89 protein-coding genes, 2 tRNA genes, 5 pseudogenes and 2 riboswitches are annotated in these 115,343 nt (G+C 43.4%); of the genes and pseudogenes, 51 read left to right on the plus strand and 45 right to left on the minus strand.

What is annotated here, in order from left to right:
* Positions 1-570: 570 nt before the first annotated feature.
* The 5 genes from petA to U1P77_RS06240 all read left to right on the plus strand — a co-directional run bounded on the left by petA (position 571) and on the right by U1P77_RS06240 (position 4,504).
* Positions 571-1,155, plus strand: coding sequence for a ubiquinol-cytochrome c reductase iron-sulfur subunit (petA, locus tag U1P77_RS06220; protein WP_321156482.1), 585 nt, complete (start codon positions 571-573; stop codon positions 1,153-1,155).
* A 7-nt stretch (positions 1,156-1,162) separates the two neighbouring features.
* A complete protein-coding gene (locus U1P77_RS06225; protein ID WP_414479071.1) occupies positions 1,163-2,383 on the plus strand; it encodes a cytochrome b in 1,221 nt (406 codons plus the stop codon).
* Positions 2,383-3,096 (plus strand): cytochrome c1, encoded by a 714-nt coding sequence (locus U1P77_RS06230; protein WP_321156483.1) that lies wholly within the window; start codon positions 2,383-2,385, stop codon positions 3,094-3,096. Before U1P77_RS06225 ends, U1P77_RS06230 begins: the two co-directional genes overlap by 1 nt.
* A 252-nt stretch (positions 3,097-3,348) precedes the next feature.
* Positions 3,349-3,963, plus strand: coding sequence for a glutathione S-transferase N-terminal domain-containing protein (locus tag U1P77_RS06235; RefSeq protein WP_321156484.1), 615 nt, complete (start codon positions 3,349-3,351; stop codon positions 3,961-3,963).
* 94 nt (positions 3,964-4,057) lie between these two features.
* Positions 4,058-4,504 carry a ClpXP protease specificity-enhancing factor gene (locus U1P77_RS06240; RefSeq protein WP_321156485.1) on the plus strand — a complete coding sequence of 149 codons (447 nt, stop codon included), beginning with the start codon at positions 4,058-4,060 and terminating at the stop codon, positions 4,502-4,504.
* A 108-nt stretch (positions 4,505-4,612) separates the two neighbouring features.
* Here the strand turns inward: U1P77_RS06240 and dcd are convergent, their stop codons facing one another.
* The 4 genes and pseudogenes from dcd to U1P77_RS06260 form a co-directional block, all read right to left on the minus strand.
* Complete coding sequence (gene dcd / locus U1P77_RS06245; RefSeq protein WP_321156486.1) at positions 4,613-5,188, minus strand: dCTP deaminase; 576 nt, start codon at positions 5,186-5,188, stop codon at positions 4,613-4,615.
* Between the two features lie 137 nt (positions 5,189-5,325).
* Positions 5,326-5,784 (minus strand): annotated as a pseudogene (locus tag U1P77_RS06250) (DUF2804 domain-containing protein); the annotation flags it as partial.
* A 198-nt stretch (positions 5,785-5,982) separates the two neighbouring features.
* Complete coding sequence (gene apbC, locus U1P77_RS06255; RefSeq protein ID WP_414479072.1) at positions 5,983-7,197, minus strand: iron-sulfur cluster carrier protein ApbC; 1,215 nt, start codon at positions 7,195-7,197, stop codon at positions 5,983-5,985.
* A gap of 247 nt (positions 7,198-7,444) precedes the next feature.
* Positions 7,445-8,752: an RNA-guided endonuclease InsQ/TnpB family protein gene (locus tag U1P77_RS06260; protein ID WP_321156489.1), complete on the minus strand. Its 1,308-nt coding sequence runs from the start codon at positions 8,750-8,752 to the stop codon at positions 7,445-7,447.
* 74 nt (positions 8,753-8,826) lie between these two features.
* Between U1P77_RS06260 and tnpA the strand changes: the two genes are divergently transcribed.
* Entirely contained in the window at positions 8,827-9,225 is a 399-nt protein-coding gene (gene tnpA / locus U1P77_RS06265) for an IS200/IS605 family transposase (protein ID WP_321154541.1), read from the plus strand.
* Positions 9,226-9,513: 288 nt separating this feature from the next.
* Here the strand turns inward: tnpA and U1P77_RS06270 are convergent, their stop codons facing one another.
* Both U1P77_RS06270 and U1P77_RS06275 read right to left on the minus strand, forming a co-directional pair.
* A complete protein-coding gene (locus U1P77_RS06270; RefSeq protein ID WP_321156490.1) occupies positions 9,514-10,143 on the minus strand; it encodes a CoA transferase subunit B in 630 nt (209 codons plus the stop codon).
* A 63-nt stretch (positions 10,144-10,206) separates the two neighbouring features.
* Complete coding sequence (locus U1P77_RS06275) at positions 10,207-10,920, minus strand: CoA transferase subunit A (protein ID WP_321156491.1); 714 nt, start codon at positions 10,918-10,920, stop codon at positions 10,207-10,209.
* Positions 10,921-11,323: 403 nt separating this feature from the next.
* On the opposite strand from U1P77_RS06275, the gene U1P77_RS06280 reads away from it, so the two are divergent.
* The 6 genes from U1P77_RS06280 (at position 11,324) to U1P77_RS06305 (ending at position 20,095) form a co-directional block, all read left to right on the plus strand.
* Positions 11,324-12,811: a GntP family permease gene (locus tag U1P77_RS06280; protein WP_321156492.1), complete on the plus strand. Its 1,488-nt coding sequence runs from the start codon at positions 11,324-11,326 to the stop codon at positions 12,809-12,811.
* A 404-nt stretch (positions 12,812-13,215) separates the two neighbouring features.
* On the plus strand, positions 13,216-15,336 hold the full coding sequence (gene metG / locus U1P77_RS06285; protein WP_321156493.1) for a methionine--tRNA ligase: 2,121 nt from the start codon (positions 13,216-13,218) through the stop codon (positions 15,334-15,336).
* 340 nt (positions 15,337-15,676) lie between these two features.
* Positions 15,677-16,735, plus strand: a complete 1,059-nt coding sequence (locus tag U1P77_RS06290) for an ABC transporter substrate-binding protein (protein ID WP_321156494.1) — start codon at positions 15,677-15,679, stop codon at positions 16,733-16,735.
* A gap of 102 nt (positions 16,736-16,837) precedes the next feature.
* Positions 16,838-17,863, plus strand: coding sequence for an ABC transporter substrate-binding protein (locus tag U1P77_RS06295; protein WP_321156495.1), 1,026 nt, complete (start codon positions 16,838-16,840; stop codon positions 17,861-17,863).
* Positions 17,864-18,286: 423 nt separating this feature from the next.
* Positions 18,287-19,186 carry an ABC transporter permease gene (locus tag U1P77_RS06300; protein ID WP_201555403.1) on the plus strand — a complete coding sequence of 300 codons (900 nt, stop codon included), beginning with the start codon at positions 18,287-18,289 and terminating at the stop codon, positions 19,184-19,186.
* Positions 19,187-19,300: 114 nt separating this feature from the next.
* Complete coding sequence (locus U1P77_RS06305) at positions 19,301-20,095, plus strand: ABC transporter ATP-binding protein (RefSeq protein ID WP_321156496.1); 795 nt, start codon at positions 19,301-19,303, stop codon at positions 20,093-20,095.
* Between the two features lie 61 nt (positions 20,096-20,156).
* Here U1P77_RS06305 and U1P77_RS06310 read toward each other — a convergent pair whose 3' ends face one another.
* Entirely contained in the window at positions 20,157-20,825 is a 669-nt protein-coding gene (locus U1P77_RS06310; protein ID WP_321156497.1) for a response regulator transcription factor, read from the minus strand.
* Positions 20,826-20,996: 171 nt separating this feature from the next.
* Positions 20,997-23,231, minus strand: a complete 2,235-nt coding sequence (locus tag U1P77_RS06315; RefSeq protein ID WP_321156498.1) for a PhnD/SsuA/transferrin family substrate-binding protein — start codon at positions 23,229-23,231, stop codon at positions 20,997-20,999.
* A 271-nt stretch (positions 23,232-23,502) separates the two neighbouring features.
* Here U1P77_RS06315 and U1P77_RS06320 point away from each other — a divergent pair, with 271 nt between their 5' ends.
* The 8 genes from U1P77_RS06320 to U1P77_RS06355 all read left to right on the plus strand — a co-directional run bounded on the left by U1P77_RS06320 (position 23,503) and on the right by U1P77_RS06355 (position 32,742).
* The gene (locus U1P77_RS06320) at positions 23,503-24,885 is read left to right on the plus strand and encodes a cytochrome c (RefSeq protein ID WP_321156499.1); all 1,383 of its coding nucleotides are present in this window, start codon (positions 23,503-23,505) and stop codon (positions 24,883-24,885) included.
* Positions 24,878-25,834 (plus strand): c-type cytochrome, encoded by a 957-nt coding sequence (locus U1P77_RS06325; protein WP_321156500.1) that lies wholly within the window; start codon positions 24,878-24,880, stop codon positions 25,832-25,834. Before U1P77_RS06320 ends, U1P77_RS06325 begins: the two co-directional genes overlap by 8 nt.
* 222 nt (positions 25,835-26,056) lie before the next feature.
* Positions 26,057-28,450: an FdhF/YdeP family oxidoreductase gene (locus U1P77_RS06330; RefSeq protein ID WP_321156501.1), complete on the plus strand. Its 2,394-nt coding sequence runs from the start codon at positions 26,057-26,059 to the stop codon at positions 28,448-28,450.
* A 94-nt stretch (positions 28,451-28,544) separates the two neighbouring features.
* The gene (fdhD, locus tag U1P77_RS06335; RefSeq protein WP_321156502.1) at positions 28,545-29,555 is read left to right on the plus strand and encodes a formate dehydrogenase accessory sulfurtransferase FdhD; all 1,011 of its coding nucleotides are present in this window, start codon (positions 28,545-28,547) and stop codon (positions 29,553-29,555) included.
* 788 nt (positions 29,556-30,343) lie between these two features.
* Complete coding sequence (locus U1P77_RS06340; protein WP_321156637.1) at positions 30,344-31,999, plus strand: sodium:solute symporter family protein; 1,656 nt, start codon at positions 30,344-30,346, stop codon at positions 31,997-31,999.
* Positions 32,000-32,047: 48 nt separating this feature from the next.
* On the plus strand, positions 32,048-32,182 hold the full coding sequence (locus U1P77_RS06345; RefSeq protein WP_321156503.1) for a putative transporter small subunit: 135 nt from the start codon (positions 32,048-32,050) through the stop codon (positions 32,180-32,182).
* Between the two features lie 274 nt (positions 32,183-32,456).
* Positions 32,457-32,530 (plus strand) — tRNA-Cys (locus U1P77_RS06350).
* A gap of 125 nt (positions 32,531-32,655) precedes the next feature.
* Positions 32,656-32,742 (plus strand) — tRNA-Leu (locus tag U1P77_RS06355).
* A gap of 289 nt (positions 32,743-33,031) precedes the next feature.
* Here U1P77_RS06355 and U1P77_RS06360 read toward each other — a convergent pair.
* The 5 genes and pseudogenes from U1P77_RS06360 to U1P77_RS06380 form a co-directional block, all read right to left on the minus strand.
* Positions 33,032-34,250 (minus strand): annotated as a pseudogene (locus U1P77_RS06360) (IS256 family transposase).
* 59 nt (positions 34,251-34,309) lie between these two features.
* On the minus strand, positions 34,310-34,642 hold the full coding sequence (locus U1P77_RS06365; RefSeq protein WP_321156504.1) for a helix-turn-helix domain-containing protein: 333 nt from the start codon (positions 34,640-34,642) through the stop codon (positions 34,310-34,312).
* 201 nt (positions 34,643-34,843) lie between these two features.
* Positions 34,844-35,095, minus strand: coding sequence for a hypothetical protein (locus tag U1P77_RS06370; RefSeq protein WP_321156505.1), 252 nt, complete (start codon positions 35,093-35,095; stop codon positions 34,844-34,846).
* 562 nt (positions 35,096-35,657) lie between these two features.
* Entirely contained in the window at positions 35,658-36,698 is a 1,041-nt protein-coding gene (locus U1P77_RS06375) for an SEL1-like repeat protein (RefSeq protein ID WP_321156506.1), read from the minus strand.
* Positions 36,699-37,072: 374 nt separating this feature from the next.
* Complete coding sequence (locus U1P77_RS06380) at positions 37,073-37,318, minus strand: integrase core domain-containing protein (protein ID WP_321156638.1); 246 nt, start codon at positions 37,316-37,318, stop codon at positions 37,073-37,075.
* Positions 37,319-38,078: 760 nt separating this feature from the next.
* On the opposite strand from U1P77_RS06380, the gene U1P77_RS06385 reads away from it, so the two are divergent.
* Positions 38,079-39,239, plus strand: coding sequence for a M20 aminoacylase family protein (locus U1P77_RS06385; protein ID WP_321156507.1), 1,161 nt, complete (start codon positions 38,079-38,081; stop codon positions 39,237-39,239).
* A 52-nt stretch (positions 39,240-39,291) separates the two neighbouring features.
* Entirely contained in the window at positions 39,292-40,608 is a 1,317-nt protein-coding gene (locus U1P77_RS06390) for a DUF3100 domain-containing protein (protein WP_321156508.1), read from the plus strand.
* 94 nt (positions 40,609-40,702) lie between these two features.
* Here U1P77_RS06390 and U1P77_RS06395 read toward each other — a convergent pair whose 3' ends face one another.
* On the minus strand, positions 40,703-42,001 hold the full coding sequence (locus U1P77_RS06395) for an LD-carboxypeptidase (protein WP_321156509.1): 1,299 nt from the start codon (positions 41,999-42,001) through the stop codon (positions 40,703-40,705).
* A gap of 658 nt (positions 42,002-42,659) precedes the next feature.
* Here U1P77_RS06395 and U1P77_RS13545 point away from each other — a divergent pair.
* Positions 42,660-42,756: pseudogene (locus U1P77_RS13545) on the plus strand (YkvA family protein); the annotation flags it as partial.
* Positions 42,757-43,160: 404 nt separating this feature from the next.
* Here U1P77_RS13545 and U1P77_RS06405 read toward each other — a convergent pair.
* Positions 43,161-43,466 (minus strand): hypothetical protein, encoded by a 306-nt coding sequence (locus tag U1P77_RS06405; RefSeq protein ID WP_321156511.1) that lies wholly within the window; start codon positions 43,464-43,466, stop codon positions 43,161-43,163.
* Between the two features lie 106 nt (positions 43,467-43,572).
* Positions 43,573-44,130: a hypothetical protein gene (locus tag U1P77_RS06410; protein ID WP_321156512.1), complete on the minus strand. Its 558-nt coding sequence runs from the start codon at positions 44,128-44,130 to the stop codon at positions 43,573-43,575.
* Between the two features lie 345 nt (positions 44,131-44,475).
* Here U1P77_RS06410 and dnaQ point away from each other — a divergent pair, with 345 nt between their 5' ends.
* The 8 genes from dnaQ to U1P77_RS06450 all read left to right on the plus strand — a co-directional run bounded on the left by dnaQ (position 44,476) and on the right by U1P77_RS06450 (position 53,600).
* On the plus strand, positions 44,476-46,191 hold the full coding sequence (gene dnaQ, locus U1P77_RS06415) for a DNA polymerase III subunit epsilon (protein WP_321156513.1): 1,716 nt from the start codon (positions 44,476-44,478) through the stop codon (positions 46,189-46,191).
* 165 nt (positions 46,192-46,356) lie between these two features.
* Positions 46,357-48,039, plus strand: coding sequence for a hypothetical protein (locus U1P77_RS06420; protein ID WP_321156514.1), 1,683 nt, complete (start codon positions 46,357-46,359; stop codon positions 48,037-48,039).
* Positions 48,040-48,155: 116 nt separating this feature from the next.
* Positions 48,156-49,085 carry an NAD(+) diphosphatase gene (gene nudC / locus U1P77_RS06425; RefSeq protein ID WP_321156515.1) on the plus strand — a complete coding sequence of 310 codons (930 nt, stop codon included), beginning with the start codon at positions 48,156-48,158 and terminating at the stop codon, positions 49,083-49,085.
* A 95-nt stretch (positions 49,086-49,180) separates the two neighbouring features.
* Positions 49,181-50,059: an RnfABCDGE type electron transport complex subunit B gene (locus tag U1P77_RS06430; protein WP_321156516.1), complete on the plus strand. Its 879-nt coding sequence runs from the start codon at positions 49,181-49,183 to the stop codon at positions 50,057-50,059.
* 94 nt (positions 50,060-50,153) lie between these two features.
* A complete protein-coding gene (gene nth / locus U1P77_RS06435; protein WP_321156517.1) occupies positions 50,154-50,849 on the plus strand; it encodes an endonuclease III in 696 nt (231 codons plus the stop codon).
* A gap of 409 nt (positions 50,850-51,258) precedes the next feature.
* Positions 51,259-52,425, plus strand: a complete 1,167-nt coding sequence (metK, locus tag U1P77_RS06440) for a methionine adenosyltransferase (protein ID WP_201555382.1) — start codon at positions 51,259-51,261, stop codon at positions 52,423-52,425.
* Positions 52,426-52,636: 211 nt separating this feature from the next.
* On the plus strand, positions 52,637-53,035 hold the full coding sequence (locus tag U1P77_RS06445) for a DUF3144 domain-containing protein (RefSeq protein WP_414479050.1): 399 nt from the start codon (positions 52,637-52,639) through the stop codon (positions 53,033-53,035).
* A 214-nt stretch (positions 53,036-53,249) separates the two neighbouring features.
* The gene (locus U1P77_RS06450; RefSeq protein ID WP_321156518.1) at positions 53,250-53,600 is read left to right on the plus strand and encodes a hypothetical protein; all 351 of its coding nucleotides are present in this window, start codon (positions 53,250-53,252) and stop codon (positions 53,598-53,600) included.
* 194 nt (positions 53,601-53,794) lie between these two features.
* Here U1P77_RS06450 and U1P77_RS06455 read toward each other — a convergent pair whose 3' ends face one another.
* The 14 genes and pseudogenes from U1P77_RS06455 to U1P77_RS06525 form a co-directional block, all read right to left on the minus strand.
* On the minus strand, positions 53,795-55,450 hold the full coding sequence (locus U1P77_RS06455) for a BCCT family transporter (RefSeq protein WP_321156519.1): 1,656 nt from the start codon (positions 55,448-55,450) through the stop codon (positions 53,795-53,797).
* A gap of 76 nt (positions 55,451-55,526) precedes the next feature.
* Positions 55,527-56,075: an IS630 family transposase gene (locus U1P77_RS06460; RefSeq protein WP_321156640.1), complete on the minus strand. Its 549-nt coding sequence runs from the start codon at positions 56,073-56,075 to the stop codon at positions 55,527-55,529.
* On the minus strand, positions 56,072-56,557 hold the full coding sequence (locus tag U1P77_RS06465; RefSeq protein WP_321156520.1) for a winged helix-turn-helix domain-containing protein: 486 nt from the start codon (positions 56,555-56,557) through the stop codon (positions 56,072-56,074). The genes U1P77_RS06460 and U1P77_RS06465 overlap by 4 nt, the downstream gene beginning before the upstream one ends.
* A gap of 225 nt (positions 56,558-56,782) precedes the next feature.
* Positions 56,783-58,426, minus strand: a complete 1,644-nt coding sequence (locus U1P77_RS06470) for a BCCT family transporter (protein WP_321156521.1) — start codon at positions 58,424-58,426, stop codon at positions 56,783-56,785.
* Between the two features lie 257 nt (positions 58,427-58,683).
* Complete coding sequence (locus U1P77_RS06475; protein WP_414479051.1) at positions 58,684-59,970, minus strand: PQQ-dependent sugar dehydrogenase; 1,287 nt, start codon at positions 59,968-59,970, stop codon at positions 58,684-58,686.
* Positions 59,971-60,172: 202 nt separating this feature from the next.
* Positions 60,173-62,767, minus strand: a complete 2,595-nt coding sequence (clpB, locus tag U1P77_RS06480; protein ID WP_321156642.1) for an ATP-dependent chaperone ClpB — start codon at positions 62,765-62,767, stop codon at positions 60,173-60,175.
* A gap of 484 nt (positions 62,768-63,251) precedes the next feature.
* Complete coding sequence (locus U1P77_RS06485) at positions 63,252-63,842, minus strand: L,D-transpeptidase family protein (RefSeq protein ID WP_321156522.1); 591 nt, start codon at positions 63,840-63,842, stop codon at positions 63,252-63,254.
* A 145-nt stretch (positions 63,843-63,987) separates the two neighbouring features.
* The gene (locus U1P77_RS06490) at positions 63,988-64,776 is read right to left on the minus strand and encodes an SDR family NAD(P)-dependent oxidoreductase (RefSeq protein WP_321156523.1); all 789 of its coding nucleotides are present in this window, start codon (positions 64,774-64,776) and stop codon (positions 63,988-63,990) included.
* Positions 64,777-64,886: 110 nt separating this feature from the next.
* The gene (locus U1P77_RS06495; RefSeq protein ID WP_321156524.1) at positions 64,887-66,578 is read right to left on the minus strand and encodes an AMP-binding protein; all 1,692 of its coding nucleotides are present in this window, start codon (positions 66,576-66,578) and stop codon (positions 64,887-64,889) included.
* A 190-nt stretch (positions 66,579-66,768) separates the two neighbouring features.
* Positions 66,769-67,908 (minus strand): annotated as a pseudogene (locus U1P77_RS13550) (DNA topoisomerase IB).
* A gap of 289 nt (positions 67,909-68,197) precedes the next feature.
* Positions 68,198-68,482: a pyrimidine/purine nucleoside phosphorylase gene (locus tag U1P77_RS06510; RefSeq protein ID WP_321156527.1), complete on the minus strand. Its 285-nt coding sequence runs from the start codon at positions 68,480-68,482 to the stop codon at positions 68,198-68,200.
* Positions 68,483-68,532: 50 nt separating this feature from the next.
* Positions 68,533-69,628 (minus strand): peptide chain release factor 2 gene (prfB, locus tag U1P77_RS06515; protein ID WP_321156528.1). Its coding sequence is split into 2 segments (ribosomal slippage): positions 68,533-69,555 and positions 69,557-69,628, totalling 1,095 coding nucleotides; the frame shifts between segments, so codons are not numbered across the junction.
* A gap of 90 nt (positions 69,629-69,718) precedes the next feature.
* Complete coding sequence (locus U1P77_RS06520; RefSeq protein WP_321156529.1) at positions 69,719-70,465, minus strand: HAD family hydrolase; 747 nt, start codon at positions 70,463-70,465, stop codon at positions 69,719-69,721.
* Between the two features lie 53 nt (positions 70,466-70,518).
* Positions 70,519-71,055 (minus strand): gamma carbonic anhydrase family protein, encoded by a 537-nt coding sequence (locus tag U1P77_RS06525; RefSeq protein WP_321156530.1) that lies wholly within the window; start codon positions 71,053-71,055, stop codon positions 70,519-70,521.
* Between the two features lie 296 nt (positions 71,056-71,351).
* Between U1P77_RS06525 and U1P77_RS06530 the strand changes: the two genes are divergently transcribed.
* The 7 genes and pseudogenes from U1P77_RS06530 to U1P77_RS06560 all read left to right on the plus strand — a co-directional run bounded on the left by U1P77_RS06530 (position 71,352) and on the right by U1P77_RS06560 (position 81,937).
* Complete coding sequence (locus U1P77_RS06530; RefSeq protein WP_321156531.1) at positions 71,352-71,903, plus strand: phosphatase PAP2 family protein; 552 nt, start codon at positions 71,352-71,354, stop codon at positions 71,901-71,903.
* 402 nt (positions 71,904-72,305) lie between these two features.
* The gene (gene carA, locus U1P77_RS06535; RefSeq protein ID WP_321156532.1) at positions 72,306-73,547 is read left to right on the plus strand and encodes a glutamine-hydrolyzing carbamoyl-phosphate synthase small subunit; all 1,242 of its coding nucleotides are present in this window, start codon (positions 72,306-72,308) and stop codon (positions 73,545-73,547) included.
* Between the two features lie 271 nt (positions 73,548-73,818).
* Positions 73,819-77,097: a carbamoyl-phosphate synthase large subunit gene (gene carB, locus U1P77_RS06540; protein WP_321156533.1), complete on the plus strand. Its 3,279-nt coding sequence runs from the start codon at positions 73,819-73,821 to the stop codon at positions 77,095-77,097.
* A gap of 261 nt (positions 77,098-77,358) precedes the next feature.
* The gene (greA, locus tag U1P77_RS06545) at positions 77,359-77,835 is read left to right on the plus strand and encodes a transcription elongation factor GreA (RefSeq protein ID WP_321156534.1); all 477 of its coding nucleotides are present in this window, start codon (positions 77,359-77,361) and stop codon (positions 77,833-77,835) included.
* Positions 77,836-78,070: 235 nt separating this feature from the next.
* Positions 78,071-79,364: pseudogene (locus tag U1P77_RS06550) on the plus strand (putative DNA modification/repair radical SAM protein).
* A gap of 258 nt (positions 79,365-79,622) precedes the next feature.
* Complete coding sequence (locus U1P77_RS06555) at positions 79,623-80,495, plus strand: TIGR03915 family putative DNA repair protein (protein WP_321156535.1); 873 nt, start codon at positions 79,623-79,625, stop codon at positions 80,493-80,495.
* Positions 80,496-80,614: 119 nt separating this feature from the next.
* Positions 80,615-81,937, plus strand: coding sequence for a glycosyltransferase (locus tag U1P77_RS06560; protein WP_321156643.1), 1,323 nt, complete (start codon positions 80,615-80,617; stop codon positions 81,935-81,937).
* A gap of 100 nt (positions 81,938-82,037) precedes the next feature.
* Here U1P77_RS06560 and U1P77_RS06565 read toward each other — a convergent pair whose 3' ends face one another.
* Positions 82,038-82,367 carry a cupin domain-containing protein gene (locus tag U1P77_RS06565; RefSeq protein WP_321156536.1) on the minus strand — a complete coding sequence of 110 codons (330 nt, stop codon included), beginning with the start codon at positions 82,365-82,367 and terminating at the stop codon, positions 82,038-82,040.
* Between U1P77_RS06565 and U1P77_RS06570 the strand changes: the two genes are divergently transcribed.
* Together U1P77_RS06570 and U1P77_RS06575 are read left to right on the plus strand one after the other, a co-directional pair.
* A complete protein-coding gene (locus U1P77_RS06570) occupies positions 82,360-82,653 on the plus strand; it encodes an agmatine deiminase family protein (RefSeq protein ID WP_321156537.1) in 294 nt (97 codons plus the stop codon). The two genes, U1P77_RS06565 and U1P77_RS06570, sit on opposite strands and share 8 nt — an antisense overlap.
* Before the next feature lie 74 nt (positions 82,654-82,727).
* On the plus strand, positions 82,728-84,107 hold the full coding sequence (locus U1P77_RS06575; RefSeq protein WP_321156538.1) for an NAD-dependent succinate-semialdehyde dehydrogenase: 1,380 nt from the start codon (positions 82,728-82,730) through the stop codon (positions 84,105-84,107).
* A gap of 86 nt (positions 84,108-84,193) precedes the next feature.
* Here the strand turns inward: U1P77_RS06575 and U1P77_RS06580 are convergent, their stop codons facing one another.
* The 3 genes from U1P77_RS06580 to U1P77_RS06590 form a co-directional block, all read right to left on the minus strand.
* Complete coding sequence (locus tag U1P77_RS06580; protein ID WP_321156539.1) at positions 84,194-85,636, minus strand: APC family permease; 1,443 nt, start codon at positions 85,634-85,636, stop codon at positions 84,194-84,196.
* A gap of 444 nt (positions 85,637-86,080) precedes the next feature.
* Positions 86,081-87,352: a 4-aminobutyrate--2-oxoglutarate transaminase gene (gene gabT, locus U1P77_RS06585; protein WP_321156540.1), complete on the minus strand. Its 1,272-nt coding sequence runs from the start codon at positions 87,350-87,352 to the stop codon at positions 86,081-86,083.
* Positions 87,353-87,491: 139 nt separating this feature from the next.
* Positions 87,492-88,970: an NAD-dependent succinate-semialdehyde dehydrogenase gene (locus U1P77_RS06590; RefSeq protein WP_321156541.1), complete on the minus strand. Its 1,479-nt coding sequence runs from the start codon at positions 88,968-88,970 to the stop codon at positions 87,492-87,494.
* 304 nt (positions 88,971-89,274) lie between these two features.
* Here U1P77_RS06590 and U1P77_RS06595 point away from each other — a divergent pair, with 304 nt between their 5' ends.
* Entirely contained in the window at positions 89,275-90,045 is a 771-nt protein-coding gene (locus tag U1P77_RS06595; protein ID WP_321156542.1) for an IclR family transcriptional regulator, read from the plus strand.
* Positions 90,046-90,161: 116 nt separating this feature from the next.
* Here U1P77_RS06595 and U1P77_RS06600 read toward each other — a convergent pair whose 3' ends face one another.
* Both U1P77_RS06600 and U1P77_RS06605 read right to left on the minus strand, forming a co-directional pair.
* Entirely contained in the window at positions 90,162-91,424 is a 1,263-nt protein-coding gene (locus tag U1P77_RS06600; protein WP_321156543.1) for a CaiB/BaiF CoA transferase family protein, read from the minus strand.
* 195 nt (positions 91,425-91,619) lie between these two features.
* Entirely contained in the window at positions 91,620-92,804 is a 1,185-nt protein-coding gene (locus tag U1P77_RS06605) for an acyl-CoA dehydrogenase (protein ID WP_321156544.1), read from the minus strand.
* Between the two features lie 207 nt (positions 92,805-93,011).
* On the opposite strand from U1P77_RS06605, the gene U1P77_RS06610 reads away from it, so the two are divergent.
* The 5 genes from U1P77_RS06610 to U1P77_RS06630 all read left to right on the plus strand — a co-directional run bounded on the left by U1P77_RS06610 (position 93,012) and on the right by U1P77_RS06630 (position 97,420).
* A complete protein-coding gene (locus tag U1P77_RS06610; RefSeq protein ID WP_321156545.1) occupies positions 93,012-93,839 on the plus strand; it encodes an IclR family transcriptional regulator in 828 nt (275 codons plus the stop codon).
* A gap of 113 nt (positions 93,840-93,952) precedes the next feature.
* The gene (locus tag U1P77_RS06615; RefSeq protein WP_321156546.1) at positions 93,953-94,168 is read left to right on the plus strand and encodes a hypothetical protein; all 216 of its coding nucleotides are present in this window, start codon (positions 93,953-93,955) and stop codon (positions 94,166-94,168) included.
* A 25-nt stretch (positions 94,169-94,193) separates the two neighbouring features.
* Positions 94,194-94,532, plus strand: coding sequence for a DUF1131 family protein (locus U1P77_RS06620; RefSeq protein ID WP_321156547.1), 339 nt, complete (start codon positions 94,194-94,196; stop codon positions 94,530-94,532).
* 302 nt (positions 94,533-94,834) lie between these two features.
* A complete protein-coding gene (locus tag U1P77_RS06625) occupies positions 94,835-96,610 on the plus strand; it encodes an FMN-binding glutamate synthase family protein (protein WP_321156548.1) in 1,776 nt (591 codons plus the stop codon).
* A gap of 3 nt (positions 96,611-96,613) precedes the next feature.
* Positions 96,614-97,420, plus strand: coding sequence for a phosphodiester glycosidase family protein (locus U1P77_RS06630; protein ID WP_321156549.1), 807 nt, complete (start codon positions 96,614-96,616; stop codon positions 97,418-97,420).
* Positions 97,421-98,278: 858 nt separating this feature from the next.
* On the opposite strand, the gene U1P77_RS06635 is transcribed toward U1P77_RS06630, so the two are convergent.
* From U1P77_RS06635 to U1P77_RS06655, 5 genes are all read right to left on the minus strand, one after another.
* Entirely contained in the window at positions 98,279-99,478 is a 1,200-nt protein-coding gene (locus tag U1P77_RS06635; RefSeq protein WP_321156550.1) for a globin domain-containing protein, read from the minus strand.
* Between the two features lie 457 nt (positions 99,479-99,935).
* Positions 99,936-101,159, minus strand: a complete 1,224-nt coding sequence (locus tag U1P77_RS06640; protein WP_321156551.1) for a vWA domain-containing protein — start codon at positions 101,157-101,159, stop codon at positions 99,936-99,938.
* Positions 101,160-101,255: 96 nt separating this feature from the next.
* Positions 101,256-102,122 carry an AAA family ATPase gene (locus tag U1P77_RS06645; protein ID WP_321156552.1) on the minus strand — a complete coding sequence of 289 codons (867 nt, stop codon included), beginning with the start codon at positions 102,120-102,122 and terminating at the stop codon, positions 101,256-101,258.
* Positions 102,123-102,474: 352 nt separating this feature from the next.
* Complete coding sequence (locus U1P77_RS06650) at positions 102,475-103,128, minus strand: hypothetical protein (protein WP_321156553.1); 654 nt, start codon at positions 103,126-103,128, stop codon at positions 102,475-102,477.
* Between the two features lie 255 nt (positions 103,129-103,383).
* Entirely contained in the window at positions 103,384-103,704 is a 321-nt protein-coding gene (locus tag U1P77_RS06655) for a YcgL domain-containing protein (RefSeq protein WP_321156554.1), read from the minus strand.
* A gap of 403 nt (positions 103,705-104,107) precedes the next feature.
* A riboswitch (glycine riboswitch) is annotated at positions 104,108-104,244 on the plus strand.
* A gap of 57 nt (positions 104,245-104,301) precedes the next feature.
* Positions 104,302-104,481, plus strand: a riboswitch (glycine riboswitch).
* 162 nt (positions 104,482-104,643) lie between these two features.
* On the opposite strand from U1P77_RS06655, the gene gcvT reads away from it, so the two are divergent.
* The 5 genes from gcvT (at position 104,644) to U1P77_RS06680 (ending at position 111,346) form a co-directional block, all read left to right on the plus strand.
* Positions 104,644-105,837, plus strand: coding sequence for a glycine cleavage system aminomethyltransferase GcvT (gcvT, locus tag U1P77_RS06660; RefSeq protein WP_321156555.1), 1,194 nt, complete (start codon positions 104,644-104,646; stop codon positions 105,835-105,837).
* A 68-nt stretch (positions 105,838-105,905) separates the two neighbouring features.
* Positions 105,906-106,286 carry a glycine cleavage system protein GcvH gene (gene gcvH, locus U1P77_RS06665; protein WP_201555282.1) on the plus strand — a complete coding sequence of 127 codons (381 nt, stop codon included), beginning with the start codon at positions 105,906-105,908 and terminating at the stop codon, positions 106,284-106,286.
* 402 nt (positions 106,287-106,688) lie between these two features.
* Positions 106,689-107,411 (plus strand): nitroreductase family protein, encoded by a 723-nt coding sequence (locus tag U1P77_RS06670; protein ID WP_321156644.1) that lies wholly within the window; start codon positions 106,689-106,691, stop codon positions 107,409-107,411.
* 140 nt (positions 107,412-107,551) lie between these two features.
* Positions 107,552-110,455, plus strand: a complete 2,904-nt coding sequence (gene gcvP, locus U1P77_RS06675) for an aminomethyl-transferring glycine dehydrogenase (protein ID WP_321156556.1) — start codon at positions 107,552-107,554, stop codon at positions 110,453-110,455.
* Between the two features lie 339 nt (positions 110,456-110,794).
* Positions 110,795-111,346 (plus strand): esterase/lipase family protein, encoded by a 552-nt coding sequence (locus U1P77_RS06680; protein WP_414479052.1) that lies wholly within the window; start codon positions 110,795-110,797, stop codon positions 111,344-111,346.
* A gap of 25 nt (positions 111,347-111,371) precedes the next feature.
* Here U1P77_RS06680 and U1P77_RS06685 read toward each other — a convergent pair whose 3' ends face one another.
* The 4 genes from U1P77_RS06685 to U1P77_RS06700 form a co-directional block, all read right to left on the minus strand.
* Complete coding sequence (locus U1P77_RS06685; RefSeq protein WP_321154278.1) at positions 111,372-112,700, minus strand: ribonuclease D; 1,329 nt, start codon at positions 112,698-112,700, stop codon at positions 111,372-111,374.
* Between the two features lie 136 nt (positions 112,701-112,836).
* Complete coding sequence (gene recR, locus U1P77_RS06690) at positions 112,837-113,430, minus strand: recombination mediator RecR (RefSeq protein WP_321154279.1); 594 nt, start codon at positions 113,428-113,430, stop codon at positions 112,837-112,839.
* Between the two features lie 194 nt (positions 113,431-113,624).
* The gene (locus U1P77_RS06695; RefSeq protein WP_209956764.1) at positions 113,625-113,954 is read right to left on the minus strand and encodes a YbaB/EbfC family nucleoid-associated protein; all 330 of its coding nucleotides are present in this window, start codon (positions 113,952-113,954) and stop codon (positions 113,625-113,627) included.
* An 82-nt stretch (positions 113,955-114,036) separates the two neighbouring features.
* Positions 114,037-115,245: an O-succinylhomoserine sulfhydrylase gene (locus tag U1P77_RS06700; RefSeq protein ID WP_321156645.1), complete on the minus strand. Its 1,209-nt coding sequence runs from the start codon at positions 115,243-115,245 to the stop codon at positions 114,037-114,039.
* Positions 115,246-115,343 lie beyond the last annotated feature (98 nt).

Genomic DNA, 115,343 nt, shown 5'->3' on the forward strand with positions numbered 1-115,343 from the left:
TTTGAAGATGCTGTTATTTAGAAACCTTTTTTTAAAGATTCTTTTTTAGAGATTGTTTTTTAGAGATTGTTTTTTCAAAGTTTTTTTAAAACTTAGCCACAATTGTTATGGTGTCACACAAAATGATAGTTAGTGGCTTTTGACCGTTTACACATGGGAAATGTACTGAAAGTAGTGGCTTTTGACCGTTTACACATGGGAAATGTACTGAAAGTTAGTGAACATTGTCTTAATTTCGAGTATCATTCCCTACTAATTAATACCCTTATTAATTTTAAGGTAATTATCAACATTACACTCTAATAAAAAAGTGCTAATAGACCAAATCCTGATCTTAAACATTGATACCAGTGCAGCAGGGATTTTTTCTAATGCTCAACTGTTAAAGAGGTCTTGTCAGGATATTTTATTTTTAACACAATAATTTATTTTATGACCAAAATAGCTTAGAATAGCAACAATTAGTAAAATTAGGCACAGCTAACGTGGCTTGTAATTGATATCGTAATTTTTCTAAGCCATAAACCCAGTGTGGGATAATCCCATTTCATTCACCTGGAGGAAGTATTAATGAGCCAAGCCGAAGGCGTTAATGTACAGCGCCGTAGAGTTCTAATTGCTACGACTGCCGCGATTGGTGCAGTTGGGGTAGCTGCGGTTGCGACACCTTTTGTCCGTTCTTGGACGCCAAGCGCTAGAGCAGAAGCTGCAGGGGCTGCAATTACCCAAGATATTGGTTCTATCGAAGAGGGACAAATGATTGTCCTAAAATATCGCGGTAAGCCTACCTATGTGGTGAAACGCACCCAAGATATGTTAGATAAACTAGATGAAGTTAAGCCATTGCTGGTTGATCCTGATTCTAGCGAATCTGTTCAGCCTGAATACTGTACCAATCCTACTCGTTCCTTAGAACCAACAGTGTTGGTCGTTTATGGCGTGTGTACGCATTTAGGCTGTGCACCAAACTACCGTCCTGACGTTGGCGCAGCTGACTTAGGCGGTAATGACTGGTATGGCGGGTTTTTCTGCCCTTGTCACGGCTCTAAGTATGACTTAGCAGGCCGCGTCTATAGCGGTGTTCCTGCTCCGCTTAACTTACCCATCCCAGAATATAGTATGGATGGTACCATCTTGACGGTTGGGGAGGCTTAATATGAGTATGGGTAAAAAAATTATGCATTGGGTGGACGCGCGCTTTCCGGCGACTGAAACCTATGAATACCATATGTCAAAGTACTATGCACCAAAGAACTTTAACTTTTGGTATTTCTTTGGCGTGTTATCAATGGTGGTATTGGTCAACCAATTAATCACCGGTATTTGGCTTACCATGATGTACAACCCAAGTGCCGAAGGAGCATTTGCGTCTGTTCAATATATCATGCGTGACGTTAAGGGCGGCTGGCTGATTCGTTATATGCACTCTACAGGCGCCTCAGCGTTCTTTGTAGTGGTATATCTGCATATGTTTAGAGCGTTACTCTATGGCTCTTACCAGAAGCCACGTGAGCTAATCTGGCTCATCGGTATGGGCATTTACTTAGCCTTGATGGCAGAAGGCTTCTTCGGTTACTTATTACCGTGGGGCAACATGTCATTCTGGGGCGCGCAGGTTATCTTAAACCTCCCTGCTGCTCTACCAGTTATTGGTGATGGGCTTGCTGAATGGGTGCGTGGTGATTACATCATCTCAGGTATTACTCTAAACCGTTTCTTTGCGCTACACGTGGTTGCTATTCCGCTAGTATTAGTCGGTCTGGTATTCATGCATTTAGTGGCACTGCATCATGTGGGTTCTAACAACCCTGATGGTATTGACATTAAAAAGCTCAAAGACAAGAACGGTGTGCCATTAGACGGTATCGAGTTCCATCCGTATTATACCGTGCACGATATGGTCGGTATTGTGGTGTTCTTTATTTGCTTCTTTGCAGTGGTATTCTTCTTTCCAGAAGGCGGCGGATATTTCCTTGAGCCCCCTAACTTTGAAGCAGCAAACCCACTGAAAACGCCTGCACATATTGCACCAGTATGGTACTACACGCCGTTCTACGCCATCTTACGTGCGATTCCTGATAAGCTTGGTGGTGTTGTCGCGATGGGTGGTGCAATTGCGGTATTATTCTTAATACCCTGGCTTGATAGATCGCCGGTACGCTCTATGCGTTATAAAGGTATCTTATCTAAAATCGCTCTAACTGTCTTTGCGATTAGCTTCTTAGCTTTAGGTTATTTAGGCGCGACGCCAACTTCGCCAACAGCAACCCTAATGGCGCGTATATTCACAGTCTTGTATTTCTTGTTTTTCTTACTGATGCCCATTTACACATCCATTGAGAAGTGTAAACAGCCACCAGAACGCGTTACCGGAGGTCACTAATGAACACGCTAATAAAATCCCTAGCTGGTTTGGGCTTAGGCGCGGCATTAACCTTGACTGCTGGTACTGCGCTGGCAGCAGGCAGTGGATGCGGGACATTCACCAACGCTGAAGGTGTTGAAGAGCACTTAGCCTGTAGTGAAGCCCCGATTGATTTTACCAATAAGGGCTCGCTACAAAACGGCGCGAAGTTGTTTATGAACTACTGCGCCGGTTGTCACTCAGCGAAGTACGTTCGCCATTCACGTATCGCTAAAGACTTAGCGATTCCACCTGAGCTGGTCGAAAAGTATTTGATGGTGACTACGGATCAAATCGGTGATCACATCGACGCTGAGATTGATCCTGACATTCAAGCCTCGTGGTTCGGGGCTGCGCCTCCAGATCTTTCGCTTGAGACCAGACTGCGCGGTGATGACTGGGTTTATACCTATCTATTATCGTTCTATGAAGATCCAAGTCGTCCTTGGGGTGCGAATAACTTAGTACTACAGAACGCAGCGATGCCCCATGTACTGAACAATCTGCAACAAAGCTTGAGTCAAGAAGAGTTCGAAAGCGAAGTGGGCGATTTGGTTAACTTCATGGCATGGATGGCGGAGCCTAATCGTCATAATCGTCAAGTTATTGGCTTCTTTGTCATTTTGTTCTTACTAGTCTTGCTCATTCCGGTCTATCTGCTGAATAAAGAGTTCTGGAAAGACGTTAAGTAAGTTTAATTTATTTCTCAAAAAAAGCACTACTTCGGTAGTGCTTTTTCGTATTTAACTTTAGGGTAAATAAACACTTACCTCTTGTATTTTATGAATCTACATTTACCTAGATAAATGATTGCAAAATAGGACGAAAAGTTATCAATCAGTATGATAAAAATCACGTAAGCTCTCCTAGTTTACGCTTCCTACCTTGATAAATAGGGTGACTTTGTTTACGATGGCAGCCTTAACTATTAACATTAGGCTTTCATGATTGATGCGAATGACATACCAAGTAGTCAGCTTATTTTATACGCTGATGATGGCTACGACAGTCATGTAGTGCGCCTATTACTTGAAGAAAAGAAGCTGGCTTATTATTTGTCCCGCTTGCACTCAGAGCGTCCCGAAGACCTAACCGAGCTGAACCCTTATCATACTTTACCTGTTTTACAGCAGCGTGATATTGCGCTGTATGAGATCAATGTTATCTTTGAATATATTGAAGAACGTTATCACACTAACAAGCTTTTGCCTGATACCCCTCAAGGGCGTGCGCAATTTCGGCAATTGGCTTGGCGTATTCAACGCGATTGGTTGGTACTGGGTAAACGACTGCTTATGCACCCAGATAGCTTCAATAAAGCGCAAGCCGCTATGGCAAAAAAACAGCTGACCGACTCTTTGATTACTTTATCACCGCTATTCGCTCATAAACCTTATTTTATGGCAGATGATTTTGGTTGGTGTGATGTGCTGCTGGCACCGCTATTATGGCGATTAGATGAGATGGGTATCACTTTACCTCCGGCCATTAGCCGTCCTTTACTTGATTATCAAACGCGCCTATTCGAACGCGAAAGTTTTCAGAAGAGTGTCCGTTGATCAACCAATAATCAACTAAGCTAAATAATAAAGCGAGGAAACCATAATTTCGCTAAAATATTAACTTAATACCCTAAACACAGGAAATAATAAGATGAGCGAGACCACTACTTCTATTACTCCCACCCGCCCATATATAGTGCGCGCGCTTTATCAATGGATAGAAGATAATGCGCTCACGCCATACTTGATGGTCGATGCAACTGCTGAAAATGTACAGATCCCTACCGAACATGTACAAGATGGTCGTATTGTGCTCAATATTGCCAGCCGCGCTACCGGTAATATGAGTATAGAAAACGACTATATTCACTTTAGTGCGCGCTTTAGTGGCGTATCGCAAGATATTTGGGTACCACTTAACGCGGTACTGGGTATTTATGCCAAAGAAAACTCACAAGGGATGTTTTTTGACCCTAATGAATATGATAATTATCAACCAGAAGACGATGCCTCTGGGTCATCTTCTAAGCAAGATACAACTACTGGGCCTACTAAACCCAAACGTGATAATAAAGCAGGCTTAAAAGTTTTAAAGTAATAGATATAGTGGTTTAATTTTAGTTAAACACAAAAAAGCTGGGCGTATTGGACACGTCCAGCTTTTTTGTTTGTTGCTTATCTGCCAAAGGCTAAGCTTTAATCACTACTAGGTTCTTGGTAGTGTCACACCTTTTTGGCCTTGGTATTTACCGCCGCGGTCTTTATAGCTGGTCTCACAAACATCATCGGCATCACTTTGGAAAAACAACATTTGCGCGACTCCTTCGCCAGCATAAATACGTGCCGGCAAATTGGTAGTATTACTAAACTCTAAGGTCACATGCCCTTCCCACTCTGGCTCAAGTGGCGTGACATTGACGATAATACCGCAACGCGCATAGGTTGATTTACCAAGGCAAATAGTCAGTACGTCACGTGGAATACGGAAATATTCAACCGTACGTGCCAGCGCAAATGAGTTGGGCGGAATAATGCACTCATCGCCGACAATATCAATAAAACTTCTTTTATCGAAGTTTTTTGGATCGACAACCACTGAATGAACGTTGGTAAAAACCTTGAACTCAGGTGCACAGCGCACATCGTAACCGTAGCTTGAGGTACCATAACTGATCAAGCGCTCTCCGTCGTCATTAAAGCGTACTTGACCGGCTTCAAATGGCTCAATCATGTCATGAGCTTCAGCCATTTGACGAATCCAGCGGTCAGATTTGATAGACATTGTCATTCCTTAGCGAGTATTGAATAGCGGTTATGATCTTACTAGTATTTTGATAGCGACGATTATACGGAATTGAGTGCACAATTTATAGGGTCGATGGCGTTTAAAGTAAATCTATAATTAATATAACGGAGTACTTACCACTTCGCAAAGTGATCTTCCGCCAATCCTATGACTTTATCAATTTTAACAACCTGGTCTCCTATCCGAATCTCCCCACTATACTCGCCAAGCCATTGCTCAAAAATACTAGCAATCATACCAAAGTTATCGGTTTTTTGATAAACAGTAATAGGCATAAACGTCAAATCAATATCGACCTTGCTCCAGCCGAGATTCTGATGGTAAATGTGCCAAGGCTGGAGATTTTTTGTGCTTGTATTTTGGTTAATTTTGTCTTGCGAGTTTATCTCATTGCGAGAGAATAGTACTGGCGTTAAATAAAAGATTTGTCCATCAAGCCAGCAAGCGTTTTCACTCATCCCCGTTTCGTTAACACCCATAGATAAATTCAGTAGGAAGTGGTGGCCGTCCGGCAAGTAACCATTAATACAGGTCCAAAACCAATTGGTCTCATGACGCATATAGCCCAGGGTCTAATCAGTAGATGACTGTGATAATCAAGATAGTTGATGTTTTTAACTTGGGCAAAGACCGTTTTGAATGAGGTTATCAATGGTAGGTCGAGACTGATAGCTACTTTGAGCAGATAATGCCGGCATATTAATTAACATCCTTGTTTATTAATAACAATACATTCTATTCAGTTTATTTTGTCCCTACTGCTCAACCAGCTAAAAAATACGCTTATTATCAATAGGCTTAGCAAATCTATCGATATTGGCTTCAATATTTTTGGCAATGCTTATATAGTACGGCGCAAATTCATCATCCGCTAAAACACTTGGCTCACCTTTATCCACCTGTGCGCGGATACCAGTAGCTAGTGGCAGTTGCCCTAATAATGGCACATGGTATTGCTCAGCAATACGCTCGCCACCACCAACACCAAAAATTGCTTCAGTATGATTACAGTTGCTACAAGTGTGCAGTGCCATATTCTCCACTACGCCTAGCACCGGAATATTGGTTTTGTTGAACATCTCAATACCTTTTTGGGCATCAAGTAGCGCAATATGCTGCGGAGTAGTAACAATAACTGCGCCGGTTACTGGAATGCGCTGCGCTAGCGTCAGCTGAATATCACCGGTGCCGGGAGGCATATCAATGACTAGATAATCAAGCTGTGGCCAATTGGTTTGGTTAAACAGTTGCATTAGTGCACCGGTCGCTTTTGGTCCGCGCCATGCCACCGGCGTATTATCACCATCGAGCAAGCTACCAATAGATAACATCGCCATGCCATGAGCATTAACCGGTATAAATTGTTCGTTTTCTAGCTCAGGCCTTACATCAGCCACGCCTAGCATAGTAGGCATACTGGGCCCATAAATATCCGCATCGAGCACGCCGACACGGTTACCAAGCTTTTGTAATGCTAAGGCAATATTGACAGTAGTGGTTGATTTACCCACCCCGCCTTTACCAGAAGCCACCACGATAATATGGCGAATATGTGGATGCGGAGACAGTGATGCTTGGGTGGGAGCTGCTTTGCTAATAGGTGGTTCTGGATCAGGGTTAGATTGTGCTGGAGCCTGAGAAGCACTGGATGACTTACTCATGGCATCAGTCGTTTTTGGCATGCTTTTAGGCAAGCTTGTAGACGCGCCTTTATCTGACGCTAACAAACGCACATTCATATGAATCGCTTTGATACCATGAGGTTGCAGCAATTGTCCCAGTTCTTGCTGAATGGTTTCGGGGTCGCTGTCTTGTGGTAGGCGCAAATCTAAAGTGAGCTGATCACCGTCGCGATCTAATCCGGTTACCATCTGTGCAATACTGGTCTCACCCACTTCATAACCTAGCAGCACCTTATCAACAGAGCTATCACGGGCTGCTCGCTGCTCTGAGGTTTTAGATTTTGAGGGGGTTATTTTTTTTATAAAATTAAACATAGCTACCTTTACTGTCTATAAGAATATGTAAGTGTGGCATTATTATTATGAAATTAGCGATAAATTAACCTAACGACAATAAAATAAAAATAGACGCCAACGCTATTAAGCGTATTAGTGTAGCCGAATTATGATCACAAAAAAACCATAACGCCAGTAAGCCTAACATTATGGTATTGACATACTCCCCCCACTTTCACATGGCTCAAGTGGGGGATTCTAAAAGCCGAAGCTCTTAGGTGACATCCTCACGGTTGTCACAAGTTTTCTGTTTCAACGGGCGACCTTTACTGCATCCTCCCTCCACAGACAAAACGGCATGTCCTGCCGCCAATACATTACGTGCCGCATTAAAATCTGCGTTCGCAACATACATACATTTAACGCACTCAAATTTTGCCTGAGTACGCCTACTTTCTTTCGCCACATGCTTGCATTTAGAGCAGGTTTGGCTGGTGTATCTTGGGTTTACCTTAATGAGTAACCCACCGCGCCATTGCTGCTTATACTCAAGCATTACGGTCATCATATGCCAACCTTGATCCAAAATTGATTTATTCAATCCTGACTTAGCTTTGACATTACGCCCTTTTTGAGCGGTTGTACCGCTTGCGGATTTCGACATATTGGCTACTTTTAAATCTTCAACAACGATCATGGCGTGGCTTTTGCTGAGCGTGGTGGTGACTTTATGCAAGTAGTCATGGCGAATATTGGCAATATGATGATGTAGCTTTTGAATCTTACGATTTTGCTTTTTCCAGTTTTCGCTAAATTTTACTTTCTTACTTAATCGACGCTGTAATTTGGCAAGTTTGATTTGATTGGCTTTAAAGCTGTTTTTGGGCTTGATGTACTGACCGCTTGAGGTGGTGAGTAGTTTTGTGATCCCCATATCCAAACCTAACGCACTTTTAGAAGGATGGATTGGGTTTTCCAGTAACGCTTTCTCAGTGCCAAATGACACGTACCAGTGACCTGATTTCTTGCTAAGGGTGACATTTTTGATTGTGCCGATAATGGCTTGAGATTTTCTAAACTTCACCAAACCAATGCCATTAGGTAGTTTCACCCGATTGCCCTCGACACGGCAGTATTTATCAAACTGAACCAAGCGAATTGAATCGCAGCCATCTGATTTATGCTTGAATCTTGGCATCAGCGCCCGTAACTGGATTTCTGACCCATCAGCCCGTTTAAAAAACTTGGGTTTTCTAGGTTTCTTTTTATTTTCTTTTAATCGTGCATGTACTTTAGGGTCAAAAAATCGTGACCAAGCAGCCGCAAGATCGCGTACCTTTTGTTGCAAAGACACCGCATTAGAATGGGTTTTTAAAAAGCCAAAATCAGGATTGTTCTTTAAATTCATGATTTTATTAACGAGATTAGTGGCGTTGATAAACTCATTTTTGGCAAACATCTCAAGCGATATTGCCAGCATTTGATTCCAAACAAAACGTGCAGAGCCGACCAGATTATTTAAAATAACCTCTTGCTCCGAATTAGGCTCAAGCCTAAATTTATACGCTTTGTTGATTTTCATAAATGCTTTCTTTATTAATGAGTGTGTATTTGATAATATGTAGATAATACTAGCACTTAAGAGTTTTTATTACAATGAGTGAGATATATAAAAATCGCCATGCGGCCTTTAACCTCCATGTTCACTTGGTTTTTATTACCAAGTATCGAAGAAAGGTATTGGGCGGGGTGCATCACAAGTATTTCAGTGAGTGTGTTGCTGAGGTATGCAAGAGCTTTGATGCTGAGTTAAAAGAATGTAACGGTGGTGCAGATCACATCCACATGCTTATCCAGTACCCGCCAACGGTGCAATTAAGCAAATTGGTCAATAACTTAAAATCAGTCACCAGTAGACGAATGAGGGGTGATTTCATTGACTTGAGAGCTGCTTATGCCAAACCTGTGCTTTGGTCACGATCATATTTTGCAAGCTCTTGTGGTGGCGCTCCATTAGAAATTATTAAGCAATACATTCAGAACCAGCAAGGCTAACAAGCGATGCGAAATTCACCTCCACCCTGATGTCGGGTGGAGTCCTCTTTCGCTTTTTTGATAGATAACGCACGTCCACCAGCAGCTTCAATAGTATCAACCGTTTTCTGTGCGGCGTCAAGATTGATATCAGCAATATCACGCCCAAGCAGGGGCAGCAGTGATGAGAGCGACCTTGCCGGTTAAGTCTTGTTGTAATTGAGTCGCCATGATTTATCCTTGTTCTCTTCTTATTACATTTTTATCTAATAGCAGTGGCCTAATTAATTACCCGCTACTGGACAACTGCTATTGGACAATCGTCACTGGGGTTTTTTCTTGTAGCTCATCGAAGCTAACGCCCTCTGCCAGCTCAACTAATTTTAGACCGTTATCAGTCACATCCAGTACCGCAAGCTCAGTGATAATGCGATCGACCACACCTTTACCCGTTAATGGCAACTCACAATTGGCAAGGATTTTTGGGTCGCCATGCTTATTGACTTGTTCCATCAATACAATCACTCGCTGCACACCTGCAACTAAATCCATCGCGCCGCCCATGCCTTTGACCATCTTCTTAGGAATCATCCAGTTGGCTAGATCTCCTTGCTCTGAGACTTCCATTGCGCCTAAAATCGCCAGGTTGACATGACCGCCGCGAATCATTGCAAACGACTCTGAGCTACTGAAATAGCTAGCACCCGGCTCCGTAGTGACCGTTTGCTTGCCAGCATTGATCAAATCAGCATCGACATTGTCTACTGTTGGGAACTCGCCAATACCTAGTAAGCCATTTTCCGACTGTAGCCAAACGTCCACACCTTCAGGGATGTAGTTGGCAACTAAGGTCGGTAAGCCTATACCAAGGTTCACATAATAGCCGTCTTTTAATTCTTGCGCTGCGCGCTGTGCCATCTGCTCTCTTGTCCATGCCATGATATCTTCCTTATTTTTGCAATATTTCTCTTATTGATGTAGCGTTATTTGTTGACTAAAAAACTAAGCACCTTCAACCGCTTTAGTCGTAGTTTTCTCAATGCGTTTTTCAGGGCTGCTATTTAATACAATACGCTGCACAAAAATCCCCGGTAGATGAATTTCATCAGAATCAAGCGTGCCAATCTCTACGATTTCTTCTACTTCAGCAATCGTGATTTTGCCAGCCATAGCGCAGTCTGGGTTGAAGTTACGGGCAGTTTTATTGAATATTAAATTACCCGATTTGTCGGCTTTTTGCGCTTTAATTAATGACACATCAGCAACTAATGAACGCTCAAGCACATAAGTACGACCATCAAAATCGCGGGTTTCTTTGCCTTCAGCAACTAGCGTGCCCACACCGGTGGCGGTATAAAACGCGGGAATACCAGCGCCGCCAGCACGTAATTTTTCAGCCAATGTGCCTTGCGGGGTAAGCTCAACTTCTAGCTCGCCTGCTAAATACTGACGCTCAAACTCTTTATTCTCACCCACGTAGGAGGAGATCATTTTTTTAATTTGCCGCGTCTGTAATAGTAGACCAAGTCCAAAATCATCGACACCGGCGTTATTACTGATGCAAGTTAAATCCTTGAAGCCACTATCGCGTAGGGCTTCGATTAAGGCTTCAGGAATCCCGCACAGTCCAAAGCCACCAATGGCAAGGGTCTGTCCATTACTGATAATACCTTCTAACGCACTGTTAGCACTGCTATATACTTTTGATTGACTCATACTAATCTCCTTGTCAGTCTAATGTTTCTTATTATGTATTTGAAGAAGTTACTGGTTCACGCTGTATTTTTATCTGTATCGTATGATTATCCCTATTAACTAAAATCTCAGTCATTAATATTAATATAAATAACAATACACTTCGTATCAGTATATGATAATTAAAATACTTGTGTTAATTTAACATATAATTCTTATAACGACTAGAAAATAACATCAAGGGAATGGTAATGGTGATTGGTTTTGGCGGTTCTGAATAGAGACAGTACAAGTGTTCATTAGATACGAAACATTTATCGATATTACACTGATAAGTGGTGTTTTTAAATTTAAATAGCAGATTGACCTATAACGACAAGCACTACATAATTGCCACTTTTTTTTATGCCAAGGAGAGGCGCTCATGTTTAGCATACTGGCTATTGTTATTACTTTATTATTATTGATGTTCTTTGCCTATCGTGGTTACTCCGTGCTGATTTTGGCACCGATTATGGCGATTTTGGCGGTATTTTTATCGGGAGATTTTTTAAGCAGTATTCCTGCTTATACTGATGTTTTTATGTCCGCATTGAGTGGATTCTTGCTCAAATTCTTCCCTATTTTCTTATTAGGTGCGCTATTTGGTCGCTTGATGGCAGACTCAGGTGCTGCGACAGCGATTGCCAATACGGTGGTCAAAAAACTCGGCGCGAGCAAAGCAATTCTTGCGGTTATTTTGGTCTGTGCCATTTTGACTTACGGCGGTGTCTCTTTGTTCGTCGTAGCCTTTGCTATCTATCCAATCGCCAAAGACTTGTTCAAAGCCGCTGATATTCCTAAGCGCTTGATACCGGCTGCCATTGCGCTAGGCTCATTTACCTTTACCATGACGGCTCTACCGGGCACGCCAGCCATTCAAAACGCCATCCCTATTCCTTACTATAATACTAACGTGTTTGCCGCCCCTATTCTAGGTATCATCGGCGGTACGATTATGTTTATCTTTGGTTGGTTATGGTTACAGTCGCGAGCGAATAAAGCCAACGCTGTGGGCGAAGGCTATGGCCAGCATGATGATGAATTTGAGGGCGAAAGCGGTGCCATTAAAAATGAAAAGGCAAGCAACAATGATGAACAAGATAATGACGCTCAAAGCAATGTGGCGCAAAGCAACTTAGCAACAGCCGCCGAGGCACGTGATACTCACCACACTTCGTTTGGCATTGCGATGATTCCGCTGGTCTTGGTCATTGGCTTAAACGCCTTACTGACGTACGCTATTTTTCCGTCCATGGATTTTAGCAATTTGCAAACTCAATACCCTGACCTTAATATTGCTGGCTCTTTAGGCCTATGGTCAATTATCATTTCACTCATTATTGCTTGTATAGTATTGATCGTGCTGCGCCTCGGTCATTGGAACAATTTACAAAAAACCATTAACCGCGGTACTTACGATTCGATGTTGCCAATCTTTAATACTGGCTCAGAAGTTGGTTATGGGGCAGTTATTGCCTCACTTGCAGGCTTTCTTATTATTCGTGACAGTATCTTGAACCTAAGTCCTGATAATCCATTGATTTCGGAAGCGGTAGCGATGACGACCCTTGCCGGTATCACAGGCTCATCATCAGGTGGTTTAAGTATTGCCCTTACGACCTTAGGCGAAGACTATTTAAGAATGGCGGTCGAGGCAGGCATTGATCCAGAATTAATGCATCGGGTAGCCGTTATGGCAGCGGGTGGTCTTGATACCTTACCGCATAGTGGTGCCGTTATTACCTTACTAGCGATTTGTGGCTTGACCCATAAACAGTCTTATCTCAACCTAGCGATGGTAACTATGGTTATTCCACTAATTGCTGTGGTGGCAGTCATTATCTTGGGCACACTATTTGGTTCGTTCTAGCCTAGTTTCTTTTGGTTTAGTCCGTTTTAGCTTAGCTCGTTCTAGAGAATATTTAAACTTTAAAAAAGGCTAAGCTAAATATTTAACAATAAAACCCAATTGGCTATCAATCAATTGGGTTTTGTTGTTACTGACAATCAGCAAGAGCATTCAGAGACTTTACCAATAGAAGAGAAAATGAGTGCTTTTTTAATGAGCACATCATGAGGTCATTACTGCGAACGTTATAGAGATACTTACTAAGCAATGGCACAAATTTGGCTGAATTACGGTATCATAGACACCATTTTTTAGTTTTCATAGCTTTTAGACTTTATAATAACATCGCGTCTACTAATGGCTATCAATGAATGGCTTATGACGTTTGATAATTAACCCGTTTATATTATGATATAGGTGATTTTGTGCGTGAGATTTTAGTAACCAGTGCCCTGCCCTACGCCAATGGCTACATTCATTTGGGGCATCTTGTAGAATACATTCAAACTGACATTTGGGCGCGTGCGATGAAAGCGCAAGGCCATCAGGTCACCTACGTCTGCGCCGATGATGCACACGGCACGGCTATCATGCTCAAAGCCGAAGATAATGGCATCACGCCAGAAGAGCAGATTGCCACGGTTAAAGCTTCACATGAAGCTGACTTTGCTAAGTTTTTGATTGAATTTGATAATTATCATACGACTCATTCAGAAGAAAATCAGCATTTCTCTGAGCTGATTTATCGCAGGCTTAATAGCGCCGGACATATCTCTACCCATGACGTCGAACAGCTTTTTGACCCCGAAAAACAGCTGTTCTTAGCGGATCGTTTTGTCAAAGGCACTTGTCCTGAATGCGGAGCCCCTGACCAATATGGCGATAATTGTGAAGTGTGCGGCACAACCTACAATGCGACCGAACTCAAAGACCCGCAGTCCACACTATCGGGCGCGACGCCAACTCTCAAAACGTCCAAGCATTATTTCTTTGATTTGCCCGAGTTTGAGCAATTTTTGCAAGACTGGACACGCAGCGACAATCGCTTGCAGCCTGCGATTGCTAATAAGTTACAAGAGTGGTTCGATTCCGGTCTTGCTAGCTGGGATATTTCCCGCGATGCGCCTTATTTTGGTTTTCAAATTCCAGATACCCCAAGCAATGAGCCGGACAAGTACTTTTATGTGTGGCTCGACGCTCCTGTCGGTTATATGGCTAGCTTTAAGAACCTATGCGAGCAGCGCGCTGGTACCGATGACGCCCTCGATTTTGACCATTATTGGTTGCAAGAAAACGAACATAAAACTGAGGTTTATCACTTCATTGGCAAAGATATTGTTTATTTCCATGCCTTATTTTGGCCAGCTATGCTTGCCGGTAGTGAATTCCGTACCCCAACCGGTGTCTTTGCCCACGGCTTCCTGATGGTCAATGGCGAGAAGATGAGTAAGTCACGCGGCACCTTTATCAAGGCCGAAACTTACGCTGACCATTTACATCCTGAATATCTACGTTATTACTTTGCTAGCAAGCTGTCCGATAAAGTTGAAGATATCAATCTTGATTTAGAAGACTTTATGCAAAAGGTTAATTCTGACTTAGTTGGTAAAGTGGTCAACATCGCCAGTCGCAGTGCTGGATTTTTAGTTAAGAAATACGATGGTATGCTATCAGAGATTTGTGCTGAGCCGCGTCTACTAGAAGACATTACCAAAACTGGTGACGAGATTGCGGCCGCTTATGAGAACCGCGAGTTCTCACGCGCCATGCGCTTAATCATGCAGTGCGCTGACAAAGCCAATGAGTATATCGATGACAAAAAACCTTGGACGCTTGCTAAGATTGAAGGTAAAGAGCAAGAAGTACAAGACGTCTGCTCAGTGGCGATTAATATCTTCCGTCAATTGATGGTGTATTTAGCACCCGTATTGCCTGAGCTCACTAATAATGCCAAAGAATTCTTAAACATTGAAGACTTAAGCTTTGCCAGTCGTAATCAATGGTTGCTGGGACATAAAATCAATAAGTTCAAACCACTCATGCAGCGTATTGAAGATAAAGACGTAGCGGCAATGGTTGAAGCCTCAAAAGCATCATTAGCCCCAGCTGCCACCACTACCCAAGATGCAAAGCCAGCAGCTACCAATGCCCCTGTTGCCGATAACGCTCAAGCTAAGTCAACTGAAGACAGTGCTAAAGACAGTGCTGAGCAAAGCGATTATATCGGTATTGATGATTTTTCCAAGGTTGAGATGAAAGTTGCTCATGTCATAGCTTGTGATTATGTTGAAGGCGCTGATAAACTGTTACAGCTCACTCTAAATGTTGGTGAAGATAAACCGCGTAATGTGTTCAGCGGGATTCGTAAGTTTTATGAGCCTGAGCAATTGGTGGATAAAAAGGTGATTTGCGTTACCAACCTTGCCCCGCGTAAGATGAAGTTTGGCATCTCAGAAGGTATGGTATTATCGTCAGGCGATCCAAAGACGTCACTGGTGGTTATTACCCTACCTGACGCCGCAGTCGTTGGCGATATTCTCGCCTAAGTTCCTTAACGCTTTCAGCTAAAGATTTAGCTATCAAAGCTCATAGTAAAAATAAAGTTGATAATAAAAAAGATGTCTTTATGGCATCTTTTTTATAGCCTTTATTATCATTGAATACTCATAGCAAAACCTAAAAATACCAGCAACAAATGAGCGAACAATCACCCTATCAAATTCGATGACAAAGGTGCTTTAATTTCTTATTGCCATTGGTTACATTACTGTCATAATATAACCATCATGATCAAGGAATCGATCGTTTCAATGTTAGCCCGCTATCGCAGAGTTAATATCGCTATTCGACTAACCTGCATTTTCTAACCTAAGAGCCAACCTAATAATGACTATTGCCACAACTCTACGCTTAAGCCTGTGCGGAGCTGCTATTAGTGCCATCAGTACGCTTGGCCTAATGGGCTGCTCAAACTCCTCAACTGAACCTGCGGCGACCACTGATAATAGTACCGCTAATGCAGAAAAGCCGGCCAAAACACTGGCCATCACCCAGATTGTCGAGCATCCATCGCTCGATGATATGCGCAGAGGCATCATCGATGAGCTGGCAGATAATGGTTATGTCGAAGGTGAAAACCTAAAAGTTAATTTCCAAAGCGCGCAAGGTAATATGGCGACTGCTGGTCAGATTGCCAAGCAATTTGCTGGCGACAATCCCGATGCTATCGTGGCTATCTCCACTCCATCAGCGCAGTCTGTTGTTGCGGCAACGACTACCATACCGATTGTCTATACCGCAGTATCAGACCCACTTGGTGCCAAGCTAATCACCGCAGATGGTAAGCCGTTTCAAGACAATTTAACGGGTTTGTCAAGCCAACTGCCTCTAGAGCCGCAGTTAGATTTATTACAGAAAATTAAGCCAAGCATTAAGACTATTGGTTATGTTTATAGCCCTGGCGAAGCCAATTCAGTATCGTTACGTGATAATCTTAAAGAGGCCTTACCGGCACGAGGTCTATCCTTACTAGATATCCCAGCCAACCGCCCCACGGACATTGGTATGGCAACGCGCAGCTTACAAGGACGCGCCGATATCATTTATACCTCATTTGATAATAACGTGGCTTCTGCTTTTGAAGCGATGACACAAGCAGCTAACGAGATCCAAATGCCTATCGTCGCCTCTGATGAGTTTAGCGTTCAACGCGGCGCAACCGCAGCTCTGGGTGTTAATGATTATGATTTTGGACGGGTTACTGGCAAGATGGTTTACCGAATCTTAGATGGTGAAGCGGTCAACACGATTAAACCAGAAGTAATGAATGATCTTACCTTATACGTTAGTCCTAAGCACGCCAAGGCACAAGGTGTTAGCTTATCGGCCGATATGCTCAAAAACGGTATTAACGTTGATACTAAAGGCCAAAATGCCAATAAATAGGTACTAATTGGTAAATACTAGTAAATAGTAATTATTAACACGCCACTTTATCTATCCTTTATTTATTGTATGGACACATTATTATTTTTAGGAGTAAGACCCATGTTGTATCAAAATCGTTTTGCCAAAGCTCTATTATGGGGCGGTGTTTGTACCGCTGTCTTGACTGGTTGCAATCAGTCAGCACAAGATACGACCGCTAATGACGCCGCCACTGGTGGCGATGCTGCCATAGCTATGAAAACGGTCGCTATTACGGCTATCGTTGAACATCCAGCGCTTGATGAAGTGCGCAAAGGGGTCATCGATGAGCTGAATGAAGCGGGTTTTAAAGAAGGCGAAAACTTAACCGTTAACTTCCAAAGCGCCCAAGGTAATACGGCTACCGCTGGTCAGATTGCCAAGCAGTTTGTCGCAGACAACTCAGACGTTATCGTCGCTATTGGTACGCCATCAGCGCAGTCGGTGGCTGCTGCAACCAGTACTATTCCCTTGGTATTCTCAGCCGTCACTGACCCTGTTGAAGCCAAATTAGTACCTACACTTGATGGTTCTGGTACCAATGTCACCGGTGGCTCTGATGCGCTTCCTTATGAGCCACAAATTGCCTTAATGCGCCAAATTATTCCAAACTTAAAGAATGTTGGCTACGTCTATAGTCCAGGTGAGGTGAACTCAACTATTATCCTAGAGAATCTAAAAGAAAAACTAGCACCGCTTGGGATAACTGTGCACGAAGCTCCTGCCCAGCGTAGTACTGATATCGCCATGGCAGCACGTAGCTTAGAAGGTAAGGTCGATATGATCTATACCTCAACCGATAATAACGTGGTATCTGCCTATGAGTCGCTGTTTCAAGTGGCCAGAGAAAGTAAAATACCGCTGATTGCTTCTGATACCAGCTCTGTTGCGCGCGGTGCCATTGCCGCATTAGGCGTTGACTATTATGCCCTTGGTCGCGAAACGGGAAAAATCGTGGTGCGTATCTTAAACGGTGAAAAAGCGGGCGATATCCCGGTTTATACACCGCAGGCTCTTAATTTATATGTCAGCCCAAAGAACGCTGAAGCTGAAGGCATCACTTTGCCACAAGTAGTTATCGATAAAGCAAAAGAAGTGGTAGAATAGCCCCTTTTTTATTACTCACAATATGAGACAGACGACTATATTGAAGCTTACTTAATAACCAATGGTCGCTTGTCTTTAAATAATAATGCTACTTGTTAAACGCATAAAACCCAGCTGTAGCTCAAACAGCTGGGCTTATTTTTTAAACGATTTAAAAGTTTTTAAAATTTGAAGTGTTTCTAACCAAAGTAGCTTATGATAATTGCTCATTGTGACATGCTTGGGTTTACCCTAACCGCAGATTTTTTAATCTGTTAAATTCACCGCTTAGTCGTTCGATTTATAGGCGCTTATAAATGATGCTGGTCACTGACCCTAGTACCTGATATTAGTAAATAATACTAGTAACTAATATTAGTAACTGACACACATCTATTGGTCGCCATGGTTGCTGAACGCTTGGTTATGACTTACTGATACCTTATGTCCTTAATTGCTTTTTTTGGTGCGCTTGAAAGCGGTCTGATTTATGGCCTAGTGGCGCTCGGCGTCCTTATCTCATTTCGTACTCTCGATTTTCCTGATTTAACAGCAGACGGAAGTTTTCCGTTAGGTGGCGCGGTTGCCGGTGTCTCTATTGTCGCTGGCATCAATCCTTGGCTGGCTTGTGCCTTTGGTATGCTTGCAGGCTCAGTGGCGGGTATCGTCACCGCCTGGCTACATGTCAAGCTCGGTATTTTACAACTATTAGCCAGTATTTTAGTGATGGTAGCGCTATATTCTGTCAACTTACGGATTATGGGTGCGCCAAACTTACCGCTACTGGGTGAAAACACTGTATTTAGTACGCTGGTTACCGATGGTAATGGTTACTGGATGCGCTGCTTAATTATCGGCGTGGTAGTAATATTGGCCAAGCTATTCTTGGATTGGTTTTATAGTACTGAAACCGGCCTGTCTATGCGCGCGACCGGCTCCAACCTAAAGATGGCGCAAGCCCAAGGTATTAATACCTCGTGGATGACCATTATCGGTATGGCAGTCTCTAACGGTCTGATTGCCTTAGCAGGCGCACTGTTTGTACAGACCCAAGGTGGCGCAGATATCTCTATCGGTATCGGTACCATTGTCATTGGTCTGGCAGCGGTCATCATTGGTGAAACCATTATTCCCGCCAAGCGTATTTGGCTTATTACCATTGCCGTTATTATCGGCGCTATCCTTTATAAGTTATTTATTCAGGTCGCACTATCAAGTGATATTTTGCGTAGTATTGGCTTTGGCCCGCAAGATTTAAACTTAATCACCGCATTGTTGGTCGTGTTTGCATTGGTGCTACCAAAAGCCAAGAATAGGTTTTTAAGTCGTAAATTGCGCGTTTAAGCTCAACGAATAACAGTAAAACAGTAAAACAATGATGATAGCGACGGTACTCGCTAAGCTTGAATAAAGCATAAGGACTAATAATTAAGGAATAGTAACTAAGGAACAAAAGTTATGATGCAAGCCAAAGATTTGCGGTTGACCTTTAATCCGGGAACGCCCATTGAAAATCCTGCTTTACGCGGTATTAATTTAAATATCGCTGATGGTGAATTTGTTACCGTCATTGGTACTAATGGTGCAGGTAAATCAACGTTTTTGAATGCAGTCAGTGGCACGAATCTAGTGGATAGTGGCTCAATCCTCCTCAATGGTATTGATGTCACCAAAAAAACCACCTATCAGCGTGCCCATTGGGTAGCGCGCGTGTTCCAAGACCCGATGGCCGGCACTTGCGAAGCGCTAACTATTGAAGAGAATATGGCTTTAGCCTATAAGCGCGGCGATAAGCGTGGTTTGAATCTTGCTTTGAACTCCGGTAATCGTGAGCTGTTTCGAGAGAAGCTTGCCGTACTCAAGCTGGGGTTAGAGAATCGTTTAACGGATCGTATGGGGTTATTGTCAGGTGGTCAGCGCCAAGCAGTAAGCCTATTGATGGCATCGTTGCAACCGTCCAAAATATTGTTGCTCGATGAGCATACGGCTGCTCTGGACCCTAAGACCGCGGCGTTTGTTTCAAAATTGACCGATCAGATTGTCACTGACAATAATCTGACGACTATGATGGTCACCCACTCAATGCAGCAAGCATTGGCGCATGGTACTAGAACCGTGATGCTACACCAAGGTGAAGTGGTACTCGATGTCGCTGGTGAAAAACGTCAAGGTATGACCGTCCACGATTTACTCGATATGTTCGAGCAAACCCGCGGCGAAAAAGTTGAAGATGATAGCTTGATTTTAAGCTGATTAACGCTAAGTATAAGGTTTATCACTTACTATCTTTAGGCTGCATATGAATCAAAAAAACTTAAACATCAAGCAACACTAACTTTTGAATCAGCTCGCTCACATGCTGTGATTCCATCTTTTTCATTACCTGCGAGCGATGTACCTCTATCGTACGCACCGACACATCCAAATGATCAGCAATGATTTTATTAATATTGCCTTGTAATAACTCATTGGCGACTTGCTTTTCTTTATCCGTTAGCTGCGCGTAGAGTTTACGGATATAGTAGAGCTTGGCTCGCTTGATAGTTAATGCTTGAGCGCCCGCAATCGCCTCTTGCAAGCGGTGGCTGCTAATCGGCTTTTCTAAATAATCTGCCGCACCTTTTTTGAGCATATTTACCGCATCGGTAATCTCGCCATTACCCGTTAAGGCAATCAGCGCAAGCGGACTGTTATGTTTATTTAAATGAGCTAGCAATGCCTGCCCGCTCATATCGAGTAGCATCAAATCACTCACCACCACCGCTGGCACATAAATATCCACTTCTTGTAAAAACATTACGGCACTTGGCCATGTTTGGGTTGGTAGCCCCAAGCTGCTAATCAAAAACTCACACGAATGTCGCACACTTTCTTCATCATCGATAATATGAATCATCAGCTGCTCAGCAGTAACACCATCATACAAACTATTGGCTTCCGCTAGAGAGCTTGATTGCTCATTTGGTATCTCAAAAGAAGTCATACGCTACCTTTCATCTTATGTACTATTGGCTACTTTATTAGTAGTTATCAGTTACGACGCGCAGTCTCATAACGTTAATATTTTATTCATGCTTACTATATTATTTATTTGTATTATTTTATTAGATTAAAGTCTTCCAAAAACTGGCGGTTATTTTTTGTGTGCTTCCTTTTATATTTTATCAGCACTCATATCAGTATCCGCACCATTATCGTCCAATAAGTGTATAGGTAAATATAACGTGACTTGCGCGCCCGTTTCATGAGTTAGTGGATGGACTCCATCCGTCTGGGTTAAATGAGCTTTACTATATAGCGAGCGCTTTGAACGGTGCTGGTAACGGCCATTTATCGACTTTACGTTGATCAGCTCGTGCCGTACATTGACATTGCTAAGTTGCATCGTACCATCAAGCGATTTACATAGACGCTGACAGATCATTAGCCCCAATCCTAAGCCATCTGCTTTGGTTGAGCGAGTACCGTACTGACTATTTGAATAACTATGGGATTTGTCCTGTGACTCATTATTCATAAGACGCGCATCATCAAAACCGCCTGCATCATCAGTAACATATAGCGCTAGCCAGCGCATGCCTTCATATTCCGTCATCTGACAGCGCAGCATGATATGGGTGGCACCTTGCTGCTGGGCATTGAGCATACTATTAATCAGCAATTGATCCAGTAGTAAGCTTGGCAGCTGTAATTGCTGATAGTCACTAGCAAACCAAAAAGTAATCCCCTCTGCTTTCTCACCCAGTAACATAATGCATTGCTGATAAGTAGCAGCGATATCAACGCTGACCTCATCCGGCTGGGATCGTCCTGCCCAATGCCGAATATTTTTTATCACGCCAGCGGCACGCTCGGTCTCACTCACAATTTGCTGTAAGGCACTCTCCACCTTTTCCTTCTCTACCGCTTCTTTTTTTAACGCCTCTTTTTCTAAATTTTCTTTATTTACAGTAGCTGTGTTTAAAGCCTCTTTCTCTGAGCTGTCTTTATCAAAACGCGTATTTTGACTACGAATTAATAAGCCTTGAGCGTAGTTCTGAATGGTCGCGAGTGGTTGATTAATCTCATGGGCAATCGCGCCACTCATCTCACCAATGACTGCAAAACGCTCAGACTGCTGTAGCTTATAATCATAGTCCCGAATCAGCTGATTCTGTATGACTATCTGTTGCCGACGACGCCATGCCAGCCAACTCATCCAACCATAATTAATGCTTGATATGATAATAATAAAAAATATCAATCCTACCCATACTCGATGCGACTTTATCCAATCGAACACATACGCGCCTAACTGCTTTTGGGCAGGATGACGATTCATTTCATACAAAATCCGTTCGGCATCAACACTTGACTCAGGCGCTAGCCAGCGAAGCTCTGCGATATTCTCAATAGGATTAGTATCTCTATCAGTGCTTCTCTGCCCTCCAGTAAATAAGTGTTGATTAATCTGCTCAGTCAATGCTGCCGGTGCTTGGCTCGTCGCTGCTAGTGTCCAATTAGGATAAATCTTGGTTGAAGACTGGCAGTTTGAATCAGTCATAACTGGATTGATAAGTCGATATTGTGATTGCTCAATTTTACCTTGACCTGCCATCTCCTCCATCAAGCATAACGGCGCTATCGCCGAATCTACTGCGCCGCTAGCGAGAGCACTCAAGGTAAGCTCAATAGGATAGCCCACAAACTGAGTCTCATAGTCGCTTGGCAGCACCCCATTCTGCTGTAATAGATGGGCTATCAATAAATAACCCCCAAAGGCATCAGGATCAACCGCCACTATTTTGCGCTGCTGTAAATCTCGCAATTGCTGAATATCGCTATCTGCTTTGACCCATAACGCACTGCCAATCTGCTCCATCGCACTAGGCTGATTTACCGACTTGTCAGCTTTAGCTTGTTTGCTTAGCGCAAGCTCATTTTCCAATTGTTTATATAACTTATATTGCTCATCAGTTTTAAAATCAGCTTGTTTAACATCGGATATTTTAAATTCATTTGCTTTGGAAGTTTGTGGATTTGCTTGCAAGGTCGCAAGCCAGCGCCAACCCATAGTCTCCATTTTAATGAACTGTACTTGTGGACCTAAGACTAAGGCAAACTGCTGCGCTTCAATTTGTTGTTGCCAGTTTTCCAACGCCAATGGAACCAATACGACCGTGTCAGATTTTAGCTTATTATTAAGTTGACTCAACCACGGCTGCCAACGCTGCTGGGCGGCCGTTTCTCCTTGAGGTGCTAGTACGCCTAAATAGTAAGTCTGTGCATTTGCCTTAGTAAGTGGCAACAATACAACTGTAAATGCAACCATAAGTACAGATATAAGCGCAAACACTACTCTTACTGGAACGTATCTAATTATCCACATCTGCTGCTTAAGCTGCCTCATTTATGAAAGCCTTAAAATAAATGTGGTTTTCCACAATACCACTATATTGCTACCTGTCCTATACTATATAACAGAATTGTATCTTTTGAATGACTCAGTGTTATTTGCTCAAAGCATTGATAAATTAAAGATACTAATAACAATAGCTAATCACCGTACCCAGCTTTATCAAACTGTCCCTAGATTAAACTGCATTTAAAGTAAACAGCATCTGGATTAAGCAGCTTCTGAATATAAGCTAGGCAAATATTTCATTATGGAGGGCGTGCTTGTGAAAAAGTGGCCATTAATTATTCTGGTTGTCGCAGTCATTGGACTAGCTTTAGCGTTTGTTATTGGGCAGCTACTGCCTAACATGCGTACCACTAGCAGTGACCTTGAAGTCAACATTACTGACCCCGCCTTAATTAAGCAGGGCGCCTATGTTGCACGTACGGCTGACTGTGTCGCTTGTCACACTACCCTTGATGGTGAAGCTTATGCCGGTGGCCTGCCTATGCTAACCCCACTTGGTGCGATTTATTCCACCAATATTACCCCCGATAAAACAACCGGTATTGGCAACTATAGCTTTGACGATTTCAAAAATGCGGTCAAGCATGGCGTACGTATTGACAATAGCGCATTATACCCTGCCATGCCATATCCGTCCTACCAAATCATGCCTGATGACGATATGGCAGCGATGTATGCCTACTTTATGTCTGATGTCAAAGCCGTTAATCAGCCCAACCAAAAAAGTGAGCTACCACCGGTAATGAATTGGCGCTGGCCACTGTCTTATTGGCAAGCCATATTTGCGCCAAAACGCAGCTTTACCCCTGAAACTGACGACGCCGTCTTGGTGCGTGGTCAGTACTTAATCGAAGGCCCAGGTCACTGCGGCTCTTGTCATACTGAGCGCGGTATTGGCTTCCAAGAAGTCGCCTTAACCAATGCGGACTCTGAGGAATATTTAAGCGGTGCGGTCATTGATGGCTGGCGTGCCAAAAGCCTACGCGGTGAGCATCGTGGTCTGGGTACTTGGAACACTGCTGAGCTCAGTGAGTTCTTCAAAACTGGCCGTACAGATACGACTGCTGCCTTTGGCGCGATGGCGGATGTGGTTGAGCACAGCACCCAATATATGACTGACAATGACTTAAATGCCATGTCAGCGTATTTAAAAACACTCACCCCTGCCCCTAATAAAGAAGTCGTACTGCCTGAGAAAAAAGACCTTACTACTCAAAAACTATTAGATGGCAACTATGACTCACGCGGCGCGATCTTATATGCAGAATACTGCCAAGTCTGTCACCGTGCTGATGGCAAAGGTGTCCCGCGCATCTTCCCAGCACTTGATGCCAACAGCGCTGTATATGCTAAGAACGCTGACTCCGTCCTCCAAATCACCCTAGGTGGTGGCCGCATGCCTGAGACCCCTTACGACCGCATGGCGTTTACCATGCCTGAATTTACCAATCTAGCCGATGCTGACATTGCAGAAGTGGTCAACTATGTACGCAATAGCTGGACCAACCAAGCCCCTGAAATCGGTGTTAATGATGTGGTAAAAATGCGCGCATTCCTCGCTAAAAAACCAAAAACGGCTACTGACATAGCCCCAGATCTAAGCATCAATGCGGCTACACAAGGAGCGAACCATGAATAAGTCACCACTTAACGGGCCTATTATGCCAATCGTTGCCAGCGCTACTCCTCGTCACCTTACTTTAGCGGTATTAACTGCCGCTGTGTTTGCTGTCGGTATCAGTGGCTGCTCACAACCTGAACCTATCGAGCAGAACGCGCCTGAATATGGTTTGGTCACTACCGATGATGCCAACGAAGATATTAGCACTTATGTGTTACCGCAAGATACTTCGATACTAGATGAACCGAATGCTGATGAAATATTTTATGGTAAGCGCTTATTAAACGAAACCAAGCGTTTATTACCTGATAACGTTGGCGCTGAAATGAACTGTAATAGCTGTCATATTGCTCAGGGTAAAATCCCCCTTGGCGATCCGTACATCAACAGCTATAACCACTACCCGCGCGTCATGCCGCGCTCTGGTAAAGAAGTTGATTTGGAAGCGCGTATCAATGGCTGCTTCCAGCGCTCTATGAATGGTAAGGTGCTCGATCGTGAGTCTCCTGAGATGCTAGCGATGATGGCCTATATGGAATGGTTATCGCAAAAAACGCCCAAAGCTCAAAAAGTTGATATTATTAATGCCGGTAAAGTCGACGAGTCATTGGTCGGTGACCCTGTACACGGTGAGAAGATATACCAAGCTCAGTGTGCTACCTGTCACGGTGACAATGGCGAAGGTATTAAAGACAGCCGTGGCGATATCGTCTTCCCACCACTATGGGGTGATGAATCCTTTAACATTGGCGCGGGTATGGCACGTACTTATAAAGCCGCAGCTTTTGTTAAATACAACATGCCAATGGGTATCCAAACCCAAGGGTTATGGGGTCATGGCAACGTCTTAAGCGATCAAGATGCTATCGATGTAGCAGAGTTCTTTACTCATAAACCACGCCCTGACTTTGCTAAAAAGGTCAACGACTGGCCATCAGGTAAAAAACCAAAAGATGCCCGTTATTAAGCATTGCTTATAGTTTCATGACCTTATAGTTTTATAAAGCAATCTAGTAAAATCGGATACTAAAAAACTTCAAGTGTGTTTAATTCGCTTTGAGGTTTTTTATTGTCTGCCTGTTTATCCACGCCGCAGTAAGGATACGATAAAGTTGCAATTTTCTACTGTTTATTCTATAGATATCCTTTAATATTATTTACACATCGTCATATATCTATAAGGTCTGTCATGCGCAAAATTCCTGTTTATACGCACCCTGCAGCCGGTTGGCCTGCGCTGATTGCTTCTACTCGTAAGCTAATGGATTATAATGCCTTTTTACGAGGTAGTTTGAGTGTATTAAGTAGCAATCAGCCCAAAGGTGGGTTTGATTGTCCGGGCTGTGCGTGGCCAGATCATAAGTCACATAAAGCACTCGATGTCTGCGAGACTGGTATCAAAGTCATCGCCAGTGAAGCTATGTCTACGCGTGCCGATGCTCAGTTTTTTGCTACACATACGGTAAAAGAGCTGCAAGGCTGGTCTGGCTATGAACTTGAGCACATAGGTCGATTATCAGAGCCCCTATATTATGATGCGGCTCAAGATCATTATGTCTCTATCTCTTGGCAGGATGCTTACGCACGTATCGCTAAACAATTACAGAAGCTTGACTCACCTGATGAAGCATTATTTTATACCTCAGGGCGAGTAACCAACGAGCCGGCCTTTATGTTTCAGTTATTTGTGCGTTGTTTTGGTACCAATAACTTACCCGATTGCTCTAACATGTGCCACGAGCCCACCTCAGTGATGCTCGGTAAACAGTTAGGCATAGGCAAAGCAACCGTCATATTAGAAGACTTTGAGCAAGCTAAATTGATACTGATGTTCGGACAAAACCCAGCAACCAATCATCCCCGTATGCTCGAGATGCTAGCTCATGCGCACAAGCAAGGGTGCCGAATTATCTCTATCAACCCTATGCGAGAGCAGGGTTTAAGCGCGTTTATAAATCCAAAAAAGCCGTCACATATGGTCGCAGGAAAAAGTGACTATATAGTCGATGATGTCATTCAAATTCAAATCGGTGGTGATGCCGCACTATTAACGGGTATAGCAAAATGGCTCACCAAAAATAATAAAATTAACACAGATTTTATTGAGCAGCATACCTCAGGATTTAAGGACCTAGATAATTGGCTACGCCAGCAGTCTTGGGCAGATGTCGAGCGCGGCTCTGGTATTAGTAAGGAAGAAATCATCAACATTGCCCACCTCGTTGCAGACAGTCCGGCGACAATTTGTACTTGGGGTATGGGCATCACTCAACATGTCCAAGGCGATGACAATGTCGCTATGATTACCAATTTGCTGTTATTAATGGGTATGATTGGTATCGATGGTGCAGGTGCATCGCCAGTTCGTGGGCACTCTAACGTGCAAGGCGATCGGACCATGGGCATCCATGAGCGACCCAAGCAAAGCTTGCTTGACAGTCTTGAGCGTGTATTTAAGCGTCCAATGCCACAAGAGAACGGCCTTGATGTGGTCACAGGCGCAAAAGCGATGATAGAAGGCAAGATCAAAGCCTTTGTAAGTATGGGCGGTAACTACGCCGTTGCAGCGCCTGATTCAAGTACCATTCAACAAGCATTAACTAATAATCAGCTTAATGTTTTTGTCGCCACCAAGCTTAATGAGACCATGCTTTATCCGGGCGTTGACAATCTAATTTTACCGTGCGTGGGTCGCACGGAGCGCTTAATTACTGCTAAAGGCGAGCAGTTTGCGACGATTGAGGATTCCATGTGTCAAATCGTCGCTACCCAAGGTCGCCTTGACCCAATTAGTGATACCCTAAAATCTGAAGCGCAAATTGTGGCAGATATAGCTACGCATTTGTTTGGGGCTGAGTCATCGATTCCTTGGCAGGCAATGAGTGAGAATTTCGATATTATTCGTGACTATATTGCTCAAGCTATTGAAGGTTTTGAGGACTTTAACCAGCGTATCCGTGCCGCTGATCGTGGCTTCCATTTGTATCATCCTGCTCGTCATCGTCAATGGGATACCGAAAGCGGTAAAGCACAGTTTGAAGTGCCCAAATATCCGATTATCTATGTTGCAAACCAAATGACAGAGAGAACCGCAAAATTTGCGGCAGACTTAAAGCAGAAAATCGATATTAATAGTGATGTTAAGAATGCTCAAAGCAATTCTGAACCCAACTCACAAACCAATACTCAGGCTAGTGAACAAGCAGTTTGGCAGTTAACCAGCGTCCGTAGTCATGATCAGTTTAATACCATGATATTTGGCTTCCAAGACCGCTACCGCCAAACAGATCGCCGTGATGTGTTATTTATGCATCCTGATGAGATGAATCGCTTAGGTTGGCAAAAGGGTGATACCGTTGTGGTCTCGCGTCAAGACAGTAAAGATCAGCAGCGTACGTTAGGGCCATTGATACTGACTGAGATGGACATTGCTGCTAATGCCGTCGCGACCTACTATCCGGAATGTAATGATCTAATCGACTTAGATACACATGCGCCAGACTCTAGAATACCGGCGTACAAGTCATTAACCGTTGTTTTGCAACGTGTTAGTGCAGCTACTGGACTAACTGACTCTGCTTAGTAGGAAATAACAAGGGTAATTAATAGTGATAATGCCATTTTAAAAAGGTAACACCCATAACAATATCGATGACAACACCATATAACGAGCGTTCATGATAGTTGAAAATAATGCCCAATATAGCGCCAAAGTATCGGCAGATAGCGTGTCTGAAGACTTAGAGCTGCCTGCGACACCGCTTGCACGTAACCATATGGCGCAAAAACACTCTTATCCATTAAATGAGTATGGTCGCAATAATATTGGTATTGAAAGCTTTGATGAGATTCATATTGATCGTCAGCTGGCAAGCTTGGCTGTGGAGGCGGCAATTGCCATTGTCATCAATGGTATTCATTATGCGGTACTGATGGCCAGCCCCAGCCAGCTTGATTACTTAGCGGTTGGGTTTTTGTTCAGTGAAGGCTTGATTGAGCATAGTCACGAGTTACTCGATTGGGAAGTGACTCAACTTACGGATAGCGCAAGCTTAAAAAAGTTTACTGAAGATTCAATCGATCAAACTAATGCCTCAATGGCATTTGAGCAGTTATTAGATTACGATGTTTATGTGGTGGAACTGGTATTAAACCAGCGCTGCTATCAGCGTATACAAGCACAAAAACGGCAGCTTGCGGGTCGAACAGGATGCGGTATGTGCGGTATGACTGGGCTTACGCAAGCGCTGCCAGATTTGAGTGATTATTTAAAACATAGGCAACAGAACGAGCAAAAAAGTACAGCAACCATGCCAAGCCTTGACAGTTTATTAAACATACGAGCACAAGTCGATGACAAGCAACACACGCATCAATTGACAGGCGCGGTTCATGCGGCGGCCACTATGCACGATCAGCATTTGTACCTGTTTGAAGATGTGGGACGCCACAATGCGCTTGATAAACTTATTGGTTGGAAATTGCGCCATAAGGTAGAGGTTGAGTGCGTTATCATGACTTCACGATTATCGATTGAGCTGGTACAAAAATCTATTCGTACTCAAATACCTTGGTTGGTTGGTATGTCCGCGCCTACCAGTACCGCAGTGCGTGTTGCTCAGCGCTACGGGCTGGGGTTGGCGGGATTTTTACGAGACAATAGAGTGACTTATTATTCAGGGCTTTAGCTTATCTAGACCTTTAGTTTATTTAGAAATCTAGTATTTGGACTTTTTAAACAAAGAACCTCAAGTGCACTTAGTTTGCTTTGAGGTTTTTTATTGGCCGTTAAAATCTTTATTGACCTTCAAAACTAACCTTGCTCACCAAAACTATTATTACCTGTCAACATCCTGTCGATAGCCTACTCTAACTAATAGATTTGAGATTAGAAGCATAATGGGTTACCCTTGTAGCGCATAAATGTTACATATATTTAATACAGGTGTCATTTTATTTACTAACGGCCAACGAAATGTAGTCGTGGTTTAGGCATTATTTCAACTATCCTTACCATTACTGCTTATGTCTTACGCCTCATTGGTTAGTGAAATTAACACTTATCAATGTGCTTATTACTGCTGATACAGGCTGTCTAAATCTAGTACAGGTCATCGACCTAGTGCTTATCCTTACCTATGCTATGAATGCTTGTTACTTGAGCATTTATTAGTAGCCGCTACTACTGTGTACAACGCTTTTAGGCGTCATGGTGATTCCATGATAAAGCGCTGGTATTGAGAGTTGCCCCTATTATTTGTCACTACCATTATACGGTCAATGACATATGAACAGTGACAATTGAAGCTGGGCATAACACGCACCTTTAACCTTTATCTGTGACTACGATTTTTATCGTGGCTTGGTGAAGTAGGTTCGTGGTCTGTAGCGTATTCCTAATTTTTTCATTTTATTTTAATAAACAACTTTTATTTATCTATAACAATTGCGAGGTATGAATTTGAAAACTGAGTCATTGTTTCAATTTTCGGCGTTCACCATTATTTTATTATTGGTTGCGTTTTATGGCGGTACCTACTTGCTGTCTTTATTGATTAAAAAAGACAAAGAATCAACCAGTGGCTTTATGGTTGCGGGACACGGTGTCGGTTTTGGTATGGGTGCGGCGAGTATGACCGCAACATGGATTTGGGCGGCATCGTTTTATGCGGCCGCTACTTCCGGCTATAAATATGGGGTTTCAGGGCCGATACATTATGGCTTTTGGGGCGCGTTGATGATTTTATTCATCTATCCATTTGGCATGCGCTTTCGTGAACTGGCACCCAACGGACACACTCTAGGCGAGCTGATTCATGCCCGCCATGGCTCATCAAGCCAATTAATTTTAGCCATATCTAATATTATGGGCAGCTTAATTAGCTTGATGGTCAATTTTACGGCTGCTGGTGCACTGGTATCAGTACTCTCACCGCTATCGTTCCAGACGGGTGTGATTATCGCGGGTGTCGGGGTGCTCAGCTATACCTTAACCTCGGGCTTTCGCGCCTCGGTGTTTACCGATTTTGCTCAATTGGTCGCTTTGATGGCGATTGGTATCGTTATTATTCCAGCAGTACTATTCTCTATGGGTGGTCCTTCGGTTATGGTTAGCGGACTATCAAACCTAACTTTTGAGCAACAAAATTTCTTCTCATCTGAAGCCTTTTTTCAGCAAGGTGCGCCGTTCTTTGTCGCAGTATTGGCTTATGCTATTGGTAATCAAACCATTACCCAGCGCTTGTTTGCGATTGATAAAACTAAAATCAAATCCACCTTTATTACCGCTACTGTCGGCTATGCTGGTATTGTTATCGGTCTGGGTATGATAGGTCTCATGGCATTAACGATTGGTGTTGAGCCGCTTGATGGCAACATGAATAACCTAATTCCACAGATGGTTAGTACATATCTACATCCCGTATTTATCGCCCTATTCTTTATTTTGGTTATCGGCTCGCTATCGTCAACCGCTGATTCAGATTTATCAGCTCTTTCAACCATTATGATGGCCGATGTCTATGGCAAAAATATTGCCAAAAAAGGTAACGTAAAGCCAAAAACTATGATGCTAGTCGGTCGTGGCACTATGATTATAGCCACTGCTGCCGGTCTTGTTTTTGCCAGCTTTAAACTTGATATTCTAGTAATGCTGGTTTTTGTTGGTGCATTATGGGGCTCCATCGTCTTTCCGGTTATTGCCAGTGTATACTGGAATCGGGTGACCAATACTGCCTTTACCGCCGCAGTTATCGTCGGGTTATTATTCTTTTGTATCGCCCGCTTTGAGTTGATTCCAATCGTCGGTATAACGGCGCTATTCTTTGAGATTATGGCCAGTGTTGGCGGCGCAGTCGTCATAGGACTTATGGTCTTTGGCTTCTTAGGTCGCAAAATGGGACTGTTAGCGGCTGCCATTGCGCTGCTGTTCATGTTGATATTCGCTACCGGGTTCTTACGTCAATATATGGTGCTGGTCGCCTCGCTAACAGCTTATGGTGTCAGTACCATCGTTTGTGTGATTGTCAGCCTGATGGGTAATGAGCGCTTTGACTTTGACTTAATCGCACAGCGCGTTGGTAGTTACGATAAAAAGTCTAAAGCTGACACGCAACCGGCACCAGACGCTTAAGGGTGCTGATAACGGTTAACTAATGAATAACGACTATAAGGAGCTTATATGGATAATGTTTTTTTCTACGGGTTTTATATTTTAGTATGGCCAGCGATTACGCTTGGCGTGTTGATACTAATTTGCACCGCGACCTATCGCGATATCAAAAAAGCTCAGCGTGATAATAAAGACATCGTTTAGCGTTTTAATTCTTTCGAAATTTATCTGTTAATGATCATCACTAAGCAAAGGCTTGGTGGTGATTTTTTAATTAATACCACTACCGTAAGATATCTAGGGTCTGTTGCTAACATATAGACCTAGTGAATCAGTAAAATAGTGAATATTAAGCTAATTAAGTGTTAATAAAAGTATAAATTCGATGACAATATCGAATAAAGTGACTTTAAAGTGACTTTGACGAAGAAATGACTTGTAATTTAAGACAGTTTTGCTAATATAGGCCACCTTGATTGGCTGGGTGGCAGAGTGGTCATGCAGCGGACTGCAACTCCGTTAACGCCGGTTCGATTCCGACCCCAGCCTCCAATTATTTATTAACATTACGTTAATTTTGGCTTGCATTATCAGCATAATTGCTTATAATAGCGACCACTATCTAAAAAGTAGATTGCTTATCAAATAGCGTTTACTTTACAGATATTACAAGTTTTGCCCGGGTGGTGAAATTGGTAGACACAAGGGATTTAAAATCCCTCGCTAGCAATAGCGTGCCGGTTCAAGTCCGGCTCCGGGTACCATTACATAGTTCTATACTATCTTATAGAATAACTAAAGCCCCTGATATCAGGGGCTTTGTTGTATCTGACGTCCTATACTGTCCTGCTCTATCTATCCCAATCCATGCATCTGATGTACACTGGTTTTTAAATGTACATTTGGGGTATTCAGTTATGGAAGCGCGCAAGCTTAAGAAGCCCATCAGCTCCGATAGGGAGGGTATCCCGAATTCTGTGTAACTGCGATTTAGATTAAATGCCTGCTGACACGGTCATCAAACATAATCATAAAGCGATTTAAGGCAGACGTTCAGTTGCGAATCGGCATAGACCACTTTTTGGATGCTTGCTGGGTGGCCAGATATACTACTTTAAACGCCGCCTGATCAGATGGGAACACCTTACGCTTATTCACTGCTGTACGGATCACACTGTTTAAAGACTCAATAGCATTGGTGGTATAAATAGCCTTTCTAATATCTTTAGGATAATTGAAGAATACCGTTAAGCCCTCCCAGTTGCTACGCCAGGACTTGACGACATGCGGATACTCATCACCCCATGTCTCATCGAAATGCTCAAGATTGGCTTGTGCCAGCTCAATGGTATCAGCGCCGTAAATCGCCTTTAAATCAGCAGCTACTTTCTTTTTATTCATCCATGGCACAAACTTCATTGAGTAACGCACCATGTGCACGATACACAGCTGAACCTGTGCTTTAGGGTAAACAGTATTGATGGCATCAGGAAAGCCTTTTAAACCGTCAACACAGGCGATTAAGATGTCTTGCACCCCACGGTTCTGCAGCTCAGTGAGTACAGTAAGCCAGAACTTAGCGCCCTCAAACTCTGATAGCCACATACCAAGCAGCTCTTTTTTACCGTCCAGTCCAACACCTAAAGCTAGATAGACCGCTTTGTTGATGATTTGCTTGTCTTGGCGTATCTTCACGACCATGCAGTCTAAGTAGACGATAGGATAGATGCTGCTAAGAGGCCTATTCTGCCAAGCGGTGATGTCGTCTATGATGTTGTCAGTAACCCTTGATACTAAGCTGCTTGATATTTCGACGTCGTAGATGTCTTTGATGGTCTCAACGATTTCAGTGGTTGTCTGACCTTTGGCGTATGAGCGAGGATAAGCAAGTGTCTGGGAGACAGTTGCCCGAAGCGCAAGACGAAGGGCTATGCCCGTAGTTGGAGATGATTTTGTCATCAAGACCGGTAATACGGCTTTGATGTTTACTAACCAGTACAGGCTCAAAGCTGCTGTCACGATCTCTTGGGGTGGATATCTCAAGCTCGCTTGTGTCACTACGGACACTCTTTTTAGTGTGGCCGTTACGCTTGTTTGGCTTATCCGCCTTTTCATGCTTAGGATAGCCTAAATGCTCTTCTATCTCAGCCTCAAGAGCGGTGTCGATAAAGGATTGCATGAGCTGCTTTTGAAAGTCTTTGATGTCCTCAAAGCTGTTCATGCTACCAGCCATTTGTTCGGCTAGTTTCTTAAAGTCTGTTTTATTGGTCATTGCTTATTCTCCTGTTAATGGGATTATAAGCAGTTACACAGTTTTTGGGAAAGGCTCTATTAAACATCGCCCCGAGGTAGCTTTTTAGGTAAGTCAAACTGACCTGATTTAATAAGAATATCTTCTACTTTACGAACCATATGACTGGCAGAAGACTCATGAATACCAAAGTCCATACCGATGTGATAAAGCGTTCGGTATTCACGCCAATAAGTCAGTGCAAGCAGGAGCTGCGCTTCCAATCTAAGCTCGCTTGGACGACCTGATTTGGTCTTTGCTGCTTCATGTTGTTGCATGGCTTCTAACATGGCTTTAAAGGTGGTTTTGCGAATACCCGTATAGCGTTTGAAGCCTGCATCGTTTTGCTCAAGTAGTTTATTTATGTCGGGCATGACGATCATCTGATTGTGAGTGATACATTCATTCTAAATCATAACGCTACTTTTGCAAGAGGTCTAATATACCTAATTATGTGAAAGTCACTCGCGTTTTAGTGTCTGTTTTGGGGGTATTCTAATTTTTAGATTATCCGGTGCCTGGCGGCTCAGTATTAACTTTCACTAATGGCGGTAGTACAACTGATTTAGATATATTTATAACCCTACCTCTTCTTGTGTTAATTCACCCAGCTGAATTGGCACAGCATATGACCATGACACACCACCTGTCGAATAAAATTTTCCGTCAGTAAAAAAGGTAATATAAGCTGTGAATCTATAGCCCTCATACTCTGTCATTGCTTGTTTGTCGCTATCATTATCGATAGCACACCATATCTGTTTATCACCACGCTCTAACATTGTGCGAGTTAAATTACTGCCTATTAGATCGTTATTAACTTTCATGTTTTTATGCTTATTGAGTTAATAATTTAAGTACCAACTTATTAGTAAAATTATAAGTTCAATGATTTATAAGCTTAGCAAAGGTAGATTTTCAGGCTAGATACCAATTTTTTTAGGAGGTTTAAGGTTATTATTTTACCTTTATAAAATAATTATACGAGTAATTAAACTATGGTGAAGATATTCGTATATTGATATTTCAATACTTTCCAGTATGAAAATTTTCTTAAGTTAAGCCACAGTTTAACATGGTAATAGGCAGATATATCTACTCTATAAACAGAATATATATATATTCAAAAATGGCTTATATGTTCGCACACTAGTTGGTAGCTTATTGGAGACCGTAAAATATACTGCATTATGTGAAAGTCACTCACGTTTTAGCGTCTATTTTTGGTGGTGTTCTAATACTGAGCAGACTCAGTGACTGTCTGCTCAGTATTAACTTTTCTTAACTTGACCGTAGCTTACATGGGGTTATTTCGCGGTTCACGATTTACTTGTTCAAAAGCCTATCTGATTGTTAAAATAGCGACTGGCTATGCTTGAATACTTTCTATTAGTATTCTTCTGTATTTAGCATTCTATATCGATCACAGGCATATTGATTCCCATTGTCGCAAGATTTACCAAACCATTCTTTTGCCATCACTTTGCTTTGGCGCACACCATATCCCTCAAGATGCATTAGTCCCAAATTAAATTCAGCTGAATGACTCCCTTGTTCTGCTGCCTTTTGAAACAGCTCAAGTGCTCTAGTATAGTTTTGTAGAACGCCTTGGCCACTCGAGTACATTTCTCCAAGGCTGATTCGCGCTGATAGGTGATTTTGATTGGCTGCCTTTTCATACCATTGCACTGCCACAGCAAAGTCTTGGGTGATACCGAATCCATTCTCATACATCAGCCCAAGCTTGAACTGAGAATCAGCATAGCCTTGGTTAGCTGATTTTTTGAACCATTCCACTGCCATAGAAAAATCTTGAGCAATCCCAAATCCATTCTTATACATCAACCCAAGCTTGAATTGAGATCCAATGTGACCTTGGTCAGCTGCCTTTTGAAACCATTTTACTGCTACAGTAAAATCTTGAGAAATTCCAACTCCATTTTTATACATTAACCCAAGGTAGAACTGAGAGTCGGTATGACCTAGGTTAGCTGATTTTTGATACCACTTAATTGCCATAGTAAGATCTTGCTGGACCCCTTTGGCATTCTCATACATTGACCCAAGCTTGAATTGAGATCTAATGTGACCTTGGTTGGCTGCTTTCTGATACCACTTAACTACTATCGTGTAGTCTTGCTGCACACCTTTGGCATTCTCAAACATTGATCCAAGACGGAACTGAGCGTCAGTATGACCTTGATTAGCGGCCTTCTTATACCACTTAATTGCTATAGCAAAATCTTGGTGAACGCCTTTGCTATTTTCATACATTGACCCAAGCTGGAACTGATCTGACATATCCCCATTCTCTGCTAAATTTGTAGAAGCTGCTAGGTTCATAGCCTTAGCTGATATTGGAAATTTTAAAAGTACACCTAAAACCATTACTCTATAAACCAACATTCGCTTTAGCGCTTGTAAAGTCATTGTTTTACCTTTAGAGAATAACTATATTGATAAGTAAACTATGGGAGAAATATTCATGTTTTGATGTTTTGATGTTTCAATCTCTCCATTGTGAACTTTTCCAACAGTATTGTTAACTTTAAGTTACAGTTTAGCATAGTAATAAATGGATATATTTATCCAAAGGTTAAAATATATATATCCAAAAATTTAAATATATGTTCATACACTAATTCGTACACTAATTCGTACACTAAGAGTGTTATGGTGGTTGAATATATTCCAAGACCACCTACCAGTGATTGCTACAGCAAATGACTCTATGGAAAACCATCATTTAATCGGAATTATTTTATTTGAACCGCCCCGACTATATCGGAGACTATTTATTCAAGTTAGGCCGCTCGGCCTAACCAATTAAGATTATCATAATACATCGACTCAAACTCAAAAGGCAACACATATCCAATCGTACTATGCAGACGTGTTTTATTAAACCAATCTACCCATTCAATGGTTGCTAATTCAACATCATTCACGCCACTCCATTGCTCCTTTAAGTACTCAATTACCTCTGTCTTGTACAATCCATTGACTGTTTCAGCCAGCGCGTTGTGTAGTGGCATACCAAAATCGGACAGCATTTAAGAGATTTTTATTAGAGCCTCTGTTCTCATACAGCTATGGAGTCCCATATTTTTTATTGCACCCTATATCGTCTTAAAAACGGTTTTCTTTAGACCATTAGAAAAGAGCTGAATCAGTCAGCTCTTTTTTTTGTTGATTAAGTAGAATTATCTAATAACTAAAACCTTACTGTAGAAATGACTCAGCAATATTTATATTATGATTTTAGTGTTTACTGACCTAGGATATTTTTAACTAAGAAGACGTTGATGCTAAGCTTGATTGCATAGCGAAGCTATATTTGAATTAGTGAGATGAGATGAACTACCCACTACCTAAGAGGTAGGGGTTTCTTGGGTAATACCCATACTTATTTGCGATGTTCTGCAATAGCGGTTAGGCAAGTTTACCGAGCTATCCCCCTCGCACCGAGGGTTCACATTATTGCTGTTTTCAAGCAATTCGGTGACAGACTAACGATGATGTTATTAGATTGCTCTAAAGGTCTGAAATGCTGTTCCTTAAGTAGAATTTAGCAACTAAGCGAGATTTTGTCAAGACGCATTCAGCCCACTACCTTAGAGGTAGGGGACTTCTGCGCTAAAATATTAAAAGGGGGTTATAAAGAAGAATGTAGGGTATGCTCATATTTCGTCATAAATAATTTAAGTAAAAATTTACATTTTAGTTTATCTTTTAGTATATTAGAAAACCAAAAAAACGACTTAGTTTTATTTAACACCTACCACTAAATATATTCAAGGAAGAAAATAAATGTTAATTAACGAAACACTATTAGATGAAGTTAAACAGTGGCGCAAACAGATTCATAGCCAGCCAGAGCTTGGTTTTAAAGAGTTCAAGACCTCGTCATTTATTGTTGACAAGTTACAGTCCTTTGGGATTGAAGTGCATCAAGGATTGGGTGGTACTGGGGTTGTCGGTACGCTTAAGAACGGCTCAGGCCCTACTATTGGGCTACGATCTGATATCGATGCTTTACCCATAAAAGAGCAAAACGATGTTGATTATAAATCCACCCACGAAAACTGTATGCACGCCTGTGGTCATGATGGTCACACTTCAGTCCTACTAGGTACAGCAAAACATCTAAGCCAACACAGAAACTTTGACGGAACGATTCATTTTATCTTTCAACCTGCTGAAGAGGTTTTAGGCGGCGCAAAGGCAATGATTGACGATGGTTTATTTGACAAATTTCCTATGGACGCGGTTTACGGACTGCATAACTGGCCAGGACTACCTGTGGGAGAAATTGCCGTCAATAATGGACCTATGATGGCATCTTTTGATACTTTTGAGATTACTTTAACGGGTAAAGGCACGCATGCAGCTATGCCGCACTTAGGGGCTGATCCCATTGCGGCAGGAGCAGCATTAATCACTAATATTCAGTCCATCATCTCTCGCAGAGTGTCTCCACTCAAATCAGGTGTTATTAGTGTGACGCAGATGAATAGCGGCGATACTACCAATGTCATTCCTGATTATGCCATTCTAAAAGGCACGGTCCGTAGCTTTGATATGGACATACGCCAATCCATGCAGGATATGCTTACAGAAATGGTAACAACCTTACCGCCTTTATATGGCGTCAAAGGTGAAATTGATTACCACATTCGTTATCCAGTAACCACCAATGACAGCCAAGCCTATCTTGACATTAAAGAGGCTGCTACCAAAGTGCTGGGCGCTGATAAGGTAAAGACTGATGTAGAGCCCTCAATGGCTTCTGAGGACTTTTCATTCATGAGCCAAGTGGTTAAAGGCGCTTATTTTTGGTTGGGTGTCGATGGCAATACCCCTTCTAAACCCTTGCATAACGCGTCCTATGACTTTAACGATGATGCCATTGAGACCGGTATTAAGGTGTGGGTTTCTTTAATAGAGTCTAAGCTACCAAAAAGTCGTTAGTAAACCAAGTGGTTAAAGTGTACGGTAATATCAATATACAAAAGGAATTGATATGAATAATAATAGTGTGCTGTCACCTACAATGACCAAGCACCTACTTGATTGGAAGCTGCATTTACTTGTGATTGTTGTGTCACTACTTGCAGAATGGATAGGCATCATTAAGATTCCTATCGGCATTGGTGTATTGGTATTACTGCCTTTACTATATGCATTTATCTTTGCAATACTATTAAACCCCAACGTTATTCCTTCAATGAAAGCGGTCATAACCAAGAAACGAGCAAAATTTGCCAGTTATGCCATTCTTTTAAGTATCATGCCTTTTATTGCTAAGTTTGGTGTTGGCGTTGGTCCTAATATTGAAGAAATAATAGCCGCAGGTCCAGCACTACTGCTACAAGAACTAGGTAATGTAGCCACTGCCCTTATTGCCTTACCCGTTGCGGTATTGGTATTTGGCATGGGGCGAGAAGCTATCGGGGCCACTCATTCCATCGCTCGTGAACCCAATATTGCTTTAATCGCTGATAAATATGGACTTCAGAGTGCCGAAGGTATGGGTGTCATGGGCGTCTACGTAATGGGCACGTTATTCGGAGCAATTTATTTCTCATTAATGGCTGGTATCATTGCTTCTATGGATATCATGGATATTCGGGCGCTAGCAATGGCTTGTGGTATCGGTAGTGGTAGCATGATGGGTGCCTGTTCGGCAGCACTGGCAGAGACTGTTCCTGCTCAAGAGGAAACCATTACTGCATTTGCCGCGACCTCCAATCTGTTAACTTATGCCACAGGACTGTTCGTCAGCTTATTTGTTGCTCTTCCAGTTACAGAGTTTTTATACAAAGTTACCAGCAAATTCAAAAAGAATGGTAGCGCTGATGCCGCCACACAAACAGATTTTGGCGCCGGTATACAAGAGCAATCTATTCTGTCGGTATGGCAGTCTGTTGCTCTACTAACTGTTATATGTGTCGTACTGCTATTGAGTAATTGGGTTGGACAAGACGTTAGTCCAATCTCTGCTTTGCCTGCTATGCTGATTCTATTTGCTTGTTGTATCATTGGAATCCTATTAAAACAAGTTATCCCTATTAATGTTCCCGCTATTGCTTGGATATCAATCGTGGCTATTCTAATATCCTTGCCACAATTCCCAATGAGCGAATACGTCTTAGTAGAAACAGAAAAGCTGGGGGTCTTACAACTAATTACCCCTGTGCTTGCTTATGCAGGATTTGCAATTTCCCAGATGGAAGTAAATTTATTCAAAAAGTCCGGATTTAAAATTGCAGTTGTTGCCATACTTACCTTTACGGGTACTTTCTTAGGGTCGGCTATGATTGCACAAGTTATGCTGTAAAGGATTTTTATATCAAGCTATAGTGAATCAGATTTAGGATAAAAATTTATTAAGAAAATGAGCCACTTTGAGTGGTTCATTTGTTACCTTTTACCTACAACCTTTGCCACAATCCTTCAACATTCATATTATCTACTTTAATAGTGGGATAATCCGCGAAAGTCAATTTGTAGCCGCCTTCTGTATTGGGATTAATCTGACAACGTGCCCCCAGCGGAAAGCTGTGTTTTTTACTGATATGTCCAAAACTCATACCATTATAGATAGGCAGTCCGGTTAGCTTATGAAGCTGTCGAATAACAGTTGCCACATCATAACGTGCGTCATAGCTGTCTTCGCCTGCTCCCGATAATGCGCCAAATACGATGGCTTGTTGACGCTTGAACACGCCAGCTAAATACAAGTCATACAGCATGCGCTCAATCCGATAAGGCTGCTCGCCAACATCTTCTAAGAACACGATACCGCCATCAATACGCGGCAGATAGTCACTACCCGCCAGCGCTGATACTACGCTAAGATTACCACCCCAAATCGTTCCGGTCAGTGTTTGGCTGTCATTACTCGCAAGAATGGTCGGTAACTTCTGACTGGTCAATACTGCGCTTTGCACATCAATAGTTAAATTAGGATTACTTAGTGCTTCTGCAAACTGGCGGCAACTGACTTGATCCGGTTTGGTTTTGCCAAACTCGCTATAGAGCATCGGGGCGGCAAGCGAACTCATGCCCCCTTGCGCCAGTAACGCACACTGTATAGCGGTAACATCGCTAAAACCTGCGAGTATCGTACCGCGCTCCTGCATAATTCGCCCCAGCGTTTGCCAATCTATCATGGGCAATAAACGTACCGCACCGTAACCACCACGCACGCCAAGCAGTAGTTTGGGGGCAGCTATAGCACCCGTCGCAATATTCTGTAGATCACTAGCTCGCTGCGAATCTGTACCGGCAAAGCGCAAATATTGCCGACTGACGATGGTAGGATTAGCGACCTTAAAGCCTGCACATGCCATACGATCTAATGCCAACTCGTTACGCGTATTATTATTACCTACATTGGAGCTGGCAAAAAGCCGTGTCTCAATACTGGGCACTATACAATTTGCTTGTGGCGATAGCGTCTGTGACCCTTCCTGCGATAATGGACTGTCAGTAACCAATGACGTTGGCCAATCATCTTTGGTCAGCTGCGTGTTTTTATCTTGATCAATAGTGGTATCGGCTAACGACTGAGTAATACTTTGAGCCGCCAGAAGGCCCGCACCAGCATTCACCCCTACTCGGCGTAAAAACTGTCGTCGATTGAGCCCAGTAGCTGTTTTAGACTCTTTTTTTATATTTTTTTGTTTGTCTTTTGATGGTTGTTGTAGAGCTGGTATCGTTGAGCGCATATCTTGTTATTACCTTTAAGTTTCAACTTAATTTGATTTTAGATAATTTTTTATTTTTGAGTATTTTTAAGTGCTTTTGGGTATTTTTGAGCCAAACTTTATTTTGGATAGCTTTTATTTTGGACAGCTGTCTGCTTTAAAAGACCGTATTGTAGCGTATTTAATAGCACCCAAAGTTGCCTAACCTTTGCCCTTATTTGCCTTTTCGCTACGATGGAAAATTAAGGCTGCTACCTGCCGCTACCCATGCACAACAAATTGCTAACCAAGCTATTTGGTACTTGCCGTTGCGCTTGCTATAGTATGAGCTTACACAATTAACATAAGTATTTATTTTTAATGTGAATAATAAATTAACAATACCAACTAATCGTACTAATTAATAATAAAAGGAATAATCAGAATGAGCGATAGAAAGCAGAATGACAGTAACCTCAGTAACAAGATGCCACATAAGGATGAAAAAGCAGAGCTGGCCAACGACGAAAAAAATGAAAAACTATTAGATGCTGATCTCGAATACATCATCGAAGAAGAGGAAAAGCTGAAAGAAAAACTAAAAGAGAGTACTCAACTTGAGCGCTTTACCACCGATGTCGTGCTGTTTTTGAGTCTAGTCAAAGACTACTCTCAAGGAAATTATCGTAAGGTGCCTTATAAGACCATCTCAGCAGTGGTGGTCGGTTTACTCTATATCCTGAATCCTATTGATATCATTCCAGACTTTATCCCCGTGGTTGGCTATATTGATGACGCCTTAATTATTGCTTTCTGTTTAAAAATGGTCGAAAAAGACCTGAAAAAATATGAGACGTGGAAAAAGCGCCAATCGTCTGCCAAGACGTCTGATAAACTAAAGAAAAAAGCCTAACTATTTTTGGTTATGACATTACGGTGGTTACAATTTTAAGAAAAGATCTGTCGTAAAGCGCGTAACTAATATCTTAAACCACTTGTTACAATGCTATATTAATAACAAATAAAATAGATACACACATACATAGTTTCGTATAACTGGCAGAAATTTTTCTAACTTTCTGTGTGACTGCGTCACTCCAGAGGCTTCGAAATTTTCTCCCAGCCATACTGTGTTCGTTTTAAAGTGGCTCAACTAGATACCAAGTGTCACTTATTAATCACTACTGTCTAATCGCCGCCTCTAATCAGGCACATCATAGCTCTTTTTTTCTGGATTAAGACCAAATGAATAAACAAAGGTAGCTACGATGCTATTGATAATAATAAATGGTAAATCGAGGCTGATATGACCGAGCGCATAGCGTCCAATCATCCATGAGATGATGAGCATAATAATAAAGAACGCGCCCAAATAGCCTAAAATTGCGGGATGCTTTAGATTGTACGGCTGCTCTGGCGCAGGCTGTTTATTTAATATATAAGTGCGGATTGCCCAACCCGCCGCATAAGAGAAACCGCCTAACACCACATAACTTAAAAAATTCATATTAACTGACCATATATTTACTAAATGACTGACGGCATATTATGCTACGTTACCAACTATAGGCTATTGGTAGCACAAACTAAAAATTATTGATAGCCTGTTATCGCTAGAGACTTTCATTAACGTTATCAATAACAATATTGGCATGAGGATTGGCCAAAATATCGGTATTAATCTCATCACAATCTAACCGATAAATAGTGTTTGCGCCTTTATAAATATAAGCTAAATACTCACTATCCAGCAGTGGATCGATGTTGGCATAGACAGGTTTGACATGGGCCATGACCAGCACCCTATCAGGACGCGCAATGACTGCATCGACATTATCGGGATCAATAGAGAAATATTTGGGTATTTGACTGTTATCGAGCACTTCCAACGACTCAGGATTATCCCAAACGCGTTTGGCACTGGCAGGCTCTTTCATTTGCATCACCCAAGCGCCGTCTTGTTGACTGACTTTTATTTGGGCTGGCTCTTCATTACTAACGGTGTAGCAACCTTCAAACACAGATAAATCCGGTTCAGTAGCGGTGGCATTGTTATCCACCGAAGTAGTACTGGTATCATTACAACCTGTTAAAAATAGTGCACTGCTCGCAGTGATACAGACCGCTACTAAAGTCAGTTTTTTACAAATAACGTCTGAGCGTAAGAACATGATAAGGTCATCCTGCGTTAATGCGTTAAAAGGTTTTTTTAATTGAAGCGCTATTGTTAAATATGTTGTGGCAGCGTCAATACGCTTGGATAAATCCAGATAAATTATGACCAGAATCTTCCATTAGACTTATTTTAACAGAAATTTAAAGAGTTGCTGCTCTGATATGTGGTTTTACTATTTTGTGGATTGCGATTGCCCATATTGCTAACGGATTTGTTATAATCAAGCGCTATTATTATCAGTTAGCAGTAGCCATCAACTGTAGTGCTAGCAGTTACATAGCGCTTACCAACCCCCTCGATGCCATCATACGTTTACCATTTATTAGGCCAATGAGTTTTTATGTCAGACAATTATACGCCATCGCAACCCGTTATTAAAAACCATGCTATTGATCCAATGGCAGCCAAAATAGACGCGACGGTTGCCTATACCGATGGTGCCTGTAAAGGCAATCCGGGCGCTGGCGGCTGGGGTGCTCACCTGATATTTAGCGATGGGCGCGCACAGGATATATATGGCGGTGATAGCGATACGACCAATAATCGCATGGAGCTGATGGGTGCCATTCAAGCGCTAAAACATAGCCCTCGGGAGCTAAAACTTGAAATTTGGACCGATTCAAGCTACGTTAAAAACGGCATTACAGAATGGATTGACAATTGGAAGAAAAAAGGCTGGAAAACGGCCAGCAGAAAACCAGTTGCCAATCAAGATCTATGGCAGCAGTTAGATGAGCTACGCCAAGCGCGAGATGTTGACTGGCATTGGGTCAAAGGTCATGCTGGACACGCTGGTAATGAAAAGGCCGATGAATTGGCAAATCTTGGTGTGACGTCGAATAGTGAGCAAGATGTTGTTAATAAGCAATATGATAAGCAGTCTGCTAGACTTATTGACGATACTGCTAAAAAAAAAGAGCAAATAATGCCTAGTGACAGCCAAATACATGACAGTCGAGTAGCATCTGATGTTGATTGGCTTCTAGATGACCCATTAGGCTTGAATATGATGGATGATGGCCTAGATTTAGATGACGACTTAGATGACGACGTGAATGCTGCTGAGTCAGACGACGGCTTCATTAAACAAACAGCTATTGAGCATAGCAGTGATGAGCATAATACAACTTATGCCACTGACACGCTGACGACTGCCAGTACCGATATAGATACTGATATAGATACTGATATAAGCACCGATGCCATGACCACCGAACCTATGATGAATAGCATGAACACAAACAGCAACGAGCCAACCATGCAGGATAATGCGCCAACTGATTTGCCAAGCTTCGATGGTGATACCAGCCGAGCCAATCCATATTTTAGACCTTTATTACCCAAGCCTATTCATCGTAATGAAGCCAATCGGCAGCTGATCATGGATACTGAGACCACAGGACTCGATCCGCTCAAAGGTGACCGCGTAATTGAAGTGGGTATTGTAGAGATGATCGGTCGTAAATTTACCGGTGAAAAGCTACACGTTTATATCAATCCGCAACGCGGTATGGATGATGTGGTCATCCGTATTCACGGTATCTCCGAGGCGTTCTTAACCGACAAGCCAACCTTTGATAAAATTGCCAAACCCTTATATGAGTTTATGGATGGGGCAGAAATCATTGCTCACAATGCCTCATTTGATATCAGTTTTTTGTCCATGGAGTTTAATAAGGTTGGCCTAACAGACTTTGCGCAGCGGGTAAAAGTGACCGACTCGCTAGTAATGGCCAAACAGCAATATCCTGGCCAAAAGAATACACTCGATGCACTGGTACGCCGCTTAAATGTCGGCAAGCAAGACCGTACCTTTCATGGAGCGTTATTGGACTCAGAGATTTTAGCTGAAGTTTATCTAGCAATGACCGGTGGACAGGTCACTCTAGCCATTGAAGAAGACACGCAAACAGATGGTGCGCCCACTGCTCATGCTAATTTCACCAATCTAGCTTCTTTATTAGTAGAATCAACCGTAGATGAGGCAACCAATCAAAGCTGGTTTGCGACGTTAGCAGAAGATTACCCTGAAATCCAAGCCAAAATGTCGCAGTGATTGAAGGGATAATAGCTTATACTGATAGGTATATAGCACGCTCTTAATTATAATAATATGAACCATTATTGCCTTAGTAATAAATAATTCTTATAACTAATTCTGGTAACTAACTATCTGATAAACAGCCACCTAACGTTATCAGCAATTGATGGAAAAACAACTATGAACCAGTCTGAGCAAATAAAATTAACGGCCCCAACGCTTAGTACTACTAACTTTGATCTGCCATCGTTACATATATTGCATGAAGAAATTATAGTGACGCTTAAAGACACTGAGGTTCATCTAAGCGAATTTAATGATGACAATGCTCAAGCGCCTTTGTTATTAGATTCTATTAGCGTCCTCGGACAGCTTTCTTGTATTTTTGAGCTGATAACGCTCGCAGGTGGACAAGTATTAAGCACGGCCATCGCTCAGGGTTTACAGCAGCTTTATGACAGTGGTGATAATAACGATACAGCGTTGATTATGGATTTGTCAGAAGCCATTATGACGCTTGATCGCTATGTTGAATTTGTACTCTTGACCGAGACCGTAAAACCGTCGTTATTGCTGCCTATTATTAACAAGCTGCGCGCTCACAGCACAGAGGCGGCTATCGAAGCAGATTATTTTGCTACTTTTGGTAGTAGTAGCGTGGTTATCGCCAACCCAGAACAAAACTTTCAATCGCTCAGTGAGCTTAATCTTGATAGCGACTTTTTGAGCTATGCCTATCGTAGCGGCCTTGAGGTTGCGCTGACCTATCAAGATGGCGCACTCAGCGAAGATGCTCAGCAGAAACTAAATGCTATGAGCGCTGCCTGTGCCTTGATAGGGGCACATACGAGCAGCTTATTTTGGCAAGCAGCAACCGCAGCTGTTACTGATCTTGCCGTTATATTGCCGTTGAACCTTAGTCAAAAACACACGCTTATTTACTTAGAGCAACAGTTTCACAGTTATTTGCCGGTGATGGACAGCCGTTTCGCCGATTTAGTTAGCTTTGCCTGCCAACGTGATAACGAAAAAGCCAATCTGCTGCGTGAGCAATATGCAGACAATAAGCTAGATGAATCACAGCGCGAGCTGATGAAGCGCTTCTTATTCGGTCCTAATCGCTCGCTCACCGACTCTCTAAACGCCATCATTCAGATGCAGATTAATACTATCAAAGAAAATGTCGATCACTATGCGCGCGGAGATACGCTAAGCCCTGCTGCTGCGCAAACCGCTCAAATAACCAATGAACTTATAGAGCTCAGCTCAGCGTTCCGCTTATTAGGGTTATCAGATGCCGCTATGAGCCTCCGTACAGCGGCAGACGAGATAACCAAGTGGCGAACACCCTCTCCTGAAGATTTTGATGGCTTATTATTGGCATTAATGCATGCCGAGAATGCGGCTATCTCCATGGCAAAAATGCATACTCCGGGGGCAGTCTACTTGCCACTGAATAATCCTCGTATTTCATTACACCAGCTCAATACCGCGTATGACACCTTAGTACAAGAAAGCCGTACTGCCATTGCCAGTGCGGAACAGGCCATCAATGATTATATGTCTGAGGCTCAGCGAGATCTGCTCAATATTCAGAATATACCTGAGATGATGCGCCAAGTTGCTGGTGCAGTACGCTTTTTACAATTGCCAACAGCCGCCAGTATGCTCAGTCAATTGGCGACTTATATACAGCAATGTCTCACAGATGATAAACGCATCGATGATCACAGCCTAGCTTATATCGCTGATGTGATGATGGCAGTAGACTATCATTTGGATGGCTTTGAACATAATCGTCCTGTGAGTAAGCAGGCGCTTGATGTGGGTCAGCACAGCTTAAGTCAGCTGCTCGCCGCTTAACCGTTGTGATTGTTTTGATACGGTTACACTCGTTATCTCAAAACAGTGACACCCTTTATTTTAAACAAGTTTATGCTGATTTGGCCTACGCTTGCCTTGAATATTTTGAGTTTGCTATGAGCAGCGCTTTTATACTTAATGACGAGACTGTTCTATGTCGTCGAACGCTTGATGGTTGGTTGCCACTGCAAGTTCAATTATCAGAGTTCGATACCGTAGACGATAGCGAATACCTGCAAGCCTATCAGGTTGGGCGAGTAGAGCTACTGGAAAGTCTAGCACCAAGCCATTGGATCTCTGATGGCTTTATTGATGTTAATGTTATAAGTGCCAGTGCTCCAGCAACCAGCGCTATTACTTATGATTATGCGGTAGCGAATAATATTGCTTTGCCGGTAATTACGGATAGTATTTCAAATAGTAATAATGCCTTTATTACCTATCGACAGCTCATCACTCAGCTACCGGTAGCGCTTTCTGCTCAGCTTAGCCAAGCCATACAATTATTACGCTGGCAAGCAGATACCCAGTTTTGTAGTCGCTGTAGTGCCCCAGTGACCGCGGCCAAACGAGATGAGCGCGCCATGGTTTGTCTGGTCTGTCAACTACGCCAATATCCACGAGTACAGCCCTGTGTGATTACGGCCATTACTCGTCCTAACCCGCAAACGGGTGAGATGCAGATTTTACTGGCGCATCACCATCGTTATGGACAGCAAAGCCTGCCGTTACAATATGGCTTGATTGCTGGCTTTGTAGAAGTAGGTGAGAGTTTAGAGCACGCGGTGGTACGCGAAGTAGCTGAGGAAGTAAATATTAGCTTATCAGATATTCGCTATGTGAGTAGTCAGCCATGGCCGTTTCCCTCTAATCTGATGCTTGGCTTTCGAGCATGTTATGCGAGTGGCGACCTTGTAGTGCAAGAAGATGAGCTATCACACGCCGAATTTTTTGATATCTCAAACTTGCCTAAGATACCTTTTAAAGGCAGCATTGCTTATGAGTTGATAGAGCAAATTGTCCATGAGCAAGGTATGGCGCTTTAGTTTTTATTGTGAATACCTTCATCATTAGCACTTTTATCATTAGTACCTTAATATATCATCACTCTTTTTAAGCCAGTTTTAAGGCCATGAATTAAATGCCCAGTACTATACACGCCCGCTTAGCAAATCTGCCCATATTGTTTGACACATTAGCGCTTGATACTTTGCCCGCTGATATGCAAGAGCAAATTGCGCTTATTGATGCTTGCCTGCCACAAACTCAGTGTGGTCTCTGTGAGCATCCAGACGGCTGTTTGCCTTATGCGGCTGCCATTGTCATCGATGGCGAGCCGTACAATAAATGCGTGCCCGGTGGTCAGCCTGTTACCGATGCTATTGCCCACATTATTAATCCTAATGACGAAAGTGATACCGCCAATAGCACCGAAAATAACATTGCAAATAGGGCTGAGAATCTACTCTCTGCCGCACCTTCAAAGTGGTCAATAGACTCTGTAACTGAGCGTCCTCGTGAAGTCCGTGCCGTTATCCGTGAGGATGATTGTATCGGCTGCACTAAGTGTATTCCCGCGTGTCCGGTTGATGCCATTGTCGGTACGGGCAAGCATATGCATACCATTTTTACCGATTTGTGTACCGGTTGCGAGCTGTGCATAGCGCCCTGCCCGGTTGATTGCATTGATTTGGTCACTATTGAGCGGCCGTTATCAACTTCCGAGCGTGTACAAGAGCAGGATGAGCTGCGTCAGCGTTATCATACCCATCTCAGACGCGTTACCGAGCAGCTTGCTGATAACAGCAATAGCAGACCTGTGGTCAGTATGGTAGAGGCCAAGCTTAATAACGCAGCTACTAAAACGCTTGATATCAGTGAGCAACAAGCAAAAGATACCATCGCCGCCGCTAAGTTACGCAGTAAAATTAAAAAGTTAGAGAAGCAGCTAAGCGTGCGGGCAAATAGCAGCAAACAAGCTGAACTTGAAGCGTTACAATCGCAACTGTCTCAGCTATAGTAACGCTCCCCTGACCCGATGCATAAGTATTATTCCTAAGATAATAGCTGCAAATATATTAATATCCACACCCACTAACAACAGCCAAAACGCCATGAGTAAAACGGTTAAACACAAAACTGCGGATACCCCGCCATCAAGACGCTTGCCCAATCGTGACGTGCGCCCTTTTTTTGAAAAGCTGGCTGCTACGATTGAGGAGCCAGTCACTGAATTAAGTTATCACAGTAACTTTGAGCTACTTATCGCGGTGATTTTATCCGCGCAGGCCACCGATGTGAGTGTGAATATTGCCACTCGCCAGCTGTATCCGGTAGCGAATACCCCTGAGGCGATCTGGGCATTAGGCGAAGACGGACTTAAAGCATATATTAAAAATATCGGCTTATATAATGCCAAAGCCAGAAACGTTATTAAAACTTGCCGCGACTTAATTGATAAATTTGATAGCCAAGTGCCTGATAATCGTCAGGACTTAGAGTCGCTAGCAGGCGTTGGGCGCAAGACCGCTAATGTGGTACTCAATACCGCCTTTGGCCAGCCAACCATGGCGGTCGATACCCATATCTTTCGTGTGGGCAATCGTACAGGGCTGGCTACTGGCAAGAACGTATTAATCGTCGAACAAAAACTGGTGGAACGCATTCCAGAGGATTTTATGCTTGATGCTCATCATTATCTGATTTTGCATGGACGTTATACCTGTCAGGCGCGCACTCCTAAATGCGGCGCTTGTCCCGTGTATGCAGAATGTATGTTTAAAGACAAAGCCGCTTTTTTAGACTTTTAAGTGTGCCAACAAATTTAGCCACTAGCGGCATCATAGGTTTATCATAACAAACGCCTTGTTGAGTATTACTTATAATACAACAAGCGTAGCTCACTAGAGTTTTATGACGTTTCAAGGTAGAATAAGCCTATTTTTCTGTTGTTACTGCGTATCAATTACCATGATAGTAAGGTGATAAACGTATAAATGGTAGTGGCTATGCGTTAACCTTATCTTAATGGTCCTACGCTAAAACTGCCGAAAATCAGTAGCTATTTTTGAGTAAGTTATTAAACAGATCAAGCAAAACTATTTATAAGCAAAACCAGTTAACTACCGAGCAAATAATTGCACGGTCAATATTAATTAAAGCTGCGCTCAGCCGTTATGCTTTTTCCTATCTTTATTGATTCAATTAAGCGATCCCATTATGCGTGAATACAACTTATTTACTTCAGAATCCGTGAGCGAAGGCCACCCTGATAAAATGGCTGACCAAATCTCAGATGCCATACTCGATGCGATATTACGTGAAGACATCAATGCTCGCGTGGCGTGTGAAACGCTAGTCAAAACGGGGGCTGTGGTACTAGCCGGTGAAATCTCAAGCACAGCCAATGTCGACTTTGAACGTATCGTACGTGATACCGTCAATGGTATTGGCTACCATCATTCAGACCTTGGTTTTGATGGTGAAACTTGCGCAGTGATCAATATGCTGGGCAAGCAGTCACCTGAGATTGCTCAAGGCGTTGATCGTGCCAATCCTGAAGAGCAAGGTGCGGGTGACCAAGGGTTGATGTTCGGTTATGCCAGTAATGAAACCGAAGTGCTAATGCCAGCGCCAATCGAATTTGCTCATCGCTTGATGGAGCGTCAATCTGAGCTGCGCCGTGCCGGTGATTTACCTTGGTTACGCCCCGATGCCAAAGCGCAAGTGACATTGAAGTATGACGGCAATCGCCCGACTGCTATTGATGCGGTGGTGCTGTCTACTCAGCATGATCCCAGTATTTCACAAACTGATTTGCAAGAAGCGGTGATGGAGTCCATCATCAAGCATGTATTACCAGCCGACCTCTTGCACGCGGGCACTCGTTACCACATCAACCCAACCGGCAAGTTTGTCATTGGCGGCCCTGTTGGAGATGCGGGACTTACTGGACGTAAAATCATCGTTGATACCTATGGCGGTATGGCGCGTCATGGCGGCGGTGCATTTAGTGGTAAAGATCCTTCTAAGGTTGACCGCAGTGCCGCCTATGCGGTACGCTACGTTGCCAAAAACCTAGTCGCCGCAGGTATTACTGATCGTTGTGAAGTACAAGTTAGTTATGCTATTGGCGTTGCTGAGCCTACTTCTATCTCGGTCAATACCTTTGGTACTAGCAAAATCAGCTCTGATGAAATCATCCGACTGATTCGCAAGCATTTTGATTTACGTCCTTACGGTATCACCCGTATGCTTAATCTATTGCAGCCCATGTATCAGCAAACCGCGTCCTTTGGACATTTTGGTCGCCCAGGCTCGGAGACTGCCTTTACGTGGGAAAAAACTGATAAAGCGGAAATTTTAAAAGCAGATGCTGGGTTATAACGACTCAGCATTACTGATAATAAGCACTAAAGTATTAAAGTCGGACTTCATAGCAGTATAATGCTTGATTAGAAGTCCGGCTTTAATTTTTGCCGATCTGCTTTAAGTTACACTTTTTATATTATTCTTTATATCTTTAAGCGTTACTATTGCTTCGACGAACAATTTTATCAATCCACATTCACATATTTTTAATAAATAGGAGAAGCTTATGTCTCAAGACAATAGTCAAAGCAACACTCAAGACAATGCACAAGACAACCATTTAGACCTCAACGATAGTGCGGCTACTGACGGTAATGCTAACGTTGAAATCACTCCAGAAATGCAGGGGTTTTATCAACGCGCTGATGTCATTATCGGTGTCGCAAATAGTCAATTGGGTGATGAGGCGCATTCAGGACAAGTAGGCGCATCACTACTATATGCAGCGGCACGTTATAGCGCATCGGTCGCCTCCATTGGCTTCGTAAAAGGCGATGATTTTGCTAAAGAAAAAGATGATATCGTTGAATTCTATGTCAAACAATACCGTCAAATGCTCAGTGACAACTTGACTGACTATGCGCAAAACTTTGATAAATATATTAATATAGATAAAGAATCATAATTAACATATCAACTAACATAATAGCCCATCTAATTGATGGGCTATTTTTTTGGGTGAAATATGAGAGGTGAGATATAACCACCCTACTTTTATTGTCTTCTATAACGCTAAAAATACGGTATGATAATCGGTAACTGATTAGAGCTCGAAAATGATTCTAATAACGAATATGACTCCAATAGAAAGCCATTAAATTCATAGATAAGGACATCTTATGATTATTAACCGTTTACCGGTATCGTGGAAATCTTGCCTTTCATTACTTGGATTTACAGTAACGATAACTTTGGCAGGCTGTACTAGTATGGTCAACGTCCCCGCCCCCGATACCAAGCCTATTCACACTCCTAACTCTGCTAGCACCGACAATCCAGTATCAAACGCTAACGGTTTTACTAAATGCCCGCCTTTTAATCCTAAAAATACCATATGCACCATGCAGTACGATCCTGTTTGCGTCAAAGTAACGACTAATTCAGGAACAAGTTCTCGCACTGCAGGTAACGCCTGCTCAGCATGTGGCACTCAGGAGGCGATAGGTTATGTTAAAGACGAATGCTTATAAGTTCGTTCATAACAACGCTAGCTTAAATAGCTGAAATCTCAAGCAGATTTGGTTAACGCTATGTTAAATAGACTAGGTATGTTAAATACCTTGCCTCACATAAAAAAACCCAACTCGCTAATCATAAGATAGAAAGTTGGGTTTTTATTATCAGCACTATACTACCTACTAATTTTTAGCCGTCTTTAAAACATTTACTTATCAGGCTCGCTAATTTTAGGCGGACCCTTTAATAGATGCTCATCACGAAACTCATTGGCTGAGTTATGCTCCGCAGATTCCTCAGTAACAAACCATTGCTGGTTACGATACAGGATCAAACGATCTCGACTAAGTCCCCGTAGTAAGGAGTACATCATCACAACTATCACAATGGCAAAGGGGAAACCTGAGACAATAGACGCCGCTTGCAACGCCCCTAAGCCACCTGCTGCCAATAGTACGGCAGCGATAACGCCTTCCGTACCTGCCCAAAACAGACGCTGAATCTTTGGTGGATTGGTATTACCACCTGAGGTCAACATGTCAATGACAAAACTGGCTGAATCTGATGACGTTACAAACCACAGGACAATCATCACCACAATGAGCAAGTTAACCGCTGAGGTTAGTGGATAAGACTCCATCAGCTTAAAAATGGCACTACCGGTATCTGCTTGAACTGCTTCAATTAGACCAGGACTGACCATACTAGGGTCAGCCGCAGCCATTAGCTCCATATTTACCGCTGAACCACCAAAGGCGGTAAACCATAAGAACAAAATAGTAATAGGAATTAACAACACCCCTAATATGAACTCACGAATGGTACGACCACGAGAAATACGAGCAACAAATACTCCAACGAACGGCGACCAGCTTATCCACCATGCCCAATAGAAAATCGTCCATGACGCCTGCCAATTTTCTTCACCGCTATAAGATTCGGTCCAAAGACCTAATGGCACAATCTGATGTAAATAGTTACCGATGTTTTCTACAAAGCTGTTGAAGATAAACTGGGTAGGCCCTAAGATAATCACAAAGCTTAGTAGCACAATGGTTAAAAAGATATTAATATCACTTAGGCGCTTAATCCCTTTATCAAGCCCCATAAACAGGGATAGCCCTGCCAGCATAGTGATAAAGGCAATCAAAATAATCTGTACGGTAATATTATTGGGAATACCAAATAAAGTCTCAAGGCCTGAGTTAATCTGCAATACCCCAAGACCCAACGTAGTCACTACCCCAAACATCGTACCAAATACCGCCAGCGTATCCACCGTATGGCCCCAACCGCCGTAGATTTTTTTACCTAATATTGGGTATAGTGTCGAGCGAATGGCCAGTGGTAAACCCACTCGGTAGTGAAAATAAGCCAATGACAAAGCGACCATGCCGTAGAGAGCCCATACATGTAGACCATAATGCAGGAACGAGATGTTCATTGCTTGCTTGGCCGCAGCGATCGTTTCAGCCTCTCCTAATGGTGGCGCCATGAAGTGATATAATGGCTCAGCCGTTCCCCAATAGAGCAATCCAATACCGATACCGGCTGAAAACAGCATGCCAATCCAAGATACTAGGTTATACTCCGGCTTCTCGTTCTGATGGCCGAGCCTGATATCACCGTATCGACTAAACATCATGTAAATGCTCATAACTAAAGTTAGGTTGACTACCACAATAAAGAACCAGCCAAAACGCAGAGAAATAAACGCTTTTGCTTGGCCAAACACTTCGCTCGCCAAATCATTAAAAAAGGCGCCAAAGATAATAAATGCGACAATTAGAATTGCCGAAGATAAAAACACAGGTTTGCTTACCCGTGGAAAAGGGCCCAATCGGCCAACTTTCACATGATCCATGTAGTAATCTCAAATTTTTAAGGAGCACACCTTAACAAGATACTTGGCAACTATCAAATTATACCAATCCCAACAATTAAAGTTGTGCCCATACACGAGTAGTCAAAGAGCGAATCCTCTTTGGCTGCTCAAGCAACTTATTCCAAGCAGAGCAAGCTGCATCAACAATAGACTCATAGTCCTCATAACAGCGATTAGACAACTCATTCTGTTTAAGATACTGCCACACGCCCTCAGACGGGTTTAACTCAGGTGAATAAGGCGGCAGTTTAAGCATCGTTACATTAGACTGATTCAAGCTTGGTTGATGCCATAGTGCCCCATCCACAACCGCATGACGATCCTTTGGAACCGCTTTACTAATCTCTTGCATATGCAAGAGCATGGTATGTTTATTAACCCAAGGTAATATCAGTCCCACACTGTCTCCTGTGGCAGGACAAAAGGCACCAAAGATATAGGTTGATAAGAACTGTTGTTGTTTGATGAGCCGAGGTCTTTGTCCGCGGTAATGCCAGACTCGAGTCAGTGATCCTTGTTGTCCTATGCGAGTTTCATCTTGAAACCAGATATCGACTTGTTGACAGTCAATACCTTCAGGTAATATTTCTTTGACACGGGTTATAAAGTTTTTTTAAAAGTTTCTTGTACTTCTTCATCTGCTTTTGGGTGTTGACTACGAGCGCTTATCCAGCTCATACCGATACGCTTTAACATCTCGTAAATACCGTTAACGGTATAGTGAGCGTTATAGTGTTCTTTGGCTATCTGTTGGATGTCTTGACCGGTTAGACGACCGCCAGCTCGCTTTTCTTGCTCAGATACGATCATGGCTTTAAAGGCATCTATGTCGGATTCCGCCAGTTTGCTGTGTCGACCTCGGTGGGGACGGTCATAGATACTGTCAAGTCCCCGTTGAAGATAACTTTTCTTGGTGCGTCTGGCAGTTTCAGGGTGAATGTAGAGGTCTTTGGCAATATCGTTAGTGGCTTTGCCTATGCTATATTGATATAGAATAAGTAGACGTTGGCGAGCTCTGGGGTTACTCTCGGTCTTCGAGAGTTTGCCAAAGCCATGATCTTTTAGGATATATGTTGGTATAGTCATGGTTGAATATATACTATATATTTTGGGTTTGGTATTAGATTAGACACCTTCCAGTTTTGTAATCTATTTAAAAACTAAAAAACCCTAAGACAGCAAGCTATCTTAGGGCACATTACGACAGAAATATTAGATTATCAGCCAAACCTAACTCGCTAGTCATAACATAGGAAGTTGGGTTCTTTGTCAGTAGCAATCGATCAACAGAAAGCTGTCTGGCATCAGTGCCTAATCACCTTTGACAATCTTAGGTGGCCCTTTTAACAGATGCTCATCGACAAATTCATTGGCCGAATTATGATCTGCTGATTCATCCGTAATAAAGCCCTGCTGAGCCCGATATAAAATCAGACGATCGCGACTAAGACCACGCAATAATGCATACATCATTACAAAAATTACCAAGGCAAACGGCAGTCCTGCTATGACGGCAGCGGCTTTTAATGCTGACAATCCGCCAGCTGCAAGCAATATAGCAGCAATAACACCTTCGGTAGTTGCCCAAAATAAACGCTGAATCTTGGGTGGGTTGGTATCCCCGCCTGCGGTCAGCATATCAATGACAAAACTTGCCGAGTCTGATGACGTCACAAACCAAAGCATGATCATAATCACAATCAGTAGCGTAATGGGTTTTGCCAATGGATAGTACTCAACCAATTTAAAAATCGCACTACCTGTATCTGCCTGTACCGCTTCAACCAATCCTGGACTAATACCAGTCACAGCAGAGGCAAGCTCCATTTGAATAGCAACACCGCCAAAAGTAGTAAACCAGAAGAATAAAATCAGCATGGGAATTAACAGAACACCCAATACAAACTCACGGATGGTACGACCACGACTGATTCGGGCAATAAATATACCAACGAATGGCGACCAACTGACCCACCACGCCCAATAAAATACCGTCCAAGCGCCTTGCCAATCCGTGCCGCTATAAGACTCACCCCACGTTCCTAGAGGAACAATCGCCACGATATAATTTCCGATGTTTTCGATAAAGCTATCAAAGATAAAGAGGGTTGGTCCTAAAATTACCATGAACGCAAGTAAAACAATGGTGAACCCAATATTGATATCGCTAAGTCGCTTAATACCTTTATCTAGTCCCATCATAACGGAAATTGCTGCAAGCGCTGTAATGAAGGCAATTAAAGCAAACTGTATGGTTAAACTATTGGGAATGCCAAACAGCTTCTCGAGTCCGGAATTGATCTGCATCACCCCAAGACCAAGCGATGTGACCACGCCAAACATAGTACCAAATACCGCCAAGATATCGACGGCATGACCCCATGGGCCGTAAATCTTTTTACCCAATATTGGATATAAGGTCGAGCGAATCGATAAGGGTAGCCCGCGACGAAAATGAAAATAAGCTAAAGATAGCGCCACAATAGTATAAATCGCCCAAGCATGTAGACCCCAATGTAGAAATGAGATATTCATGGCTTGCTTCGCTGCAGCAACGGTCTCAGCCTCACCCATAGGTGGCGCCATAAAGTGGTATAAGGGCTCAGCCGTTCCCCAATACACTAAACCAATACCGATACCTGCCGAAAACAACATCCCAATCCATGAAAACAGCTTGTATTGCGGTCGCTCGGTCTGATTGCCTAGCCGAATGTCACCATAGCGACTCATAGCTAAGTAGATACAAAGTACTAATGCCGCATTGACTAAAATAATAAAAAGCCAACCAAATTTGTCAGCAATAAAATTTTGTAAGAAGCTAAACAGCGTACCCGCAGTTTCAGTAAAAAATGCCCCAAAAATAATAAATCCAACGATTAACAGTATCGAGACAATAAATACGGGTTTATTCACCCGTGGAAAAGGCCCCAACCGACCTACTTTTACTTCATCCATGCTTCAATCTCATAGTATAAGGAGTGTAAGGAAGCTCACTTTAACAAAGTAACCCTTTATTATCAAACTATTACAAAAACAAACTGCATAGAAATAACTCAGATGTTGTTGTTATTTCTATGATGAAATGAGTCAGCTTGCACAAATTGAATCAGAAAATGACCAACTACAAGCAACAACTGAGTCGAATAACATCTCTTCTACTCAACCCTAAGTAGAACGATACGGTGAGGTTGGCACTGTAGCGGATACCGTGCTTAATCAGGCAACAATCTCAGCAACTTAGCATCGTTACCATCTTCTAATAGCCACACTTCTCCATCTACCGCCAGTACACTGCGAATACGCGCACCCATATCATAGCGATAACGCTCGCTAGGTATATTAGATTTATTACTTGAGCCTAAATCAACCACTATCAACGCTTTAGACGATAGTCCACTGATAAGCGCATCTCCTTGCCATGCCGGAAAGTCTTTATGGCTACCCGATGAATATATACTCATAGATGACGGTGATATTACCGGCGTCCAAGTAATCTTGGGTGCTATAAAATCAGGACGAGTATCGTGATCGGGGATATCAGTGCCTGAATAATTGCGTCCGTTAGACACAATAGGCCAACCATAATTGCTACCTTGTTCAATCAGGTTGAACTCATCTCCGCCTTTTGGACCCATCTCATGTGCCCAAAGTTTGCCTGTTTTATCAAACGTCATACCCAGTACATTGCGATGGCCTGTCGTCCAAAACTGTGCGGAGATATCACTAGAGTTAGTAGCAAATGGATTATCTGATGGCACAGTACCATCAGGATTCAGCCGTATTATTTTGCCCAAGTTGACGGTCATGTCTTGCGCGGGGTCTTTTTTCTGACGCTCGCCTGAGCTGATATATAAATAACGCCCGTCAGGGGAGAATAGTAAACGGTGGCTATAATGCCCTTGCCCTTTAACTTTCGGGGTTTGCTGCCAAATAGGGCTAATGGCTTGCAAGCTTGGCATCTTGCTATTCAATCCCGTCAATTGGGCTTTAATAACTTTAGCCCCAAAGGTGTTATCTTCAGAGCCTATACCGGCTTCAATATAGCTTAAATAGACCCTATTGGTGGTTGCAAAGTCTGGCGCAACAACGATATCCCCCAATCCGCCTTGCCCCCCATAAGCGACTTTAGGCACACCGCCTACTGCCGTCTTAACTCCTGTCCTAGCATCAACAACGAATAACTCCCCTGTTTTTTGAGTAACCAGCAGTTTGAGCGGCTCAGCGCTACTATCATTATCATTTTTGGGTAGCGCGGTCATCGCCCATGGCTCATCAAAGCTAGCGACGGCTTGGGTCGTAAAAGTAGGTTTATTATTACGCGTTTGCTCGTCGGATATAGGATCGTCAGATGTATGAATGTTATTGGCTGGTTTACTATCAGTCACTTCTACCTTTGCTGTATCTGTGTTCACAGTTGATGGGTTAGAGCAGGCAGAGGTGCTAAATAGTAATGCCATCATGCTCAAAACGGCGCTTGTACGTTTGGTATTGATTAACATAATTTTCTTTACCCCCAACAGTATTGTTTATAACTTAGTATTATTTATAACATAGTGGAAGCGCTTAGGAGGTAAAAATAATAGTTAAGCGATAAACAAATAAAACCCCACACTTGCTAAGACAGATGCGGGGTTAGTTTATCATTAGAACTTTATTTTCAAGTAATTAGAGCCTTATTATTAAATAATAGAAGACTTGCTCTTAACTCATTTTTAGCTTATCAAAAGTCAGCTTATCATCAGCACCGACATCGACCTTGATGATGTCTCCTGCCACAAAATCACCAGCCAGCAACTTCAATGATAACGGATTTTCGATCTCTTGTTGAATAGCACGTTTTAGCGGGCGTGCACCATAGACAGGATCGTATCCTACCGCGACCAATTGATTCATCGCCGCATCGGACAGAGCAATATCCAGCTCGCGCTCTTGTAAACGGTCACGCAAACGATCCATCTGGATATCAGCAATACCCGCCATTTGCTCTTGACCGAGCGCATGGAATACCACAATCTCATCAATACGGTTGACGAACTCCGGACGGAAATGCTCACCGACTGAATCCATAACTTCCGCTTTGATATCATCGTAGCTCTCGCCAACCATCTCTTGGATTTTGTGCGAGCCTAAGTTACTGGTCATGATAATTACGGTATTTTTGAAATCTACCACCCGACCTTGCGAATCGGTCAAGCGACCATCATCCAATACTTGCAATAAGATATTGAACACATCGGGATGCGCTTTTTCTACTTCATCAAATAGCACAACGCTATAAGGCTTGCGGCGTATTGCTTCAGTCAATGCACCACCTTCTTCGTAGCCAACATAACCTGGAGGCGCGCCCACCAAGCGACTGACGCTGTGTTTTTCCATGTATTCACTCATATCAATCCGTATCAACGAATCTTCAGAGTCGAACAAGAAGTTTGCCAAAGATTTGGTTAGCTCGGTTTTGCCGACCCCCGTTGGCCCTAGGAATAAGAACGATCCTGAAGGACGATTGGGATCGGACAAGCCTGCCCGACTACGACGCACCGCATTAGCTACTGCTTCTACCGCTTCATCTTGACCGATAACGCGCTCATGGAGCTTATCTTCCATCGCTATCAGCTTATCGCGCTCGCCTTGCATCATTTTATTAACCGGAATACCGGTTGCTGCACTGACCACTTCAGCAATCTCATTGTCCGTGACTTTGTTACGCAGCAACTTAATATTTGGCGCATCAGCCTGCTCTTTTTGCTCAGCAAGATCCGACTCATGAATACGGCGCTCAAGCTGCGGAATAGTCTCATATTGCAGCTTTGACATTGCTTCATAGTCGCTTTCGCGGCTGGCTTTATCATAAGCCGTACGCGTTTTGTCTAGCTCGTCTTTGAGCTGTTGACTGCCTTTTACTAGTGCTTTTTCCGCTTGCCAGATTTCATTGAGATCTGCATATTCTTTTTCTAATTCTTCGATTTGCGCATTTAAGGCTTTACGCTCAGCTACCGCACCAGCATCTTCTTCGTTTTTAAGCACTTCACGCTGCATTTTTAATTGAATCAGACGGCTATCAAGCTTACCTAAGGATTCAGGTTTACTGTCCATCTCCATCCGTAGGCGACTTGCAGCCTCATCGATTAAGTCAATCGCTTTATCAGGAAGCTTACGGTCAGTGATATAGCGATGACTCATGCGCGCAGCGGCAATGATGGCGCTGTCTTGAATATCAACGCCATGATGTAGCTCATAACGCTCTTTGAGACCACGCAAAATCGCAATGGTATCTTCAACCGTTGGTTCATCGACCAATACCTTTTGGAAACGGCGCTCAAGGGCGGCATCTTTTTCGATATATTTACGATATTCATCTAAGGTGGTCGCGCCAACGCAGTGCAATTCACCGCGCGCAAGAGCAGGTTTGAGCATATTACCGGCATCCATCGCGCCGTCCGCTTTACCTGCTCCAACCAAGGTATGCAGCTCATCAATAAACAAGATGACATTGCCTTCTTGCTTCGATAAGTCACTAAGCACACTTTTCAGGCGTTCTTCAAACTCGCCACGGAACTTCGCCCCTGCAATCAGTGAGCCTAAATCTAAGGACAATACTTCTTTATGACGCAGACCTTCTGGCACATCGCCATTGATGATTTTTTGCGCTAACCCTTCGACAATCGCGGTTTTACCAACACCCGGCTCGCCAATCAGTACTGGGTTATTCTTGGTACGGCGCGATAGCACTTGAATAGTACGGCGTATCTCTTCATCACGGCCAATTACTGGATCAAGCTTGCCGAGTTCCGCCTGTTCAGTGAGATTGATCGTATATTTATTTAACGCATCACGCTGATCTTCCGCGTTTTGGTTATTAACCGTTTCATCACCGCGTAGCTGTTCAATCACTGTTTTTAATTTAGCTGCTGTAACCCCGGCACTTTCAAATATTTTTTTGGTTTCACCTTGCTCAGCTAACGCTAAAATCACCCATTCAGTCGCGATAAAATCATCGCCTTCTTTTTGTGCTTGGCGATCGGCCAGGTTTAATATTTTTACTGAATTTGGATTTAGGTTTACATCGCCCGTTGGCTCAGAAATAGTTGCTTGATTATCGAGCGCTTTCGCAACACCGTTTTTTATTGCTGGAATAGACGCACCGGCTTGCTGACAGATCGACAAGTTAGCCTCATCTTGTAGCAAAATCGCAAGCAAATGTACCGGATCTATACCAGTATGATCGCGCCCTAATGCCAAACTTTGTGCTTCTTGAATAGCGGTTTGCAGTTTTTGCGTGAATTTCTCGAATCTCATCATCATATCCTTTCATAATTAGTATGGATTAATCTATTGAGTAGCGGGTTTTATAAGTATTTGCAGATACCGCTTACCGTTAGTTGTTATTGATATGTGGGAAGTTGAGTAAGATTTCAACTGATAAATGAGTCGTACTGATAATAAATACTTACTTATTAGGGCGTGTTGAACATTCGACCATAGCACTGACAGCGACTATTTTTTAGTCGATTCAAGATTAAAAATATCTAGTTTAGTCATTCTAAGCGGATAGTTTTAATGAAGTAGCGGCAAAAAAGAGTCCTGTCCCTTCGGGCTGATGCTAAAACTGCCCCATACTGTGTAGCAAATCTAGCTAAGGCATCTGCATTATCGTCAATTTGCCTCTTGTCTGGAACACTTTTAGCTATCAGCAGTGCTTATTTGTGAATGTTCAACACGCCCTAGTATAAGTAGAAAATATAATTAAATTACTAGGTACTAATTATAAGCCTACTATACATTATTCGATGATTTCAATCGCTGTGCCAATCTCTACCGCCTCCATAATCTGATCCATCTCATCGTTGGTAACGGCGATACAACCGTCAGTCCAAGTGCGTTGTTGGGTAACCGATGCGAGATGACCAAAGCCATTCTTCTGTCCATGAATCATAATATCACCGCCTGGACTGACACCCAGCTTTTTAGCGTGCACCTTATCAGCTGCGTTAGAATAACTGATATGAATAGAGCGATAAAATTTGGATTTCTCGTTTTTATAATCTAGCTTATAAGAACCTACTGGCGTGCGCTCGTCACCTTGTTGTTGCTTATGACCTGCCGGGCTATCCCCTAGTGCAATATGATAAGAGGTAATCATCTTATCATTGCTTAATAACTGCAGAGTACGTTTGGACTTATCGACAAAAACTTTATCAATAACCACATTATTAGGAATAGTCTGCGCATTATTGGCGGCGTTTTTTGTATTTGAAGGGGATTTTTTCACATAAGCTATTGCCGTTGTACTAACGACTGCGCTAACAACCAGCCCAATGGACATCATTAGCCAATGGAAATTCTTACCGGCGCTGGGACGGAAAAACAACATAGGCTTTGATCCTTGTGACTGACTTTTGAAGGGAGTTAGCTTTATATCGTTGAAACCAGATAACTAAAATATTAAAAAGACTCTGTTACGGTACAAATAGCACGGTGACAGAGTCTAAGGTTAGTATCTATTTATCTAGATTAGCCTAAACCATACGAATAGCACCATCTAAACGAATTACTTCACCGTTCAAGTAGCTGTTATCGATAATATGGGTCACCAATTTAGCAAACTCACTGGGTTCGCCTAAACGCTTAGGGTAAGGTACACCGGCTTCTAACTGCTCGCGTGCTTTTTCAGGAATACTTTCCATCATTGGAGTGGCAAAGACCCCCGGTGCAATAGTCATAACCCGAATACCATGACGTGCCAGCTCGCGCGCTAATGGTAGCATCAGTCCTACCACACCAGCTTTTGAAGACGCATAACTGGCCTGGCCTACTTGGCCATCAAAGGCAGCAATAGAAGCGGTATTAATAATGATACCTTGATCGGTATTCTTCTCTGTATCGCCAGCCTCTTTTGCCGCAGCAACTCGGCGTGCGATACTGGCAGCAACTAAGCGGGCGACGTTAAAAGAGCCAACAAGGTTAATATTGACCCCGCGACTAAAGGCATCTAGGTCAGCCGGATTGTTATCACGATCTAGCAGCTTCTGTACCACAGCAATACCTGCGCAGTTAATGGACCCTTGTAAGCCACCAAAGGCTTGCTCTGCTAAGCTGACGGCAGCTTGTACTTCTTCGCCACTGGTAACATCACAGCGGATAAAGCGTACGTTATCTCCTAACTCGTCTACCAATGCTTGCCCAGCTGATTGGTTTAGATCAGCGATGACCACATTGCCACCCTGTTCATTGATACCACGAGCAACTGCTTCGCCCAATCCTGACGCGCCGCCAGTTACCAAAAAGCTGTTTTTTTGAATTTGCATGAATTTTCCTTAACTGTTTATTATTTGATATTCTAATTGTCAGTCTATTTTAAATAGCTTTGTTATAGAAATCTCTATTTTAAAGAAATGCTACTTATCACACAACCTATTTACTCAGCAGATAAACTACGTAGCAAAAAGCGCTGAATTTTACCACTTGGGGTTTTTGGTAGCTCTTTAATAAACTCAACTTCACGTGGATAAGCATGCGTTGATAAACGCTCACGCACCAAGTTTTTGATTTGCTGAGCGATTTCTTCACTACCTTCAATACCGTCTTTGAGCACCACATAAGATTTAATCGTATGCCCACGTACCTCATCAGGTACGCCTACGGCAGCGGACTCTGCAACCGCTTCATGTTCTAATACTGTATTTTCGACATCGGTAGGTCCAACACGGTAACCGGCAGTCGTAATAATGTCATCATCGCGCCCTGAGAACCAGTAGCTGCCATCATGGTGACGCTCAACCACGTCTCCGGTCAGATAATAATCATCGGAGAAGGCCTGTTTTTCATTCCAGCTATAGCCACGGAAATAAAATGCTGGCGACTGACTGACTACTACGGCCAGTTGCCCTTGCTCGCCATCAGGTAATACTTGCATGTCATCATCTAATATCACTAGCGTATGTCCCGGCAGCGCCATCCCCATAGAGCCTACAGGTTTTTTATGCTCTAGCCCATGATGCTCACAGCAAGTCATGCCGGTCTCTGTCTGTCCATACTGATCACAGACCTTACAACCCAAATGACTCTCAACCCAGCCGACGACTTCAGTATTCAACGTCTCCCCTGCTGAGTTGGCGCAGCGCAAGGATAATTTCTCAGTGTCGTTTTCTGCGAGTTCTTTAAAGACGCCGCTGGATTTCATCATTCGAAAGGCAGTTGGTGAGGAGGCAAGATTGGTAATCTTATGACGAACCATAAAGTCACGGGTATTAGTCGCATCAAAGCCAGCTTCATTAAAGTAAGTGGTCATACCCAGTAACAGTGGGCCTGTGATGGCGTAATAGAGACCATACGCCCAGCCGGGATCGGCCATATTCCAATAGTTATCGGTATCACGTAAATCAATCGCATAACGCATGTATAAGTAGAATGCTGGCAAAGCTGCTAAAGGTACACTCACGCCTTTAGATTTGCCTACCGTCCCTGAGGTAAACATCTGAAGAAAAGACGCATCAGTATCTACCAATACTGGTTCTATAGTTTTTGGCTGCGTCGCCATCATCTCAGTATAATTATCATCACCCCAAGTCTGGCTATCGGCTTCGCTACCAACCATTACCATAGTGGTCTGCTGCGCTAAATCTTTAAACTTGCTACGATTTTCTTGATTGGTAAAGACCACTTTAGTCTCTGCTTTATCCATTCGGTATTTGATAGAATCATAACCAAAAGCGGTAAATAGTGGCTGATATATCGCGCCAAGTCGCCAAGTCGCTAGTACAACCACTAGTAGCTCAGGCGTTCTGGGCAGCATAGTCGCCACCCGATCTCCGGCTTGCACGCCATAAGACTGTAATAAATTAGCCACTTGCGCGCTAGCATTATCCAGCTCACCGAAGCTCATACGTGTGGTTTTGCCGGCGGTGTCTTCGTGCACTAAGGCAATATTATCTGCGCGCCCATCACGTACGTGACGACCACAGCAAGCCATATAAGCATTGAGTCGATCATCTGGATGGGCACCAAAGATTTCATCTAATAACGAATCCATATCGAAGTTATTATAATAATCCGCATAGCTTATTGGTTTTTTTGAGGTGTGGGTAGTAGATAAGGTTGAAGGTGTCATGAGCTAATCCTTTAGCAATAAAGTTTGAACTGGTAAGGGAGAACAGTCATAAAGATAGGTTATACCATATATAGCATATTGGCATATCTTATTTAAACTTACTTATTAATAACGTAGTTTAATCGTTATTTCAATACATAACGTATCATTTTTAAGGTTAGTAATGCAATAGTGGTTCAACTATAAGCTATTATTGTAACGCGCTTAAGAATCCTAGTAAGGCTTTTTCTTCGCAGCGTTGATGTTTTTTAGTGCGGCCACGACGGGCTTGTTTATAATTTTCAAAGAAATGACCGGCCAAGAATTGCTCAATAATGACCGGATGAATATAAGAAGTTCGGCAAACACTCGGCGTATTGCCCAGCTCATCCGCGACGTTTTTTACCATTTCTGTGACCAATGTCTGACGAGCGCGACTGTCTGGTTCGCTCGCTAATAGCTCATCCCCTTCTAACCCTGTCATCTCATCATATAAATAGCTGGCCGCCAACACACTTGCCATCCATGTGCGAAAGTCCTTAGCACTATACTTATCATTACTGTCGCAGGTATGTTCACGCAGATAGTTATTGATATCGGTGCTATCCACCACTTATTTGTCACCATACTCATCTAAATATTTAAAAACCTGATAGCCAGGTAACTCAGAACAGGCTTGTACAATGTCAATTAAGCGCTCGTCTTGCAATTCAATATGATGAGATTTGGCACTTTTACCGACAAAGTCAAAGGCTAACCCATGATCCGTCTCGCTGACATGCTTACTTCGTAAGGTGCTGATCCCATAACTTTTGTTGAGCTTAGCGTAGCGACTGTTGCCCACGCGAATCAAGGTGGTCTCTAGTAATTTGACCACGGCCGCTAACACATTAGCACGCGATAAAGGGGCAGCGTCTAAATCCTGCTCAATCTGCGCGCGCAAAGCGGGTAGCGCCTCTGCAAAGCCTATCATGGCATCAAACTTGGCTTGGTCACGTACCGTATCCCATAGCGGATGATATAAATACTGCTTACGTACCTTGTCATCACGGCCAGTAGATTGCAAATGACCGTTATCATCGATGCAAATCCATACCTCTGACCACATCGGCGGAATCACTAACGCATCAAAACGCTGACGTAAGGCTCTATCTTTGACCGTCTTGCCAGCAGCATCGCGATAAGTAAAGCCGCGTCCATGTCGACGACGCTCATAACCAGGCTCATCATCTCTGACGTAGCGTAGATTGGCAAGGCGAGCTAAGTGCTCATAGTCATGGCGCACATCTTCGCTAACAGAATTAGGTGGTTTAGATTTGGAAGAGGTTGGAGTATCCATTTGCTTAGCCATAAAATAATGCGCCTTTATTTGATAGTTTCTGATAATTGCCGTAAAGACTGTGTCTCCTGCCTTATCATAAATAAACACTGCTATTTTATTGGCATACTCAAGAAAGTAATGCAGCAGCTCGCATACTTTATGACACGCTGGCGACCAAGACCGATAGGGTGCAATACCGGAAGAACTTATAATTTAGAGTCCTTGTATATAGAATTCAGATTATAACAGCCATAAAAAAACGCCAAGCGCAGAACGTTTGGCGTTAATAGTTATAAAACAGTCTTACTTTAAGAAACTTCTATTTACCATAAACACATAAGTAAGCCGTTTCGACTTCAACTTTAACATTGAACTTCTTATTGGCTTCAACGGTAAACTGTTGACCAGCATCAAAGGTTTGCCACTCATCGCTCTCTGGCAGCTTAACCGTCAATGCACCACTAACCACACTCATGGTCTCAAATTCACTGGTACCAAATTCATACTCACCAATGGACATAACGCCAACGGTGGCAGGCTTAGTTGCGGTTTGAAAGGCAATAGAAGTTACTTTGTCATCAAAATAATTATTAACGCTTGGCATAATTTTTCCTTAAGTAGTTTTGATTAATTTTAAAAAATTTATTTCAATATTCATAGCCCAGCTTTTAAACTCGCTTCAATAAACTGGTCGAGGTCACCGTCTAATACTGCGCCCGTATTAAAGGTCTCAACGCCGGTACGCAAATCTTTGATCCGCGAATCATCAAGCACGTATGAGCGAATTTGACTGCCCCAACCGACATCGGACTTACCCTCTTCGACCGCTTGCTGCTTTTCCATGCGCTTTTGCATTTCTAACTCATAGAGTTTAGCACGTAGCATTTTCATCGCCGTCGCCTTGTTACCATGCTGGCTACGCTCGTTTTGACAGGTAACGACGACACCAGTAGGCTCATGAGTAATACGCACGGCGGAATCGGTAGTATTCACATGCTGACCGCCTGCGCCGGATGAGCGGTAAGTGTCTATACGCAAATCTGCTGGGTTGACGTCGATATCGATATCATCATCAATCTCAGGTGACACAAAGATAGCGGCAAACGAGGTATGACGACCATTATTACTATCAAATGGCGATTTACGAACCAATCGATGCACCCCAATTTCAGTACGTAGCCAGCCAAAGGCATAATCGCCTTTAATGGCGATGGTCGCCGACTTAATACCAGCCACCCCACCTGAGGATACTTCAATCACATCAACTTTAAAGTCATGCGCTTCCGCCCAGCGCGTATACATACGCAATAGCATCTCTGCCCAATCTTGCGCTTCGGTGCCGCCACTGCCCGACTGCACATCCAAGTAGCAATTATTGGGATCCATCTCTCCGCTAAACATGCGACGGAACTCTAAATCCGCCACGCGCTTCTCAGCAATATCGAGTTCTGCTTGTACGTCTGCTAGCAACGATTCATCATCCGCCTCTACCGCTAGCTCCAACATGGCTGTCGCGTCTTCTAATATGGTTTCCAGTGACACTACCACGTCAATCACACCATCAAGATAGCTTTTTTCTTTATTAATCTTAGTCGCACGCTCAGGGTCATTCCATAGCTCGGGATTCTCTAATTCTAAATTGACTTCTTCTAAGCGTTCTTGCTTGCCATCAAAGTCAAAGATACCTCCGCAAATCCTGTCCACGCTCGGCGAGGTCTTTGATTGTTTCTTGGTACTGGTTGATTTCCATAAATTTTCCTAGGTTAATGAAAGGTATAAGTTACCGTTAATATTGAATCAAATAGCTACGTTATTATTCACGTAAGACTATTAAAATAAACTAAATTGACCAATCTTCTACTGCCCAGCGATGCGCCAAAGCGTGAGCATGTAAGGCATCATCAGGTGACACACAAATCGCCACATCCGCCCATTCAAGTAGCGGAATATCATTCTTAGAGTCCGAATAAGCATAAGTTTTGTCAAAATTAATACCGGCTACTTGCTGCTTATTAATCCATTTATCTAAATGATAGATTTTACCTTCTTTAAAGTTAGGCTTATCGGTTAATTTTCCGGTATAACGCTCATCTTTAATCTCAAGAGGTGTGGCTAAGACATTGGCCTCTTCCACACCGAAACGCTTAGCAATAGCGGATACCACAAAGTCATTGGTTGCAGAGATAATCACCACATCGTGACCCTGCTCAATGTGCTGACACAATACTTCTATTGCTTTTGGCCGGATATGCGGCTCAATCTCAACCTTAATATAATCTTCACGCAACTCATGAAGACGATCTAACGGCAGCGTGGTCAAAAACTGTGCTACAAACTCATTGTACTCTGTCGCATCCAGCGTGCCTTCGATATACTGCTCATAAAAATCTTGGTTGGCTGTCCGATACTGTGCCTCATCCACCAGCCCGTTATTAACGATATATTCGCCCCACAGATAATCGCTATCGACATCGAGCAAGGTATGGTCTAAATCAAACAGCGCTAAGATGCGCGGCTCATTTTTTGCGTTAGCAGCTGGTGTGGCAGTATTGGTAGCAATAATGGGACTGGTGGCAGACGTACTCATATGGCAAATCTCGTTGATGATTAATGATAAGAGTTATAACTGTTAAAGCGAATTTACTCAGGTTGCTCAACTTCTTTAAGTCCATTTTTGAACTTTTGGCATCGGGCAGCGTAATGTAGGGCAGATTCTTTGATCATACCTGCTTGCTCATCGGTCAAGATTTTAACCACTTTTGCAGGTGCACCCATTACCAGTGAATTATCTGGAATTTCTTTGCCTTCAGTAACCAAGGCTTTAGCACCGATGATGCAATTTTTGCCGATTTTAGCATTGTTTAGCACCACCGCCCCAATACCAATCAAGCTATTGTCACCGACTTCGCAGCCGTGCAGCATCGCTAGATGACCAATAGTGACATGATTGCCAATTTTGACTTCGATACCTTCATCGGTATGAATGACGCTGTTTTCTTGCACGTTACTGTAGTCACCAATATGGATACGCTCATTGTCACCGCGAATCACCGCGCCAAACCAAACGCTGGCTTGATGGCCTAAATAAACATCTCCGATAACGCGCGCTGTGTCGGCAACCCAACCGTTAAAAGGGACGGCAAACTCAGGTACTTTGTCTAAATATTGATAAATCATGGTCTGTCCTTAGTAGTTATTATAGTCAGAACTAAATAAAACGGATACACACATGGTTTTGGATAACTGGCAAAAATTTTTCTAGCTTGCTGTGTGACTGCATCACTTTTCGAGCCTTCGAAAATTTCTTCCAGCTATCCTGTATCTGTTTTAAAGCGGCTTAGCTATAGTAGCTCGTGATAAATAGCGATCAAGTTATTATGAGTAATTTTTAATAAAAGATAATCCGTTATAAAGAATAGTATAGACTTTATAGTACAATCGTCCCAAATATAACTGTCCTTAGGAATAAAGCGATGATCGGCAAAAAATACGCACCTATACTGTTATTGTCGAGTAGCCTGGTTGTGGCTAGCCCTAGTTATGCAGCCAATACCTCTGGTATTGAAAAAGCAGGCGATATTATTGCAATAGCGATACCCGCCATTGCTTACGGTAGCACATATTATAAGGATGATAAATCTGGGCGTCAGCAATTTTATCAAGCGTTCGGCACTAATCTTGCGGTGACCTATGGGCTAAAAGCTATTATTAATAAGGAACGGCCCAATGGTAGCGATGATAAATCTTTTCCATCAAGCCATACCTCGGTCGCCTTTCAAGGTGCCAGCTTTATTCACAAACGCTATGGCTTAGAATATAGTATTCCTGCTTATATTGGCGCAGGCTTTGTGGCCTATAGCCGCTTAGAGGCCGACGAGCATGATGCGGTCGATGTGTTGGCTGGGGCAGCATTGGGTATCGCCAGCAGTATGTATTTAACCAAAAATTATAATGATCAATTGTACATCGCACCTTCATTAGCGCCAGACTATTATGGTCTAACGGTGCATTATCAATTTAAGTAGTTCAGCTTTAGTGGCTTAACTTTAGTGATTTAATTTTAGCGCCTTGATTTTAGGGGCTTAAACATAATTAAGCCCACTCTTAATTTTAAATACTTGTTACTATCTTCTGATTCATGGCCGTCAACTTCAAAAAATCGGCTGGCTATTTGGGCACTTATTATATATAATGCCCAAAATCTGTGCCTAAGCGAGCGGACATGATGCGATTTACTCATTCACTATCTTGTGGGTTTTGTAGTTCTCATTGATAATGTCTTCTCGCTTTTTTGTGGAAAAAATTTGCCTCTAACCCTTTTTTTATTCTTATTTAGTAGCAGTTATAAGGGTATGAATAGCGATTATAGACGACTATTTTAATCAACAAAGCATCGTGGCACTCATCAAACACAGCGGAGGCAACCCTTGAATTCATCGGTAGAAGTACAAGCAATTTTGGCACTAGCAGACGGTACGATTTTTCGCGGTGTGAGTATCGGTAGTGAAGGTCATCGTGTTGGTGAGGTGGTATTTAATACAGCCATGACAGGCTATCAAGAGATCCTCACTGACCCCAGCTACGCGCGTCAATTGGTTACCTTAACCTACCCGCACATCGGTAACACTGGCACTAATAGCGAGGACATGGAGTCTGGTAACGGTCATGAAATTTGGGCAGAAGGCCTAATCATTCGTGATTCAACTATGGTCACCTCTAGCTTCCGTAACTCTGAATCACTTACCGACTATTTACAACGCCACGATACGGTCGCTATCGCTGAGATTGATACTCGCCAGCTCACCCGTTTACTACGTGACAAAGGGGCACAGCACGGCTGTATCATGACCGCCTCTAATGGCGAGACCATTAGCACTGATGACGAGCAGCAAGCCATTAAATTGGCGCAAGAGTTTTCTGGCTTGGTCGGAATGGATTTGGCAAAAGAATGCTGTAATCCTGACGGTTTTGAATGGACAGCAGGTACTTGGGAGTTGTCAGATACCCTACTTAACCGTGATGTAGTCGGTAGCCATGATAGCGGTACCGGTGGTTTTTTCAAACAGATCGGCACTCATATTGAAGCAAAATATAACGTGGTCGCTTATGACTTTGGTAGCAAAACCAATATCCTACGCATGCTGGTTGACCGTGGTTGCTATGTGACCGTGGTCCCTGCACAAACGCCTATCGCAGACGTACTAGCAATGAATCCAGACGGTATTTTCTTATCGAATGGTCCTGGTGACCCAGCGGCTTGTGACTACGCTATTGATAGCGTCCGTCATATTATTGAACAGACTGACATTCCAACCTTTGGTATTTGTTTGGGTCATCAACTGATTGGTCTTGCCAGTGGCGCGAATACCATTAAAATGAAGACTGGACATCACGGTGCGAACCATCCCGTACAAGATTTAGCGACTGGTACAGTGATGATTACCAGCCAAAATCATGGTTTTGCAGTTGATGAAGATACCTTGCCTGATAATGTAAAAGCCACCCATCGCTCATTATTCGATGGCACTAACCAAGGTATTGAGCTGACTAACAAGCCTGTATTTAGCTTCCAAGGTCATCCTGAGGCCAGCCCAGGTCCACATGATTGTGCGCCCTTGTTTGATAAGTTTGCTGAGATGATGGAAAAGGCTAAAACTGCACAAGCTTAATTTAATATAAACAACATCAACCACCCTACTCTTAACTAGCAGAAATCATTGATGTAGGCTGAGGCTTTAGCCCAGCATTTTTGGTAAGTTATTACGATTAGCTTGGCTATAAAAGCACTAGCCTACCGCCTATATTAAGTTGAGAATCAGGTATCAACCATTAATAAATAGACAAGGCGCTAAGAGCAATTAGTGCGCCTAAAGTCGCAATAAATAAAAAGTCAAAGTACACCTCAATTAAAATATCACTTAAACGAAGGTAGCCCTAATTATGCCAAAACGTACCGACATAAAAAGCATTCTTATCATTGGCGCAGGCCCTATCGTCATCGGGCAAGCGTGCGAATTTGACTACTCAGGTGCACAGGCGTGTAAAGCGCTGAAAGAAGAGGGCTACCGCGTCATTTTGGTTAACTCAAACCCTGCAACCATCATGACTGACCCAGCCATGGCCGATGCCACTTATATTGAACCAATTACTTGGCAAACGGTTGAGCAAATCATTGCTAAAGAACGTCCTGATGCCATCTTGCCAACGATGGGCGGCCAAACCGCGCTGAACTGTGCATTAGAATTAGACAAGCATGGTGTACTAACCAAATACAATTGCGAGCTGATTGGCGCAACCAAAGACTCAATTGAGATGGCAGAAGACCGCAACTTATTTGATAAAGCGATGAAGCGTATTGGCCTTGAATGTCCACGTGCTGAAACCGCTGAAACCATGGAAGAAGCTTTTGCCACCCAAGAAAAAATGGGCTATCCCTGTATCATTCGTCCGTCATTTACTATGGGTGGCTCAGGTGGTGGTATCGCTTATAACCGCGATGAATTCATCGAGGTTTGTGAGCGCGGTTTTGATTTATCTCCAAATCATCAGCTACTCATTGATGAGTCCTTGATTGGTTGGAAAGAGTACGAGACAGAGGTCGTACGTGATAAAAACGACAATTGCATCATCGTCTGTACGATTGAAAACTTTGATCCAATGGGCGTCCATACAGGTGATTCAATCACGGTCGCGCCAGCACAAACCTTGACCGATAAAGAATACCAAATCATGCGTAACGCCTCGCTCGCAGTATTGCGTGAAATTGGGGTTGAAACGGGCGGCTCCAATGTGCAGTTCGGTATCAACCCTGAAACCGGTCGTATGGTCGTTATCGAGATGAACCCACGGGTGTCACGTTCATCAGCGCTTGCTTCAAAAGCGACTGGCTTCCCCATTGCCAAAATCGCAGCCAAACTGGCCGTCGGCTATACGCTCGATGAATTGCAAAATGACATTACTGGTGGCAAAACCCCGGCCAGCTTCGAGCCTGCGCTCGATTATGTGGTCACTAAGATTCCACGTTTTAACTTCGAGAAGTTCCCACAAGCGGATAATATCTTATCGACCCAAATGAAGTCGGTTGGTGAAGTGATGGCTATCGGCCGTAACTTTCAAGAGTCGATGCAAAAAGCCCTACGCGGGTTAGAGACAGGCGCAGATGGTTTTGATGAGCAAATCGACTTTGCTGCCATAAAGGAAGGAACGCTTAGCGCTGATAAAGCACGCTCTGAGATTACCAATCGTTTGACCATTCCAACTCCTGAACGCATTTTTTATATCGCTGATGCTTTCCGTATTGGTATGAGCGTTGACGACGTCTTTAAATTTACCAATATCGACCCGTGGTTCTTGGTGCAGATTGAAGATATCGTCAAAACTGAAGCCGCCGTTAAAACGCTAGGCTTCGGTGGTCTAACTGAGAAAAACTTACGTAGTTTTAAGCGTAAAGGGTTATCAGACTTACGTTTGGCCAAACTGCTGGGTATATCACAAAAGCAACTGCGCACCAAACGTTGGGACTTGGGCATTTATCCAGTCTATAAGCGCGTAGATACTTGTGCGGCAGAATTTGAGACCAGCACCGCTTACATGTACTCTACTTATGATAGCGAGTGTGAATCGAATCCGACTGACAAGAAAAAAATTATGGTTATCGGTAGCGGTCCGAACCGTATCGGCCAAGGTATCGAGTTTGACTATTGCTGTGTCCATGCCGCGCTAGCAATGCGCGAAGATGGCTATGAGACCATCATGGTCAACTGTAACCCTGAAACGGTTTCAACTGACTATGACATCTCAGATCGCCTGTATTTTGAGCCGATTACTCTAGAAGATGTACTAGAGATTGTACGGATTGAGCAACCTGATGGCGTTATCGTGCAGTTCGGTGGACAAACACCACTAAAACTTGCCCGCACCCTTGAAGCCGCTGGCGTCAAAATCATCGGTACTAGTCCTGATGCGATTGACCGTGCTGAAGACCGTGAACGCTTCCAACATATGATTCAACAGTTGAATCTTATTCAGCCGACCAACGCCCTCGCAACCAGTTTAGAAGATGGTTTGGTAAAAGCCAAAGACGTTGGTTATCCATTGGTTGTGCGTCCCTCTTATGTTCTCGGTGGTCGCGCCATGGAAATCGTTTATAACGAAGACGAGTTAAAACATTACCTACGCACCGCAGTACAAGCTTCCAATGAAGCACCGGTATTGCTCGATCGCTTTTTAGATGATGCGATCGAAGTTGATGTTGATTGTATCTGCGACGGCACTGATGTGGTCATTGGCGGTATCATGCAGCATATCGAGCAGGCTGGCGTGCACTCAGGTGACTCAGCGTGTTCATTACCGCCCTACTCATTATCAGATGAATTATGTGATGTCATGCGCGCCCAAACTGTTGCCATGGCTAAAGAGCTTGGCGTCATTGGACTTATGAACGTTCAGTTTGCGGTCAAAGGTGAAACCGTTTATATCTTAGAAGTCAATCCACGTGCTGCGCGTACCGTGCCTTTTGTCTCTAAATGTATCGGTGCCTCTTTGGCAAAAGTTGCCGCACGCTGTATGGCTGGCACTTCATTGAAAGACCAAGGCTTTACCAAAGAGATTAAACCGACCTTCTTTGCAGTCAAAGAAGCAGTCTTCCCGTTTGCTAAATTCCCTGGCGTCGATCCTATCTTGAGCCCTGAGATGAAATCAACTGGTGAAGTGATGGGTGTGGGTAAAACCTTCGGCGAAGCCTTTTACAAAGCCGTTATCGGTAGTAATGAGCGTCTGCCTGGCTTACCGACTGAAGGCGAAACCAAAACCGTCTTTATCTCAGTTCGTGACAGCGACAAAGCGCAAATCGCTCCTATCGCTCGTCAGCTGATAGACTTTGGTTTTAACATTGTGGCCACTACCGGTACCCAAAAAGTACTTGCTGACAACGGTATTGAGTGTAAAAAAATCAACAAGGTCACCGAAGGACGTCCACATATCGTTGATGCCTTAAAAAACGGTAAAATTGATTTAATTATTAATACCACCGAAGGCAAGCAAGCGCAAGAGGATTCATTCTCTATCCGCCGTAGCGCGCTACAAGGTAAAGTGTTCTACGTGACTACTTTAGGGGCAGCCGACGCGGTTTGTAAATCTTATGCTATCGACTTGCCATTTGAAGTCTATAAACTACAAGATTTGCATGAGCAAGCAAAGACAGTTGACGTGGCTGAATAAATTCAGTAAATTAAGCATAACCGTAAGGCTTGCTGAGAGTCTTACTGAATACTGATTACTCGTTTTAAAATAAATGTACTAAATTTAAAAAGCGATGTTTTTAATAAAGTGATAAATACAAAAAGCATAGTGGCTTACCCGCGACTATGCTTTTTAGTACTCAAGCTTAATGCTACCCTTTTTATATTTCAAACCCATTATAATAACGCCAACACCATCTCATTATGAGGTGGTGTGATGTTATTGGTTTAAGGAAAAAATATGCAACGTTATCCTATGACTCCGCAAGGACATGCAGCCTTAGAAGCCGAGTTAAAACAGTTAAAAAATATCGATCGCCCTCGTATCACCGCCTCTATTGCTGAAGCGCGTGAACATGGTGACCTCAAAGAAAACGCTGAATATCACGCCGCCCGTGAGCAGCAAGGATTCTGTGAAGCGCGTATCCGCGATATCGAAGCCAAACTTGGCGGCGCCCAAGTAATAGATATCTCCACCTTACCGAAAGAAGGTCGGATAGTATTTGGCGTGACTGTGGTCATTGAAAATATGGATACCGAAGAAGAAAAGCGCTATCAAATCGTAGGTGATGACGAGGCGGATTTTAAAGGGGGTAAAATCTCTGTTAACTCACCTATTGCCCGTGGTCTGATCGGTAAATATAAAGGCGATGAAGCCCGCATTGAAACCCCAAGAGGTGTGGTTGAGTACGAAATAATGGAAGTGATTTACGGATAAGATTATTTGGTAAATACTTATTTTATAATTTAGCTTTTTTTGATTAAACAGTTAAACCATAAATAATTATGCCTTAGATAGATTAAGTATCAACTTAATCTATCTAAGGCATTTTTGTATCCACCTCTACGACACTGATTGTCGTTTTATTTTCTTAATTCTCCTACCATTACAGTGACTTACCTATAGTTTTGCTAAACTGGTTATTCATAAATTAATTGGTAAACTCCCATTTATGGCCACCATCAATTATGAAAGATTACAGGGTAAGCTCAATATCTTAGCTGATGCGGCTAAGTATGATGTCTCTTGCTCCTCCTCCGCTGGTACTCGCAAAAACCAAGGTGGCGGTCTGGGTGATGCGTCACAGTCAGGCATTTGTCACAGCTATACCGAAGATGGATGCTGTGTCAGTTTGCTTAAAATCCTACTTACCAATCACTGTATTTATGATTGTGCTTACTGTACTTCTAGAAAAAACAACGATACACCGCGCGCGGCATTTAGTGTCGAAGAATTGGTTGATTTGACCATGCAGTTTTATCGTCGTAACTATGTCGAAGGTTTATTTTTAAGTTCCGGTATCTTTAAAAGTGGCGATTATACGATGGAGCGGCTGGTTGAGGTCGCAAAGATATTGCGCACCCGTGAGCGCTTTAACGGTTATATCCATCTAAAAACCATCCCTGGTGCCTCGAAAGAGTTATTATTAGAGGCCGGACTGTATGCGGATCGCTTAAGCGTCAATATTGAAATACCCACCAAATCCGGCCTTGCTTTACTGGCGCCAGAGAAATCGCATGAACAATTAAAAGCGCCGAGGGAAACCGTAAAAGAAGAAATTATCACTATCCGTTATCGGTCAAAACCCATAAAAAAGTGCCCAAATTTGTACCAGCAGGCCAGACCAGCCAGACCAGCCAGATGATCGTAGGTGCCAGTAATGAGACTGATTTACAGGTCATTCAGCTATCGAGTCACTTTTATAAGCAGTATGATCTCAAACGTGTTTATTATTCAGGCTATGTACCGATGCTGTCCGATAGCCGCTTGCCAGCTATTGGTACGCCAGTCCCAATGGTACGCCAGTCCCAATGGTACGTGAGAACCGTCTGTATCAAGCCGACTGGTTAATGCGCTTTTATGGCTTTGGCGCCCATGAAATCCTTGAACCTGACTCGCCATTTTTGGACTCAGACTGTGACCCAAAGCTGGCGTGGGCTATCCGTCATCGTGAGCATTTCCCCGTTAATATTCAGACCGCAACTTATGAGATGATTGTACGCATTCCGGGAATCGGTATCAAAACAGCAAAAAAGATATTAAAAGCGCGTAAGTTTAATCAGCTGACTTTATACCATCTGAAAAAGATGGGCGCGGCAGTAAACCGTGCTAAATATTTTATCGCTACTACGGGTAAAAACGAACATCTTGCCCATCTAACTCGTGATAACTTTCGTCAGTACGTGCTTGCCCAAACGCAGACTAAATTTAAAGATCAGCGCAGTGGCCAGCTGGCATTGTTTTGATCATGACTTGTTTTGCGCCTTTACCTACTACAGTCAGTTCAAAAAAAAGAGGGTCGTTCATAGCAAGGTGCTACTGGTATAAATTTTTCTTGCTTGCTGTTCGCAAGCGTGACAGAGGCTGCAAAACGTTTGTTACAGTAGCATCCTAACAGCACTGTATCGTTTTTAAATTGGATCGACTATATACGGAACCAAGTGTGTGCCCCTCTTATTTAGTAATTACTATAGAGAATATTTAAAACTATTTTAGGGTGAACCATGTTACAACAGCTACAAAACATGCCTTACCCTATTGGTCAGGTAACCCCTAGTATCTTGCTTTATGAGCCCAACTTTGAAGGCTGGCTCAGCGCGGTATTTTATGTCTATGCCAATAAATTGCAACATAATACAGCGCTACAGCTGACTGCTCATGATTGCTACGTACTCTCATTAATAGATCATGCCATTAGCGTTGTAACTGAGCAGAATAAAGCGCAAAGGGTACTGGTTAAGATTAATAGCCTCATCGGGCGTTCTGGTATGCGGCAAATTTTATGGGGCTTTTTATCTGAAAAGGCCAATATCGGTACGACCCTATTTCACGTGGTAAAATACGCTATCGACTATCCTGATCGACTGGTTATGAAAGATTTGGGTCACCTAGATGTCTTGGAGTTAGCACAAACTGTAAAGTCTGTTGGGCGAGAGAAACACCGGATGGAAGCCTTTGTACGCTTTGAACATACGACTGATGATATTTACTTTGCGCGCGTTGAGCCTGACTTTAACGTCCTACCACTGATTGGAGAGCATTTCCGTCAGCGTTATCAAGACCAGCACTGGGCGATTTACGATCTGACTCGTGGCTATGGTATTTATTACGACAAAAGCCAAAGTACGCCATCGCGTCCTGCTGCCCTGCAAACCATCACCGACCTCGATGATACTGTATTACGCAATCCCGCTAGCATACACAGTGTAGATGAGCAGCGCTATCAGCAGTTTTGGCAAGGCTACTTTACCAATGTTAATATTAAAGAGCGTAAAAACTCGCGTTTGCATAGACAGTATCTACCGCAGCGATACTGGAAGTATTTAAGCGAAAAACAAGTCTTGCCTAATGCTGAGCATCTACAAAAAAAGCGTTAATTTTACAGCCGTCATTACCAAAATTATTTGTAACGTCTAATCCGCCTTCAAGGTTGAGTTTTACCGGCTTTTACCTGACAATAGCCCCTTGATATCGTTAAATGGTGACCACCAAAATTATGATCGTGATGCGCTTATTGTCGTCTTTGAAGCATGATGAATCCGAACGCGGTATCTTTCACCTTGGGCGCGCGTTAGTAGAGAATGGGCATACCTCCATCATCATCACCAGTGCTGATGACGATAATGATCTGGTCAGACGCCTAGAGCGCGACGGCAATCTATACCATCAGCTGCATATGAATAAAAAGTCCTGGCTGTCGCTACTGCAAGTTGCGCCGCTACGACATTTAATTGAAAAGTATAATCCTGATGTTATTCATGTGCATTCGCGGACACCTGCATGGATACTGCATTTGGCACTGCGCCGGGCACGAGTAAAGCGCCCGCCGAAACTGGTTGCGACTATGTATGGCTTTTATCCGATTAATAAATACTCGCAAGCGTTGCTAGATGTCGATACTATTATTACGGTATCTGATAGTGTCACCAACTATCTAAAAAAAGGGCTACGCCGAGAAGATATTGGCCACAAAGTAATTAAACGTATCTACCGGGGTATTGATACCCGTCGTTATCCTTATCGGCATAATCCATCCGTGTATTGGCTGCGGCACACCTTTGCTGAATATCCTGAGCTTGAGCATAAAAAATGGCTGGTCTTTCCAACCATTATCGGCAATGAGTATGGACAAGAATGGCTAATCGATATCTTGGGCACTCTCAAAGAACAGTTCCCCAATATTCACGTTATTATTATGGATGAAGACCACAGAGAGGACGATGTGGCTCACCAAGACTTCCGCCAGCGCACCAACGCCCTTGATCTTGCTGATCATATTACCTATGTCGGTGGTAAACGTAACGACATGCGCGAATGGCTGTCAGCAGCTAATATTGTCATGGCACTTGCTAATGAGCCTGAGTCCATTGGTATTAACGCCCTACAGGCTATCCATCTGGGCACACCAGTCATTGGTTGGGATCAAGCAGCGTTTAGTGAGATTCTACAGCCACTATATCCACAAGGATTGGTCAGAAAATACAACGCTCAAGCGTTATGTAAAGCCGTAAGAAATCAGCTAGAGAGCGTCACTCGGCCTGAAATGACTAATAAATTTACTATGCGTGAGATGATCAAAGAAACCCTTAAGGTTTATCAAGGACTATATGATGAATCGCTGGCAAAAGAGCAAGCATTGTCAGACACCTACTCGTCACGCAAGCTTAAAAAGCGGCTTGAGTCTGCGGTGAAACCCATTATCAAATCATCTACTGATGCAGCTAATAAACAGCCTATTAAACCGGATATCCAAAAGAAGCCCTCAGTGCTGACGAGGGTCTCAAAATCAGTGTCAAAAACAATGAGCAAGGACAACTGATAGAGACAGGCACTGGCATCTACTCTACTTCGTATCATCCATTAGGATATGAGTACAATGCAACGAAGTACAGATTATTTAATCTGATTTCAACTCAGAGTCAGTAAGTCGCTGGAGTGTGCGCACTAACAATACGCGTTATAGCATTACTAGGATTGATGAAAGTATGAGGATTGTTAGTATTAATGACATAACTGTCGCCCTCATTTAATAGATACGTGACCTCATTAATGCGGATTAAAATTTTGCCTTCAATAACCGTACCAATCTCCTCGCCTTCATGAGATATTCTGTCTTCTGTTGAGCTATTCGGTTGATAAACCTCGATCAAAAACCCTAAGTTCCTTGTCGGGCTGTGATTGTAAACCTGTTTGATAGACACTCGATTACTCGGTTCACTAATCTCTATCAGATCCTTTGGCGTGACCACGACTCTTGCCTTACGCTCCTTCCACTCATCACTAAATAAATCCTCTGACCATACTAAAGCCCGTCATAGTGATGACCTGTGTATCGCCTCTTATGCCAATTTTTTAATCTGTAACGACGGTATTATTGTGCCGCAATACGATGATATAAATGATGACTTAGCCATTCAGCAACTTGAAAAAATCTTTCCCAAGCATCAGGTAGTTGGAGTACGTACTAAAGAGATTTTGTTTGGCGGCGGCAATATTCATTGTATTACCCAGCAGCAGCCAGCGGTCAACACATAGTAACGAGATTTATGTGTTCTACAATTAGCTTTTTAAACATAACCAAAAACGGATTTTAAACCCAAGGAATTTTTATGAGCGAATATCAAGTAACCAACCCAGCAACTGGCGAAGTTGAAGCCACCTATCCTACTGCGAATGAACAAGATATCCAGCAGGCGATTAAAAAAGCGGACGATGCGTATCAAGACTGGCGTCAAGTGTCCCTCAGCGAGCGCAGTGCACTACTACATAAAATTGCCGATATTTATATTGAGCGTCAAGATGAGCTAGCAGATATGATCGCTACAGAAATGGGCAAACCTGTCGCCCAAGGTAAAGGAGAGCTTGGTTTGGTTGCTGAGATCTATCGCTACTATGCAAACCATGCAGAGCAGCTACTGGCACCTAACCAAATCAACGTAGACGAAGGCTCAGCCTCTGTAGAGAAGCTTCCAGTGGGCGCATTGCTAGGGATTATGCCGTGGAACTATCCGCATTATCAAGTCGCACGCTTTGTCGCACCAAACGTGATGGCAGGCAATACTATTATTCTAAAGCATGCGCCGCAGTGTCCTAAGACAGCAGAAATTATTGTCGATATCTTAAAAGATGCAGGCCTGCCAGATGGCGTCTACAACAATATCTTTGCCACTAATGAGCAAGCCGCTACTATCATTCAAGATAGTAGAATACAAGGAATCTCATTAACAGGCTCTGAACGCGCCGGACAAGCAGTCGCCAAAGAAGCAGGCAGCGCCCTCAAAAAAGTTGTTTTGGAACTAGGCGGCTCAGATCCCTTTATTGTCGCAGCAGATGCTGATATCGAGAAGGCAGTAGCAGATGCCATCACAGGTCGTTTTGGTAATACAGGACAAGCTTGTAATGCTGCTAAGCGCTTAATCGTCGTTGAAGCCGTCTATGACAAGTTTGTACAAGGCTTTACCGATGCGGTCCGCGCTATGACTTTATCTGATCCATTAAATGAAGATACTTTTATTGGACCGATGTCATCAAAGAGCGCTGCCGTTAATCTGCAAAAGCAATTAGATGGTGCTGTAAAAGATGGCGCTACGGTATTGGTCGAAGGTGGTATGTTAAAAGACAAGCCCGGTGCTTGGTTTGCGCCAGCAGTACTCACTGATGTCGATGACTCAATGGATGTCTATCGTCAAGAGCTATTCGGTCCTGTTGCTGTCATCTACAAAGCCCGTGATGTCGAACATGCCATTCAAATAGCCAACGATGTCCCATTTGGCCTTGGCGCTTCTGTCCAAACACAAGATCCAGCATTGGCTGAAGATATTGCTAGCAAATTGGAAGTGGGCATGGTGACTATTAATGCGCCTTCTGGTACTGAAGCCAATACCCCATTTGGCGGCGTTAAACGTTCAGGCTTCGGTCGTGAGTTGGGTACACTGGGTATCACTGAGTTCCTCAACTATAAACTGATTCGTAATAAAACCAGCGCATAGATTAAATGCATTAATCTGCACACTGCAATAGAAAAAGCCTAACGTTAAAACGTTAGGCTTTTTTTTGATCGATATTTTAAACGGTTTTACTTTTTAGGTGGATTATCTTTTAACCATAGCTGATTGACGATTTTTAACTCGCGTAATTCCTCTGCCATGATAGCTTCGCTTATACCCGGATACTTGATTCTTGCATAGCTATATAAAGAAATCCCCAGTACAGTCCAGCCGAGGAAGATCCACCACTCAATGCCGATAAGCGCCGAAGGCATCCCTGGCATATACAAGGTCAATAGACCAATGCTTAGAATGATAGTGACTACGCCTACAAACTTACCTGCTGGTATTCTAAACGGACGTACCATATCAGGCTCGCGGTAGCGTAATACTAAGAAAGAGATAGCCACACAAGTATAAGCTATGACAATACCAAAGCCACCAGCATCAACAATCCAGACTAGCATTTTGCGACCAAATAATGGTGCCAGTGTGGCCAGACCACCAATCAATAAAATAGCATTAACGGGGGTGTTATATTTTGGATGCAATTTACCCAAAAATGCCGGTAACATGTGTGCTTTAGACATGGCATATAGTAGACGACTGCCGCCAATTAAGAATGCATTCCAACTGGATAAAATACCCAATACACCACCAATAACCAGTAAAATACCGGCCCATTTACCATTCCATGCATTGGTCATTGCATCGGCTGTGGCCAAAGTAGAACCTTGTGCTTGTATTAGTGGTAAGGTAGTACCAACACTCCAAGCGACAGCAATATACCAAAGCACCGCAATAACGATTGAGACAATCAAAAACTTACCAATATTGGGACGGGTCAAATCGATCTCTTCAGCGGCTTGCGGAATAACGTCAAAGCCCACAAACATAAAGGGTACCATGACGATAACCGCCATTATACCAGCTGCACCGCCAATAAACGCAGGCGCTTGTACGGCAGTCGATGTAGCAGGATTGTATAAAGCAGCACCAATAAACAGCAGTATACCGACAAACAGAATCCCTACGACTGCTGTTTTTTGGAACCAAGCACTGACTTCCATGCCTCGAATATTTAACCAGGTAACAATGACTGACCCCAGCATCCCCACGCCAACCCAAGTGGCATAGACATCCCAGCCTGCAATGGTCCACAAGAACCCTTGATTGTAATTGGGAATAAAGTACTCAACCACAGTCGGCAGGGCAACGGCCTCAAAAGCGACTACTGAGAAGTAACCGAATAGAATACTCCATGAGCAAATAAAGGAGACGTTGACACCTAACGCGCGGTGGGTGTAAGTGTGCTCACCGCCCGTAATGGGCATTGATGAGGCCAGCTCAGCATAAGTGACACCAATCAGTATCACTGCCAGACCACCCAGTAAAAACGCTAACATCGCGCCCCAAGTGCCGGCAGCGATAATCCAGCCACCTGCTAAGACCACCCAACCCCAACCTACCATAGCGCCAAACGCTAGGGCAATAATATCAAACGTACCCAGCGATTTTTTTAATCCAGACATAACTTACTCCTTGTCTAAGTGTCATCCGTGTTAACCCTTTATGGTTAAGTTGGCTTTTATTTAGCTAACTATTTACGTTAGCTTAGTACTCATTTATCGGGGCATAGCCCATCATCGTTATCTTTCCATATCTCATTGTCCGTGCTTAATTTTTCGGTACTTTTTAATTTATAGGTCAAACTTATAGGCTTGTTTACGGCGTTTTACTGACTCACATTTTAAATCATGAGTTTCTAACCGCTGGAAACTTAAGCACTAAAAATCCAAATGGCGAGAACAAAAACGGCGTCTTGTCGTGCAAGGCGCCGTTGTAAAGCCTATACTCAGAGAGCGAGTGCTCTAAGAGCAACCTTGCTGTTAGAGTAACAATATAACCTGTTAACTAAAATTAAATATTTAATTAAAAGCTATACATGAGTACAGTAAATAAGCATGCAGTATGAATTAAGCGGTTAGAATGCCGCCAATAATATCCAGACCCTCTTGCAGCACTTCATCTTCAACTGTTAATGGCACCATGAAGCGAATGGCGTTGCCATGCATACCACAAGAAGCCAACAGTAAACCTTGCTCAAAACATTTCTGTTTTAAATTAGCCGTGGCATTACTATCTGGCTTGCCATCACTATCGATCAATTCAAAAGCCAGCATTGCGCCTTTATGACGGATGTGACCGATACTATTAAGATCTAATTCTTTTAAGAATGACTCGATTTTGTCACCAATCTCAATGCTGCGCTCAAGTAGATTTTCTTCTTCAATTACCTCTATTACGGCTAAGGCTGCGACGCAAGCTAGCGGGTTACCCGCATAAGTACCGCCCAAACCACCGATTTGCGGGGCATTCATGATATCAGCGCGACCAATAACCGCCGATATCGGATAGCCACCAGCCAAGCTCTTAGCGCTGGTCATTAAGTCGGGCTCAACACCCAGTTGTTCAGTAGCGAATAAGGTACCGGTTCTAGCAAAGCCGCACTGGACTTCATCAAAGATCAACACGATGCCGTGCTCATCACAGATAGCGCGTAACGCTTTGGCAAATGATGGGGTGACTTGATGGAAGCCGCCCTCACCTTGTACCGGCTCAATAATCATTGCCGCTACTTCGCTCGGATCAATTGAGGCCTGGAAGATCATCTCAAGGCTATGTAGCGCTTGCGCCTCAGTAACATTGAGCTCTTCAGCAGGAAATAGCGCATGAAAAACAGGACCTGGCATTGGACCAAAATCTTTTTTGTACGGAATAACCTTACCGGTCAAGCTCATGCACATCAAGGTGCGACCGTGCCAGCCACCAACGAAAGAGATAACCCCTGGACGGCCAGTTTTTGCGCGAGAGATTTTGATCGCGTTTTCGACCGCTTCAGCGCCAGTGGTTAAAAAGAAAGCTTTTTTGTCACCACTAATAGGTACGGCTGCGCAAAGCTTTTCAGCAAGCTCAACATAGCTCTCGTAGTTGATCATTTGTGCGGCGGTATGAGTGAATTTATCGATTTGCTCATGTACACGCTGGATAATTTTTGGATGGCTATGTCCGGTATTCAGTACTGAGATACCACCAACAAAGTCGATATAACGCTTGCCTTCTACATCCCAAATTTCCGAGTTTTTGGCACGCTCAGCAAAGATAGGAAAGGCTACGCCAAGTCCAGTTGGCAATACCGCTTTACGGCGCTCAAGCAAAGATTGATTGGTAACTTTAGTAGTACTCATGAGAACGTCCTTTTCTTTATATTTAAAGTAAGCACTATTTAGTTAATAGCGGTTTATGTGATGGGTGGCAAACGATAGAAAGCAGTCGTATCCTTTAGCACCTGAAAACTAAGTTAATTGCTAGGCTAAATGAGCAAAACTAGCTGATGTCACTGCACCAGTATTTAGTTACAACATACTCTTCAATACCATATTTTGAGCCTTCACGGCCAAAACCTGACTGCTTCACGCCGCCAAATGGGGCAACTTCGGTAGAGATCATGCCCGTATTATGTCCAACCATGCCGTACTCTAGCCCTTCAGTAACACGCCATGCGCGTGAAAATTCGCTACTGTAGAAGTAAGCGGCCAAACCATAAATGGTATCGTTAGCAGCGCGAATCACTTCTTCTTCACTCTCAAAAGTAAATATTGATGCAATAGGACCAAATATCTCTTCGCTGGCAATGTCCATATCTGCGCTGATATCAGTCAACACGGTTGGGTTAAAGCTCAGCTTAGAGGCGTTATTGGTATCGCCACCAGTCACTAACGTTGCGCCTTTATCAAGGGCGTCTTTTAATAAGGCTTGGACTTTTTCTAGCGCGGCAGTATTGATTAACGGTCCAATATTCACGCCTTCATCTGCTCCATTACCGACTTTGAGTTCAGCAACTTTTTTGACGAAAATATCTAAAAACTTGTTTTTAATACTGGCTTGGACGTATACACGGTTGGCACACACGCAGGTTTGACCCGCGTTGCGATATTTGGAAGCAATAAGGCCATCTGCGGCTTTTTCTAAATCGGCATCATCAAAAACGATGAAAGGCGCGTTACCACCCAGTTCTAGTGACAGTTTTTTGATGGTTGGTGCACACTGCGCCATCAAGGTACGACCAACTTCAGTAGAGCCTGTGAACGATAGTTTTTGGATACGGGCATCACCAGTTAAAATGTCGCCAATCACTGAAGATTTACCAGTAACTACTTGGACAACACCGGCTGGAATACCTGCTTGCTCTGCCAATACGCCAAGCGCCAATGCTGAAAACGGGGTTTCAGTGGCAGGCTTGATGATAATAGTACAGCCTGCCGCTATTGCCGGTGCGGCTTTACGCGTAATCATTGCCGCAGGAAAATTCCAAGGGGTAATCGCCGCGCAAACACCAATAGGCTGCTTCAAAATCACATAACGCAGCTGCGACTGGGTCGCTGGAATAACATCACCATAAACGCGTTTGGCCTCTTCAGCAAACCAGCGGATAAAGCTGTTGGCATAACCAATCTCACCGCGTGACTCGCTTATAGGCTTGCCTTGCTCGGCGGTCATGATGATGGCTAAGTCTTCTTTATTTTCATCAATAAGGTCCGCCCATTTTTGCAGTAGCAGTGACCGTTCTTGTGCTGTTTTTGCCGCCCAAGACCCTTGTGCTTCATGCGAAAATGCCACAGCATCATTCACATCTTGTTGAGTCAGGCTTGGAACACTACCGATGACATCACCGCTAAATGGATTGCACACCTCAATGGTGGCGGCATCACTAGCATCATGCCAGCCGTCTTTAATTAAGCACTGTTGTTTAAGCAGATCTGGATTTGATAGCTGTAGCGTGGTGTTTGTAGTATTTTTTGACATAGTAACGTTCCTTGTTCTTAAGCGTGATGCTTATTTATAATGGTTAATAGTGAAATTACATAGACAGTCATAGATAAACCACCACATAGCGAATAGTTTCAATAAAATTGTGAGGATTAGAACCATAAGTTAAGAATAGCTATTGATAATCAATGGATTGTTCAATATACTGAACGTTAATTCCATATATGAGACACCATTATAAGAATGATGTCTTCCATTTTGCAACCCTTTTCCTGCTTTTATCGTAATTTTAAGCTTTTTTACAATTTTTTTGACTCCTATTCACTGCTATAGAGCCCTTATGAACACCACTACTGTTCCTGCCTTGGACAAAACTTTTCAGATTTTAGACTTAATTACTGCTAGTCCGCAACCTTTGACTGCCGCCCATATTGCTAAGCAACTAGGACTGGCACGTAGCTCAACCCATAATATTTTGCACAGTTTATTGGCTAAACACGTCATCTATAAAGACACCGAAAGCCGCTTTCATTTGGGCTCGTATTTACTTTATTGGGCAGGGAAATACGAGCAGCAGCAAGGGGTTATTCAATTATTTAAAGATTTGATTGTGCAGTATCCTACGTTGTTACAACACACGGTGACGCTCTCCAAGCTGGACTTGGGCGAGGTGGTATTCTTAGCCTGTCATGAAGCACCTGCCTCGCTAGGTTTCACTTTTCGCGCGGGTGTGCGGGTACCGGCCGTATTTTCGGCGACAGGCAAAGCCATACTTTCAACGCTTCCTATGCACACTATCAAGTCTATATACGAAGGGGTCTTACCTGAGCCTATGACTCCGAATGGGGTGCGTGATTTTGATACCTTATCTCGCGAGCTTACCGCCATTCATAGCAGCCGCATCTCACTAGATGATGGACAGCTGCGTGATGGTATGTACTGCTTGGGCACGTATATCCGCAATGCATCGGGCAATGCGGTCGCGGGTATGGCAGTCAGTTTTTTGCAGGCAGAATACGAGTCTAAGCGTGATGAGGTCAGTACTGTACTGATTGAATTGGCCAAGCAAATGGAGCAACGTTTGGGGTTTTGCGCTGATGGCATAAGGTAGCGATGTAGCCTTGACGCTCTTTGACTTTATGGCCTATTTTGAAGAACAGCTTATTAAGTTGCTTAAGCAAATAGACCGCTTAAGCAACTCAAAAAACAGGCCATTAAACAATTAGATTAAACAATACCGTCGGCTTTTAGTTTGGCTATCGTGTCGCTATCATAGCCAAGGGCTGCTAGCGTACTGTCGGTATGTTCACTTAAGCTTGGCGGCGGCGAGCGGTAGGTAACAGCCGACTCAGATAATTTAATGGGATTACCCAGCACTTTAACCGGACTGCCTTGCGCCATAAAATCAATCACCATATCACGTGCTTGTGCTTGCGGCATCGCTAGCGCTTCAGCCACATTATGAATAGGGCCGCAAGGTATGCCTGTTTGATGGAGAATCTCAAGCCAATGCTCACGCGATTGCTGTGCAAATTTATCCACCAGCCAGCCGCAGAGCAGATCACGATTCGTAACCCGTGCTGGATTGGTCGCAAAACGTTGGTCTTCCTGCCAATCGACCCCTAATACGTCACATAGCTTGGTAAACTGTTGGTCATTGCCACAGGCTAAAATAAAATGCTGATCACCCTCAGCCAAAAACACTTGGTAAGGAACGATATTGGGATGTTGATTGCCCAGCCTTGGTGGCACTTCACCTGACGCCAAATGATTCATACCAACATTGGCCAACATCGAAAGCGCACTGTCTAACAAGGCTACATCGACCTGCTGCCCGCGGCCAGTATTATGCCGCGCCAACAATGCCGCTTGAATACCAATAGTGAGCTGTAATCCGGCAAACAAATCCACTACGGCCACGCCGACCTTATGCGGTTCGCCATCACTAGGACCAGTAATACTCATTAACCCCGATAAACCTTGAATAATATAGTCATAACCGGGACGCTTGGCATCTGGCCCTGTCTGACCAAAGCCTGTCAATGAAGCATAAATCAGTCGCGGATTGGTTTGCTTAAGGCTGTCATAATCTAAGCCGTATTTTTTTAAACCACCTACTTTAAAGTTCTCAACCACGATATCGCTGTCAGCGACGAGCTGCTTTATAATGGCCTGCCCTGCTGCAGTTTTGATATCAACGGTAAGCGATTTTTTGTTGCGATTGATCGTGGCGTAGTATGCGGAAGTATTATCGATAAATGCGGGCGGCGCCCAATGACGGGTCTCATCACCAAGACGTGGACGTTCTACTTTAATCACTTCTGCGCCCAAATCAGCTAAAACTTGAGTACATGATGGACCCGCCAGCACTCTAGATAAGTCCAATACTTTAATACCTTGTAACGCTCCTTGGCGCGCGTCATCACTATTAGCGTTAGCAGCAGCACAAGCGAGTTCTGACTTCGATGGTTCAGTCATGGCTACGGTCATAATAGTCCCTTATTTTTTATATACATTTTAGTGCTTATCATTAAGACACTCATGCTTAAAGCGCTGATACTCAAATTATTTGTTCTTAATTTTTTAGTCCAAACGATAAAAAACGCACGCTACTAAGTGTGAAGCACTCTCTTAAGCGCCAGACAGTAACGTACGTTAATCATGCAAAAATATTACTAATAGCCGTTAAAAAAACGCTTGGATACCAGTCTGCGCGCGGCCTAAGATAAGCGCATGAATATCATGGGTTCCTTCATAAGTGTTGACGGCCTCTAGATTCATCACGTGGCGGATGATGTGGTATTCATCAGAGATACCATTACCACCATGCATATCACGGGCAACACGCGCGATGTCCAATGCTTTACCACAGTTATTACGCTTAATAAGAGAGATCATCTCAGGCGCAGCATTATGCTCATCCATCAGACGACCAACACGTAACGCCGCTTGCAAACCTAAGGTGATTTCAGTTTGCATATTAGCAAGCTTTAACTGTACCAACTGGGTCGCTGCAAGCGGACGGCCGAACTGAACACGATCAAGGGTATATTGGCGCGAAGCTTTCCAGCAAAACTCAGCGGCGCCCATCGAGCCCCATGCAATGCCATAACGGGCTTTGTTTAAGCAACCAAAAGGACCTTTCAGGCCACGAATGTCTGGAAAAGCATTGGCCTCGGGGACGAATACTTTGTCCATAACAATCTCACCCGTGACTGAGGCGCGTAGCGAGAATTTGCCTTCAATTTTGGGGGCAGATAGACCTTTCATGCCTTTATCTAAGATAAAACCACGAATGTCGCCTTCATCGTCTTTTGCCCAAACGACAAACACATCGGCGATAGGACTATTGGTAATCCACATTTTGCTACCAGTCATCTCATAGCCGCCATCGACTTTGCGGGCACGCGTTGTCATTGATGATGGATCTGAGCCAGAGTCTGATTCTGTTAGACCAAAGCAGCCCACATATTCGCCAGTTGCCAGCTTAGGGAGATATTTTTCTCTTTGCTCTTCAGTACCATATTCATGTATCGGATGCATAACCAAGCTCGACTGCACACTCATTGCTGAGCGATAGCCTGAATCCACTGCTTCAACTTCTTTAGCGAGCAACCCATAAGCGACACTCGACAAGCCAGCACAGCCGTAGCCTTCAATAGTAACGCCAAGCAAGCCCATTTCTCCCATCTGACGCATAATATTGCGATCAAAATGCTCATTACGGTTGGCTTCAATAATGCCCGGCATTAATTCTTTTTGAAAGAACTGGTGTGCGGTGTCGGTAACCATACGCTCTTCGTCAGTCAGCTGATCACGCAATAAAAACGGATCTTCCCAATCAAAACGTGGGCTGGTGGAATTTGCCATGTTGTTCTCCTTGGTGTCAGTCGTCCTGACTAACGAATAGTGTTGGGCTTCATTAATATTTAAATCATGAAGGATTGAAACTTACTTAATATTTAATCTAGCACTTGAATTGTTTGTTCCACTATGCAAAACTTAGTTTCATATTATGAACCATTTAAACAAAATTTCTATTCTTTGTAAACCTTTAACTCAATACATGGCTATAAAATGACAAAAATATTACCGACAGCTAAACCGTTTTTAGCTCGAATGAACGATACGCTCGCCCAAAGTAAAGTCGATGAGGATAGACAATTCGTCACCGCTCTTGGACGCGGATTGACCTTATTGGCTGGGTTTGAGCATCACGAACAACTCAGTCATCAGCAGTTGTGTCAGCTGACCTTATTGCCCAAAGCGACGGTTACCCGTCTGATTTATACCTTAACGACGCTTGGATTTTTACGCACAACGGTAGAGGGACAGTATCGCCTAGGTAGCAGCGCGGTGCGATTGAGCGCGCAAGCTTGGAGTCGTCATGATGTGGTAGCCTTTGCTGAACCGTTATTACGTCAATTTGCCAGCCAGAATGAAGTGTCGGTGAATTTAGCCACAGAAATAGAAGGAGAAATGCGTTATCTGGCCTGCTGCCGTAGTCCTGCCCGCTTATCAGTGAATTTGCAAGTCGGCTCGGCGGTGCCGGTCGCACGTACTGCCATAGGACGTGCCTTTTATGCAATCAGTACGCCCACTCGCCAAGCAGTGATAACAGCTAATTTACAAACTCACTTATCTAAGGATGAGTTTGAACAAGCGCAAACGACATTAGCTGACGCCTCAACCTATTATGATACGCATGGTTATACGCTATCTGATGGAGAGTTCTCTACGGATATTTTAGCCGTTGCGGTAGGAGTATTTGATGTCGCCACTGGACACTATGCTTATTCGTTAAATGCCAGTGTACCCCGTGCTAATTGGCAAGCAGAAGACTATGCAGCGATGATTGTGCCCAAGTTGCAGGCGCTTGCTGAGAGGATTGGGCACGGAGCTTAGATCGGTTTTTTAACAAGAAAGATAACAGCTCCAACTATAAAAAATATCAAATTGACTTTAGTGGGGAGTTACCTGTAGTAAAATACTAATACTATTGAAAAATAGGAAAAATAATGATAACTTTATATTCAAGCTCGTACCAGATGACAGGACTGCTAACTGCTCTTATATTATCCTTAGCAGCCTGTGCCCCACCATCAGATACTATCACTGATGCCGATACTAAAGTTAGGGTTGATGACCGTACCACTACGGATATCTCTCCTCCTAATGTTTTTACTAAAGATAGCATCGGTAGCACAAAAATTGGGGATACTTTCGACTCGTAAAAACTGAGCAAATCCCCCTCAAGTTTTGACCGTTGTTTTTCAGTACAGAACAAAGCCATACCGGCTGCTGATTATAGATGATAAAGTCGTCAAAATAACTATCAATGATTCAGATATTCCCTCTGCTTCTGGGGTTAAGGTTGGTGACAGTCTTAGCCAAGTCTATGCTAAGCACCAAGGTCAGACGCCAGAAATCATCGACAGCCCTTTTAGTGGTCCTGATGACAAACTCATCAATATGTACTATTGGACTGTAGAAGAAGGGCAGCGTGTCGGCACCCGATATGATTTAAACCATGATGTCGTCATTAATATAAGTATTGGTAACGAAGATGGATTGATGTCGCAAGAAGGCTGTGTTTAAGCCAACTAAATAGACTGAGCTAAATTAAATTAGTATTCGTTGAAAACTTAACCCATAATCTCATTCAGTGAAGACAGCGTTAGCATACTGTTACTCAATCATCCCTAAGCCATGATCTTATCAGCGTATAATATGCGCGTTAATTATAAGTTAAAATAGAGCTGGCTGACCTCTAAATCATGAATATCAACGGTTGGGAGATGCTGCTTTTATCTATTATTAGCTTTTATATGTTATCAATAATTACTGCGTTTTTTAATTTCTATCTTTTTAACTTCTATGTTTTATAGTTGAGCGTCGCTATGCCCCAATCTCGTACCAATCTAAACCCTAAGCCCAAATATGACTCTCCGTATCTTATCGGAGTTTTACTGCGCTATAGCACCTTTGGCGCGGCTATATTGCTATTCTTAGCAGGGCTGTTGCTGTTTAACTGGTGGCTAATTATTATTGGCGGGCTTGGTGTGGGTTTGGGTGTTTATGATTTGCTTCAATCGAAGCACGCCATATTAAGCAACTATCCCGTCGCAGGCCATATTCGCTATGTGCTTGAGGACTTTCGTCCTGAAATTCGCCAATATCTGTTAGAGGATGATAAGGAACAAGTGCCATTTTCGCGCCAGCAACGCGCATTGGTCTATCAACGTGCCAAAAATGTTAGCGATACCAATGCTTTTGGGACGCTTGATGATCTATATAAACACGGTAAAGAATGGTTTTTGCAGTCCACTATTAGCCAACCTTTAGAGAACCAAGATTTCCGCATCAGTGTTGGCGGTGAGCGTTGTCAGCAGCCGCATGATATGTCTGTGTTCAACATCTCGGCGATGAGCTTTGGCAGTCTGTCCGCCAATGCCATTATGGCGCTGAATCAAGGTGCGAAGATGGGCGGCTTTACTCATGATACCGGTGAGGGGGCGATTAGCGATCATCATCGTAAGTTCGGTGGTGACTTAATCTGGGAGCTGGGCACCGGTTACTTCGGTTGCCGCGATGCTAACGGTGACTTTGATCCGCAAACCTTTGCCGAAAAAGCAATTGATTCCCAAGTAAAAATGATTGAAATCAAGCTGTCACAAGGTGCCAAACCCGGTAAAGGTGGCGTGCTACCCGCCGAAAAAATCACTCAAGAAATAGCAGATACCCGTCAAGTGCCCCTTGGGAAAGACTGCGTGTCGCCCTCCTCTCATACCGCTTTTAGTACGCCGCGTGAGTTGGTGGCATTTTGGCAGCAATTGCGTCAATTATCAGAAGGTAAGCCGGTCGGCTTTAAGCTATGTATTGGGCAGCCCTGGCAGTTCATGGCAATTGTTAGAGCCATGATTGAAGCTGACAACTATCCTGACTTTATCGTTATTGATGGCGCTGAAGGCGGTACAGGAGCTGCACCTGTCGAATTTATGGACAATGTCGGTATGCCACTGGTTGATGGTTTCTTACTGGTACACAACACCTTAGTTGGTGCCGGTATCCGTGACAAAATCAAGCTTGGCGTCAGTGGCAAGATCGTATCTGGCTTTGATATTGCCCGTTTGCTGGCACTGGGCGCAGATTGGTGTAACTCCGCACGTGGCTTTATGTTTGCGGTAGGCTGTATTCAGTCACGCACTTGTCATACCAACACCTGTCCAACTGGCGTTGCCACCCAAGACCCCTATCGCCAAATGGCGCTCGATGTACCGAGTAAAGCTGAACGCGTGGCAAGCTTTCATAAGAACACGCTCAAGTCACTCGCCAGTATCGTAGGCGCAGTTGGTCTGCAACACCCCAGTCAGTTGCAGCCTTATCATATCGCGCGACGCTTAGATGATGGGCAAATTAAGCTGCTGTCTAAGTTCTTTTATTTTACGGATGAGGGGGCGCTACTTAACCATAGTGCCCGTGCAGATGTGTTCAATCAAATGTGGGTCATGGCAGACCCCAAAAGCTTCTTAGCGGATAACGATGCCCGGATTGCTTATAATAAAGACTCGCGGGACAAGGGCAAGGAAACCAAAGCCCCAACCGCAAAAACAGACACAAAAACTATTGGTGAGATTACTGCAACAACGAATATCAACCTGACAGAAGATAAGTAATTCATGCTTCCTAATATTTTTACTGCTTCCGCTGTCGTTTTGCTTGCTGTAATTATCAGTGCCTGCCAGCCCTCAGTGACAGATACTGCCAGCTCAGCAACATCGGACTGGTGGTGTCAAACACACAATGCACCCTTTGCTTATAGCGCTTGTCGCGTTGATGCGAAGGCGTTAGCCACGGGTCGCTACTCGCTACAGCTGTTTTGGCAAAAGTCTGACAGTACGCAGCCATTACTCACTTTTGATAAATTATTAACCACCTTGCCGCCTTCGCAAACATTAGCTTTTGCAATGAATGCCGGTATGTATAATAAGCGCTACGCCCCGATTGGTTATACTGTTATTGATGGGGAAGAAATACTCTCGTTGAATTTAAAAGAAGGTGGCGGTAACTTTCATCTATTGCCCAATGGTGTAATGTGGTGGGACCAGTCTGGTAACGTGGAAATCACTGAAAGCAATGCACTGCAACAACAACGAGAACAAGGTACAGCTAAGCCTTGGTTTGCGACTCAATCAGGTCCTATGCTAGTTATCAATGACGCCATTCATCCCAAGTTTAATCCTGAGAGCACCTCACTAAAGTTTCGCAATGGTGCGGGCGTCTGTACGGACGGCAGCATACAGTTCGTTAACAGTGATGAGCCAGTGAACTTTTATGAATTCGCTGCGTTATTTAAAGATAAACTGAACTGTCCGAACGCGCTATTTTTAGATGGCGGTATCGCCTCAGCTTTATATGCACCAAGTATTAATCGGCATGATAAAAAAGAGATGGGCGTAATGATTGGGGTGGTTAAGAATAAGTAATTACTAAGCGAGAAATTGCTTCATTGCAACTGCATATAGTTAATTCAATTTGGAAACGGTACAGTGCTACTGGTATAATTTTTTGCAGCCTCTGTCACGCTTGCGAACAACACACCAGAAAAATTTATACCAGCAGCACGTTGCTATAAGTGACTCTCTTTTGTTTTGAATCGACTATATAAGGCAATTGTTATATAGAAATTTAAAACTGACCTAAAGGTACGGGTTTATTTTTCATGTTGAGTCACCTAAAAAGTGATCATAAGTTAGTTGTAAACTAAGGTTTTATACTACTAGCATGAGCTTAGTAGTTAGAAGCAACAAAAAAATTTAGCGTTTATTAGGGCATGTTGAACATTCACAAATGGGCACTGCTGATAGCTAAAAGTGTTCCAGACAAGAGGCAAATTGACGATAATGCAGATGCCTTAGCTAGGTTTGCTACACACTGCTCATGAATAGCTGGGGGGGGGCAGTTTTAGCATCAGCCCTGAGGACGGAGTAAGCAAAGCACTGCTTTGCCCGTCCGCAAGACAAGAGCTATGCTCGCAGTTGGACAGGACTCTTTTTTGCCGCTACTTTATCAAAACTATCCGCTTAGAACGACTAAACTAGATACTTTTGACTTTGAATCGCCTAAAAAATAGTCTCTGTCAGTGCTATGGTCGAATGTTCAACACGCCCTATTAGATTTCAATAAGAGAAAAACTATCTTTACCCTAAGTATATGAAACACTCATAAAAAAGCACCTAAAATGACTTTGTCATCATAATTGCTTTTCTCTCATTTGCGCTTGCATTAACTTTAGTGTTTACAGCGGCTTCTTTAGGTCTACCTTTCAAAACTGGCTTTAAATGCTAGCTACCAAGACTCATTTTAGGGCCAAATGGTTCATAGTGAACGCTATCAACACCATGATCTAGCTTAGTTAAGCCATCAATAATACTTTCCATAAATGGCATGGATCCGCAAACATAAATATCTGCTGGTTCTGGTAGAGTAGCCAGCCACGCCTCATCTAGTATTTGCCCTTCGTCAAAATAGAAAATATTTTTTTCAACTTTTTCTGCTGACGCTAACAGCTGATAGGCCTTATCATCAAAGGCATGATGATCTTTATTCTGACAAGCATAAACCCAAATGATAGGTCGCTGAGGATTAGTCGCTACTTGCGCCTCTAACATAGACAAAATAGGCGTTACTCCGACCCCAGCACTGATAAGCACTAAGGGAATATCATTTTGGGTCATCAGCTTTTTATTTAAAGCAAAATCACCTGCAGGTGCAGATAACATTACCGTCTCGCCAACTTGTAGATGGTCATGTAAATAATTAGAGACCAATCCACGATGCTCATCGCGATTGTCACGTCTGACTGCGAACTGGATACCTTTGTCAGTATTTGCTGAATATAAAGAATAATGACGTAGTGCTAAATGGTCGCTATCTTTAGGATCCGTTTTTACGGTGATGTATTGACCGGCAGTTAGGTTAAGTTTACTCAGATCAATATTTTGGCTGTTTTCTATTGAAGCATCATCGACTGGAACAACGGTAAACGCGGCAATATCAGTGGCAGCAGCTACTTTTTCGACCACTTTAAACGCGGCAAAGCCTTCCCACAACTCCTCTTTATACATATTCTTTTCAAGCTGAATAAAGACGTCAGCAATCTCATCATAGGCTTCTGTCCAAGCATCGATAATGTCATCATTCGCCGCCTCGCCAAGCACTTCTTTTATAGCGCCAATAAGGTATTTGCCAACAATAGGATAATGCTCTGGTAGGATTTGTAGGGCGCGATGTTTATGACTGATGCCCGTTACTTCCGGTAGTAGAACAGCTAAATGTTCAATATTTTTGGCCGCTACTAACACCGTCGAGGCTAGTGCGTTCTGTTGACGTCCTAGCTTTTGGTTGGTTTCATTAAAGATATCTAGCAGCTCAGGATGGGCTGCAAACATGTTCTTGTAGAATACTTTGGTGATAGCAGTCCCATGTTCTTCAAGTACAGGGACAGTTGCTTTTACAATTTCTATCGTTTGGGGGGAAGCCATTATATTTCTCTTAGTGAGTCATCACATTGATAGGTTGAGGTGCTTAGGTTGATAGGCTTAAGTTGGCAACGATAACTAGACTTTGCAGACAATAACTAACCTGTCATGGCCGATTAATCAAAACGTTGCTATAAGATTCATTTTAAATGAATCTTATCATATTTCTGCTAATATACCAATGCTATATCACCAATTTTATTGTTTCTATGATGAATTTTCTTTCTAAAAATTTAATAACGCCGACCAAAACACTAAACAGGCGCACTGATGGTATGTATCAGTCATGTGAACCGAAAAGTCATGACTGAGGTAAAAACTGATATATTCTGACCAAAAAAAACAGCCACTATAGAGTTTATAGTGACTGCTTTTTTTATAATTCAATATTGTGCCAGTACCCATTATTACCAATGACTCTCATAAGTAACATTGATAAGCGATAGTCATTTTTATATTGCTACCGCGCCAAATGCGCCGTCATTTGTTCCACTCCATGTAGAGTCATCGGATACATCTGATTATCAAATATTTTTTTAATTTCGACAATAGTTTGAGTATATTGCCAATGCGCGGTATTCTCAGGGTTGAGCCATGCCACTTTATCGAAATGCTCCAGCACTCTTTTGAGCCAAACCACGCCCGCTTCATTATTCATATATTCAACGCTACCGCCCACTGACATCAGCTCATAAGGTGACATTGACGCGTCACCAACGAATATCACCCGGTATTCACGGCCATATTTATTGAGTAGGTCGAAAGTTGTCATGGGCGCACTGTGCCGGCGATCATTATCTTTCCAAACGTAATCGTACAGGCAGTTATGAAAGTAAAAGAATTCTAAAGTCTTAAATTCATTTTTGGCCGCAGAAAATAGCTTCTCTAACGCTTCAATGTGCACATCCATACTGCCGCCAACGTCGAACAACATCAGCACTTTGACACGGTTACGGCGCTCAGCCTGCATATGAATGTCGAGCACGCCTTTTTTGGCGGTACGCTTGACAGTCTCTTTAATATCTAGCTCATCAGCGCTACCGGTGCGCGCAAATTGACGCAGATTACGTAGGGCCATCTGAATTTGGCGCGTACCTAATAGATTATCGTCATCAAGATTGCGATATTTGCGCTGCTCCCAGACTTTTGCTGCGCTGCGCTTACGGGACTCACCGCCCACGCGCACGCCTTCAGGATGATCACCATAAGCACCAAATGGCGAGGTGCCACCCGTTCCCACCCATTTACTGCCGCCTTGATGTCGCTCTTTTTGCTCTTTTAAGCGTTCCTCTAAAGCTTTCATCAATTCTTCAAGTGAGCCGTATTTTTTAAGTAAACGCCGCTGCTCTTCCGTCAGATTTTTGGGATCGAGCTTTAAGTCTAACCATTCTTTGGGAATGTCAGTCAGCTTTGCCAACAGCTCATCAGTGTCTAGACTATCGACCCCTTCAAAATAATCGGCCATCGCCCGATCAAACTTATCAAAATGACGCTCATCTTTGACCATACACAGACGAATCAGCCGATACATATCTTCCCGACTGGCAAAATCGCGCAATTCTGGATTATTAGGATGAGGCTGCATCATGAGCCCCTGCTCCAGCGCCGCATTTAGGTCGAGCAGTTCACGCGTGCTAACGGGCACGCCGTAAGTGCGCAAGGTATAAAATAATTTGATAAACATAAGCTACGCATCACATATTGGCTGATGGGGTTATGATTGAACCTTAGTATTTATAGGCTCAAATCATGGCGACAGTGCGATTTAGTTGTCCGTTGATTAACGGCGCATCATATTGGCAAAGCGCTGGAGCAAGCTGACATCGGCTTCGTTTTTGAGCAGTGCCCCATATAGTGGCGGAATCGATTTTTCGCCACGCAAATTTTCTTCCAGCTCAGCTTGCGCCATATCGTCAGCAAGTAATAACGTTAACCAATCGACCAGCTCTGAGGTTGATGGTGGCTTTTTTAGCCCTTGAATATTGCGCAGCTTATAAAAAACATCCAGCGCATCGTTGACCAGTTTTTCTTGAATATCAGGAAAATGCACGTCAATAATTTGACGCATGGTTTGCTCTTCAGGGAAGTCAATATAATGGAAGAAGCAACGACGCAAGAATGCATCCGGCAGCTCTTTTTCATTATTAGAGGTGATAATCACTACTGGGCGCTGCTCAGCGGTAATGGTCTCGCCGGTCTCGTAGACATAAAACGACATTTTATCCAGCTCATGTAGTAAATCATTTGGAAACTCAATATCTGCTTTATCAACCTCATCAATAAGCAATACACTGCGCTCTTTACTAGTAAAAGCATCCCAGAGTTTACCCGGCTTGATATAATTGCCAATCTCATAAACTTTATCATCGCCCAATTGCGAATCTCGCAAGCGTGATACTGCGTCATATTCGTATAAGCCTTGCTCAGCTTTGGTAGTCGATTTGATATGCCAGGTGATCAACGGCATACCCAAGCTGGCAGCGACCTCCTCGGCAAGTAAAGTCTTACCGGTACCCGGCTCACCCTTAATCAGTAGTGGCTTTTGCAAGGTCATAGCAGCATTGACCGCCAGTTGTAAATCATCGGTGGCAATATAACTGTCGGTACCGGTAAAGCTTGGTTTAGTAGTGTTGTTAGCAGTGGTCATGGTCAAATCTCAGTCGTTGTTATTAATATAAAAGGTGGTTGCGATAAAGCAGTTGCCGGCATTAAAAAAGCCAACTATCGGCAAATTAGGTGAATAATGGCTAAGACTAGCACAGCCCTCTTAAATGCCAAAGTACTCGTGCGTTCGTAGTTTCTAGCTGCAATAACTTATTACTAAGCTCATTTATTTTACTAAGCTCATTTATTATTGAGATTACTTATTGTCAATAAGCGACATTCAATTAATGACCCGAATAGCTAATCCCCATAAAAAAAGACACGCCAAGGTGTCTTCTAATGTAGTTATAAAAAATGTACTTATAAAGAATCTATTTATAAAGACAGCTAAAGCATCACAGCTTCTTATCTTTTACCTCATTATCGAGCGGCTCTATAGACTCTTCAACGGTAGGCTTTTTAATAATAGAATTTTTTGTCAATTCAATGTCTTTTTTTGCGCTAATATCAGACTCAGGAATCACCACAGGTAATGGCTCATCAGTATCTTCGGTCAGATAATTACCCGTCGCCAGTTGCATATTAGCTTGGGTATCTTCAGCGCTGCGGCGACGTGCTTTTTCCAAGCTTGACTCAAAAGCACCGCGTATCAGCTGCCAGACAAAACCAATGAACAGGCCCACCACCAACACCACTAAGATGGGTAACGCATTAGTCACGGCAGCGGCCATATCTTTCATCATGACCGCATAGACCACGCTGATACTGGCTGGCGCAATCAAACTAGAATCATCCAGTGCGGTACCTGGCGCCAACAAAACGGCAAATAATACCATCCAGCTCATGCCACCGAGGGGACGTGGCAAAACGCGCGCGACAAGCAGCCATAATATCAGCACCACAATAGCGCCGCCAAGGTAAGCATACATCGGCAGATCAGCAGGTGGGACGTCTTTTACCATCTGGCTCCACCAAATGACAAGCTCGCCGAGGATGTCACTGATGGTTTCCAAAGGTAGGATTTGGAAGAGATTTTTTAACCAGTCCATGCGTGTTTAGTTACCTGCTTTTATAAGTCGCGCGACGCGTCTTTGTCTTCAATAGCTTATAGTACATTCTGTCGTACTGTTAGAACGGCTATACTTTTGAAAAACTGAATACAGAAGTGACGTGTGCGCTTGATAGGTTGCTAGTTTAGCACGACTTTATGCCGAAATGCATGCGACAAACTGCTCATCAATAATTTTTTCAACAGCAATTGTTGTCGGTATATCAATGATCATAGGCTCTTTAGAAGAAACGTATTAGTCGTATATATTGTCTTGAGCCTCGAGAGCGCGTAGCTCTGCTTGGCGACGCATGACATCTTGCGGTGGCATTTGTACGAAATATCCTTGCGAGGTTAACTTGGCAAGCACCTCTTGTTTATCAACACGAGCAAGCGTTGGTGTGGCACCCAAATCCAGATGCATCACAAACTTACTGACCCCCAAACCAGTGCGGAAGTCTTTGGGTAATACGCCTAGCCAGTCCTTAATCTCATCCGTATCGTCAGGATAGTCGGGACGTGCAATATAAACATACAGATCATCACGCTTGGTAAATTTATAAATATCACAATGCATAAAGGTACCCTATCAAACATTAGAAACTAAACAAAATACGGATTACAGTATTTATCAAAACGGCCATTAGAACACTTATGAATAATGACCCTAATAATATCGTAGCCTAGCATAATTTACTTTGCCATCAATAGTCGCTTTACGTATCGACATACGTTATTGGGGTGACGTCTTGGTAATATTACTCTTAGTATTGTTACCATCGCCTATTATCCTATTCAGTCCTGTAATGAATTGCGATGATTAATTTAGCAGCCGTATTTTTAAATCATTAATAAAACACAAATCCTTATCTTATAAGCGTTTTAGCGCTTAATATTAGCAAAATAACGGTCTTTTACTAAGTTTATTAACTTTAATCCGTTTGATGACTTGTAAAACGGCTATGAACCTTTCATAATAAAAGCGTTTTTCAGGAGAGAGTTTTATAGCAAGACGCCGCGTTTATTGTCCGCAACTAAGCCGTCTAAATCTGCTATAAGACCACCGAAGGCGCATCCACCCTGCTAATCGCTCAGGTAAAAGGACTGAAAGACACATACCCATACTGTTTATTTGCATCTCACTTATTGGCGTTTTGCAACTTCAAACATAAGGTATAACAAATCTGGAGAGCGGTAAGGACGGACGACGCCTTACCCACCGAAGGGGAGAAAATGCGTTACCATACGCTTTAGGCTTATAATCTTTAGGGTTATATCGAGGCCAGCTCATATTGAGCGTGCATAATGTACGGAACGTGTTGAAAATCTCAGGTCACAGGACAGATAGGGCTTTTGCTTAAACCGACGTTCAGCGTCTGTTTTGCTTACTGCTTTATTGTTTTGTGCCACCCTTTACCGCAATGCTTGCACCTTGTAAGCTTGATTCTCGCTACTGATGATGCCTATCTCATATCGTACTTAACGAGTGCTGATGGCGTATACATAAGGATTTGTTATGACCGATACTAATACCCAAGACACCAATACTCAAGATACTAACAACCAAGCCCCTCAGCGCACGCCCCTCTACCAGTCTCACGTCGATAGTGATGGCAAACTGGTGGATTTTTCTGGCTGGGAATTGCCTATCAACTACGGCTCACAAATCGAAGAACATGAAGCGGTCCGTACTGATGCCGGTATTTTTGATGTCTCGCATATGGTCATTGTTGATATTAAGGGTACAGGCAGCAAAGCATGGCTTCAGAAATTATTAGCCAATGATGTCAATAAGCTAAAAATTGTCGGTAAAGCCTTATATTCTCCCATGCTCAACGAGCAAGGCGGCGTCATCGATGACTTAATCGTCTATTTGACTAATAGCGACGAAACTGAATACCGTATCGTATCAAACGCGGCTACTCGCGATAAAGACATGGCACAGTTCGAAAAAGTAGCTAAAGATTTTGACGTTCAGCTAACTGAGCGTACAGAGCTTGCTATGCTTGCGGTTCAAGGACCCAATGCGGTTGAAAAACTGGCACAAGCCAAACCCAGCTGGGCTGATACCCTTGCAACAATAACGCCTTTTGTTGGTGCTGACCTGACTGATATCGAAGGTCCGAACTGGTTTGTCGCACGCACGGGCTATACTGGAGAAGATGGCGTTGAAGTCATCATGCATGCCGATGATGCGCCCGCGTTCTTTGAGCAATTAAAAGAAAACGGTATTAAGCCTGCCGGTCTTGGTGCACGTGATACCCTACGCATGGAAGCGGGTCTGAACCTCTATGGTCACGATATGGATGAGACCATCAGCCCTTATGAGTGCAACATGGGTTGGACGCTAGCACTGAAAGATGACCGTGACTTTGTTGGTCGCGAAGCACTAGTCAGTAAGCGCAAACAAACTAAAGATGACCATACCGCGATGAAACAAGTCGGCCTGTTACTTACCAGCCGTGGCGTGTTACGTGAAGGCATGGCAGTCACCATCAATCAAGGGACAGATAACGAGCAGACAGGTATCATTACTAGCGGCACCTTCTCTCCTAGCCTAAAAAACTCTATCGCCATAGCGCGTGTTCCTGCTAGCTTATCAGACGTTGATAATGTACAAATTGATTTGCGCGGTAAAGGAAAATTCGTCGATGTCCGTGTTCTTAAGCTACCTTTTGTCCGTAATGGTAAGCAACAGTTTGATTCGTAATTAAACTTTATAGCTTTTAATTTATACCCATTAATTTTCCACAACCTCTATCACTTAGGAGAGACCCTATGAGTAATGTCCCAGCAGAATTGAAATATATCGCCAGCCATGAGTGGTTACGCCTTGAAGACGACGGTACCATTACCGTTGGTATCACTGACCATGCCCAAGATTTATTAGGGGATGTGGTATTTGTTGAGCTGCCAGAAGTGGGTGCCAACATCTCTGTTGATGAAGAAATCTCAGTCGTTGAGTCTGTAAAAGCGGCATCTGATGTGTATGCGCCTATCTCAGGTGAAGTCGTTGCTGTCAATGAAAGCTTAGAGGATGACCCTGAAATCATCAACTCAGACCCGTATGGTGAAGGTTGGTTCTTTAGAATGAAGCCTGACAACATGGAAGACTATGAGGCGCTAATGAGTGCTGATGAGTATGAAAACGAGCTATAAGTTGCTCATTTGGTATTAAGCTTTATAAATTATTGCAAGGTAGATTATTGCAAACTTGCAGATATTAACACCAGTTGGTATCTGCCATTACTTAACAATGCATGCAACAATAGACAGTATCTGATAACAAGCAGCTTTTTTTGAGCGTATTTTCTGCTGTTCATGCTCATAGCGGTTATTTAATGGCGCTTATTCAACAGTCCTTAATACTATTCACAGCTCAATGCTGTCATCTTTTTTACATCCATTATCTGCTACCCTGCTCTGGAGTCATCTATGAAACCAGCCGATACGAATGCCAATCAAACCGATGCGCTCGATGCGCAAAACTCGCCATCGTCTCATCAAGGTTCCAACCAGCAAAGTGCTAGTGCGGGTACAGATAAAGCAAACCGCATAGCTATGCCTGACCATACGCCGCAACTGCAAGCGTTTCGCGACATAGTAGAGTCGCGCCGTTCAGTACGACGTTTTACTGACACCCCAATTCCTGACGATGTATTAGCAGATTGTCTACGCTTAGCCATGCTAGCGCCAAACTCTAGCAATCTACAGCCGTGGGCGTTTTATGTCATCGATAGTGCTGACAATCGCCAGCGCGCTATCAAAAACTGTATGAATCAAAATGCGGCTAAAACATCAGCACGCTTGATAGCAGTCGTTGCACGCACTAATAATTGGCATGATCACGCCCAGCAAATTTTGCGTGAATACCCTGATACGCCGGTACCAAAAAAGGTCAAAGACTACTACACCAAAGTAGTGGCCATGGATTTTTTGCGGGGTCCAGTCAATGTGGTATCAGTCGCTAAATGGGGTGCTACTCAAGTTTTCAGACAGGTAAAAGGGCCGATTAAATCGCCTTATTATACCTTTGAAGACGTCAAAAATTGGGCGACCAACAACACCTCTCTTGCCGCCGGAAACCTAATGCTGGCACTGCGAGCACATGGGTTTGATAGCTGTCCAATGGGCGGCTTCGATGAGCCAGCGATGAAGCGATTATTAGGCTTGAGTGACGATCACCATATTGTCATGATGATTGGCGCTGGTGAGCGTGCCGATAATGGCATTTATAGTTCGCAGTATCGCTTTGATCAAGAGCAGTTTGTGCATTACGTTTAACTAATGGTGCATTAAGCAGTTCGTTGCTTATTAACGACTCAGTTTAAATTTACCAAGACACTTTTACCCTACTCATTTTTACTATACTTATTTTTTCACCATACTTACCGCCTTTTTTATCGGCGCTACTAAGGACTGTCATGACTACCTCTGAAAAACCTACCTTTGATACCTTTAAAGGACTGTTCAACGAATCTGAATTTGTCTATCGCCACCTAGGCTCTAATGATAGCAAACAAGCCGATATGCTAAAAGCGGTTGGTTATGATGATATGGCAAGCTTTATCAACGATACTGTGCCTGAGCCAGTACGCTTACATAAAGAATTAGATTTACCACTAGCGATGAGTGAACACGGCGCCCTTGCTAGATTGCGTGTGATGGCAGACAAAATCACCGTTAATAAAAGCTATATCGGCCAAGGTTATTCACCTGTACGTATGCCAGCGGTTATTCAACGTAACGTGTTAGAAAATCCAGGCTGGTACACCGCTTACACCCCTTATCAAGCTGAGATCTCTCAAGGTCGTCTAGAAGCGTTGCTTAACTTCCAGCAAGTTTGTATTGATTTGACAGGCCTTGAAATGGCAGGTGCCTCGCTACTTGACGAAGCAACGGCAGCGGCTGAAGCCATGTCAATGTCTAAGCGTATGAGCAAAAGCAAATCAAACCAGTTCTTCGTTGATGAGCGCATTTACCCACAAACGTTAGACGTTATCCGTACCCGTGCTAAGTATTTTGGTTGGGACGTTATCGTTGGTGATTTTGAATTGGCTAAATCTGGCGACTACTTCGGTGCGATCTTCCAATATGTCGGTCATGAAGGCGATGTTAAAGATTTAACGGACGTTATTAGTGCCGTGAAGAAAAACAAAACTTATACCTCAGTTGTCAGTGACATCATGAGCTTGGTATTGTTAAAATCACCCGCTGATATGGGTGCCGACGTCGCACTAGGTAGCACGCAGCGCTTTGGTATTCCTATGGGCTTTGGTGGTCCACATGCCGCCTACTTTGCATTCTCAGACAAAGCCAAACGCTCAGCACCTGGTCGTATCATTGGGGTGTCAATAGATGCGCATGGCAACCCTGCCCTACGTATGGCGCTACAAACGCGTGAGCAGCATATTCGCCGCGAAAAAGCCAACTCAAACATCTGTACTTCGCAAGTATTGCTAGCCAACCTAGCTGGTATGTATGCCGTCTATCATGGTCCAAGTGGCGTTAAGCGCATTGCTACTCGCATCCATGCTTTCGCGACTGCCTTTGCTGAGGTCATCCGGACCACTGATGACAGTAATAGTGATTTGAATGTGGTGCATGAGCAATTCTTTGATACCGTCGTTGTTGACTGTGGTTCAGAAAAATTGGCCACGCAAATTTTTAAAAATGCGGACAATGTTGGCTATAACTTATGGCGTCTTGGTGACACCAAATTAAGCGTTGCTTTTAATGAAATCAGCGATCAAAAAGACTTTAACGTCTTAACCCAATTATTCGTAAGCAAATCGCATGACTTACCTGAAGATGCGACTGTATCTTTAGAGGCAGCGCATCTACGTACTGACGCTATTTTGAGTCATCCGGTCTTTAACTCGCACCATACCGAGCATGAAATGCTACGTTATTTAAAATCGCTTGAAGATAAAGATTTGGCGATGAACCGTAGTATGATTTCGCTTGGTAGCTGTACTATGAAGCTGAATGCGACTAGTGAGATGCTGCCTATCACTTGGCCTGAGTTTGCCAACGTGCATCCTTTTGCACCACGTGACCAAGTCACTGGTTATATCGACATGATTGATAGCCTACAAGACCAACTAAAAGCCATCACTGGTTTTGATGATGTGTCTATGCAGCCAAACTCTGGCGCCTCAGGTGAGTATGCCGGTCTATTGTCTATCCGCCGCTACCATGAGTCTCTAGGTGAGACCAATCGTGATATCTGTCTCATTCCTAAATCTGCGCATGGTACCAACCCTGCGACAGCAGTCATGATGGGTATGAAAGTGGTTGTGGTTAAAACCGATGACAATGGTAACGTTGATATTGATGATTTGACCGCTAAATGTGAAGAACACAGCAAAGATCTTGGCGCTTTGATGATCACTTATCCTTCAACGCATGGTGTGTTCGAAGAAGGCATCCGTATCATGTGTGACCTTATCCATAAGCATGGCGGTCAAGTGTATATGGATGGCGCTAACATGAATGCACAGGTCGGTATCATGCAACCAGCTGATGTGGGCGCAGACGTGCTACACATGAACTTGCACAAAACCTTCTGTATTCCACATGGCGGCGGCGGTCCTGGTATGGGTCCTATCGGTATGAAGGCGCATTTAGCCCCATTCATGGCCAACCATGCCATTAGCCCTGTACATAATGCGCAAAAAGACTTAACCGCAGTGTCGGCAGCGCCTTATGGCTCAGCAAGTATTTTGCCAATCTCATGGATGTATATTGCAATGATGGGCCGTGATGGTCTGTTAGAGGCCACCCATCTAGCGCTATTGAATGCTAACTATGTCGCCTCTGAGCTTAAAGATCATTACCCTGTTCTTTATGCTGGTAAAAATGGACAAGTTGCGCACGAATGTATCATCGATATTCGTCCGCTTAAAGAAGCAACGGGCATTAGTGAAAGTGAAATTGCTAAGCGCTTAATGGATTATGGCTTCCACGCCCCAACCATGAGCTTCCCAGTATCTGGTACCTTGATGATTGAGCCTACTGAGTCTGAATCAAAAGAAGAGTTAGACCGCTTTATCAGTGCGCTAAAATCTATCCAAGAAGAAGCCATGAAAATCAAATCTGGCGAAGATGGCTGGACAAATGAAGACAATCCATTAGTGAATGCGCCGCATACGGCATCTATGATCACTAATAGCGAATGGTCACATCCATACAGCCGCGATACTGCTGCATTCCCACTACCTTATGTCCGCGCGCATAAGTTCTGGCCAAGTGTTTCACGCATTGATGATGCTTACGGCGATAAGAACCTAAGATGTTCTTGCCCAAGTATCGAAAACTACATGTAGTCTTCGATAACGGTAGCTTTTTAATTAGGCCATAACATAAACCTCCAAGTCAGCAGCTGACTTGGAGGTTTTTTTGTTTATTGTTATCTATTAATAATGACCGCACTTAGCACTTAAAATCGGTATTTAACGCTATAATAAAACCATACAGTTATAAAAACGCCAGTTAATTCATTAAGCCAAACAACTTTTATGGACTGACCAATGCCGCAAAAAATAATCAAAAAGAGCCACGTTATTCTTATTCATGGTTTGCACCAAACCGCCTGGATTATGCGCCCACTCGCTAAGCGCTTACAAGCGCAAGGGTTTGATACTCATTAATACGGTTATCGTAGTATGCGTGATGGTATAAAAATAAATAGCCAACGTCTCAATAATTGGCTTGAGCAACATCATCATCCTGACCAGCCGATAGACCTTATCGGTCATAGCTTGGGTGGACTTATTATCCGGGATTTTGTTTGTCACTATCCGCAATGGCAGATTGGACGCTGCGTGACACTCGGCACACCGCATGTTGGTAGTATTTGTGCTGATTATATTTGGCGGTTGACGCCTGCTGTGGTAGGAAAATCGTATATTGACGCCTTAGATGGGACGGTAGCGCCATTACCTGAGCATATCACTTTGGGTATAATTGCGGGAAACCGCCCCAAGGGTTTGGGGCAATTGTTTCTGCAGTATCATAACCGCAAATTACGTAAAGCAGATAGTCCGCTGCTGGATGACCATCTTATACATAATGGCACAGTGTATTTGAAAGAGACCAAACTTGAAGCGGCTACTGACCACCTAATTATGCCAGTGTCGCATACAGGCATGTTAATCGATGCTGCCGTTGCTGAGCAAACCGGATATTTCTTACAGCAGGGAATGTTTAAAAGGTAATAGCGCCTTAAACGGTGAAAGCGTTTTAAACGTTAATACCCATGCCTTGTTTCAATTCAACTTTATGCATCTCAATCACCGGTATCAATATTTGGGTGACCCATTCATTACGCCAGCCCTTTAACCCTTGTGGTAACTCACCTAGATCTTTATCAAAGGCAATGACTTCATACAGCTGACCCAGCCATTTTTTACGCATCAATACATTAGCGGGTACACCGATTTGCTCTGACTGCTTATCCACCGCTTCTTGTACGGCTTTTGACAGAACTTTATTTTTGGAGCGATAAGGTGGCAATAGGCAAAGCGGATGCTCAACAGGCGCCAGCATTTTTGCATCATTGATTACCTTCATCAGCTCGTCTCCATACAGACGCAGCATACTTCGGTGAATCGTAGTTTTATGGGCCAGCTCGCGCATATTGCTCGGCTTTTCAGTGATAATCTCACGTACCGCTTGTTTTTTAATCACAAAAGTACGGGGTTGATTGGTCGCGCGCGCCAGTCCCTCACGCCAAGTAGCAACCGCTTGTAAGATAGCCATTTGTTGCGAATTATAGCGGTAATCCGCCATGGTCAGATACATGGCCTCATCTTCGACATGCTGAGCCTGATATAGATCGTGGGCGTACAGCTGGCAGTCTGCCCACACATAGTCAAAGAGTCCTTGCGACTTAAGCGCATGTTCAAGACTTAAATATAAGGCGGGCAAAAAGCGTACATCATCAATGGCGTATTGCTCTTGCTCATCTGATAACGGACGCATAAGCCAATCAGACTGGCTTTGCTCTTTATCAATGTGCATATCTAGCTGATCATCAAGGGCTTGCTGATAGCCCATTTGTAATTGTCCAGTCAAATAAGACAAAGCAATCTGGGTATCAAAAATATTGGTTAATGGTGGACAGCCAGACAACAGGTAAAAAATACCCAAATCTTCACCACAAGCGTGCCAGATGGCGACATCAACTTCGCTGAGTGCTTGCCATAATTCATTCAGTTGCAGCTGCGGTGCGTCTACTAAATAAATATGACCGCCAGTATTTAGCTGTACCAGTGCCAAACGGGGATAGTAAGTATCGCGCTTAATAAACTCAGTATCTAATGCAACCCGCCCGCAACCTTCTAGTGCATCAATAACTTCATCGAGCTGGTACTGCTCTTTTATCCAAGTCACTGGCAGGTCATCAGCTACGTCTAGTAGCGCATCAATATCTAGCTCTGATAGCAACACTGCTGAATTTGAATCAGGAGATTTATTTGGTTGACTGTTATCAGTAACATTAATAGAATCAGCCGTTTCGGAGGATGAAGAAGAGTTAGCTGAGGCGCTTAGATCAGAGTGGTCAGACACGGGCAGATACCTGCATAAATAGAAAAAAGAAAAACGCTAAAAAATAGCGATTAAAAAGGTTAAAAATAGACTATTAAAGAAAATTAATAGGCGCAGTATAGCAATATCAGGTAATAAAATGGTAAGCACTTACCTGTTATAGAAAAGAACGATTTTGCATCGCTTGACCAAGGGTCATACTATCAAGATATTCAAGCTCGCCGCCCATTGGCACGCCTTGCGCTAAACGGGTGACTTTGTTCACGTGCCGGCTCACCGCTTCACTAATAAAGTGCGCGGTGGTCTGGCCTTCAACGGTGGTACCGGTCGCTAATATAAGCTCCTCTACTGGCTCTTGCTTTACTCGCCATACCAGCTGCTCAATATTTAAATCATCCGCACTAATACCGTCAATCGGTGACAGATGACCACCTAGCACAAAATAGCGCCCACGGTAGCCAGCAGTCTGCTCAATGGCCATTACATCAGCAGCAGTCTCGACCACGCATAATAAGTTATCATCACGTCTTGGATCTTGGCATAGGGGACAAATACTATCGTCACTGAAGCTATGACAGCGCTGACACTCAACGATGTCACGCATCGCCTCATCAAGGGCTTGGGCAAGCGCCATCCCTTGGGGACGTTTTTTAGTCAGCAGATGTAACGCCATACGCTGGGCACTCTTTTGACCAACACCCGGTAAAATACGCAGCTGTTTTACCAGCTGATCAAATTTGGCTGTAAGCAAAGTGACTTCCTTTGTAAATGATATAGCTTGTAGAGAGTATAATTTTTAGAGGTTATAAAACGTTATAGATTATAAAAAATTATAAACAAACAAGCAGTGAAATCTAAAATCCTACCTATAAAAATGGGGTCGCATCGTGTAGATAACAACCCCATTTCTGACTTCAATGCGCCGTGTTTAGCACAAATGAATCCTTAGAACATACCTTGCATACCTGGTGGTAAACCCATGCCTTGGGTCGCGCCAGTCATAGTTTCTTCATATAACTCATCCGCCTGACGTACCGCATCATTAATAGCAGCGGCGATTAGGTCTTCAATCATATCAGGCTCGTCTTCTAACAAGCTTGGATCAATAGTTAAGCGCTTGACCACATGACGACCGGTCATGGTCACTTTGACCAAACCACTGCCCGCTTCTGCGTGAACTTCTTTATTGCCAAGCTCTTTTTTTGCGGTCTCGACATTGGCTTCGACTTTCTTTTGCATGGTTTGTGCTTGTTGCATCAATGCTTGAATATTCATAATTGCCTCTTATAGAAATGGAAAACTGTTAATAGTAAAGAATCATACCTTATCTTATATAAGCAGCATTATACCGCGATCGTTACAAACTGTCTAAACCGCGTGCCAAATCTTTGATAATATCTTCGACATCTTCCAGACCAACCGACAGACGAATCAGACCATCTTTAACGCCCGCTTCAGCGCGTGCTTCGGGACTAAGTCGGAAATGAGTGGTGGTGGCAGGATGAGTGATAGTGGTTTTCGCATCGCCTAGATTATTGGTAATCGAAACCATTTGGGTGGAATCAATTACATGCCAAGCGGCCGACTTTGGATCGTGATTGTTGGGGTTGTCATTGACATTGGTACTGTCACTCGCTTTGACTTCAAAGCCCATAATTGCGCCATAGCCGTCTTTCATATGATGCTGACGTTTGGTCAATTCATGAGACGGATGATCGCTTAGTCCCGAGAAATGCACAGCGCTAACATTGGGATGAGTGACCAAAAACTGCGCCACTTGATTGGCATTGGCACAGTGCGCCTGCATGCGCAGTTTGAGGGTTTCGAGTCCTTTAGTAAAGACCCACGCATTAAACGGGCTCATACTGATACCGCCTGAGCGTACCACAGTGAAGGCTTCTTGCATCAACTTGTCACTACCGACCAACGCGCCGCCCAGTACTCGGCCTTGACCGTCTAGATATTTGGTAGCTGAATGAATAACCACGTCAGCCCCTAAATCCAACGGCCGTTGCAACGCTGGGGTACCAAAGCAATTATCAACCACTAGCAAGATATCATTGGCTTTTGACAATTGGCTTAAATAGCCGATATCACAAATCTGCGCTAATGGATTACTGGGGCTTTCACAATAGATGACTTTAGTATTGGGCTGTACCGCATTTGCCCACGCCTCATTATCGAAACAATCAACATAGCTGACCTCAACGCCAAACTTGGCCATGTAATTATTAAATAGCCCAATAGATGAGCCAAATAATTGATTGGCGGCCAGCAGATGATCGCCAGCTTTTAGATACGCTAAACACATGGTCAAAATCGCGCCCATACCTGAGGCCGTTGCTACCGCTCGCTCGCCATTTTCTAGAGCCGCTAGCCGGCGCTCAAAAGTACGCACACTGGGATTGGTATGACGTGAATAGACATTGCCGGTCTTAGTGCCATCAAAGTGCGCTGCTGCATCAGCCGCTGAGGTATAAACATAAGAGCTGGTAGTAAAAATAGGTTCTGAGTGCTCGCCCTCGTCAGTACGATGCTGTCCTGCCCGCACGGCAATGGTCTGCATACCATAATCTAGCCCTAAATCTAGGGCGTCAGAACGCCAATTTGGATCCAGTTTATTTGTATTGCTGCTTAGATCGTTTTTTAAATTATTCTCATCAT

Source organism: Psychrobacter sp. LV10R520-6, assembly GCF_900182925.1.
Lineage (GTDB): Bacteria > Pseudomonadota > Gammaproteobacteria > Pseudomonadales > Moraxellaceae > Psychrobacter.

What these genes read in the sequence shown, in the direction of transcription:
- U1P77_RS06630 (WP_321156549.1), top strand. Translation starts at nt 96,614, where the DNA reads ATGCTTCCTAATATTTTTACTGCTTCCGCTGTCGTTTTGCTTGCTGTA.
- U1P77_RS06300 (WP_201555403.1), top strand. Translation starts at nt 18,287, where the DNA reads ATGTCCTTAATTGCTTTTTTTGGTGCGCTTGAAAGCGGTCTGATTTAT.
- U1P77_RS06555 (WP_321156535.1), top strand. Translation starts at nt 79,623, where the DNA reads ATGTTACAACAGCTACAAAACATGCCTTACCCTATTGGTCAGGTAACC.
- U1P77_RS06260 (WP_321156489.1), bottom strand. Translation starts at nt 8,752, where the DNA reads ATGAAAATCAACAAAGCGTATAAATTTAGGCTTGAGCCTAATTCGGAG.
- gcvT (WP_321156555.1), top strand. Translation starts at nt 104,644, where the DNA reads ATGACCGATACTAATACCCAAGACACCAATACTCAAGATACTAACAAC.
- U1P77_RS06275 (WP_321156491.1), bottom strand. Translation starts at nt 10,920, where the DNA reads ATGAGTCAATCAAAAGTATATAGCAGTGCTAACAGTGCGTTAGAAGGT.
- clpB (WP_321156642.1), bottom strand. Translation starts at nt 62,767, where the DNA reads ATGAGATTCGAGAAATTCACGCAAAAACTGCAAACCGCTATTCAAGAA.
- U1P77_RS06410 (WP_321156512.1), bottom strand. Translation starts at nt 44,130, where the DNA reads ATGTTCTTACGCTCAGACGTTATTTGTAAAAAACTGACTTTAGTAGCG.
- U1P77_RS06475 (WP_414479051.1), bottom strand. Translation starts at nt 59,970, where the DNA reads ATGTTAATCAATACCAAACGTACAAGCGCCGTTTTGAGCATGATGGCA.
- U1P77_RS06390 (WP_321156508.1), top strand. Translation starts at nt 39,292, where the DNA reads ATGAATAATAATAGTGTGCTGTCACCTACAATGACCAAGCACCTACTT.
- U1P77_RS06580 (WP_321156539.1), bottom strand. Translation starts at nt 85,636, where the DNA reads ATGTCTGGATTAAAAAAATCGCTGGGTACGTTTGATATTATTGCCCTA.
- U1P77_RS06385 (WP_321156507.1), top strand. Translation starts at nt 38,079, where the DNA reads ATGTTAATTAACGAAACACTATTAGATGAAGTTAAACAGTGGCGCAAA.
- U1P77_RS06270 (WP_321156490.1), bottom strand. Translation starts at nt 10,143, where the DNA reads ATGGCATGGACAAGAGAGCAGATGGCACAGCGCGCAGCGCAAGAATTA.
- dnaQ (WP_321156513.1), top strand. Translation starts at nt 44,476, where the DNA reads ATGTCAGACAATTATACGCCATCGCAACCCGTTATTAAAAACCATGCT.
- gcvP (WP_321156556.1), top strand. Translation starts at nt 107,552, where the DNA reads ATGACTACCTCTGAAAAACCTACCTTTGATACCTTTAAAGGACTGTTC.
- U1P77_RS06650 (WP_321156553.1), bottom strand. Translation starts at nt 103,128, where the DNA reads ATGGACTGGTTAAAAAATCTCTTCCAAATCCTACCTTTGGAAACCATC.
- metK (WP_201555382.1), top strand. Translation starts at nt 51,259, where the DNA reads ATGCGTGAATACAACTTATTTACTTCAGAATCCGTGAGCGAAGGCCAC.
- U1P77_RS06315 (WP_321156498.1), bottom strand. Translation starts at nt 23,231, where the DNA reads ATGAGGCAGCTTAAGCAGCAGATGTGGATAATTAGATACGTTCCAGTA.
- gabT (WP_321156540.1), bottom strand. Translation starts at nt 87,352, where the DNA reads ATGAGTACTACTAAAGTTACCAATCAATCTTTGCTTGAGCGCCGTAAA.
- U1P77_RS06295 (WP_321156495.1), top strand. Translation starts at nt 16,838, where the DNA reads ATGTTGTATCAAAATCGTTTTGCCAAAGCTCTATTATGGGGCGGTGTT.
- U1P77_RS06375 (WP_321156506.1), bottom strand. Translation starts at nt 36,698, where the DNA reads ATGACTTTACAAGCGCTAAAGCGAATGTTGGTTTATAGAGTAATGGTT.
- U1P77_RS06635 (WP_321156550.1), bottom strand. Translation starts at nt 99,478, where the DNA reads ATGGCTTCCCCCCAAACGATAGAAATTGTAAAAGCAACTGTCCCTGTA.
- U1P77_RS06520 (WP_321156529.1), bottom strand. Translation starts at nt 70,465, where the DNA reads ATGAGTACGTCTGCCACCAGTCCCATTATTGCTACCAATACTGCCACA.
- greA (WP_321156534.1), top strand. Translation starts at nt 77,359, where the DNA reads ATGCAACGTTATCCTATGACTCCGCAAGGACATGCAGCCTTAGAAGCC.
- U1P77_RS06680 (WP_414479052.1), top strand. Translation starts at nt 110,795, where the DNA reads ATGCGTGATGGTATAAAAATAAATAGCCAACGTCTCAATAATTGGCTT.
- U1P77_RS06280 (WP_321156492.1), top strand. Translation starts at nt 11,324, where the DNA reads ATGTTTAGCATACTGGCTATTGTTATTACTTTATTATTATTGATGTTC.
- U1P77_RS06670 (WP_321156644.1), top strand. Translation starts at nt 106,689, where the DNA reads ATGCCTGACCATACGCCGCAACTGCAAGCGTTTCGCGACATAGTAGAG.
- U1P77_RS06325 (WP_321156500.1), top strand. Translation starts at nt 24,878, where the DNA reads ATGAATAAGTCACCACTTAACGGGCCTATTATGCCAATCGTTGCCAGC.
- U1P77_RS06590 (WP_321156541.1), bottom strand. Translation starts at nt 88,970, where the DNA reads ATGTCAAAAAATACTACAAACACCACGCTACAGCTATCAAATCCAGAT.
- U1P77_RS06310 (WP_321156497.1), bottom strand. Translation starts at nt 20,825, where the DNA reads ATGACTTCTTTTGAGATACCAAATGAGCAATCAAGCTCTCTAGCGGAA.
- U1P77_RS06605 (WP_321156544.1), bottom strand. Translation starts at nt 92,804, where the DNA reads ATGGCAAATTCCACCAGCCCACGTTTTGATTGGGAAGATCCGTTTTTA.
- U1P77_RS06700 (WP_321156645.1), bottom strand. Translation starts at nt 115,245, where the DNA reads ATGCAGACCATTGCCGTGCGGGCAGGACAGCATCGTACTGACGAGGGC.
- U1P77_RS06655 (WP_321156554.1), bottom strand. Translation starts at nt 103,704, where the DNA reads ATGCATTGTGATATTTATAAATTTACCAAGCGTGATGATCTGTATGTT.
- tnpA (WP_321154541.1), top strand. Translation starts at nt 8,827, where the DNA reads ATGAGTGAGATATATAAAAATCGCCATGCGGCCTTTAACCTCCATGTT.
- U1P77_RS06345 (WP_321156503.1), top strand. Translation starts at nt 32,048, where the DNA reads ATGGATAATGTTTTTTTCTACGGGTTTTATATTTTAGTATGGCCAGCG.
- U1P77_RS06290 (WP_321156494.1), top strand. Translation starts at nt 15,677, where the DNA reads ATGACTATTGCCACAACTCTACGCTTAAGCCTGTGCGGAGCTGCTATT.
- nudC (WP_321156515.1), top strand. Translation starts at nt 48,156, where the DNA reads ATGAGCAGCGCTTTTATACTTAATGACGAGACTGTTCTATGTCGTCGA.
- U1P77_RS06465 (WP_321156520.1), bottom strand. Translation starts at nt 56,557, where the DNA reads ATGACTATACCAACATATATCCTAAAAGATCATGGCTTTGGCAAACTC.
- petA (WP_321156482.1), top strand. Translation starts at nt 571, where the DNA reads ATGAGCCAAGCCGAAGGCGTTAATGTACAGCGCCGTAGAGTTCTAATT.
- carB (WP_321156533.1), top strand. Translation starts at nt 73,819, where the DNA reads ATGCCAAAACGTACCGACATAAAAAGCATTCTTATCATTGGCGCAGGC.
- U1P77_RS06615 (WP_321156546.1), top strand. Translation starts at nt 93,953, where the DNA reads ATGATAACTTTATATTCAAGCTCGTACCAGATGACAGGACTGCTAACT.
- U1P77_RS06470 (WP_321156521.1), bottom strand. Translation starts at nt 58,426, where the DNA reads ATGGATGAAGTAAAAGTAGGTCGGTTGGGGCCTTTTCCACGGGTGAAT.
- U1P77_RS06595 (WP_321156542.1), top strand. Translation starts at nt 89,275, where the DNA reads ATGAACACCACTACTGTTCCTGCCTTGGACAAAACTTTTCAGATTTTA.
- dcd (WP_321156486.1), bottom strand. Translation starts at nt 5,188, where the DNA reads ATGTCTATCAAATCTGACCGCTGGATTCGTCAAATGGCTGAAGCTCAT.
- U1P77_RS06575 (WP_321156538.1), top strand. Translation starts at nt 82,728, where the DNA reads ATGAGCGAATATCAAGTAACCAACCCAGCAACTGGCGAAGTTGAAGCC.
- U1P77_RS06395 (WP_321156509.1), bottom strand. Translation starts at nt 42,001, where the DNA reads ATGCGCTCAACGATACCAGCTCTACAACAACCATCAAAAGACAAACAA.
- U1P77_RS06405 (WP_321156511.1), bottom strand. Translation starts at nt 43,466, where the DNA reads ATGAATTTTTTAAGTTATGTGGTGTTAGGCGGTTTCTCTTATGCGGCG.
- U1P77_RS06455 (WP_321156519.1), bottom strand. Translation starts at nt 55,450, where the DNA reads ATGGATCATGTGAAAGTTGGCCGATTGGGCCCTTTTCCACGGGTAAGC.
- U1P77_RS06445 (WP_414479050.1), top strand. Translation starts at nt 52,637, where the DNA reads ATGTCTCAAGACAATAGTCAAAGCAACACTCAAGACAATGCACAAGAC.
- U1P77_RS06235 (WP_321156484.1), top strand. Translation starts at nt 3,349, where the DNA reads ATGATTGATGCGAATGACATACCAAGTAGTCAGCTTATTTTATACGCT.
- U1P77_RS06510 (WP_321156527.1), bottom strand. Translation starts at nt 68,482, where the DNA reads ATGCCAAGCGTTAATAATTATTTTGATGACAAAGTAACTTCTATTGCC.
- U1P77_RS06495 (WP_321156524.1), bottom strand. Translation starts at nt 66,578, where the DNA reads ATGACACCTTCAACCTTATCTACTACCCACACCTCAAAAAAACCAATA.
- U1P77_RS06600 (WP_321156543.1), bottom strand. Translation starts at nt 91,424, where the DNA reads ATGACCGTAGCCATGACTGAACCATCGAAGTCAGAACTCGCTTGTGCT.
- U1P77_RS06625 (WP_321156548.1), top strand. Translation starts at nt 94,835, where the DNA reads ATGCCCCAATCTCGTACCAATCTAAACCCTAAGCCCAAATATGACTCT.
- U1P77_RS06530 (WP_321156531.1), top strand. Translation starts at nt 71,352, where the DNA reads ATGATCGGCAAAAAATACGCACCTATACTGTTATTGTCGAGTAGCCTG.
- U1P77_RS06695 (WP_209956764.1), bottom strand. Translation starts at nt 113,954, where the DNA reads ATGAATATTCAAGCATTGATGCAACAAGCACAAACCATGCAAAAGAAA.
- U1P77_RS06525 (WP_321156530.1), bottom strand. Translation starts at nt 71,055, where the DNA reads ATGATTTATCAATATTTAGACAAAGTACCTGAGTTTGCCGTCCCTTTT.
- U1P77_RS06645 (WP_321156552.1), bottom strand. Translation starts at nt 102,122, where the DNA reads ATGACCACTGCTAACAACACTACTAAACCAAGCTTTACCGGTACCGAC.
- U1P77_RS06225 (WP_414479071.1), top strand. Translation starts at nt 1,163, where the DNA reads ATGGGTAAAAAAATTATGCATTGGGTGGACGCGCGCTTTCCGGCGACT.
- U1P77_RS06420 (WP_321156514.1), top strand. Translation starts at nt 46,357, where the DNA reads ATGAACCAGTCTGAGCAAATAAAATTAACGGCCCCAACGCTTAGTACT.
- U1P77_RS06640 (WP_321156551.1), bottom strand. Translation starts at nt 101,159, where the DNA reads ATGTTTATCAAATTATTTTATACCTTGCGCACTTACGGCGTGCCCGTT.
- U1P77_RS06560 (WP_321156643.1), top strand. Translation starts at nt 80,615, where the DNA reads ATGATCGTGATGCGCTTATTGTCGTCTTTGAAGCATGATGAATCCGAA.
- U1P77_RS06430 (WP_321156516.1), top strand. Translation starts at nt 49,181, where the DNA reads ATGCCCAGTACTATACACGCCCGCTTAGCAAATCTGCCCATATTGTTT.
- gcvH (WP_201555282.1), top strand. Translation starts at nt 105,906, where the DNA reads ATGAGTAATGTCCCAGCAGAATTGAAATATATCGCCAGCCATGAGTGG.
- nth (WP_321156517.1), top strand. Translation starts at nt 50,154, where the DNA reads ATGAGTAAAACGGTTAAACACAAAACTGCGGATACCCCGCCATCAAGA.
- U1P77_RS06610 (WP_321156545.1), top strand. Translation starts at nt 93,012, where the DNA reads ATGACAAAAATATTACCGACAGCTAAACCGTTTTTAGCTCGAATGAAC.
- U1P77_RS06240 (WP_321156485.1), top strand. Translation starts at nt 4,058, where the DNA reads ATGAGCGAGACCACTACTTCTATTACTCCCACCCGCCCATATATAGTG.
- U1P77_RS06485 (WP_321156522.1), bottom strand. Translation starts at nt 63,842, where the DNA reads ATGTTGTTTTTCCGTCCCAGCGCCGGTAAGAATTTCCATTGGCTAATG.
- U1P77_RS06365 (WP_321156504.1), bottom strand. Translation starts at nt 34,642, where the DNA reads ATGCCCGACATAAATAAACTACTTGAGCAAAACGATGCAGGCTTCAAA.
- fdhD (WP_321156502.1), top strand. Translation starts at nt 28,545, where the DNA reads ATGATAGTTGAAAATAATGCCCAATATAGCGCCAAAGTATCGGCAGAT.
- U1P77_RS06330 (WP_321156501.1), top strand. Translation starts at nt 26,057, where the DNA reads ATGCGCAAAATTCCTGTTTATACGCACCCTGCAGCCGGTTGGCCTGCG.
- U1P77_RS06450 (WP_321156518.1), top strand. Translation starts at nt 53,250, where the DNA reads ATGATTATTAACCGTTTACCGGTATCGTGGAAATCTTGCCTTTCATTA.
- U1P77_RS06305 (WP_321156496.1), top strand. Translation starts at nt 19,301, where the DNA reads ATGATGCAAGCCAAAGATTTGCGGTTGACCTTTAATCCGGGAACGCCC.
- U1P77_RS06230 (WP_321156483.1), top strand. Translation starts at nt 2,383, where the DNA reads ATGAACACGCTAATAAAATCCCTAGCTGGTTTGGGCTTAGGCGCGGCA.
- U1P77_RS06370 (WP_321156505.1), bottom strand. Translation starts at nt 35,095, where the DNA reads ATGAAAGTTAATAACGATCTAATAGGCAGTAATTTAACTCGCACAATG.
- U1P77_RS06490 (WP_321156523.1), bottom strand. Translation starts at nt 64,776, where the DNA reads ATGCAAATTCAAAAAAACAGCTTTTTGGTAACTGGCGGCGCGTCAGGA.